Raw genomic sequence first — 115,343 nt, 5'->3', positions numbered from 1 at the left:
GCTGTCGGACTCCACGAAGAAGTACCTCCAGGCGTACGCCAAGGGAGTCAACGCCTACCTCCAGGGCAAGGACGGCAAGGACATCTCCCTCGAGTACGCGGCGCTCGGCTTCAGTAACGACTACAAGCCGCAGCAGTGGACCCCGGTGGACTCGGTCTCCTGGCTGAAGGCGATGGCCTGGGACCTGCGCGGCAACATGCAGGACGAGATCGACCGCGCCCTGATGACCAGCCGGCTGGGCCCCCAGCAGATCAAGGACCTCTACCCGGACTACCCCTACGGCCGCAACAAGGCGATCGTCCAGCAGGGCCAGTACGACGAGCTCACCAAGACGTTCCGGCAGGGCGGCACCACGAGCGGCTCACAGGGCACGACGGGCACCACAGGCTCCGCGGCCTCATCCACGACCGGTTCGGGGCTCACGAGCCAGCTGGCGGGCCTCTACAACGTCCTCGACGACGTTCCCACGGCCGTCGGTGTGAACGGGCAGGGCATCGGCTCCAACTCCTGGGTCGTCGCCGGGAAGTACACCGTCTCCGGCAAGCCGCTGCTCGCCAACGACCCGCACTTGTCGCCGTCGCTGCCGTCCGTCTGGTACCAGATGGGCCTGCACTGCCGCAGTGTCTCGGACAAGTGCCAGTACGACGTAACGGGTTACACGTTTGCCGGGATGCCCGGTGTGATCATCGGCCACAACGGCGACATCGCCTGGGGCATGACGAACTCCGGGGCCGACGTCACCGACCTCTACCTGGAGAAGCTCAGCGGCAACGGCTACCTCTACGACGGCAAGGTCAAGCCGTTCGAGAGCCGTGAGGAGACCATCAAGGTCGCCGGCGGCGCGTCCAAGAAGATCGTCGTCCGCGAGACCGCCGACGGGATGCCTCTGCTGTCCGACCGCGACGACGAACTCGTCAAGGTCGGCAAGAAGGCCACCGTCGACACGGCGGCGCCCGACCGCGGCGACGGCTACGGCATCGCCCTGCGATGGACCGCCCTGGATCCGGGCACCTCCATGGACGCCGTCTTCGCCCTCGACAAGGCGGCCGGCTGGAAAGACTTCCGCTCGGCGGCCGCGCTGTTCGACGTGCCCTCGCAGAATTTGATCTACGCCGACACCCAGAACCACATCGGCTACACGCTGCCCGGAAAGATCCCCACGCGCGCGTCTGACGACGACGGCTCCATCCCGGCGCCCGGCTGGGACTCCAAGTACAAGTGGACGGGCTTCATCAAGCAGGACGAGCTGCCCAACGAGTACGACCCCGCGCGCGGCTACATCGTCACCGCCAACCAGGCCGTGATCGACCCGGACAAGTACCCCTACACGCTCACCACGGACTGGGGCTACGGCGCCCGCAGCCAGCGGATCACCGACCTGATCGAGTCGAAGATCAAGGGCGGCGGCAAGATCTCCACCGACGACATGCGCCAGATGCAGCTGGACAACAGCAGCGAGATCGCCAAGCTGCTCGTGCCCAAGCTGTTGAAGATCAACCTCGACGACAAGGACGTCCGCGACGCCCAGAAACTCCTCGAGGGCTGGGACTACACCCAGGACGCCGACTCCGCGGCGGCCGCCTACTTCAACGCGGTCTGGCGCAACGTCCTCAAGCTCGCCTTCGGCAACAAGCTGCCCAAGGAGCTGCGGGTCAAGGGCCAGTGCCTGTGGGTCGACAAGCTCGACAGCACCGGCCCGGTGGACGACGACGCCAAGGTGCGCGAGTGCGGCGAGCGCGACGCCGACCAGGCGCAGCCGGACGGCGGCGACCGCTGGTTCGAGGTGGTCCGCACCCTGATGGACAAGCCGGACAGCGACTGGTGGCAGACGCCCGCCTCGGGCACCCGCCCCAAGGCCGACAACCGCGACCAGCTGTTCGCCCGCGCCATGATCGACGCCCGCTGGGAGCTGACCTCCAAGCTCGGCAAGGACATGGACACCTGGAGCTGGGGCCGGCTGCACCGCCTGTTCCTGAAGAATCAGACCCTGGGCACCGCGGGCCCCGGATTCCTCCAGTACGCCCTCAACCGCGGCCCCTGGAAGCTCAGCGGCGGCGAGGCGACGGTCAACGCGACCGGCTGGAACGCCGCCGGGGGCTACGGCGTCGTCTGGGTGCCGTCGATGCGGATGGTGGTCAACCTCGACGACCTCGACAAGTCCCGGTGGATCAACCTCACCGGTGCCTCCGGGCACGCCTTCAGCGCCCACTACACCGACCAGACCGACAAGTGGGCCAGCGGCGAACTCCTGCCCTGGTCGTTCTCCGAGAAGGCGGTCGACGACAGCACGAGCGACACACTGGTGCTCAAGCCGTGACCCGCTGACGGCACTGATGTGAAAGGGCCCTCCACGCGCGCGTGGAGGGCCCTTTCCCGCCTGCCCCCGCCGGAGGTGGTGAAGGGGAGCGCGCGTCAGGCGCTCTTGAAGCGGCGCACGCCCGACGGCGTCACCACGGCGTCGACCGGCCGGTCGTGCGCCTCCGCGGGGACGCTGTCCACGACCTCCGAGTCGTAGAGGAGCACCAGCAGTGCGGGGCGAGCGCCCGCGCGCTCCAGGCGCGCCAGCACGCGGTCGTACGACCCTCCGCCGCGCCCCAGGCGCATCCCGCGCGCGTCCACCGCGAGCCCGGGCAGCAGGACGGCGTCGGCGGACGCCACGGCATCCGGGCCGAGGCGCTCGCCCACGGGCTCGAAGAGCGCCATCTTCCCGCCGTGCTGGACGCGCGCGACGGAGCCCTCGCCGGCGTACGCGGCCCAGTCCAGGTCGTTGTCCGGCAGGAGCGCCGGGAGCAGGACGCGCACGCCCCGCGCGAGCAGCGCGTCCAGCAGCGCGAGCGTGCCGGGCTCGCTCCCGACGGAGACGTACGCGGCCACCGTGCGCGCGCGCTCCAGCTCGGGCAGCTCCAGCGCGCGCTCGGCCAGCATCGCGCCCGCTTCCCGTACGTCATCGGCCGTCAACCTGTTCCTCACCGCGAGGAACTCTCGCCGCAACATTCGCTTGTCAGGCTGGGCCATACGTCCGACGTGTTCCACAGGTCGTTCTCGCATCCTTCTTAATGTGCTCATATGAGAGCTAATTAACCGGAGCCACAGATTTCACTCAAAGGCACCGGATAAGGTTGCCGGCATGACTCAGTCGCACCCCAGGATCAGCAAGGCTGTCATTCCCGCAGCAGGCCTCGGCACCCGGTTCCTTCCGGCCACCAAAGCCACTCCCAAGGAGATGCTGCCGGTCGTGGACAAGCCCGCGATCCAGTACGTGGTCGAGGAGGCCGTGTCGGCGGGGCTCGACGACGTGCTCATGATCACCGGACGTAACAAGCGCCCCCTCGAAGACCACTTCGACCGTAACTACGAGCTCGAGTCGGCGCTCGAGAAGAAGCGCGACGCCGAACGGCTCGCCAAGGTCCAGGAGTCCAGCGACCTCGCGACCATGCACTACGTGCGCCAGGGCGACCCCAGGGGCCTCGGCCACGCCGTCCTGTGCGCGGCACCGCACGTCGGCCACGAGCCCTTCGCCGTCCTGCTCGGCGACGACCTGATCGACCCGCGCGACCCCCTGCTCAAGCGCATGATCGAGGTCCAGGAGCAGCACGGCGGCAGCGTCATCGCGCTCATGGAGGTCGCACCCGAGCAGATCCACCTCTACGGGTCCGCGGCCGTCGAGACCACCGAGGACGACGACGTCGTCCGGGTGACTGGCCTGGTCGAGAAGCCGGACCCGGTGGACGCCCCGTCGAACTACGCGGTCATCGGCCGCTACGTCCTCGACCCGCACGTCTTCGACATACTCCGCAAGACCGAGCCGGGCCGCGGCGGTGAGATCCAGCTCACCGACGCCCTGCAGCAGCTCGCACAGGACGAGAAGGCCGGTGGGCCGGTGCACGGCGTTGTCTTCAAGGGCCGCCGCTATGACACCGGCGACCGCGGCGACTATCTGCGTGCCATTGTCAGACTCGCATGCGAACGTGAAGACCTGGGCCCGGACTTCCGGACCTGGCTTCGCAGTTACGTAGCCGAGGAGATGTAGCGATTTGAGCAGCGCCGCGACCCGCACCGCCGGCCCGGACCACCTCTGGTCGGTGGACGAGCACCTGGAGGACATCCTCGCCGCCGTCCGTCCCCTCGAGCCCATCGAGCTGCAACTCCTCGACGCCCAGGGCTGTGTCCTGGTCGACGACGTCACGGTGCCGGTCTCACTGCCGCCGTTCGACAACAGCTCCATGGACGGGTACGCGGTGCGGGTGGCGGACGTCGCGGGCGCGAGCGAGGAGTTCCCGGCCGTCCTGGAAGTGGTCGGGGACGTGGCGGCGGGTGCGGCGGACCTGGGCCGGGTGGGTCCGGGCCAGGCCGTCCGCATCATGACGGGCGCCCCGCTGCCGCCCGGCGCCGAGGCCGTCGTCCCCGTGGAGTGGACCGACGGAGGCCTCGGCGAGGGTCCCGCGAGCGGAATGCGTGCCCGCAGCCTCGCCCCCGAGGGCGCCACCGGGCACGTACGCGTGCACCGACCGGCCGAGGCGCGCGCGCACGTGCGCGCGAAGGGCAGCGACGTCAAGGCCGGCGACCGCGCCCTCGAAGCCGGTACGGTCCTCGGCCCGCCCCAGATCGCCCTGCTCGCCGCGATCGGCCGCGGCACGGTACGCGTGCACCCGCGCCCGCGCGTGGTCGTCATGTCCACCGGCAGCGAACTGGTCCAGCCCGACGAGCAGCTGGGCAGCGGCCAGATCTACGACTCCAACAGCTTCGCCCTCACCGCGGCCGCCCGGGACGCCGGCGCCATCGCCTACCGGGTCGGCGCCGTCGCCGACGACGCCGACACCCTCCGGTCCACCATCGAGGACCAGCTTGTCCGTGCCGACCTGCTGGTCACCACGGGCGGCGTGAGCGTCGGGGCGTACGACGTCGTCAAGGAGGCGCTGTCGCACGTCGGCGACGAGGACGAGGCGGGCGGCGGCGTCGACTTCCGCAAGCTCGCCATGCAGCCCGGCAAGCCCCAGGGCTTCGGCTCCATCGGCCCCGACCACACGCCGCTGCTCGCGCTTCCCGGCAACCCGGTGTCGTCGTACGTCTCCTTCGAACTGTTCGTCCGCCCGGCCATCCGCACCCTGATGGGAGTCGAGGACGTCCAGCGCCCCCGGACGCGGGCGACCCTGAAGGCGGACAAGGCGCTGAGCTCGCCCCAGGGACGCAGACAGTTCCTGCGGGGCGCGTACGCCGACGGCGAGGTGACGCCCGTCGGCGGTGCAGGATCGCACCTGATCGCCGCGCTGGCGCACGCCGACGCGCTGATCGTCGTACCGGAGGACGTGGAGAGCGTCGAGCCCGGCACCGAGGTCGAGGTCGTCCTGCTCGGCTGAACACACCCGCATACGGCGCCCCGCCCCGGCGCTCGCCCGCCCCCGCGCCCGCTCGCCTCGGGTCGCGGGGGGCCTGCTCAGGTGGACACTCCGACTTGGCGGTACCGTGTCGCGCACAACAGGCCCGTGCGCCGTACCGCGACGGGCTCGACCCGGGAGCGCCGCACACCATGAGCACGCAGGAACGACTGACGCACATCGACGAGGCGGGCGCGGCCCGGATGGTCGACGTATCCGGGAAGGACGTGACCGCGCGCACCGCCCGCGCCAGCGGCCGCGTCCGTGTCTCACCCCGCGTGGTCGAGTTGCTGCGCGGTGAAGGGGTTCCCAAGGGGGATGCCCTGGCCACGGCGCGCATCGCGGGCATCATGGGCGCCAAGCGCACCCCGGACCTGATCCCGCTGTGCCACCCCTTGGCTCTCTCCGGTGTGAAACTGGATCTGTCGGTCGCGGACGACGCCGTCGAGATCCAGGCCACCGTGAAGACCACGGACCGCACGGGCGTCGAGATGGAGGCCCTCACCGCGGTGTCGGTCGCCGCCCTCACCGTGATCGACATGGTCAAGGCGGTCGACAAGGGAGCGGTCATCACGGACGTACGGGTGGAGGAGAAGACGGGCGGCAAGTCCGGCGACTGGAGCCGGGCGTGAACGCCGGGCCCTACCGCGCGCTGGTGATCACGGCCTCCAACCGGGCTGCCGCGGGCGTGTACCAGGACAAGGGAGGCCCGTTGATCGCCGAGGGGCTCCGGGGTTTCGGATTCACCGTCGAGGGGCCGCAGGTCGTCCCCGACGGCGAGCCCGTCGAGGCCGCCCTGCGCGCCGCGGCCCGGTCCGACTACGACGTCGTCGTGACCACCGGAGGCACCGGCATCTCGCCCACCGACCGCACCCCCGAGGCGACTCGTGCGGTGATCGACTACGAGGTGCCGGGCATCGCGGAGGCCGTCCGGGCGTTCGGACGGGACAAGGTGCCGACCGCCGCACTCTCCCGGGGCCTTGCCGGAGTCGCCGGCCGGACGCTGATCGTCAACCTGCCGGGGTCCACCGGCGGGGTGAGGGACGGACTGGCCGTCCTGGAACCGCTGCTGGTGCACGCCGTCGATCAGATCCGCGGCGGCGACCACCCGAGGCCGGTCGCGGACGGCGGCGACCACTCCAGACACAACGGGGGTGCGAGCTGAACAGCCCATCCTGGCCCGTCGTACTGGCGGACGGCGACATCGTCCTCCGGCCCATAAAGCTGCGCGACCAGCGGGCCTGGCGCGAGGTGAACCGGCGCAACCGGGACTGGCTGCGTCCCTGGGAGGCGACCATTCCGCCGCCCACGCCCAGCGGGCCGATAGCGCACCGGCCGACGTATCGCCAGATGGTCCGGCACCTGCGCTCCGAGGCGAACGCCGGCCGGATGCTGCCGTTCGTCATCGAGTATCAGGGCCGGTTGGTCGGGCAGTTGACTGTCGCCGGAATCACCTGGGGATCGATGTGTTCGGGGCACATCGGTTACTGGGTGGACGAGACGGTGGCTGGACGCGGCGTGATGCCGACGGCGGTGGCGCTCGTGGTGGACCACTGTTTCCGCACCGTTGGTCTGCACCGCATCGAGGTCTGCATTCGCCCCGAGAACCGGCCCAGCCGGCGGGTCGTGGAGAAACTCGGATTCCGCGAGGAGGGGATGCGCCCACGTTATCTCCACATCGACGGGGCCTGGCGCGACCACCTCGTCTTCGCGCTGACCGCGGAAGAGGTGCCCGAAGGATTGCTCGGCCGCTGGCGGCGGGCACGCTCTCAGGGGACGCCGGACGCCGGGAGCACTTCGAACAGCCAGAGCGGGCCCCGGAATCCGCAGAACACTCCGGGGAATCCTGCCTAGCTCGCGAAATTGAATATATGTTCGAAATTGATCGGTCGGTGACCGTCTCAGGGCATTGAATTCGCGGCAACGGTGGCCTGCTGATCGGATCCGTCACAAAAAAAGCTCGAAATATCAGCCAGATCGTGCGACACACCGGCCCAATTGGCAGATGGCCTCACGCAAACCCCTCTACCGTGTGAGGCGTGAGCAGCAGCGGCCTCATCTACGCAGTCATTGTCGGGGCCTGGGCCGCCTACTTGGTGCCGATGTGGCTCCGTAGGCAGGACGAGCTGAACGAGGCCCGTCCGACGGAACGCTTCAGCACCGCCATCCGGCTGCTGTCCGGACGGGCGGGAATGGAGCGCAGGTACGCCAAGGACCTGCGGGCGCGCTCCGCCCAGGAGGGGGAGCCCGACGCCGTCGATCCGGACGCCGTCACCGACTCGGTGGACGTCCGGGCCTTCGCCATGCCTCCGACCCGCCGTCAGGTTCGGGCGGAGGTACGGAAGGAGGGCGAGCCGGAAGCGCCGGCGCGCGCGGAGCAAGCGCGCGACCGCGCGAGCGCCCCGGCGCCCAAACCCGGCTCCGCGCCCGCGCGTCAGCGCGAATCCGCGCCCCCCGCATCCGCCCCGGCGCCCAAGACCCCACCCGCGCCCGCGCAGAAGCGCGTACCGGCCGCGCGGCGCACGCCCTCGGCGCAGGCGGCCGCAGAGCGCGCCCAGCGCTCGAAGGTACTCGCGCGCCGCCGGCGCACAACAGTGGTGCTCTTCTTCGCCTTCACGCTCGGCGCCATCGTCGCCGCCGTCGGAGGGCTCGCGTTCCTGTGGGCGCCCGGCGTGCCCGCCATACTGCTCAGCGCGTACATCGCGTACCTGCGCTCCCAGGAACGCCGGCGCTTCGCCTACCAGATGGACCGGCGACGGGCCGAAGCCGCCGCGCAGCGCCTGCGGGAGCGCCAGCCGCGCAGGCGCGCGTCCCTCGACGCGGGCGCCGCCGCCGACGACCCGGACGAGGGACCAGCGGCCGAAACCGACCCCGAACTGTCCGCGCTCGCCGCGGACCGGCGCGCCCTCGTCGAGCAGACGGACCACGCGGAGTGGGTGGACCAGCAGCGTGAGGGTCAGCGGCGCCCCGCGCAGGGCGACAGCTGGGACCCGGTCCCGGTACCGCTGCCCACGTACGTCACCGCGCCGGTCGCGCCGCGGGCCACGTCCGACGTGGACCTGGGGGCGCCCGACACGTGGAGCTCGGCGCGTTCGAGTTCCGTCGCGCCGGACCAGGACGCGAAGCGGGGCGCGGAGGCGCAGGAGGCGGCGCCCCCCACGGAGGGCAAGCCGGCGGCCGACGGACGCAGTGACGCCCGCCGCGCCGCCTCCGCCCGCCGCGCACGGGAGCGCGGGCGCACACCGCTCTTCGACCAGTACGAGGACGGCGACCGGCCGCGCGCGGCCAACGAGTGAAAGCCGCTGGCGCACCACCGGGAACCGCCCCCTGACCAGTCGGGGAACGGATTTCCAAGCACCCCGACGGGGATGCTAAAGTTTCACTCGTTGCAAGGGCCTGTGGCGCAGTCCGGTAGCGCACCTCGTTCGCATCGAGGGGGCCAGGGGTTCGAATCCCCTCAGGTCCACGCAGCATGAAGCCCCGGTCGGCAGGAGTCGACCGGGGCTTCATCGTGTTTGCGTGCATGTTGCGGTAGCGGGGATCACAGCCGGCCCCCAGGGGCCGGCTGTGACGTGGCTTACTGTGCGATGCCGGGCTGCAGGGGCTTCGCGTAGCAGCGGCTGTCCTCGTACTCGCGGTAGTAACCGAACTTGACGCACGGCTCGTAACCGCTGGAGGCGTACAGGGCGATGGCCTCCGGCTGCTTCGTGCCCGTCTCCAGGACCATGCGGACGCGGCCGGCCGCACGGGCGTCGTCCTCCAGGGCCGCCAGCATGCGGCGGGCCAGGCCGCGGCCGCGCAGCGCCTCGACCACGAACATGCGCTTGAGTTCGGCGTCGCCGTCCTCGTTGCCCTCGCCGTTCTCGTTCTGGCTGCGCCAGCCGCCGGTGGCCACGGGGTGGTCGTCCTCGTCGTACGCGATCAGGTACACGCCCTTCGGGGGCTCGAAGTCCGACGCGTCGAGGGCCGTGGCGTCGCCACCGTCGCCGTAGCGCAGGTGGTACTCGGCCTGGACCTGGTCGTTGAGCTTGACGGCGTCGGGGTGGTCGAAGGGAACGTGGCGTATATTCATTCTAGGCATCGTACTTCTATGCAGGCAGTGGAAGCGGACTCCGTCCAGTGTGCCGGTATCGTGCCCTGGTGCTGACTGTGACCTCGGTGAATGTGAACGGGCTGCGTGCCGCCGCGAAGAAGGGCTTCGTGGAGTGGCTGGCGGAGACCTCCGCCGACGTGCTCTGCCTGCAGGAGGTGCGCGCCGAGCCGGAGCAGTTGCCCGAAGGTGTACGGCAGCCCGAGGGCTGGCATGTCGTGCACGCGCCGGCCGCCGCCAAGGGTCGTGCGGGCGTCTCCCTGTACACGCGCCGTGAGCCCGACCGCGTCCAGGTCGGCTTCGGCTCGGCCGAGTTCGACACGAGCGGGCGGTACGTCGAGGCCGACCTGCCCGGTGTCACGGTCGCCTCCCTCTACCTGCCCGCCGGGGAGGTCGGTACCGAGCGGCAGGACGAGAAGGTCCGCTTCATGGGCGAGTTCCTCGCCCATCTGAAGGGGCTGCGCGAGCGGGCCGCGGCCGATGGGCGCGAGGTCGTCGTCTGCGGCGACTGGAACATCGCCCACCGGCAGGCCGACCTCAAGAACTGGCGCGGCAACACCAAGAACTCCGGCTTCCTGCCCGAGGAGCGGGAGTGGCTGAGCAGCGTCCTCGACCAGGCCGACGGAGGGTACGTCGATGTCGTACGGGAGCTGCATCCGGACCTGGAGGGGCCGTACTCGTGGTGGTCGTACCGCGGCCGGGCTTTCGACAACGACTCAGGTTGGAGGATCGACTACCACTGTGCGACGCCGGGGCTCGCGGGCAAGGCGGTCAAGGGGTTCGTGGAACGGGCGGCCACCCACGCCGAGCGGTGGTCCGACCATGCGCCGGTGACCGTCGTGTATGACCTCTAGGGCGTAACGCGGCCCGGTTCACTCCTCCTTGCGCAACCGCCGGTCCAGCGCCAGTGAAAGCTCTGCCTCCACCACGCTGCGGGCCAGTGGCCGCAGGCGTTGGAGGTCTTCCTCGGGGGCGTGGCGGAGGACCAGGTCGGTGAAGAGTTCGGCGAGGGCGTCGGCGTGTTCGCGGACGCGTTTGCCTGCCGTCAGTACCTCCGCCAGCGGGATGCCCTCGCGGACCAGGGCCGAGGAGACCTCGAGGAGGCGGCGGCTGATGTGGACGATCTCGTCGCCGGCGGTGCCGAGGTAGCCGAGTTCTATGGCGGCGGCGAGGTTTTCCGGGGTGACCTCGCCCTCGAAGCGGGCGGCGAGTTCCTCCGGGGTGAGGCGGACCGGCTCCTCCTCGGTGGGTGCGCCGACGCCGAGGAGGTCGGCGACGTCGCGGCCGCGGTCGAGGGCGTCGGCGAGTTCCGCGATGCCGCTCAGGGTGTGGCCGCGTTCCAGGAGTGCCGAGATCGTGTGCAGGCGGGCCAGGTGGTGGTCGTCGTACCAGGCGATGCGGCCCTCGCGGCGGGGCGGCGGGATCAGCTTGCGTTCGCGGTAGAAGCGCAGGGTGCGCACCGTGATGCCGGCCAGGCGGGCCAGTTCCTCCATGCGGTACTCGCGCGGTCCGGCGTGCCGGTCCCCGGTCCGATCTTCGCCCTGGCCAGTGCTCTGTCCTCCGTCTGCTGCCACGTCCGAAGCCTATGTTGTACCGCCGGTAACTTTCGTTCTCCCGACCCCTACCCATCGGTACGGAGCTGCTCTACGCTCCCATTGCGCCAGTGTTTACTGGCAGAGTCCAATGCGATGCCTGGAGGCTGCGGGATGGCCGAGCACGAGCACGTACGGGTGGCGGTGATCGGATCCGGGTTCGGCGGACTGGGCGCGGCCGTGCGCCTGCGCCGTGAGGGGATCACCGACTTCGTCGTCCTGGAACGGGCGGACAGCGTGGGCGGGACCTGGCGGGACAACAGCTACCCCGGGTGCGCCTGCGACGTACCGTCCCACCTGTACTCCTTCTCCTTCGCGCCCAACCCCGACTGGCCGCGCACCTTTTCGGGGCAGGAGCACATCCGCGTCTACCTGGAGCGCATCGCCGACGTCTTCCACCTGCGGCCGCACCTCCGGTTCAACTCCGAGGTCAAACTGTTGACCTGGGACGCGGAGAAGCTGCGCTGGGACATCGAGACCAGCAGTGGCTCGCTGTCCGCCGACATCGTCGTCTCCGCCACCGGGCCGCTGTCCGACCCGAAGGTTCCGGAGATTCCGGGGCTGGACTCCTTCCCCGGCAAGGTGTTCCACTCGGCCCGCTGGGACCACGACTACGACCTGCGCGGCAAGCGGGTCGCCATGGTCGGCACCGGCGCCTCCGCCATCCAGATCGTGCCGTCCATCCAGCCCCTCGTTTCGAAGCTGACCCTCTTCCAGCGCACCCCGCCGTGGGTGATGCCACGCGTCGACCGGGCCATCGGCGGAGCCGAGCGGTGGCTGCACCGGCGGCTGCCCTTCACCACGCAGGCCCGGCGCGGACTGCTGTGGGGCATCCGGGAGTTGCAGGTCCAGGCTTTCACCAAGCACCCCGACGAGCTCGGCCTCGTCGAGCAGCTCGCCAAGCGCAACATGGCCCGCGCCGTCAAGGACCCGGCCCTGCGCGCCAAGCTCACCCCGGACTACCGGATCGGCTGCAAGCGGATCCTGCTGTCCAACACGTACTATCCGGCGCTCGTCCGGCCCAACGTGGACGTCGTCGCGGGCGGGCTCACCGAGGTGCGCGGCTCGACCCTCGTCGCCGCCGACGGGAGTGAGGCCGAGGCCGACGCGATCGTCTTCGGTACGGGCTTCCATGTGACCGACATGCCCATTGCCGAGCGGGTGGTGGGGGCGGAGGGCGTGACTCTGGCGGAGAGCTGGAAGGGCGGGATGGCTGCACTGCGCGGGAGCGCCGCCGCCGGCTTCCCCAACTTCATGACGGTCATCGGGCCCAACACCGGCCTCGGGAACTCCTCCATGATCCTGATGATCGAGTCCCAACTGAACTACATGGCCGACTACGTGCGCCAGCTCGGCGTCCTCGGCGGCCGGTCCGCACTCGACGCCCGTCCGGGTGCCGTCCGGGCCTGGAACGACAAGGTGCAGGAGCGCATGAAGCGCACGGTGTGGAACACCGGCGGCTGCACCAGCTGGTACCTGGACGCGAACGGCCGCAACACCACCGTCTGGCCCGGTACGACCACCGAGTTCCGGCGCGCGACGCGGCGCGTGGACCTGGCGGAGTACGAAGTGCTGCGCGCGCCCGCCCGTGAGGGTGGCGCGTCGGCACTCGAGGGCGCGCAAGTGGAGGTGGAGGCGTGAGTCGTCTGACGCACGTCACCTCAGGCCCCTACGCGCCCCCCGCCCCCGCACACGAACTCACCGCGGTTTCCGCCGACGGGGCACGTCTGCACGTCGAGGTGCACGGCCCCGAGAACGCGCCCACCGTCGTCCTCTCGCACGGCTGGACCTGCTCGACCGCCTTCTGGGCCGCGCAGATCCGGGACCTGGCCGCCGATCATCGCGTCATCGCTTACGACCAGAGGGGGCACGGGCGCAGCCCCGCGAGCCCCGCGTGCACCACCCACGCGCTGGCGGACGATCTGGAAGCGGTGCTCGCACACACCCTCGCGCCCGGCGAGAAGGCCGTGATCGCAGGCCACTCCATGGGCGGGATGACCGTCATGGCCGCGTCCGCGCGCCCCGGTTTCCGGGAGCACACGGCTGCCGTCCTGTTGTGCAGCACGGGCGCTTCACGGCTCGTGGCCGAGGCGCGCGTCCTGCCACTGCGCGCCGGGCGCGTACGCACCTGGATCACGGGGCGCATTCTGGGTTCGCGCGCCCCGCTCGGACCGGTCACGCCCCTCGCCAGGCGCATCCTCAAGTACGCCACGATGGGCGCCGGTTCCGCCCCGCACATGGTGGAGGCGTGCGCGCGGATCGTGCACGCCTGCCCGCGCGCCGTGCGCGGCGCCTGGGCGAGCGTGCTGGAGCGCCTCGACCTCGACCACGGTGTACGGGAGTTGACGGTGCCGACCGCGGTGGTCGCCGGCACCGCCGACCGGCTCACGCCACCGGTGCACGCGCGGGCGCTCGTCGCCGCACTACCGGCGTGCGTCGGCCTGACCGAGTTCCCCGGACTCGGCCACATGACCCCCGTCGAGGCCCCCGAGCTGGTCACCGCGAAGATCCGCGAACTCGCCGCGACGTACCTGACGAACACGACTGACACGACTGACACGACCGACGCGGTGGACGCACACGTCAAGGAGGGCGCATGAGCAGGGTCAGCCTCGAGGGGCAGGTCGCGGTGGTCACCGGAGCCGCGCGCGGCGTCGGGGAGTTGCTCGCGCGCAAGCTGTCCGCGCGCGGAGCGAAGGTGGCGCTGGTCGGTCTGGAGGAGGACGCGCTCAAGGCGGCCTCCGCGCGGCTGCACAGCGAGAGCGACCACTGGTACGCCGACGTCACCGACCACGAGGCGATGACGCGGGTCGCCCAGGAGGTCAAGGAGCGCTTCGGCAAGGTCGACATCGTGGTGGCCAACGCCGGGGTGGCGACGGGCGGTCCGTTCGTCGATTCCGACCCGGTGGCCTGGCGGCGGGTGATCGAGGTCAATCTGATCGGCTCGGCGGTGACGGCCCGGGCGTTCCTGCCGGTGCTCGTCGAGAGCCGCGGCTATCTGCTGCAGATCGCCTCGCTAGCCGCGATCACCCCGGCGCCGATGATGACGGCGTACTGCGCGTCCAAGTCCGGTGTGGAGGCGTACGCGCACAGTCTGCGCGCCGAGGTCGGCTACCAGGGGGTGCGCGTCGGGGTCGGGTATCTGTCATGGACCGACACGGACATGGTGCGCGGCGCCGACCAGGACGACGTGATGCGGGAGCTGCGGCAGCGGCTGCCGTGGCCTTCCAACAAGACGTACCCGCTCGGTCCCGCGGTGGACCGGATCGTGGCCGGGATCGAGCGCCGGTCGAGCCATGTGTACGGGCAGTGGTGGCTGCGCGGCATGCAGGGCGTGCGCGGTTATCTGCCGGCGCTCATCGGGACCGTGGGGCAGCGGGAGATGCGGCGGTTCGCACCCCGGCTGCAGGGCATGAGTACCGGACTCGTCGGCGCAGGTGGGGAGGCCGATGAGCAGGAGCGCGCTACGCACCGTAACTGATCGACATGCGCTCCGTGTTGGCCCGTGTGAATCTGGTCGAGGCCCCACCGAGGGCCGGACGGGCCCCATCAGGGGCCGATCCCCAGATCCCCACGGGAGTGAACCCACATGGGTATGAAGGACCAGTTCCAGGAGAAGTCCCAGCAGGGTAAGCAGAAGTCGCAGCAGGCCAAGGAGCAGGCCAAGCAGCAGACCCAGCGCGGCCGCCAGCAGCGTGACGAGGCGTCCGAGCGCATCCACCGCGAGGACGAGGACCGTCTGAACCAGGACTACGACGCCTGACGTCAGCAATCCGGAAGAAGGGGTGCCCCCGAGGGGGCACCCCTTCTCACGTCTGCGCGAGCGGTGTCGGCTCAAGCCCGGGGCGGCAGCTTGGGCCGCGACCGGTCCGGTACGTCGCTGTAGTCCGGCGGGGTCGCCGCGGGCTGGTCGGTCAGGAGATCCAGGACCAGTTGCACCGCGTCGTCCATCTCCACGTGCCGGCCCTCCGCCCAGTCCAGGGGTGTGCGCAGGATCTCCAGGTCGGGGGCCACGCCGTGGTTCTCGACGGACCAGCCGTACGCGTCGAACCAGGCCGCGTTCATCGGCACCGTGATCACCGTGCCGTCGCCGAGCTTGTGCCGCCCGGTGATGCCGACCACGCCGCCCCAGGTGCGCTGCCCGACCACGGGGCCGAGCTTGAGCAGCTTGATCGCCGCCGTGATCATGTCGCCGTCGGAGGAGGTCGCCTCGTCGGCCAGGGCCACGATGGGTCCGCGGGGTGCGTTCGAGGCGTACGAGACGGGCTGGGCGTTGCGCGTGAGGTCCCAGCCGAGGATGGAGCGGGTCAGCTTCTCGACGACGAGTTCGCTGATGTGCCCGCCCGCGTTGCCGCGCACGTCCACGAGCAGCGCGGGCCGGGACACCTCCTTGCGCAGGTCGCGGTTGAACTGGGCCCAGCCCGAGCCGCCCAGGTCCGGGATGTGCAGATAGCCGCACCGGCCGCCGCTCAACTCCCGTACGACCTGGCGGCGTTTGGCCACCCAGTCCTGGTAGCGCAGCGGCCGTTCGTCGATCAGCGGGACCACGGCCACCCGGCGGGCCCGGCCGGCCTCGCCCTCGGCCGGAGTGAAGGTCAGCTCCACCGTCGTACCGCCCGAGCCCGCGAGCAGCGGGAACGGACCGGTCACCGGATCCACCGGCCGTCCGTCGACGTGTGTGAGCACTGTGCCCTCGCGGATGCCCGTGCCGGCCAGCGGGGAGCGGGCCTTGGAGTCGGAGGAGTCGCCGGGCAGGATCCGCTTGACCATCCAGCAGCCGTCCCGGCACACGAGGTTGACGCCGAGCAGACCCTGGTAGCGCTGATAGTGGGGCGGGCCCTCGTTGCGGCGGGCGGCGGCCACATAGGCGTGGGAGGTGCCGAGTTCGCCGAGGACCTCGCGCAGCAGGTCGGCGAACTCGTCGGGCGAGGCGACCCGTTCGACCAGCGGGCGGTACTGGTCGAGCACCCCGTCCCAGTCGATGCCGCACATGTTCGGATCCCAGAAGTAGGACCGGATGAGCCGGCCGGCCTCCTCGTAGGCCTGGCGCCACTCGGCGCCGGGGTCGACCTCGTGCAGGATGCGGCGCAGGTCGATCCAGGTCGTCGAGTCGCTGTCGCCGGCCTCGGTGGAGGGCACGGCGCGCAGGTCACCCTCGTCCATGACCACCAGGCGGGTGCCGTCGCCGCTCACCGTGAACCAGTCGAGATGGCCGACGAGTTCGGACTTCTTCGCCTTGGTGAGGTTGAAGTACTCCAGGGTCGGGCGCTCGCTGGGGTCGCTGGGGTTGGCGAACGTCTCGCCCAGCGCGCCGGAGATCGGCCAGCGCAGCCAGACCAGGCCGCCGCCCGCGACCGGGTACAGCGCCGAGTACTTGGAGGCCGTGACCGGGAACGGGGAGACCCTGCTCTCCAGTCCCTCGACCTCCACGGTCACCGCGCCGCCCTCGCCGGTCTCCTCGTCCTCCACGGGGTCGAGGCCGCCGGCGGCGGGCCGACCCTCCGGGTTGAGGGCGAAGGGGGAGGGGGTGGCCGAGGACAGCGGGACGAGGTACGGGCGGCAGCCGAGCGGGAAGGACAGGTCGCCGGTGTGGACGTCGTACACCGGGTCGAAGCCGCGCCAGGACAGGAAGGCCAGATAGCGGCCGTCCCGGGTGAACACGGGGTTCTCGTCCTCGAAGCGGCCGTCGGTGACGTCGACGATCAGCCGGTCCCCCTGCCCCGCCTGCCCGCCTTGTCCGATCCCGGAGATGCGGGCCAGCTTGATCTGCCGCAGCGAGCGCCCGATTCCCGGATGCGACCACGCGAGCCACGTCCCGTCCGGGGAGAATGCCAGGTCGCGCACGGGCCCGTTGATGGACCGGATCAGCTCGGTGACCTCTCCTCCCCCAGACTTCGTCCGGGAGGTGCCCCCAGAGTCCTCGGTGGCGTCCAGGAGCAGCAGCCGGCCGTCGTGCGCGGCGATGGCGAGGCGTTCGCCCAGCGGGTCCGAGACCAGTTCCAGGACCCGGCCGAGCTCGCCGGAGGCCAGCCGGCGCGGCTCGCGGTCGCCGCTGGCCCGGGGCAGATAGGCGATCTCGACCGCGTCCTCGCCCTCCGCGTCCGTGACATAGGCGACCTGCCCGGTCGAACCCAGCATCTCCGGAAGCCGGACCCGTACACCCGCGGTGTCCGTGATGGTGCGTGCCGGGCCGTCGCGGTGAGTGAGCCAGTACAGGCTGCCGCGTACGACGACGGCGCTGGCCCGGCCCGTCTCGTCGACCGAGAGGCCGTCCACGTGCTGGGCGGCAGGCACCTGGTACCTGCGGCGGCCCGCGCGGGGGCCTGACAGCCGTACGTCGAGCCTGCGCGGCACGGAGTTCGGGGACAGGTCGTCGACGATCCACAGGTCGCCTGCGCACTGGTAGACGACGCGGGTGCCGTCGCTGGAGGCGTTGCGGGCGTAGAAGGCGTCGTGGTCGGTGTGGCGGCGCAGGTCGGAGCCGTCGTACGCGCACGAGTAGAGGTTGCCGACGCCCTCGTGGTCGGAGAGGAAGGCGATACGGCCACCGACGAACAGGGGCGAGGCGAGATGGCCGCCGATGCCGTCGAGCAGCCGCTGCCCGTGCAGCCACAGCCGGCCCATGGCGCCGCCGCGGTAGCGCTTCCAGGCGGTCGGTTCGTGCGGCGGGGTGCCCGTGAGCAGCAGGGACTTGCGTTCGCCGTCCAGGTCGGCGACCTGGATGTCGGAGACCGGGCCCCAGGGGAGCTTGCGGCCGGGATCGCCGTCGGGAGTGACCTTGTAGGCCCAGGAGAAGTAGGAGAAGGGCTGGTTGTGGGAGGCGACGGCCAGGATGTCACCGTCCGGGGTCCAGCCGCACACGCGCGTGTCGCCGCTTCCCCAGTACGTCAGCTGCCGCCCCGGTCCGCCGTCCACCCCGACCAGATGGATCTCGGGCACCAGGCTGCGCCAGCTCGTGTACGCGATCTGGCGGCCGTCGGGCGAGAAGCGGGGGTGGCCGGTCTTGGTGCGGTCGACCGTGAGCCGCCAGGCGCGGCCCGGGGCGTCGAGGGGGGCCAGCCAGAGGTCGTCCTCGGCCACGAAGCTCAGCAGGTCGCCGCTGAGGTGCGGAAGGCGCAGATAGCTCACATTCCCATGCTTTTCCGGGTGATGAGCCCCAGCAACTTATACGGAATTGACGGACGTGACCCAGCACACGTACGAAACGGTTTCGTTTCGCAGAGGCCTGCGCTACATTCGTCATGTACGAAACCGTGTCGTTCGGAGAAGGGAAGGGTGAGTGACATGGCTGAGACCGCAACGGCGCGGCGCAGTCGCATCACGCCCGAGCGCGAGGCCGAGCTGTACGAGGCTGTGCTCCACCTGCTCCGAGAGGTCGGCTACGACGCCCTCACCATGGACGCCGTCGCCGCCCGCACCCGCTCCAGCAAGGCCACCCTCTACCGCCAGTGGGGCGGCAAGGCCGAACTGGTCGCGAAGGCGGTGCGGCACGACAAGCCGGGCGGTCCTCTCGACGGCGTCGACACCGGATCACTCAAGGGCGACCTGTACGCCCTCACGATGCGGTCGGACGACTGCGAGATGGAGCAGAACTCCGCGCTCATGCGGGGCCTGGCCATGGCGATGCACGCCAACCCGGACCTCCTGCGGGCGTTCAGGGAGCATCTCATCGAGCCGGAGATGGCGATGTTCCGTCGTGTGCTGCAGCGGGCGGTCGACCGGGGCGAGGTCCGTGCGGACAACCCGGCGATCGACTACATCGTGCACATGATGATCGGCGCCTTCGCCGCCCGGACGCTGATCGACGAACAGCCGCCGACGCAGGCCTTCCTGCTGTCGTACATCGACGCCGTTGTCCTCCCCGCCCTCGGCGTGCGCACCGGCTGACCCACCCGAACCACCTGAGCACCCCCCTCACCAGCCCCACCTGACGTCACCGCTCACGTCGTCGGGCCGATCACCCCTGTCACCCAACGGGCTGATCACCCCTGCCCTGAACACCCCACGACTGACCGGGAGTACGCCCTCGTGGCCACGTATCTGTACAAACTGGGCCGACTCGCCTTCAGGCGACGGCACTTCGTCGCCCTCATCTGGGTGGCGCTGCTGACGCTGGCGGGCGTCGGCGCGGCGAATGCCCCCGCGGCCGGCAACACGTCCTTCTCCATCCCCGGTACGGAGGCGCAGAAGGCCTTCGACCTGCTGGAACAGCGCTTCCCTGGGATGAGCGCCGACGGCGCCACCGCCCGGGTCGTCTTCAAGGCGCCGAGCGGCGAGAAGATGACCGACGCCGGCAACAAGGCGACCGTGAAAGCGACCGTCCAGGAGCTGAAGGACGGTTCCGAGGTCGCCTCCGTCGCCGATCCCTACACCGGACACGCCGTCAGCAAGGACGGAACGATCGCCTACGCCTCGGTGAAGTACGACGTCTCCGGCATGGAGCTGAAGGACTCCTCGCGCGAAGCCCTCGAGAGCGCCGCGCAGGACGCGCGGGACGCCGGGCTGACCGTCGAGGTCGGCGGTGACGCGCTCAGCGCCGCTCCCGAGACCGGGGCCACCGAGGTCATCGGCATCGCGATCGCCGCGGTCGTCCTCGTCATCACCTTCGGCTCGCTTCTCGCCGCCGGACTCCCGCTGCTCACCGCCCTGATCGGCGTGGGCATCGGCGTCTCCACCATCACCGCGCTCGCGAGCACCCTGGACCTGGGCTCCACCACCTCCACCCTGGCGTCGATGATCGGCCTCGCCGTCGGCATCGACTACGCGCTGTTCATCGTCTCCCGCTACCGCGCCGAACTCGCCGAGGGCCGCGAGCGCGAGGACGCGGTCGGGCGGGCCGTCGGCACCGCCGGCTCGGCCGTGGTCTTCGCGGGCCTGACGGTCGTGATCGCCCTGGTCGGCCTGTCCGTGGTCAACATCCCGATGCTGACGAAGATGGGCATCGCCGCCGCGGGCACGGTCGCCATCGCGGTGCTGATCGCCCTGACGATGATTCCCGCGCTGCTCGGCTACGCGGGTCGCAAGGTGAAGCCCGCGGGCCAGAAGAGCAAGCTGCTGGGCGGCGGGCGCACGGCCGCTGGTAAGCACTCGAAGCCGAACATGGGCACCCGCTGGGCGAGCTTCGTCGTACGACGCCCCGTCGCCGTCCTCCTGCTCGGCGTCGTCGGCCTCGGCGCCGCCGCCGTCCCGGCCGCCTCCCTGGAACTGGGCCTGCCCGACGACGGCTCCCAGCCCACCTCGACCACGCAGCGCCGCGCCTACGACCTGCTCTCCGAGGGCTTCGGTCCCGGCTTCAGCGGCCCGCTCATGGTCGTGGTCGACGCACAGGGCAGCGCCCACCCGAAGACCGCGTTCGCCAAGGTCGGCGACGAGATCAAGGGCCTCGACGACGTCGTGACGGTGACCCCGCCCGCGCCGAACAAGGCCGGCGACACCGCGACGATCACCGTGATCCCCCAGTCCAAGCCGTCCTCGGCGACCACCGAGGACCTGGTCCACGCGATCCGTGACAAGGGCGCCGGGATCACGGCCGACACCGATGCAAAGGTCCTGGTCACCGGCTCGACGGCGATGAACATCGACGTCTCGCAGAAGCTGAACGACGCGCTGATCCCGTATCTGACCCTGGTGGTGGGCCTCGCCTTCCTCCTGCTGATCGTGGTCTTCCGCTCGATCCTCGTCCCGCTGAAGGCGGCCCTCGGCTTCCTGCTCAGCGTGCTGGCGGCCCTCGGCGCCGTGGTCGCGGTCTTCCAGTGGGGCTGGCTGTCCGGCCTGCTGGGCGTCGAGGAGACCGGCCCGGTCATGTCGATGATGCCGATCTTCATGGTCGGCGTGGTCTTCGGTCTCGCCATGGACTACGAGGTGTTCCTCGTGACCCGGATGCGGGAGGCCTTCGTCCACGGGGAGAAGCCTGGCCAGGCCGTGGTGACCGGCTTCAAGCACGGCGCCCGGGTCGTCACCGCCGCCGCCGTGATCATGATGGCCGTCTTCTCCGGCTTCATCGGCTCCAGCGAGTCCATGATCAAGATGATCGGGTTCGGCCTCGCCATCGCCGTCTTCTTCGACGCCTTCATCGTCCGGATGGCGATCGTCCCGGCGGTGCTCGCCCTGCTCGGCAGGCGCGCCTGGTGGCTGCCGAAGTGGCTGGACCGCGTCCTGCCCAACGTCGACGTCGAGGGCGAGGGCCTGCGCAGCCGCGACGACGACCGCCCCCGGGACGAGGACCGGGAGCTGGTACGCGCCTGACGCGCGGCGCACGAAGGACCGGCCGGTGAGGGATCCGTGGGGACGGGGCTGCCCTCACCGGCCTCTTCATGCCGTAAACCCGCTCGCCTGGCACTTACACCGACCGCTAGCGTGCCCTCCATGACGACGACAGCCGCCACTGACGCCGACGCCGAGGGCTCCGGAGCCCACCCCCTGTTCGCGGCCGCCCTGGACGCACGCGGACTCGATGAACTCCACGCGCGCGTACGGCGCTTCCCGGACGCCACCCGTACCGCCGCCGAAGCCGCCGCGGCCATCGGCTGCGAGCTGGGCCAGATCTGCAAGTCGCTGATCTTCGCGGCGGACCGTGTGCCCGTGCTGGTGCTGATGGACGGGGCCTCCCGCGTCGACGTGGAACGCGTCCGCGAGGAACTCGGCGCCGAGAAGGTCGTACGGGCCTCCGCCGACGTCGTACGGGAATTCACCGGGTACGCGATCGGAGGCGTGCCGCCCTTCGGGCATCGCCACACCACACGCGTCCTCGCCGACCGGTCGCTCCTCGCGCACGATGTCGTGTGGGCCGCCGCCGGGAACCCGCACGCCGTCTTCCCCATGGAGCCCAAGCAACTCGTCACCCACGCCGGTGCCGCTCTCGTGGATGTCCGCGAGCGCGCTTCGTGACGCCGACGGTCACTGCGGCCGTCCTCCTAGCCGCGGTCACCCATGCCAGCTGGAACGCCATCGCCCACCGCATCACCGACAAACTCGTCGCCTTCACGCTGATCCTGGCCGGCGGGGTGCTCATCGGGCTGGCCATGGCACCCTTCGTGGCGCTCCCGGCGGCAGGGGCGTGGCCGTACCTGATCGCCTCGGCGGGCATCCATCTCGTGTACGTCGTCCTGCTCATGACGTCGTTCCGGCTCGGCGACTTCGGCCAGGCCTACCCCATCGCGCGCGGCACCGCCCCGCTCGTCGTCACCGTCTTCGCGGCCGTCTTCGCCCACGAGGTGCCCGACCGCTGGGCCGCCGCGGGCATCGCGCTCGCCTGCGCCGGGCTGACCGGGGTCGCCCTGTGGGGGCTGCGCGGACGCCGGCCCGACTGGGCGGCGATCGGGGCGGCGCTCGCGACGGGGTTGTCCATCGCCTCGTACACCGTCGTCGACGGGCTCGGGGTGCGCGCCTCGGGCTCCTCCGCCGGGTACACCGCCTGCCTGATGGTGATCCAGGGCGTGGCCGTCCCGGCGTACGCCGTCTGGCGCTGGCGGGGACGGACGGCCGCCGTGCTGCGCCCGTTCGCCGCCCTCGGGCTCTTCGGGGCACTGCTGTCCGTCTCCGCCTACGGACTGGTGCTGTGGGCCCAGACCCGGGACGAACTCGCCCCGATCTCCGCGCTGCGGGAGTCCTCGATCCTGGTCGGCGCCGCCATCGGGGCGGTGTTCTTCAAGGAGCGGTTCGGCGTGCCGAGGATCGCGGCGGCGGGCCTGCTGGTCGTCGGGATCGGGCTGATGCTGCACTCCGGATAGGCGCGTCGCGCCACTTGTGCGCCGCACGGGCCGTCGTACGAGAAGCTGGGCCCAAAGCGCCGTACGAGAACAGGAACCGACGAATGACCGACAAGCTCACCGTGAGCGTCCTGGGCACCGGCATCATGGGGGCCGCCATGGCCCGCAACATCGCCCGGGCCGGACACAACCTGCGGGCCTGGAACCGTACCCGCGCCAAGGCCGAGCCGCTGGCCGCCGACGGCGCGTACGTCGCCGACACCCCGGCCGAGGCCGTCCAGGGCGCCGACGTCGTGCTGACCATGCTGTACGACGGTGGCACGGTCCTGGAGGTCATGCGCGAGGCGGCCCCGGGACTGCGCCCCGGCGCCGTCTGGGCGCAGTCGACCACGGCCGGGATCGAGGCGATCCCCGAAATGGCGGGCTTCGCCGAGGAGCACCGGCTGGTCTTCTACGACGCTCCCGTGCTCGGCACCCGCGCGCCCGCCGAGGCCGGACAGCTCACCGTCCTGGCCGCCGGTCCGAGCGAGGGCCGGGAGAAGGTCGCGCCGGTCTTCGACGCGGTCGGCGCCCGCACCATGTGGACCGGCGACGACGCGGCGGCGTGCACCGCGACCCGGCTGAAACTGGTCGCCAACAGCTGGGTTCTCGCGGTCACCGCCGCCACCGGTGAGGTCCTCGCCCTCGCCCAGGCCCTCGGCGTCGACCCGGAGAACTTCTTCGACCTCATCGCCGGCGGTCCGCTCGACATGGGCTATCTGCGGGCCAAGGCCGGACTCGTCCTCGAAGGGCGGCTGACGCCGGCCCAGTTCGCGGTGGCCACCGCCGAGAAGGACGCGCGGCTGATCGTGCGGGCGGGGGAGGAGAGCGGGGTACGGCTGGACGTCGCCGCCGCGGCCGCCGAGCGGTTCGCCCGGGCCGCGGCGCAGGGCCACGCCGACGAGGACATGGTCGCCGCGTACTTCGCCAGCTTCGACGAGCAGCCCGCCTCCTGACACCGGCCGGGGCACGGCCCGGCAGCCGACGTGACGTCCCGGGCGGTGAGGCGCACCCTGGTAGCAGCGGTTTTGGAGGTGGTCGTCATGATGCACACCGCAGTGGGATGGCACATCGAGATGGAGTTCCTGGAGGACGATCAGCACACGCGGGCGGTGGCCATGGTGCGCTTGCCCGACGGCTCGGAGGTGCGGGCGCACGGCCATGCGAGCCGGCACCACACCGACTCCAATCAGCCGCGGGTCGGCGAGGAAGTGGCAGGTGCCCGCGCCCTCAACGAACTCGCGATGGAGCTGTTGACCAAGGCCCACCTGGAGATAGACGCGGAGTCCGGACGGACCTCGCACCCGATCCACGTGTGAACGGCCGTGCCCCGTCGGTGCGGACGGCTACTGCTGTGCGAGAGCCGTCCGCACCGCCCTGACCAGCGCCTGGGCGCGCGGGTCCGCCATCACGCTCTGGCGGAAGCCGTTGGTGACATAGCCGAAGGCGATCCCCGAGTCGGGGTCGGCGAGGGCGAGGGCGCCACCGCGGCCCGGGTGGCCGAACGAGCCAGGGGACAGCAGCGGCGACGCCGTGCCGTGGAGCATGTAGCCGAGGCCGAAGCGGGTGCCGACCACCAGGACGCGGTCGGGCCCGGCGGACTGCTCGGCGCGGGCCAGCCGGACCGTCTCAGGGGTGAACAGCCGCTGGCCGCCGTCCACCTCGCCGATCAGCGCGGCGTAGAAACGGGCGAGACCGTCGGCGGTGGCGATGCCGTTGGAGGCGGGCAGGGCGGCCGCCCGGTAGGCGGGGGAGTTCTCGTCCGGGAGCGGGGTGATCGCGGCGAACGCGCGGCGCGTCAGGGACTCGGGGTCGGCGTAGGCCTCCGCGACGGACCGCTTGGGGCGGGTCTTGAGCGCGCCCTCCGCCTCGGGGACCTCGGCCGGGCCGACGCGGCCCACGCGCGCGTGCTCCGACTCCGGCAGACCCAGCCAGAGGTCCGCGCCGACCGGCCGCGCGATCTCGGCGGCGATCCACTCGCCGACCGGGCGGCCGGTGACGCGCCGCACCAGTTCGCCGGTGAGCCAGCTGTACGTCTGCGCGTGATAGCCGTGGTCCGTGCCCGGCTCCCACACCGGCGCCTGCGCGGCGACGGCCGCGGCGCCCAGGTCGGGGTCGGCGGCTTCCTCCGGCGTCAGCGGCCGGTCCAGCACGGGGACTCCGGCGCGGTGCGCGAGCAGATGCCGAACCAGCGTCCGCTCCTTGCCTGCCGCCTTGAACTCCGGCCAGTACGCGCCCACCGGCGCGTCCAGATCCAGCTCCCCGCGCTGGTGGAGGAGCAGCAGTACGGCGGCGGCGACGCCCTTCGTCGCGGAGCGCACGATCTGGGAGGTGCCCTGCTCCCACGGCGCGGTGCCGTCGATGTCCTTCGTGCCGCCCCACAGGTCGACGACCTTGTGCCCGTCCCGGTAGACGGCGACCGCCGCGCCCCGGTCCCCGAGCAGCTCGAAGTTGCGCACGAACGCCTCCCGGACGGGCTCGAAGCCCCCGGCCACCGTGCCGGTCACGACAGTGCCGCTCACGCCCGTACTTCCCTTCGGCTCGCCTTCGACAGCGGGTGCAACATCAGCTGTCAGCCTGCGATTCCTTCGTTTCGCTAGCCGAGGAGGATCGTTACGTCGATGTTGTCTCGCGTGGCGTTCGAGTACGGGCACACCTCGTGGGCCGCGTCCACCAGCTCGGTCGCCACGTCCTTGTCGAGGACCGGCAGGGAGACGCTCAGGGCGACCGCGAGGCCGTAGCCGCGGTGCTTGTTGGGGCCGATGCCGACCTTCGCGGCGACCGTGGAACCGGTCAGGTCGTAGCCCGCGCGATTGCCGACCAGGATCAGCGCGTTGTGGAAGCAGGAGCTGTAGCCCGCGGCGAACAGCTGCTCAGGGTTGGTGCCGTTGCCGTCGCCGCCCAGCGCCGGCGGCATCGCGACCTTGAGGTCGATCTGGCCGTCCTGGCTGGTGACGTACCCGTCCCGGCCGCCGTGCGCGGTGGCCTCGGCGACGTACATGATCTTCGTCGGGCGGGTGTCGACAGTGGCGCCGTCAGTCATGGTGGGGCTCCCCAGAAACAAGTGCGCACAAATACATCGTGCACAAGGTACTGGCCGGTAGGGAGGCGGTCGACACCCGGGGTGGTGACTGGGGGTAACGCGGGGGCGCCGGTGTGCGGGACTTGGGACACCGGCGTGTGAGATGTGGTGCGCGCGAGCGTGTCACGTCAGTCGACGGCGCGCGTGATGTGGGGTGCGCGAGCGTGCAACCCCGGTCACTGGCTCGCGATCTGCGGCGGGCGCGGGCGCGTAGCCCTGGTCACCGGCGCGCGATACGTGAGGTGCGCGGGCGCGTAATCCTGGTCACCGGCGCGCGTGACCTGGTGCGCGCCAGCGCATAACTTCAGTCACCGGCGCGCGGCGGCGGCCTCCGCGCGTTCCGTGAGCCGCCACAACTCCTCGCGCAACCGCGCCACCTCCGGGGCGCCGAGCCCCGTCGTCGTGAGCAGGGCGCCGGGTACGCGCGCCGCGCGCTCCCTCAGTTCCTCCCCGCGCCCGGTGCACGCGACGAGCACCGAGCGCTCGTCGTGGGCCGCGCGCTCCCGGCGCACAACGCCAGCGCCCTCCAGCCGCTTGAGCAACGGCGAGACCGTGCCGTAGTCGAGCCGGAGCGCGGCGGCCAGGTCCTTCACCGTCGTCTCGCCGCGCTCCCAGAGCACCAGCAGGACCAGGTACTGCGGGTAGGTGAGACCGAGTTCGTCGAGCAGTGGGCGGTACGCGGCGGTCACCGCGCGCTGAGCGGCGTACAGCGCGAAGCACAGTTGGTCGTCGAGCAGCAGCGAACCGGCGACCCCTTGTTCGTCTTGACGCGTCACGCGCCCATTGTCACGGACACGCGGGGACGACCGTCACGTAAACGCGTTACTCGCGCCCCCGACTCCTCACGCGCTCCCCGTGGCCGTCGTCACGGACCGCGGGTCGAAGCCGAAGGGGAGTTCCAGGCGATGGGCCCGCATCAGGGTGTCGTCGGAGAGCAGGCCTCCGGTCGGGCCGTCCGCGGCGATCACGCCGTCGCTCAGGATCAGTGCGCGGGGGCACAGTTCGAGCGCGTAGGGCAGGTCGTGCGTGACCATCAGGACGGTGACGTCCAACGAGCGCAGAATGTCGGCCAGTTCGCGCCGGGAGGCCGGGTCGAGGTTGGAGGAGGGCTCGTCCAGGACGAGGATCTCCGGCTCCATCGCCAGGACGGTCGCGACGGCGACCCGGCGGCGCTGCCCGAACGAGAGGTGGTGAGGCGGACGGTCGGCGAAGTCCCCCATGCCGACGCGGTCCAGCGCCGTACGCACCCGTTCCTCCAGCGCGGCCCCCTTCAGTCCGGCGGCCGCCGGACCGAACGCCACGTCCTCGCGCACGGTCGGCATGAACAGCTGGTCGTCCGGGTCCTGGAAGACGATGCCGACCTTCTGCCGGATCTCGGCCATGTGCTTCCTGCCGACCGGCAGCCCGGCCACGGTCACGCTCCCGGCGCCGCCGCCGAGGATGCCGTTGAGGTGCAGCACGAGCGTGGTTTTGCCGGCGCCGTTCGGGCCGAGCAGCGCGACCCGCTCGCCGCGTCCGACGCGGAAGTCCACGCCGAACAGGGCCTGGTGCCCGTCGGGGTAGGCGTAGGCGAGGCCGGAGACCTCCAGGGAAACAGTGCTCACAAGACCCGTACTCACAGGACCCATCCCAGCAGACAGACGACAAGGGCGGCGAAGGGGAGGGCGAGGGCGTATGACCACTCGGCCCGGGACGCGGTCACCTCGTCGATGACCGGCATGGAACCGGCGTACCCGCGGCTGACCATGGCCAGGTGCACGCGCTCGCCGCGTTCGTAGGAGCGGATGAACAGCGCGCCGGCCGACTTGGCGAGCACGCCCCAGTGCCGCACGCCCCTCGCCTCGAAGCCGCGCGACTCCCGCGCGATCCGCATCCGGCGCATCTCGTCGGTGATGACGTCGCCGTAACGGATCATGAAGGACGCGATCTGGACGAGCAGCGGCGGCAGCTTGAGACGTTGCAGGCCGAGCAGCAGTTCGCGCAGTTCGGTGGTGGCGGCCAGCAGGACCGAGGCGGCGACGCCCAGCGTGCCCTTGGCGAGCACGTTCCAGGCGCCCCACAGCCCGTTGACGCTCAGCGACAACCCGAGCACGTCCACCCGCTCGCCCTCCGCCACGAACGGCATGAGCACGGCGAACGCGACGAACGGCACCTCGATCAGCAGCCGTTTGAGAAGGAAACCGGCGGGCACGCGCGCGTGGAACGCCACTAGCGCGAGCAGCGCGGCGTACAGCGCGAACGCCCACATCGCCTCCCGCGGCGTCGACACCACGACCACCACGAAGGCGAAGACGGCGGCGAGCTTGGTGTGCGGCGGCAGTGCGTGCACGGGCGAGTGCCCGTGCCGGTACAGCCGGTGCGCGTGCCCCGCCCCCATGTCAGGCGCCCGTGCCCGTGGCGGAGAGGTCCTGCGTACGGCGTCTGCGCACCGCCCAGAACACCGTGCTGCCCGCGACGACGGTGACGCCGACACCGATCACGCCCGCAAGACCGCCGGACAGACGGGCGTCGGAGACGTCCTTGACGCCGTAGCCGGCGAGGGGGGAGTCGTCCGATGCGTGCTGCGCGGTCTTCGCGTCGATGCCCTTGTCGTGGGCGACCTTCTCTAGGCCGTCCGGGCTGGCGGAGGCGTAGAAGCTGACGAACCCGGCGAGCACGAGCGAGGTGACGAGCCCGGTGATCCACAGCTTGCGGTGCGATCGGGCGGCGGTGGGGACGGGGTGGGCCGAAGCCGCGTCGACCAGCTCGCCGTTCACCCGCAGCTTCAGGCGCTGCTGGAGGCCCCGGGCGCCGTACACGAGGTCGGGGCGTACGGCGATGACGGCGCCGACGGTGAGCGCGGTGATGGCCGCCTCGCCGATGCCGATGAGGACGTGGACGCCGATCATCGCCGTGGCGACCTTGCCGAGGGCGACGTCGGTGGTGCCGCCGACCGCGTACAGGAGCGTGAAGACGAGGGCCGCGGCCGGCACCGAGAGCAGCGCGGCGACGAAGGAGGCCACGGTCACCGACCGCCGCCCCCGCGGGAGGACCTTGACCAGGGTGCGGAATACGGCGTACGCCACGACGGTCGTCACGATCGCCATGTCGGTGATGTTCACGCCCAGTGCGGTCAGTCCGCCGTCCGCGAAGAGGATGCTCTGCATGAGCAGGACGACGGACACGCACAGGACACCTGTGTAGGGGCCGACGAGGATGGCGGCGAGCGCGCCGCCCAGCAGATGCCCGCTGGTCCCGGCCGCGACCGGGAAGTTCAGCATCTGCACCGCGAAGATGAACGCCGCGACCAGGCCGGCCAGTGGCGCGGTGCGCTCGTCGAGTTCGCGGCGCGCGCCGCGCAGGCTCACGGCGAGGGCGCCGGCGGCGACCACTCCGGTGACGGCGGAGGTGGGGGCGTCTATGAATCCGTCAGGTACGTGCACCGTTTGATTTTAGAGGCTTGTTGCGAACCTTTTGCAAGAGCGAGCGGGTCGTATTTCGCATGAGCAGGATCCCCCTTTCGAAGGCCGCAATCCGGAAAATATGCGACATTAGAGAGGAAGCGGTTGCACAGCTTCAGCAGAGGTAACGCAGCGTTAGGGGCTTGCTGATGTCTGTTATCGAACAGTACGCACGCGCCCACATCATCACGGACGAGGATCTGACGGACCCCGGCGCCGTTCCCGTCATCCTGCGCTACGACCCCGAGACCGACCCGCGGTCGGTGCGGGTCGGTCTGCCCGAACCGCTGCCCGGGCCGCACGAGTGGACTTTCTCGCGCGCGCTGCTCGAACAGGGGCTGCGCGCCCCGGCCGAGAGCGGCGACGTACGGGTGTGGCCGCTGGGCCGTGTCCAGGCCGTGATGGAATTCCACTACGCGCACGGCGTCTCCGTCGTGCAGTTCGAGTCGAAGGCGCTGCTGCGCTTCCTCAGGCGCACCTATATGGCCACGGAGCCGGTGGCCCGCTGAACCGAGAAGGTCAGCCGCCCGCCCTGAGCAGCGCCGCCACGATCGGCCCGGCCGTGTCCCCGCCGTGGCCGCCCGCCTGGACCACGCCCGCGGCCGCGAGGTCCCCGCGGTAGGCGGTGAACCAGCCGTTGGGCTTCTTCTGGCCGTCGACCTCCGCCGAACCCGTCTTGGCGCCGTAGTCCGGGCCCAGGCCCGCCATCGCCTTGGCCGCCGTGCCGTACGCCGCCGTGTACTGCATGACTTCCTTCAGCTCCGCCTGCGTCTTCGACGACATGGTGCGCGAGGCCTTGGCCAGCGTGCGGTTGTCCACCGTGGGTGACACCAGGTACGGCTGGTGGAAGACGCCCGTGTCCACGGTCGACGCGACCGACGCCATGTTCAGCGGGTTCATGCGCACCCCGCCCTGCCCGATCAGTGAGGCGCCCATCTGCGCGCCGCTCTGCACGGGGATCGCGCCGTCGAAGGTGGGGACGCCGATGGCCCAGTTGTTCATGCCGAGGCCGTAGACCTGCTGGGCCTCCTTCGTCAGGTCGCTGTCGGACAGCTTCGGCGCGAAGTTGATGAAGGCGTTGTTGCAGGAGGCCCCGAAGCTCTGCTCGAACGTGCCCTGCTTGATCTCGGAGTCGGCGTCGTTGTGGAACGTCCAGCCGGCCAGCTTGTACGTCTTGGGGCAGGGGTGCGAGGCGCTCGGAGTGACGAGCCCCTTCTCGAACAGCATCGTCGACGTCACGATCTTCATCGTGGAGCCGGGTGCGAGGGAGCCCTGGAAGGCGGTGTTGAAGCCGTGGGAGTTGTTCGCGACGGCCAGGATCTCGCCGGTCGACGGGCGCATGACGACCACCGCGGCCCGCGGCTTGTTGGCCACCTGCTGCTCGGCGGTCGCCTGGAGGGCCGGGCTCAGGGTCGTCTTCACCGTGCCCGGCGTGCCCTCGGTCAGCGCCAGCAGCGTCTTGTCGGACAGCTTCGCCTTCTCGGACGCCTTGCCCCGCACCACGCGCAACTCGACGCCCGCCTTGCCGCCGGCGATTTTGCCGTACTTCTCGCGCAGCCCGTCCAACACCGGGGCCAGCGAAGGGTACTTGGCTGCGGTCAGCTCCCCGCCGTCGCGGTCCAGGGCCGTGACCGGCGGGGTGCCGGACTCGCCGGTGACCAGCGTGTCGCCGTCCTTGAGGTCCGGGTGGACGACGGTGGCGTGCCAGTCGACCAGCGGCTTGCCGTCGGCCTTGTTCCTGACGACGGTGAGCGCGCTGTCGTACGCCAGCGGCTTGCTGATGCCCTTGTACGACACCGTGGCCTTCACGGAGAAGGGCACCTTGTCGCCGGTGCGGGTGCCGGGGGTGAGCGTGACGCCCGTGAGGTGGGCGTCCTTGGCGTAGCCGGTGAGCAGTGCGGCGGCGGCGCTCGCGTCGTCGGTGGCGGCCGCGGCCTGCGTGACCCGGCCCTGCTGCCAGGCGGTCAGGAAGCGCGTGGAGGCGGTCCGCACCTCGAGCGCGGACAGCGGGCCGGTCTTCACCCGGGCCTCCGCGGCGGACCTCGTCCGCGCCTGGTCGTCGGCCGAGGCTCCACTGCCGTACAGCGCGTAGACGCCGAACCCGGCACCGCCGACGACCGCGGCGATCACCCCGCCGACCACGAGGGGTCTGTTCTTCGGTCGCTCGGCGACGCGCCTTCTCTTGCCCACTGCCTGTTCCTCCGCGAATTCCCCAGGGTCCCCGCTGCCCTCGTAGCCTCACGCTCCTCAACGACGGCATCCACCCTAGAGTCCCGTCCTGCAAGGGTGACGTCAGCCACCAGTCCGTAGCACAGCTGCGACAATCGGCCCGGCCGCGTCGATGCCGTGACCGCCGTCCTGGGTCATGGCCGCCGCCGCGATGTCGTTGCGGTAGCCGGTGAACCAGCTGTTGGACTTGGCCTGTCCGTCGACCTCCGCGGAGCCGGTCTTCGCGCCGTAGTCCGGGCCCAGGCCGGACATCACGCCGGCCGCGGTGCCGCTGGTCGCGGTGCGGTTCATCATCGCGCGCAGTTGCTGGACGGTGTTCGCCGACAGCCCACGCGCGCGTGCGCGTTCGCGGTTGTCGAGGCTCAGCGGCACGACGATCGGCTGCCGGAAGGTGCCCGTCATCGCGGTCGCCGTCACCGACGCCATGTTCAGCGGGTTCATCTGCACCTGGCCCTGGCCGATCAGGTTGGCCGCGGTGTCCGGGCCGCCGGAGGCGGGAACGGAACCGTCGAAGGACGGGATGCCGGTCTGCCAGTTGTCCCGCCCGAGGCCGAAACGATCCTCCGCCTCCCGCGTCAGCGAGTCCACCTCCACCGCGTCCGCGTACTTCACGAACGCCGTGTTGCAGGAGCGGGAGAAGCTGTCGGAGAGGGTGGCGTTGAGGTCCGGCTTCATGTTCTTGAGGTTGTGGAAGGTCTGGCTCTCCGAAATCGCGTAGGGGGGGCAGGGGGCCGGGCCGTTCATCGACGTGATCCCGTTGTCGATGAGCGTGGCCGCGCTGAGGATCTTCATCGTGGAGCCAGGGGCCAGCTTGCCGAGGAAGGCCGCGTTGAAGCCGTCGTCGCGGTGGTTGGCGATCGCCAGCACCTCTCCGGTGCTCGGCTTCACGGCGACCACGGACGACTCCGTGTACTTCTTCACCGCCGTCTCGGCCGCCGCCTGCGCGGTCGCGCTGAGGGTCGTCGGCAACCTGCCCGCCTTGCCCTTGGCGAGGGTGAGCAGCGGGGTGTCGGCGGCTGCGTCGGCCTCGTGCCGGATCGACAACTCGATTCCGGGCGTACCGCCGGCCTTGTCGCCGTACTTGCTGCGCAATTCGTCCAGGATCGGGCCGAGCGACGGATACTTCTCCTTCGTCAGCACGGTCCCGTTGCGGTCCACCGCCTCGATCGGCGGGCTCGCCGACTCGCCGGTGACGAGCGTGTCGCCCCGCTGCAGCTGCGGATGGACGACGGACGGCTGCCAGTCGACGAGGGGGCGGTGCGTGGTCTCGCCGCGTACGACCGTCAACTCGCTCTTGTAGTCGAGCGGCTTGGACTTCCCGTCGTACGACACCGTCGCCTTGACCGTGAAGGGCACGGTGGTACCGATCGGCTTCGCCGGCGTGATGTGCACCTTGGTGATGCGCGCCTCCTGGCCGAAAGCGTTCAGCAGCGGCCCGGCGTCCGCGGCATTGTTCGTGTACGACGCCGCCTCGGTCCCCTGCCCCTTCGCCCAGGCGGCGAAGAACTTCCGCGTCGTGTCCTGCACTTCGGAGCTGCTGGGCGGGCCGGTCTTCACGGCCGGGGCGCTGTTGCCCACCAGGCCTCCTCCGTCGCCGTTCAGCGCGGACAGGATGTTGTACGCCCCGTACCCGGCCCCTCCCACCAGAACCGTGCACACACTGCCTATGACAGCGGCTTTGGCCCCCCTGCGCATGACGTGAACCCCTCCCCGTCGCCCCGCGTTGGCCTTCGCACTGTAAGTGACGTGGGAGTGAGACGTGAGGGGTGTTGTCGGATCTTGTCCGAACGGCGATCAGAAATGCGCCCGAACGTCCCTCATACCCAGGTATCCAGCCGCATACGTGAACGCCCGGAGGCGATAGGGATGGCGGTTCCGGTGCACAGGGGCCAGAGGTAGAAGTTCTGTCGCCCCATGGCGGTTCCTCGCGAGCCGAAGGCCGGCCTGGGCGCCCCACACGTGGCAGGGCGCCCATGCCCATTGTCACGGTGTCGCCGATCAACACAGAGAGTCACCAGGCAAAGGGCTGCGATCCACTGGCGCTCAGGAGCAGAGATTCACGTGCCGGACGGCCAGGACGTGCCCCGCCGCGTCGATGAGGCGGCTGCGGGCGATGTGCCCGCCGGCCACCGCATTGGTGATCGCCGAGGCGATCGAGGACGTTTGGGAGCTGACATTGCTCCCCAGATCGAACATGACCATGTCGGCGCCGGAACGCAGGGCCTGGACGGCGGCGGCGGGGACGCTGAAGCCGGCGGCGGAGATCGCCTTGGCGCTGAGCGAGTCGGTGACCACCAGCCCCTTGAAGCCCAGCTTGCCGCGCAGCTCGTAGCTGATGGTGGTGGGTGACAGGCTCGCCGGATTGGTGCCCAGGCCCGGCACGATGTTGTTGGAGACCATGATGGCCGGGGCACCGGCCTTGATGGCCGCTGTGAACGGCGGGAGGCCCACCTTTTGCAGGGTGGACCAGGGCAGGGTGCGGGCGGGGCCGAAGTCGGAGTTGTAGCTGGAACCGCCAAGGCCCGGGAAGTGCTTGACGACAGGTATCACGTGTCCGTCGCGCAACCCGTTCATGTACGCGACACCGTCCTTGGAGACCACCGAGGTGCTTCCGCTGAAGGATCGCCATCCGTCGGGATTGGTCCGACCGGGGGCCACGTTCCTGCCGTCGACGTCGACCACCGGCGCAAGGTCCATGTTCACCTGGGCGGCGGCCATCTTGGCGGCGACCTTCGCGACGTTCTGCTGGATCTGGGCCGGGGTCCAGTGCGTGCCCATGTACGCGGGCCATGGCAGGGAACCGACGAGGTTCGCCATGCGCTGGATGCCGCCGCCCTCCTCGTCGGTCATCACCAGCAGGCCCAGGTGGCCAGGTACATGGGACTTCAGGGCGGTCAACCGGGAGCCGAGGTCGGACGGAGCCTTGCTGCCGAACAGCAGCACACCGCCCGCACCGGCGCTCACCTCGGAGGTGACGTCGGACACCGAGGTCTCCGACACCGGGACGGCGATGGTCAGCATGGCCAGCCGGCGGTTCGACCACCCTGCCAGCTTCGTGCTGTTGGTGCACGCGGTGGCGGTGGCGGTGAGGTCCGGAGTGAGGGACGAAGGGGAGAGGGAAGGAGCGCCGGACGGAGTGAGGGGCGAAGGCGCGGCGGGTGGGGCGAGGGACGAAGGGGAGTGGGAAGGCGCGCCGGGCGGGGCGAGGGACACGTCGGGGCCACTGGGGTGCGGGGCCGCCTTGGGGGTGCCCGTGCCACAGCCCGCCAGGAGCACGGCCGCCACGGCGGCGGCGGTGCTCAGTCTGCGTGCGGTCGTGGGCCGGCCGGGGAGCCGCGGCGGCGCTGTCGTGCTTCTGCGGTCACGGTACGACGGGAGATTCATCGCCTGGTCTGCTTTCGGAAGACGCGACGGTACCCGTCGCGCTGAGGGCCGTATGAGCATGAGGTGGGCTTCACGAAGCGTGAGATGCGCACCAGCCTGCATTTGTTCGCTGGTCCGCGGTCGGCGTACCAGGATCTCGCCTCGCGGAGTCGGCCGGAAGTTCAGCAGACGTGCCGCGCCCTCCTAGTGTGTCTGACCTGGCTAGACCCAGGTGTCCAGCCACATCCGCGACCGCCAGGAGTCGATCGGGATCGCCGTGCCCGTGTACAGGGGCCAGAAATAGATGAAGTTCCAGGCGATCAGCAGGACCAGGACGCCCGCCCCCGCCGCGCCGACCACGCGTCGGGTGTCGCCGGCGCCGGGTGGGCCGATCAGCGCGCCGATCAGCATCGCCACCGCCAGGCAGAGGAACGGCAGGAAGACGACGGCGTAGAAGAGGAAGATCGTCCGCTCCTGGTACATGAACCAGGGCAGATAGCCGGCCGCGATGCCGCAGGCGATGGCGCCCGCGCGCCAGTCGCGCCGCAGCAGCCAGCGCCACAGCACGTACAGGATCGCGAAGCAGCCCACCCACCACAGCAGCGGCGTCCCCAGGGCGAGCACCTCACGGGCGCACTTCTGGCCCGCGCTCGCCGGGCAGCCGTCCGTGCCGGGGGAGGGGGACTCGTAGAAGTACGAGACCGGGCGGCCCAGCACGATCCAGCTCCACGGGTTGGACTGGTACGTGTGCGGCGACGACAGCCCGACGTGGAACTCGTACACCTCGTGCTCGTAGTGCCACAGGCTGCGCAGCCAGTCGGGCAGGAAGGTCCAGCTGCCGCCCTTGCCGTCGGTCGCCGCCCAGTTGCGGAAGTAGCCGCCGGAGCCGTCGGTCGGGGACAGGATCCAGCCGATCCAGGACAGCAGGTACACGCCGATCGCCACCGGGACCGTCGCCAGGAACGTGATGCCCGTGTCGTACTTGAGGACCGCGGCGTACGGGCTCCGCGCCCCGGCCACCTTGCGGGCACCGACGTCCCACAGCAGCGCCATCACACAGAACGCGGCCAGGATGTACAGGCCGTTCCACTTGGTGCCGATCGCGAGGCCGAGCAGCAGACCCGCGCCCCAGCGCCAGGGCCGCCAGCCCAGGCGGAGCGTGTCGCCGACGTACGCGTCCGGGCGGACCCGGCCGTCCGCGTCCACGGGCAGCGCGGCGGCGAGTTTCTGCCTCGCCCGGTCGCGGTCGACGACCAGGCAGCCGAACGCCGCCACGACGAAGAACATCAGCACGCCGTCGAGCAGCGACGTCCGGCTCATCACGAAGTGCAGACCGTCCACCGCCATCAGCGCGCCGGCCAGGCAGCCGAGGAACGTGGAACGGAACAGACGGCGCCCGATGCGACACAGCAGCAGCACGCTGAGCGTGCCGAGCAGCGCCGTCATGAACCGCCAGCCGAACGGATTGAACCCGAAGGCCAGCTCGCCGAGCCCGATCACGTACTTGCCGACCGGCGGGTGCACGACGTACGCCGCGTCCGACGGGATGCCGACGTGCCCCGCCTTCTGCAGGATCAGGTCGTTGGCGTTCTTGTCCCAGTTGACCTCGAAGCCGCGGTGGACGAGCGCCCAGGCGTCCTTGGCGTAGTACGTCTCGTCGAATATCACCGCCTTGGGGCTGCCCAGATGCCAGAACCGCATCAGGCCCGCCATCAGCGTCACCAGCAGCGGACCGACCCAGCCCGACCAGCGGTTGATCCGCTCGGCCAGGACCGGTGGCACGCCCAGGGCGAGCCACAGGCGCGGGCTCGGCTCGGCGTACGGCGGCACCAGGCGCTCCACGACACCACCTGCGTCGCCTCTGCCCGCCGCCGGGTCCGTCGTGCCCGCCGTGTAGCCGAAACGGCGCAGCCGTTGCTGCCACGACGGTCGCTGGTCGTGCGGGGCCTGCCCCTGCCGGGTGTCCGTGGAGGACGCGGTACTGGTCACCGCGCCATCGTAGGGAACCCTTGTGTGTGAGTCCCGTGCATGGGTGGTACCGGTTGTGGTGCGTCCGCCTCCGGTGGCTCCTGCGAGGATGGAGGAGTGACTGGAACCCTTGTTTTGGCGGGCACTCCCATCGGCGACATCGCGGACGCGCCGCCCCGGCTGGCCGAGGAGCTGACCGGCGCGGACGTCGTCGCCGCCGAGGACACGCGGCGGCTGCGGTGGCTCACCCAGGCGCTGGGCGTCACGCCCAAGGGACGCGTGGTGTCCTACTTCGAGGGCAACGAGTCCGCCCGCACACCCGAACTGGTCGAGGAACTGCTGTCCGGCGCGCGTGTGCTCCTGGTCACGGACGCCGGGATGCCGTCGGTCTCCGACCCCGGGTACCGGCTGGTCGCCGCGGCCGTCGAGAAGGACATCCGGGTCACCGCCGTCCCCGGCCCGTCCGCCGTGCTCACCGCTCTCGCCCTGTCCGGGCTGCCCGTCGACCGGTTCTGCTTCGAGGGATTCCTGCCGCGCAAGGCGGGCGAGCGGCTCTCCCGCCTGCGGGAAGCGGCCGAGGAACGCCGCACGCTCGTGTACTTCGAGGCCCCGCACCGGCTGGACGACACCCTTGCTGCGATGGCCGAGGTCTTCGGCGCCGAGCGGCGGGCCGCCGTGTGCCGGGAACTGACCAAGACGTACGAAGAGGTACGGCGCGGTCCGCTCGCCGAGCTCGCGGCGTGGGCGGCCGACGGGGTGCGCGGCGAGATCACCGTCGTCGTCGAGGGCGCCCCCGAGCGCAGCCCCGGGGAACTCGACGCCGCGGAACTCGTGCGCCGGGTCCGGGTGCGCGAGGAGGCGGGGGAGCGCCGCAAGGAGGCGATCGCGGCGGTGGCGGCGGACGCCGGGATTCCCAAGCGGGAAGTGTTCGACGCGGTGGTGGCCGCGAAGACGGCGGGGAGCGCGTAGGGCCGCCGGCACCGTGAGTGCGGCCTGTGGTGACCTGACCTGCAGATGTTGCGAGGCCCTTCTCGTGTACACCAGCGGAAGGGCCTCGCTGTTGTCCTGTGGCAGGCTGTCCGGAGACCCCCGCGAAGTGGTGGCTGTGACCACTCACGAGGTGCGGGTCGACAACCAGCGGCACTTCGCCCACCTGCGGGTACCGGTCACGGCCGCCGCACTGGAGGAAATCGCCGGGGAAAGCCTCACCCGCACCGATCGCCTCTACCGCGAGGCCCTCGCGGAAGTGGCCGGGCGGCCGGCGGATCTGGGGGCCCTGCGGGAGAGCGTGACGTGCGACCGCGCGACCGACGTCCTGTGGTTCTCCTCGGCCACCAGTCCTGGCGGCTGTACGTGGCGGACTGCGGCTGGTCCTGGAACGAGACAGAGGAGTGGCCGGCCGGTCAGGTGTCGGCCGCCCTGCTCGGCGACCGCACCGGTTGACCGGCCCGTCGGTGCCGCGTCGGAGTGATGTGTATGCCGGGCGTGCGCTTGGGTTCGCTCGGGTGAATCGTGGTTGTGCGCGGGCGTGTGAGCGGGGTTTCGCGACCGGCGTGGTGACCCGTGCGCGGGGTGCGTGATCGAGGAGCGTGCACCCCCTGGCCTGGGGTGATGTGGCCTCTGAGCGGGGCGCTTCTCCCATGAGCGCGCGCCCCATGCGGCGGCAAAGGGTACTTGCGGAAGAGCAAAGCCCTCGCGGTGTCCCGGGCCGGTTTGGCAAGGAAAGTCCAAATCGACTCCAACAGTCGACAGACGTGATGCATTCATGGCTGAGGAGGCGTCCACTGGTCGAAGGGGCGCACCCGTCCCTCGTCCCCAAGGGATTCCGGGGGGAATCCCGCACGCCGGGGACGCTTGTCCAGCGGACAAGAGGAGCAGCTGGCATGAGTGAGATCGCAGGGCGCACCGGCCTCAGCGGTACGGCGACAGCCGTCGTCCACGAGTCGTATTCCTTCGCCTGCATGCGCTGCGGGCACGGCTGGGAGCAGTCGTACGAGATAGAGCACCACACGGACGCCGACGGCACCGAGTTCGTCGTGTATGTGGCCAACGGCCAGTTCGTGCCCTCCCCGCTGAGTCGGCCCACGTGCGTCAACTGCGACGGCCATGTCGTCCGGATCATGCGGCCGGGTCAGGTCTCGTCGGTGCGCAGCGCGGGTCGGCGGAAGTCGGCGACCCCAGAGGCACCGGAGACGCCGGAGCAGGTCAGGGAGCACCACCACTGGCACCTGTCCGATCTCCTTCGCCCCTTCCAGCGCAAGGCGAGCTGAACCGGGCCCGGGCGTTCGGAGGCGGGTCCCTTCCGTAGGATCGGGACATGCCTTCGAACGCCGACAAGAACGCGGCGCCGCCGCTCCCGGAGCCCCTCCGGGTGCCGGTCGCCGACTCCCACACCCACCTCGACATGCAGTCCGGCACGGTGGAGGAGGGCCTCGCCAGGGCCGCGTCGGTGGGAGTGACGACCGTCGTCCAGGTCGGCTGCGACATCAAGGGCTCGCAGTGGGCCGCGGAGACCGCCGCGACGTACGGCAGCGTCCACGCGACCGTCGCCCTGCACCCCAACGAGGCCCCGCGCATCGTCCACGGTGACCCCGATGGCTGGTCCCGGCAGGGCGCGCGTGAGCCGGGCGGCGACGCCGCGCTGGACGAGGCCCTTGCGGAGATCGACCGGCTGGCCGGGCTGCCCCAGGTCAAGGGCGTCGGCGAGACCGGGCTCGACTACTTCCGCACCGGACCGGAGGGCAAGGCTGCCCAGGAGAAGTCCTTCCGCGCCCACATCGAGATCGCCAAGCGGCACGGCAAGGCCCTGGTCATCCACGACCGCGACGCCCACGCCGACGTCCTGCGCGTTCTCAAGGAGGAGGGCGCCCCCGAGCGCACCGTCTTCCACTGCTATTCGGGCGACGTCGCGATGGCTGAGGTGTGCGCCCGCGAGGGCTACTTCATGTCGTTCGCCGGCAACGTCACCTTCAAGAACGCCCAGAACCTGCGCGATGCCCTCGCGATCGCCCCGCTGGAACTGGTCCTCGTGGAGACCGACGCGCCCTTCCTGACTCCGGCGCCCTACCGCGGACGACCCAACGCCCCGTACCTCATCCCGGTCACGGTCCGCGCGATGGCCGCCGTACGCGGCATCGAAGAGGATGCGCTGGCGACGGCCCTGGGCGCGAACACGGCCCGCGCCTTCGACTACTGACCGGGCACGCTCCGCACGCTGTGTAGTCGCGTCGCTTTGGAGAGTGACCATCGCTCCGCTAGGTTCTAGGGTCCCGATCTGGACCCCCTCTGGCCCTCTGGAGCGTGTCGGCGTGAACAAGCCGCGGTACGAGACGTATGAGACGTACGGCCTGAGTGAGACATCCGGACCGAGCGCGAGCCCGGCGCGGGAGCCCGTTGCGCGCGCGGGGATCGCGGGGCGTGCCGCGCGCCGGCGCAAAGCGCGGTACGCCGAGCGCCCGGAGTCCGCCATGCGCCGTCTGCTGCCGCAGGCGCTGGTCGTGGCCTTCCTCGCCGGCGGCACCGCCGCGTTCGTCGCCCAGGACAAGGCGATCGAGCTGAGCGTCGACGGCGAGCCGCGCACGCTGCACACCTTCGCCGACGACGTGAGCGAGCTGCTCGCCGAGGAGGGCGTGGCGGTGGGGGCGCACGACATGGTGGCGCCCGCCCCCGGCACGGCGCTCGCCAGCGGCGACGAGGTCGCGGTGCGCTACGGCCGCCCCGTACGGCTCACGCTCGACGGCCGGCCGCGCGAGGTGTGGACCACGGAGCACACAGTGGCAGGGGCGCTCGGACAGCTGGGGGTGCGCGCGGAGGGCGCGTATCTCTCCACCTCGCGCTCCGAGCGCATCGGACGCGCCGGGCTCGCGCTCGACGTCCGCACCGAGCGCGCCGTCACGATCATGGCGGACGGCCGCGCCCGCACCGTCCGCACCAACGCGGCCACCGTCCGCGAAGCCGTCCAGGGCGCAGGGATCACCCTGCACGGCCAGGACGCCACCTCCGTATCGCCTGGCAGCTTCCCGCGCGACGGGCAGACGGTGACCGTTCTGCGCGTGACCAGAACCGAGGAGGTCCGTGAGGAGCCGATCCCGTTCGCGGTGCGGCGCACGACGGACCCCTCGCTGTTCAAGGGCACCGAGGTCGTCGACCGGGCCGGGCAGTCCGGGGTGCGGCGGGTCACGTACGCCCTGCGGACCGTCAACGGGGTCCGGCAGAAGCCGCGCCTGGAGACCGCCGAAGTGGTGCGGGAACCGAGCCCGCAGGTCGTGCGGGTGGGCACAAAGCTGCCGCCGCGCTCGCTCGCCAGCGCCGATGGCCTGAACTGGCATGCCCTGGCCGTCTGCGAGTCCGGCGGCCGGCCCCACACGGTGGACCGCTCGGGGACGTACGGCGGCCTCTACCAGTTCGACACCCGCACCTGGCGCAACCTGGGCGGTAAGGGCCGCCCGCAAAAGGCGTCGGCGGCGGAACAGACGTACCGCGCGAAGAAGCTCTACCTGCGCCGCGGGACGACTCCCTGGCCGCACTGCGGGGCGCTGCTGCACAGCTGAGCGCCGGTCGGCCGGGCGAAGGGGCCCGCCGCGGGCCCGTACCCTTGTCCCGTGAGCAGCCCCACCCCCGACGCCCTCCTCGGCCCCGCCGACATCCGTGAGCTCGCGGCAGCGCTCGGTGTTCGTCCCACCAAGCAGCGCGGCCAGAACTTCGTGATCGACGCCAACACGGTCCGCCGTATCGTCCGTACCGCCGAGGTCGGCCCCGACGACGTGGTCGTCGAGGTCGGCCCAGGGCTGGGTTCCCTCACCCTCGCGCTCCTCGAGGTCGCCGACCGGGTCACGGCCGTCGAGATCGACGACGTCCTGGCCGCCGCGCTGCCCGCCACGATCGCGGCGCGCATGCCGGAGCGCGCGGACCGGTTCGCGCTCGTCCACTCCGACGCGATGCACGTCACTGAACTGCCCGGCCCCGCCGCGACGGCACTGGTCGCGAACCTGCCGTACAACGTGGCCGTCCCCGTGCTGCTGCACATGCTCGACACCTTCCCGAGCATCGAACGCACCCTGGTCATGGTGCAGTCCGAGGTCGCCGACCGGCTCGCCGCGGCGCCGGGTTCGAAGGTGTACGGCGTCCCGTCCGTCAAGGCCAACTGGTTCGCCGACGTGAAGCGGGCCGGGGCCATCGGGCGCAACGTGTTCTGGCCCGCGCCGAACGTCGACAGCGGGCTCGTCTCCCTCGTCCGGCGGGCCGAGCCGGTCAAGACCACGGCCTCCAAGCGGGAGGTCTTCGCGGTTGTCGACGCGGCGTTCGCGCAGCGGCGCAAGACGCTGCGGGCGGCGCTCGCCGGGTGGGCGGGCTCCGCGCCGGCCGCCGAGGCGGCGCTGGTCGCAGCCGGTGTCTCGCCGCAGGCACGCGGAGAGGCGCTGACGGTGGAGGAGTTCGCGCGGATCGCGGAGCACAAGGAGAGCAAGTGAGCGTCACGGTACGGGTCCCGGCCAAGGTCAACGTCCAGCTCGCCGTGGGCGCCGCCCGGCCGGACGGGTTCCACGATCTCGCCAACGTCTTTCTGGCGGTCGGGCTGTACGACGAGGTCACGGTGACCCCCGCCGACAAGCTGCGCGTCACCTGCGAGGGGCCGGACGCCGACCATGTCCCCCTCGACCGTACGAACCTCGCGGCGCGCGCCGCCCTGGCACTCGCCGAGCGGCGCGGCATCGACCCGGCCGTGCACATCCACATCGCCAAGGACATCCCGGTCGCCGGCGGCATGGCGGGCGGCAGTGCGGACGGCGCGGGCGCGCTGGTGGCCTGCGACGCGCTGTGGGGAGCGGGCGCGTCCCGCGGTGAACTCCTCGCGATCTGCGCAGAGTTGGGCAGCGACGTGCCGTTCAGCCTGGTGGGCGGGGCGGCGCTGGGCACCGGGCGCGGGGAGAAGCTGACGGCTCTCGAGGTCGGCGGGACCTTCCACTGGGTGTTCGCGATGGCCGACCGGGGGCTGTCGACACCGGCGGTCTTCCGGGAGTTCGACAGGCTCGGTGAGGGGCTCGACCTCCCGGAGCCCGTCGCGTCCGGGGAACTCCTCGACGCCCTCGCCAAAGGAGACCCCGACGGTCTCGCCGTCGCGGTCTCCAACGACCTTCAGTCAGCAGCGCTGTCCCTTTTCCCCGAGTTGGCCGACACGCTGAGCGCGGGGCGCGCGGCCGGTGCCCTCACGGCGCTGGTCTCCGGGTCGGGGCCGACGACGGCGTTCCTGACGCGGGACCCGGAGTCGGCGGAGAAGGTGGCGGACGCATTGCGCACGTCGGGCACGTGCCGGACGGTACGGACGGCTTCGGGCCCGGCGGCGGGCGCCACGGTGGTGTGAGACGCTCAGAGGCTGTCGATGGTGGTCAGGTCGATGTCGATGTCGTAGGGGACGCTGACCTTGACGTGGTCGTGGTGAATACCGGTCAGCACGTAGGTGCTTGTGGCTTCGCCCCTCTCGTAGACCTGGACGACGGGATGATCGTCCTCGCCCGCCATCTCGACCAGCCAGAAGTGAGGGATGCCTGCGGCGGCGTACTTGTGCGGTTTGGTGTCCCGGTCACGGGCTTCCGAGGACGGTGACACGACCTCGACGGCGAGCAGGACATCGGCGACCGCGAAGTACGTCTGCTCGCGGCTCTTGACGGCCTCCGCACGGACGACGGAGATATCGGGCTCGGGGCCGTTGCGTCGGTCGAGGACGACGGTCATCTCCCGGCGGACCCTCAGCTCGGAAGGCACCGTGCTGCGCAAGCCGTGAACCAGCAGGTCGATCACGATGCTGTGGAAATCCCGCTGCGGACTCACGAAAACCAGGCTCCCGTCGATCAACTCGGTGTGCGGCGGGAGATCAGGCAGCGTGAACAGGTCGTCCACGGTGTAGCCGTCCTGCGGCGGCACCGGCCACCGGCCACGGTGCTCTACGGACTCGGCGGTCATGGTTCCTCCCATGGACGGGATCCTGCTGCCCGCCCTCCACGGTAGCGGCCGAATCCCGATCACGTCATCACAAAGAGTGACCATCCCCGCGCGCCACGCTCCCACCCCCGCAGGCCCTACGCTTGAAGGCTGATCGATCCCCGTGCACAGGAGTGAAATGGCCGTCAATCTGGTCAATGTCGAGAACGTCAGCAAGGTCTACGGCACGCGTGCCCTGCTGGACGGTGTCTCGCTCGGTGTGTCCGAAGGGGACCGGATCGGGGTCGTCGGGCGCAACGGCGACGGCAAGACCACCCTCATCCGGATGCTCGCCAAGCTGGAGGAGGCGGACACCGGGCGGGTCACACACTCCGGCGGGCTGCGGATCGGTGTGCTCACGCAGCACGACTCGCTCGACCCGGCCGCGACCGTGCGGCACGAGGTCATCGGGGACATGGCCGACCACGAGTGGGCCGGGAACTCCAAGGTCAGGGACGTACTCACCGGGCTGTTCGGGGGGCTCGACCTGCCCGGCTTCCCCAAGGGGCTCGACACCGTCATCGGGCCGCTGTCCGGAGGCGAGCGGCGCCGTATCGCGCTGGCCAAGCTGCTCATCGAGGAGCAGGACCTGCTCGTGCTCGACGAGCCCACCAACCACCTCGACGTCGAGGGCATCGCCTGGCTGGCCCGGCACCTGCAGAACCGGCGTTCGGCGCTGGTGTGCGTGACGCACGACCGGTGGTTCCTCGACCAGGTCTGCACGCGCATGTGGGACGTGCAGCGCGGCGCCGTGTACGAGTACGAGGGCGGCTACTCCGACTACGTCTTCGCCCGCGCCGAGCGCGAGCGCATCGCCGCCACCGAGGAGACCAAGCGGCAGAACCTGGTCCGCAAGGAGCTGGCCTGGCTGCGGCGCGGGGCGCCCGCGCGGACGTCCAAGCCGCGGTTCCGGGTCGAGGCCGCCAACGAGCTGATCGCGGACGTGCCGCCGCCCCGGGACAGCTCCGAGCTGATGAAGTTCGCCTCCTCACGGCTCGGCAAGACCGTCTTCGACCTCGAGGACGTCACCGTGCAGGCCGGGCCCAAGGTGCTGCTCAAGCACGTCACCTGGCAGCTCGGTCCGGGCGACCGCATCGGCCTCGTCGGCGTCAACGGCGCGGGCAAGACCTCGCTGCTGCGGGCCATGGCCGACGCGGCGCGGAGCGAGGGCGAGGTGCAGCCGGCCGGCGGGCGCGTCGCCGTCGGCAGGACCGTCAAGCTCGCCTACCTCTCCCAGGAGGTCGCCGAACTCGACCCGACCTTGCGCGTCCTGGAGGCCGTGCAGCAGGTGCGCGAGCGGGTCGACCTCGGCAAGGGGCGGGAGATGACCGCCGGGCAGTTGTGCGAGACGTTCGGCTTCAACAAGGAGAAGCAGTGGACGCCGGTGGGGGATCTGTCCGGCGGTGAGCGCCGTCGGCTGCAGTTGCTGCGGCTGCTGATGGACGAGCCCAACGTTCTCTTCCTCGACGAGCCCACCAACGACCTCGACATCGAGACGCTCACCCAGCTCGAGGACGTCCTCGACGGCTGGCCCGGCTCGATGATCGTCATCTCCCACGACCGGTTCTTCGTCGAGCGCACCACAGACCGGGTCTTCGCCCTCCTCGGCGACGCAGCCCTGCGGATGCTGCCGCGCGGAATCGACGAGTACCTGGAGCGGCGGCAGCGCATGGAGGAGGCGGTCGCCGCCTCGGCCGCCGCCGCGGCGCCCAAGGCGACGACGGAGAAGAGCGCCGCCGACCAGCGCGCCGCCAAGAAGGAACTCCAGCGGATCGAGCGCCAGTTGGACCGCGTCTCCGAGAAGGAGACCAAGCTGCACGCCCAGATCGCCGAGAACGCCACGGACTTCGCGAAGGTCGCCGAACTGGATGCGCAGTTGCGCGACTTGGCCGGGGAGCGCGAGGAACTGGAGATGCGCTGGCTGGAGCTCGCGGAGGACGCGTAGCCGCGGCGCGCGCCCCCGCACACGGCGCGCAGTCCCACCGGCGGGGCGCGCGGGACCGGCCAGGGCGCGTGGGGGAAGCAGTGCGCCCGGGCGTGCGCTGGGGGGCGTGAAGCGTGCGCGCTGCGCCCAAGCGTGCGGCAGGAGGCGTGCGTTGTGCGCTCGGGGCGCGAGCGTGTGGCAGGGGCGCGCATCGCCCGGCGCGCGCCTTGCAGATCGATGCGCGCCTCAACTGATCAACACGCGCCTCAACCCATAGACGCGCGCCTCAACTGACCAACGCGCGCCCCAGCGCTCACCCTGCGCGCCGAGCGTGTCAAATCCCCTTCACGCCCGCGCGAATCACGCGCCACGCGCCGCGCGATTCAGCCGTGCGCGGTGCCCGTGCGCGCACCGCGTGAAGGGGGCGTGAAGGCGCGTAACGGCGGCATCACGGGGCGGTTCTCCCTTGGGAACAGCGGTGGATTTGGGCCCGTGCGATGTCGTAACCGAGTGATAGAAAAGGGCAGTCTGAGAGCTGTCCTAATACGACCTAGGGTCCGTCGTGAACCTCAGGGCGTGGATAAAAAAATCAGTGAAACAGGGGGAAGCGCGCTGATGACCCAGCCGCCCAATCAGCCGCCGCAGGGCGGTTTCGGAGCACCACAGGAACAGCCACCGCAGGGCGGAGGATTCGGCGCTCCGCAGACGCCGCCCGCGCAGGGAGGATTCGGCGCACCCCAGGGCACGCCGGGCACGCCCCCGCCGCCCGCCCAGCCGCCCCAGGCTCCTCAGACGCCACCGCCCCCACCGCAGCCCGGTTACGGCTACCCGCAGCAGCCCGGCCCCTACGCCCAGCCGGGTCCGTACGGCGCCCCGCCCACGCCCGGCCCGTACGGACAGCCGCAGCAGCAGGGGCCGTACGGACAACAGCCCGGCTACGGCTATCCGATGCAGCCGCAGTACCCCGGCGCGCCCGGCACCCCGCCGCCCGGCGGGTCCGGCAACCCCTTCAAGGGCAAGCCCGCGCTGGTGATCGGTGCCGCGGTGGCTGCGCTGCTGGTCATCGGCGGCACGGTGTACGCGGTCACCAGCGGCGGAGACGAGAAGAAGCCGATCGCGCAGCAGTCCGACGACCCCAAGCCCTCCGGTTCCGCCTCCGCCGACCCGGTCAACCCAGGTGACGGCAGCGGCGACGGCGGCGCGGACCCCGACAACCTCAACGAGGGCAGGCAGCCCGGCGAGGCGAAGGCGCTCTGGTACAAGTCGGCGCCCGACGCGCCGGGTTCCGGCGCCGACGCCCCCGGCATGTGGATTACCGGCAGGACGGCGGTGAAGGCGGCGTACAAGCAGGTCTTCGCCTTCAACGTGGCCGACGGCAAGCCGACTTGGTCCCCGATCACCTTCGAGCAGAAGATCTGCGCGGTCACGCCGCGGAAGTCGGCGGACGACAAGGTCGTCGTGGCGTACATGAGCGGCAGCAGCGACCGCGCCAAATGCAACCAACTCCAGCAGATCGACCTGAACACGGGCGAGAAGGGCTGGAGCGCCGAGGTCTCCGACGGGGCGCTGTTCGACAGCACGATCAGCGTCGAGCTGACCGTCGCCGGCAAGACGCTGATGGTGGGCCGCTCGCAGTCGGGCACGGCGTACGACCTGGCCAGTGGGGAGAAGCTGTTCGACAAGAGGAAGTACGGCACCGCCTGCTTCCCGACCGCGTTCGCGGGCGGCACGAACCGGCTGATCTCCGTGGCCTCCTGCGACGCGGGCGGCAGCAACGAGCACGACGAGATCCAGGAACTCGACCCGGCCACCGGCAAGGTGAAGTGGACCCAGCCGGTCAAGAAGGGCTGGCAGGTCGCGCGGACGTACTCCGTCGACCCGCTCGTGGTCTACCTCACCAATAAGGACAAGAAGGCCTGGAACATCTCCACCTTCACCGCCACCGGCGGCTTCCGCTCGGAGGTCAAGGTCGACGAGAAGTTCGCCCCCCAGTGCGGCTGGGCGATCCTCGAACGCGACCTCCAGGGTTGCCGGGGCGGGGCCGTCGACGCCAACACGCTCTATCTACCCACCGATTCGACCACCGGCGCCAACGAGATCGTCGCGATCGGCCTCGCCGACGGCAAGGAGAAGTGGCGTGTGAAGTCCCCGGCGGACGAGTCGATGGCGCCGGTGAAGATCGAGGGCGGCAACCTCGTCGCGTACGTCCAGCCGTCGTACGACGCGGGCGGTCAGGTCGTGTCGATCCCGACGGCGGGCGCGAGCCACAAGCCGGTGAAGCTGCTGCAGAACCCGCAGGGCACGGCCCAGATCGAGGACAGCTTCTACGACGGCGCCGTGGACTGGGTCGACGGGCGCTTCTACATCTCCTCCACCCGGCTGTCCGGCAACGACGACACGAAGGAGAAGCTGATGCTTGCCTTCGGCAAGTGAGATCGCGCTCCCCTCCTCAGCCGTCCCCGTCGTTCCGAGCGTTCTCCCGAGGTGCCCCGCCATGACACAGCCGCCCCCGCCCCCCAACCAGCCCCCGCAGCAGGGCGGTTTCGGCCCGCCTCAGGACCAGCCGCCCACACCACAGCAGCAGCCTCCGGCGCCCCAGCCCCCCGCCCCGGGAGGCTTCGGCGCGCCCACACCCCCCGCTGCCCCGCCGTCCCCGCCGCCGGGCTACGGCTACCCGCAACAGCCTCCGCAGGGCGCACCCCAGCCGCCCCAGGGCTATGGCTACCCCGGCCAGCAGCCGAACCCGTACGCCCAGCCCACCGCGTACGGCCAGCAGCCCGGTTACGGTCAGCAGCCCGGCTACGGCTACCCGGGTCAGCCCACCGTGCCGATGCACCCGCAGCCCGGCGGCCCGTCGAAGTCGAAGGCGCCGCTGTTCATCATCGTGGCGGCGGTCGTGGTGATCGCCCTGATCGTCGGCGGCGGCATCTGGTACGCGGGCAGATCCGGCGACGGCAAGAAGGACGACACCGCGAGCTCCAGCGGCGGCACGGGCGGCAAGGACAACAAGGGCGGCGGCGGCACCTCCACCGGCGGCAAGGAGAAGGTGCCCGGCGACACCAGCTCCAAGGTCCTCTTCCAGGTCCCGCTGCCCAAGGCGGACGACACGGTCGTCACCTCCGGCTCCTGGCTCACGGACAAGGTGTACGCCAAGAGCGGCATCGCCCAGATCGTCGGCTACGACCCTGACAAGGGCAGCAAGCTGTGGACGATCCCGCTGTCCGGCCCGGTGTGCGAGGTCACCGACCACGTCACCGCGGACCACAAGACGGCGGTGATCTTCCAGCCGAAGATGCCCAAGAAGAACTCCTCCGAGGGCTGCAGCCAGGTCGCCGCGATCGACCTCGACGCGGGCAAGACGCTGTGGACCAAGACGGTCAACTCCGGTGACGTCCCGGTCAACCTGGACAACGTTACGGTCGCGCAGAGCACCGTCGCGGTCGGCAGCACCAGCGGCGGCGCCGCCTTCGACATCGAGTCCGGCAAGCTGCTGTGGCAGCCGAAGCCGGCCGACACCTGTTACGACGCCGGGTACGGCGGCGGTGAGAAGCTGGTGGCGGTGCGCAAGTGCGGTGAGTACGACAACCGTCAGCTGCACATCCAGACCATCGACCCGAAGTCCGGGAAGGTGATCTCCGAGTACAAGATGACCTCGGGCATCGAGTACGCGGCCATCGTGTCGACCGACCCGCTGGTCGTGGCCGCCGACGTCGGTGACAGCGCCGGTGACGGCAGCGGCATCTCGGACTACTTCTCCATCGACAACAAGACGGGCAAGCTGCGCGCCAGGATCTCCGCGCCCGGGGACGACTTCGGCGGCCGCTGCGACGGCATCTCGAAGATCGAGTACTGCAAGGGGGTCGTCGTCGGCGCGGACAAGCTGTATGTGCCGACCGAGGAACACGACGGCACCGGCGACTACAGCAAGACCAACGAGATCGTCGCGTTCGACCTGAACACAGGCAAGCAGACCGGCCAGCGTGCCGACGCGGGCGACGGCTACACGATCTCCCCGCTGCGCATGGACGGCAGCAACCTGATCGCGTACAAGCGCCCGCCGTACGACAAGGGCGGCCAGATCGTCAGCATCGACGGCGGCTCCTTCAAGGAGACCAAGCTGCTGGAGAACCCGGCCACACAGTCGGTGCGCGACGCGGAGACCACCATGCAGCCGGACTACGCGGAATTCCTCTACGCGCAGGGCCACCTGTACATGTCGGCGGTCTTCGCCCACAAGTCGGAGTCCTCGTACGGCAAGGAGTACCTGATCGTCGCTTTCGGCGCGGGCGGTTGACACCGGCCGTATCCCGGCCCGGCGGCCCCGTCCCTGCTCAGGGGCGGGGCCGTGCGCGTACCGCTCATCACCCTCGAATGGCCAAAAAGCCAGAGATTCCTCCGATCCGGGGCACTTCTCATCAGTAGGGGCAGCGCAACGTCGAACAAGCGTGTAGCTTCCGGGGGCATGAAAGGCGGGGGTGCCGGGGGGCCCTCTGTCCATGCGGTCCAGTGGGCATCCATTGGGGGGACTGGGGGGTTGCTCTGTGGGAGTGCGGCTCATGGTGGTCGACGACCACCGGTTGCTCGCCGAGGCGCTGGCCTCGGCGCTCAAGTTGCGTGGGCACCGGGTGCTCGCCGCGGCTGCTCCGGCCGCGGGCGCGGCGGAACTGGTGATCGCCCGTGCGCCGGAGGTGTGCCTGCTGGGTACGGCGGCACCGGCCGAACCGGGTGTCTTCGACCCGGTGGTGCGGATCAAGCGGGAGCGGCCGCAGGTCGCGGTCCTGGTACTGGGCCCGGTGCCGTCGCCGCGGGGGATCGCGGCGGCCTTCGCGGCCGGGGCGTCCGGATATGTACGGCACGACGAGCGCATCGAGGGCGTCGAGCGGGCGATCATGAAGGCCAGGGCCGGCGAGGCGGCCGTAGCACCCCAACTCCTTCAGGGCGCATTCAGCGAGCTGCTCAACCCCGCCGCCCAGCCCGACGACGAGGGCCAGCGCCTGCTGCAGATGCTCACCCCGCGGGAGGTGGAGGTGCTGGTCCGGGTCGCCGACGGCGAGGACACCCGCCTGATCGCGGCCGGCATGGGCATAGCCCCGTCGACGGCCCGGACGCATGTCCAACGGGTGCTGATGAAACTGGGGGTGGGCTCCCGCCTGGAGGCTGCCGCCCTGGCCGCGCGGACGGGGCTGCTGGATCGCGCCGGCCCGCTGTCCAACTCGGGGTCTTATCGGGAGACGGAGACAGGGCCGGAGCGATAAAGGCTCCGGCCCCGTGTGGGGCGCCCGGTGTCGGTGCTGGGCGGGGGTGGGTCACGTGGCCCGGCGTTTGCGGTGTGCCGCGGCGCCCACCCGCCGCGCCCACCCGTGCCGCCCTGCGGCACGACACCCCGAGGCTTGACGGGGCTGACGGCTAGTCCCCCTGCGCCCCCTCCGAAGGAACCGGCGCAGGAGTGGGCCGCAGCCACAGCCAAGCCAGGAAGAAGATCCCGAGGAGCAGCATCCCGATGCCGGTCCACAGGTTGATGTTGACTCCCTGGGCCTTGTCGATCGCGGCCTGGGAGTCGGTGATGCCGGTGATCGTGACGATGATGCCGTAGAGGACGAACAGGCCGCCGATGATGCGGCGCAGGTCGAAGATGCGCGCGGCGGTCGCGGACTTCTGCTCCAGCTCGGTGACTTCCCGCTGGACGTCCTGCTCGGAGAACGGGCTGGGGTGACCGGTGTGGTCGGAGTGCTCGGTCATGGTCTCTCAATTCTCCCGCGGTCAGAACGAGCACGGGATGTAGCAGGCGGCCGCGATGATCACCGCGCCCCAGCCCAGCAGGGCCGGCTTGCGGTACCAGGCGTCGTCGCCCGCGGCGGGCGCCTCGGCCATGCCGGGGGTGGGGGTCCCCCCGGTCGAAGACTGGGGGAGGGTGCCGTAGACCAGGCCCTGGAGGGCCTCGGCCGGCTTCGGCTTGGTGAAGAGCGACACGAGGACCATGACGACCGCGCCGGCGACGAAGCCCGCGATCGCGGAGACGAAGTTTGCGCCCTGGTCGGAGGGGATGCTGATGATGCCCTGCTTGTAGAGGACGAAGTAGTTGATCATCGCGGCCGTGGTGCCGGCCAGCAGGCCCCAGAACCCGGACTTGGCGGACGCGCGCTTCCAGAACATGCCGACGATGAACACGACGAACATCGGCACGTTGAAGAAGGAGAACAGCGTCTGCAGGTAGCTCATGATGTTCGAGAACGAGGACGCCAGGAACGCCGTGCCGATCGAGGCGAGGACTCCGACCGCCGTGATGAGGCGGCCGAACCTGACGTAGTACGAGTCCTCGCGGTCCTTGACGACGTACTTGGCCCAGATGTCCGTCGTGAACACGGTGTTGAAGGACGACACGTTGGCCGCCATGCCGGCCATGAAGGCGGCGAGCAGGCCGGTCACCGCGATGCCGAGCACGCCGTTGGGCAGCAGCTCCTGCATGAGGTAGGGGATCGCGTCGTTGTACTGCAGACCCGAGGCCGGGCTGCCGAAGTTCGGGACGAGAGCGGCGGCGACCAGGCCCGGGATCATCACCAGGAAGACGATGAAGATCTTCGGGTAGGCGGCGATCAGCGGCGTGCGCTGGGCGGCGGAGAGGTTCTTCGCGGACAGGGCGCGCTGCACCTCGGCGAAGTTGGTCGTCCAGTAGCCGAAGGACAGCACGAAGCCGAGGCCGAGGACGATGGCCAGCCAGTTCGCGCCCAGCGGGTTGGTGCTGCCGATGCCGGTGCCGCCCCACGCGGTGGTGAAGTTGTGGCCGTGGGTCGCGGTGAGCTTGTCGGTGAGGCCGCCCCAGCCGCCGACCTTCTTCAGGCCGAGCACGGTGATCGGGATGAGGGCCGCCAGGATCACGAAGAACTGGAGCACCTCGTTGTAGATCGCGGAGGACAGACCGCCGAGGGTGATGTACGCCAGCACGAAGAAGCCGGCGACGACGATGGCCACCCACTGGGGCCAGCCCAGCAGTGCCTCGACGACGATCGCGAGGGCGTAGAGGTTGACACCGGCGATCAGGATCGCGGCAAAGGCGAACAGGATCGAACTGAGCAGGTGAGCGGCCCTGTCGAAGCGCAGCAGCAGGAACTCGGGGACCGAGCGGACCTTGCTGCCGTAGTAGAAGGGCATCATCACCAGGCCGAGGAAGACCATGGCCGGGATGGCGCCGATCCAGTACCAGTGGACGGTGTAGGCGCCGTACTGCGCGCTGTTCGCCGCCATGCCGAGGATCTCGGTGGCGGCCAGGTTCGCGGAGATGAAGGCGAGGCCGGTGATCCACGCGGGCAGGGAGCGCCCGGACAGGAAGAAGTCGAGGCTGGTCTTCACCGAGCGGCGAGCCGCGAAGCCGATGCCGAGGACGACGACGAAGTAGATCGCCAGGATCGTGTAGTCCAGCCCGTTGGTCGGGAGCCGCAGGCCCTCCGCCAGGTACGTGGGCGCGTATGGGGGGTTGTGCATGAGTACTCGCTTCGTTGCATGAACCGATCCAGAGCGGAACCTAAGCCTCCGCGTTCAGTTGTTGAACACTTCTGATGGTGTTCTTTGTTTGATTGTGATGGTCGGAGGTGTTGTGGAGTTGTGGTCTGTTATGTTTGATTGTGTTGTGTGATTGGGTGCGGGCGAAGAGGAGTGTCCGGCGTGAAGAAGACCTCGACCCGGTTGGCCGACGGTCGTGAGCTGATCTACTTCGACCTGCGGGACGACACCGTCCGCGACGCGGTCGACCGGCGTCCGCTGGAGGCCACGGTCACCAGCTCCGAGATCCGCCGCGATCCGCTGCTCGGCGACTCGGTCGCGATCGCCTCGCACCGTCAGGGCCGCACCTACCACCCGCCGGCCGACCAGTGCCCGTTGTGCCCCACCCAGGGCGACAGACTGAGCGAGATCCCGGACTCGTCGTACGACGTCGTCGTCTTCGAGAACCGCTTCCCCTCGCTGGCCGGCGACTCGGGCCGCTGCGAGGTCGTCTGCTTCACCTCCGACCACAACGCGTCCTTCGCCGACCTGAGCGAGGAGCAGGCGCGCCTCGTCCTCGACGCGTGGACCGACCGGACGTCCGAGCTGTCGCATCTCCCCTCCGTCGAGCAGGTGTTCTGCTTCGAGAACCGCGGCGAGGAGATCGGCGTGACGCTCGGCCACCCGCACGGCCAGATCTACGCCTACCCCTTCACCACCCCGCGCACCGCGCTGATGCTCCGTTCCCTCGCGGCCCACCGGGAGGCGACCGGCGGGGAGAATCTGTTCGAGGCCGTCCTGGAGCGCGAACTCGCCGATGAGCGGGTCGTCCTTGAGAGTGAAAACTGGGCGGCCTTCGTGCCGTACGCCGCGCACTGGCCGTACGAGGTCCACCTGTATCCGAAGCGCCGGGTGCCCGATCTGCTCGGCCTCGACGAGGCGGCGCGCACAGAGTTTCCCCAGGTGTATCTGGAACTCTTGAAGCGCTTCGACCGTATTTTCGGTGAGGGTGAGCCTCCGACGCCGTACATCTCCGCCTGGCACCAGGCACCGTTCGGGACGCTGGAGGAGTTCGACGGTGTGACGCGGGACGACTTCGCGCTTCACCTCGAGCTTTTCACCATCCGCCGCACTTCCGGCAAGCTGAAATTCCTCGCGGGTTCCGAGTCCGGCATGAGCGTGTTCATCAACGACGTGCCGCCGGAGCGCGCGGCCGAGCGACTGCGAGAGGTAGCGAGTTCATGAAGTACCTGGTGACGGGTGGGGCGGGTTACGTCGGCAGCGTCGTCGCCCAGCATCTGCTGGAGGCCGGGCACGAGGTCACCGTCCTCGACAACCTGTCCACCGGCTTCCGCGAGGGTGTCCCGGCCGGTGCCGCCTTCGTCGAGGGCGACATCCGCGACGCCGCCAAGTGGCTCGACTCCTCCTACGACGGCGTGCTGCACTTCGCCGCGTCCTCCCAGGTCGGCGAGTCGGTCGTGAAGCCCGAGAAGTACTGGGACAACAACGTCGGCGGCACGATGGCCCTGCTCGGCGCGATGCGCGACGCGGGCGTGCGCAGGCTCGTCTTCTCCTCCACGGCGGCGACCTACGGCGAGCCGGAGCGGGTCCCGATCGTCGAGACGGCCCCCACCAAGCCCACCAATCCGTACGGCGCCACCAAACTCGCCGTCGACCACATGATCACCGGCGAGGCGGTGGCCCACGGCCTCGGCGCGGTGTCGCTGCGCTACTTCAACGTGGCGGGCGCGTACGGCACGTCTTCAAATGTCATGTTCGGCGAGCGCCACGACCCCGAGTCGCACCTCATCCCGCTCGTCCTCCAGGTCGCCCAGGGCCGCCGCGACGCGATCTCGGTCTACGGCGACGACTACCCGACCCCGGACGGCACCTGCGTGCGCGACTACATCCACGTCGCGGACCTGGCTCAGGCCCATCTGCTGGCGCTGACGGCCGCCGCCCCCGGCGAGCACCTGATCTGCAACCTCGGCAACGGCAACGGCTTCTCCGTGCGCCAGGTCGTCGAGACCGTGCGGCAGGTGACCGGCCACCCGATCCCGGAGGTCGTGGCCCCGCGCCGGGGCGGCGACCCGGCGGTGCTGGTGGCGTCCGCCGACGCCGCCCGCGAGAAGCTCGGCTGGAACCCGTCCCGCGCGGACATCGCGGGGATCGTCGCGGACGCGTGGGAGTTCGCACAGAAGATCGCGAAGGAGCGGTAAGTGGGGGCACAGCAGGTGCGGGACGTCTTCGTCGACTTGTACGGCGCCGAGCCGGAGGGCGTCTGGTCGGCGCCCGGCCGCGTCAACCTGATCGGCGAGCACACCGACTACAACGACGGTTTCGTCATGCCGTTCGCGCTGCCGCACGTGACGACGGCGGCGGTCTCCCGCCGCACGGACGGCGTGCTGCGCCTGCACTCGGCGGACGTCGACGGCGGCGTCGTCGAACTCGCCCTGGACGCCCTCGCCCCCGGGAGCGACCGGAACTGGACGGCGTACCCGGCCGGAGTGGTCTGGGCCCTGCGCGAGACGGGCCACACGGTGACGGGCGCCGACATCCACCTGTCCTCGACGGTCCCGACCGGCGCCGGCCTGTCGTCCTCGGCGGCCCTGGAGGTCGTGGTCGCGCTGGCCCTCGACGACCTGTACGAACTCGGCCTCAAGCGCTGGCAGTTGGCCCGCCTGTGCCAGCGCGCCGAGAACGTCTACGTCGGAGCGCCCACCGGCATCATGGACCAGACCGCGTCCGCCTGCTGCCAGGCGGGCCACGCCCTGTTCCTCGACACCCGCGACCTGTCCCAGAAGCAGATCCCCTTCGACCTGGCCGCCGAGGGCCTGCGCCTGCTCGTCGTCGACACCCAGGTCAAGCACGCCCACAGCGGCGGCGAGTACGGCAAGCGCCGCGCCGGCTGCGAGAAGGGCGCGGCCCTGCTGGGCGTGGACGCGCTGCGCGACGTGCCGTACGAGGGCCTCGACGAGGCGCTGGCCCGCCTCGGCGACGAGGAGGAGGTACGGCGCCTGGTCCGCCACATCGTCACGGAGAACCACCGGGTCGAGCGGGTCGTGTCCCTGCTGGAGTCGGGCGACACACGGGCGATCGGCCCGGTCCTGACCGAGGGCCACGCCTCCCTGCGCGACGACTTCCGCGTCTCCGCCCCCGAACTGGACCTGGTCGTCGACGCGGCCCTGTCCGCGGGAGCGCTCGGCGCCCGCATGACCGGCGGCGGCTTCGGCGGCTCGGCGATCGTGCTGGTCGAGGCGACCGACGTGGAAACGGTCACGAAGGCGGTGACGGAGGCCTTCGCGGCGGCGGACTTCACGGCACCGCGAGTGTTCGAGGCGGTGCCTTCGGCGGGGGCGCGGCGGGTCAGCTGAGCCGCTTCGTCAGCGTGTACTCCTTGATCCCCGGCGGATAGTCGGGGATCACGCACACCACCTCGTAGCCCTGCTTTCGGTAGAACTCCGGTGCCTGGAAGTCCCAGGTCTCCACCCGGGCGGACCGGCAGGCGCGTTCGGTGCGGGCCATGTGCTCGGCCGTCGCGAGCAGGCGGGAGCCCAGGCCCGAGCCGCGGTGGCGGTCGTCGACCCACAGGTACGTCACATGAAGCCACGTCGTCCAGGTGTGGCCGACGAGGCCGCCCGCGAGTTCCCCGGTCGAGTCCGACGCCCATACGTGGAGCGGGAGTTCCCGTTCGCCCGGGGTTCCGCGCAGGGCGCGCAGCACGGGCGACGCGGCTGTATTGGTGTGCCGCAGCCGGGAACGGAGAAGATCGCGCCTCGCCTTGTCGACTTCTGCCTCAATACGAAACATGCGACACACCATAAACGCGCCGGACGACCAGTTCTGTAAATCGGCTTCCGCTCCGGGCCCTCGTCCGTACTCTGATGAGCAGCGCCGGTGGGGGCCGGTGCTGATCAGGGGGCGAGTCAAGCGGGTACGACGCCCGCGGTGGGGTAGCAGTCTCTGCATGGCGGCGGCCGTGCGGTTCCGTCATCCGTGGGTGTCGTCTCCGCGCCCGGTCGTTGTTCATAAGGACCTTGCGGTGTCCCCGGCTCATCGAGGGCTTGGGGAAGGGGGTTTCATGGTTCGCATTCGAGTCCTGGTCGTCGACGACCACCGTATCTTCGCCGAGTCGCTCGCCGCGGCCCTGGCGGCCGAGCCCGACGTCGAGGTGTCCGCGGCCGGCAGCGGTCCGGCCGCGCTGCGCTGCCTGGAGCGTGCGGCCACGGAGGGGCGCCGCTTCGACGTCCTGCTCGTCGACGCCGACCTGGGCGGTCACTTCAACGGCGCCCGGCCGGCCGTGCCGGTGCGCGAGGGCAACGAGGAGGGCCTCGTCGACGGCATCTCGCTGGTCGCGGGCGTCCGTTCGTCGCAGCCCGGCGTACGGACCGTCGTCCTCGCCGAGAAGGACGACCCCCGGCGCGCGGCCCTCGCGCTGCAGGCCGGGGCCTCGGGCTGGGTCGCCAAGGACTGCTCGCTGTCCCGGCTGCTCAACGTCATCCGAGGTATCTTGCGCGACGAGACGCATCTGCCGCCCGCGCTGCTCACCGGTGTGCTGCGGGAGTTGACGGCGGCCCGCAAGCACCGCACCGAGAGCGAACGGCTCGTGGAGTCGCTGACGCCGCGTGAGCGGGAGGTGCTGCGCTGCATGGTTGCCGGGCTCGGCCGCAAGGCGGTCGCCGAGCGGCTGTTCCTCTCCCCGCACACCGTGCGCACTCATATGCAGAACGTCCTCGGCAAACTGGGCGTCCACTCCACTCTCGCCGCGGTCGCCCTGGCACGCCGCGCCGGGGTGGGGCCGGTCGACCTGGGCCCTGCCGGGCGGATCAGGCCGGAGGAAACGAACAGCGCCTGATCGACGCCGGCGAACGAAGCCGAGCGTGGGGGCGTGCCTGTCGGGCTCCGCGTCCGAGGCAGGGCCCGCCCGGCAGGGCCTCAGCCGGGGATGTTGTCGAACGGGGCGGTCAACTGGCGTAGCAGACCCGCCAGTTCGGTGCGCTGGGCTCGGGAGAGCTCCGCGAGGATCGCGCGCTCCTGCTCCAGCAGGCCGGCCAGGGCCTGGTCCGCGCGGTCCTGGCCCTCCTCGGTCAGCCGGACCAGCACGCCGCGCCGGTCGCTCGGGTCGGGCAGCCGCTCCACCAGGCCCTTCTTGGCCAGCCGGTCGATGCGGTTCGTCATCGTGCCCGAGGTGACGAGGGTCTGCGTCAGCAACTGCCCGGGCGAGAGCTGGTACGGCGATCCCGCGCGCCTGAGCGCGGTCAGCACGTCGAACTCCCAGGGCTCCAGCTGGTGCTCGGCGAAGGCCAGCCGACGCGCCCGGTCCAGATGCCGGGCCAGTCTGCTCACCCGGCTCAGCACCTCGAGCGGTTCCACGTCGAGGTCCGGGCGCTCCCGGCGCCACGCAGCGACCAGCCGATCGACCTCGTCCTCCATGACGATCAGTGTAGTGGTTGTGTCGACATGAAGTCTCTTGAAGTGGAGTCTTTCGGGACTAACTCCCTTGATGTCAAGTCTCTTGATGTCGAGATAAATTCTTTGGGAAAGTGGATGACATGACCTCACCGACCTGGGACCCCGCCCAGTACCTCCGTCACGCCGGTCACCGCGCCCGCCCCTTCGCCGACCTCCTCGCCCGCGTCCCGCCCCTGCCCGGCGACCCGCCCCGCATCGCCGACCTCGGCTGCGGCCCCGGCAACGTCACCGCCCACCTCGCCGACCGCTGGCCCACCGCACACATCACCGGGTACGACAACTCGCCCGCCATGCTCGACAAGGCCCTCGTGGAGCACGCCGGACCCACCCCGGGCGGCGGCAGCCTCGGCTTCGCCCACGCCGACCTGCGCTCCTGGGCGCCGACCGCGACGTACGACCTGATCGTGTCGAACGCCGCGCTCCAGTGGGTGCCGGGCCACCTCGACGCCCTCGCCGCCTGGCTCGACGGCCTCGCTCCCGGCGGCACCTTCGCCTTCCAGGTCCCCCACAACATCGACGCACCCCTGCACGCCCTGATGCGCGAACTCGCCGCCACCCCCCGCTGGAAGCCCCGCCTCGGCGACGTCCTGCGCCGCGAGGACTCCGTGCACGAGCCCGCCGTCTACCTCGACCGGCTCGCCCGCCTCGGCTGCGCCACCGACGTCTGGGAGACGACGTACCTCCACGTCCTGACGGGCGAGGACCCCGTCCTCGACTGGGTCAAGGGCACCGGACTGCGGCCCGCGCTCACCGCCCTTGCCGACGACCCCGAGGAGCGGGACGCCTTCGTCGCCGAATACCGGGATCTGCTGCGCGAGGCCTACCCGAGCACCGGGTACGGCACCGTCCTGCCCTTCCGCAGACTCTTCGCCGTGGCCGTGAAGGAGGCCTGACGATGCTCGCCGCTGTCGACCACGTCCAGCTCGCCGCCCCGCCGGGGTCCGAGGACCTGCTGCGCCCCTTCTACAGTGGCGCCCTCGGCATGACCGAGATCCCCAAGCCGCCCGTACTCGCCACCCGCGGCGGCTGCTGGTTCCAAGCCGGCCCCGTACAGCTCCACCTGGGCATCGAGAACGACTTCCGGCCCGCGAAAAAGGCCCACCCCGGACTCAGGGTCACCGACATCGAGGCGTACGCCGCCCGCCTCGAAGCCCACGGCGCCCCCGTCACCTGGGACGACGACCTGCCGGGACACAAACGCTTCTACTGCGCCGACCCCGTCGGCAACCGCCTCGAGTTCCTGGAACCCCGCTAGGCCTTGCGGTGCCCGATCAGCCGCGGCTTCGGCTCCAGGCCGTCCAGCCCGTGCCACGCCAGGTTCACCAGGTGCGCGGCCACCTCCGCCTTCTTCGGGCGGCGCACGTCCAGCCACCACTGACCGGTCAGCGCGACCATCCCGACCAGCGCCTGCGCATACAGCGGAGCCAGCTTCGGATCGAAACCGCGGCTCTTGAACTCGCGGCCCAGGATGTCCTCCACCTGGGTGGCGATGTCCGAGATCAGCGAGGCGAAGGAACCCGTCGACTGCGGAATGGGGGAGTCACGGACCAGGATGCGGAAACCGTCCGTGTACTCCTCGATGTAGTCGAGCAGCGCGAACGCCGCCTGCTCGCACAGCTCACGTGGATGGCCGGCCGTCAGCGAGCCGGTCACCATGTCCAGCAACCGCCGCATCTCACGGTCCACCACCACCGCGTACAGCCCCTCCTTGCCGCCGAAATGTTCGTACACCACCGGCTTGGACACCCCGGCCTTCGCCGCGATCTCCTCCACCGACGTGCCCTCGAACCCCTTCGCCGCGAAGAGGGTGCGACCGATCTCCAGCAGCTGCTGGCGGCGCTCCGCACCGGTCATACGGGTGCGGCGCGCGCGCCTCGGCTTCTCGGTGCTGGGGGTACTGCTGGGATCGGTCGCCACGCCGTCAATCATGCCGCGCTCGCGGCCTTGGCCCCGCGCCGCGAATCGCCTTCCCCGTCGTTACGGCGGGAATCGATACGCGAGCGTGACGGCCAGCGCACGTCGTACGCCCAGCCGCACAGCTCGAACCAGCGGATGAACCGCGCCGACGAGTCCACCTGGCCGCGCATCACACCGTGCCGCGCCGACGTCGGGTCGGCGTGATGCAGGTTGTGCCAGGACTCACCGCACGACAGGACCGCCAGCCACCACACGTTGCCCGAACGGTCCCGCGACTTGAACGGCCGCTTGCCGACCGCGTGACAGATCGAGTTGATCGACCACGTCACATGGTGCAGCAGCGCCACCCGTACGAGTGATCCCCAGAAGAACCCGGTGAACGCGCCCCACCAGGACATCGTCACCAGCCCGCCCACCAGCGGCGGCACCGCCAGCGACACCACCGTCCACAGGACGAACTGGCGCGAGATCATCCGGAGCGCCGGGTCCTTGATCAGATCCGGCGCGTACTTGTCCTGCGGGGTCTGCTCCTCGTCGAACAGCCAGCCGATGTGCGCCCACCACAGGCCCTTCATCAGCGCCGGAAGCGTCTCCCCGAACCGCCACGGCGAGTGCGGGTCACCCTCCGCGTCGGAGAACTTGTGATGCTTGCGGTGATCGGCCACCCAGCGCACCAGGGGCCCCTCCACCGCCAGCGAACCCATGACCGCCAGCGCGATCCTCAGGGGCCGCTTCGCCTTGAACGAACCGTGGGTGAAATAGCGGTGGAAACCGATCGTGATGCCGTGGCATCCGAGAAAGTAGAAGAAGACGAGCAGACCGAGGTCGAGCCAGCTCACCCCCCAGCCCCACGCCAACGGCACCGCGGCCAGCAGCGCGAGGAACGGAACGGTGATGAACAGCAGCAGCGCGATCTGCTCGATCGAGCCCTTCTGCTCACCGCCCAGCGTGGCGGACGGAAGAGGGGTGTCGCTCGGCTGCGGGGCGTCGTCGATCACATCGGATCCGGTGGTCATGGGCGTCCCCTGGAGGGTCGAGGGTGTTCGGGGGTGTCGAGCCGGGTACCGGGTCACGGAACCGAGCGGGACTCCAGCACATCTTGCCTACGGTTGCGTAACCTACGGCGACGTAAGTATGGCAGCGTGCCGAACGGCGGCAAGAGCCCGTGAGCCAGCGCGTCCACATGGACACCTATCCTTGGAGTCGGTCGGACAGCGCGGTCCGCTCTGTTTTCTTCCCGGATGTCCGGCCCGTATGCGGCAGCCGCCGCGCGGCCAACAACCGGGTTCCCTCCCGGACGAGCTTCAACACTGCAAGGAGCCGCACCTGTGAGCAGTGCCGACGACCTGACTACCCGGACCACGACGAACAGCAGCGAGCTGCGCGCCGACATCAGGCGACTGGGTGACCTCCTCGGCGAGACCCTCGTGAGGCAGGAGGGCCCCGAACTGCTCGAACTCGTCGAAAAGGTTCGCCGACTCACTCGCGAGGAGGGCGAAGCCGCCGCCGAGCTGCTGCGCGGCACCGAACTGGAGACCGCCGCCAAGCTGGTCCGTGCCTTCTCCACCTACTTCCACCTCGCCAACGTCACCGAACAGGTCCACCGCGGCCGCGAAGCCCGCGCCCGCCGCGCCGTCGAGGGCGGCCTCCTCGCCCGCACCGCCGACCGCCTCAAGGACGCCGACCCCGAACACCTGCGGCAGACCGTCTACCACCTCAACGTCCGCCCCGTGTTCACCGCACACCCCACCGAGGCCGCGCGCCGTTCCGTCCTCAACAAGCTCCGGCGCATCGCCGCACTCCTCGAAACCCCCGTCATCGAGGCCGACCGCCGCCGCCACGACACCCGCCTGGCCGAGAACATCGACCTCGTCTGGCAGACCGACGAACTGCGCGTCGTACGCCCCGAACCCGCCGACGAGGCCCGCAACGCCATCTACTACCTCGACGAACTCCACGCCGGCGCCGTCGGCGACGTCCTCGAGGACCTCACCGCGGAACTCGAACGCGTCGGCGTCAAGCTCCCCGACGACACCCGCCCCCTCACCTTCGGCACCTGGATCGGCGGCGACCGCGACGGCAACCCCAATGTCACCCCTGAAGTGACCTGGGACGTCCTCATCCTCCAGCACGAACACGGCATCAACGACGCGCTGGAGACCATCGACGAACTGCGCGGCTTCCTCTCCAACTCCATCCGCTACACCGGAGCCACCGAGGAACTCCTCGAATCCCTGCGCACCGACCTCGACCTCCTCCCCGAGATCAGCCCCCGCTACAAGCGCCTCAACGCCGAAGAGCCCTACCGCCTCAAGGCCACCTGCATCCGGCAGAAGCTCACCAACACCAAGCACCGCCTCGCCAAGGGCACCCCCCACGAGACCGGCCGCGACTACCTCGGCACCGCCGAACTCCTCGCCGACCTCCGGCTCCTGCAGACCTCCCTGCGCGCCCACCGCGGCGGCCTCTTCGCCGACGGCCGCCTCGGCCGCACCATCCGCACCCTCGCTGCCTTCGGCCTCCAGCTCGCCACCATGGACGTACGCGAACACGCCGACGCCCACCACCACGCCCTCGGCCAGCTCTTCGACCGCCTCGGCGAGGAATCCTGGCGCTACGCCGACATGCCCCGCGACTACCGCACCCGGCTCCTCGCCAAGGAACTCCGCTCGCGCAGGCCCCTCGCCCCCACCCCGGCACCCGTCGACGCCGCCGGCGCCAAGACCATCGGCGTCTTCCAGACCGTCAAGCAGGCCCTGGAAGTCTTCGGACCCGAGGTCATCGAGTCGTACATCATCTCCATGTGCCAGGGCGCCGACGACGTCTTCGCCGCCACCGTCCTCGCCCGCGAGGCCGGCCTCATCGACCTCCACGCCAGCTGGGCGAAGATCGGCATCGTGCCCCTCCTGGAGACCACCGACGAGCTCAAGGCCGCCGACACCATCCTCGAGAGCATGCTCGCCGACCCCTCCTACCGACGCCTCGTCGCCCTGCGCGGGGACGTCCAAGAGGTCATGCTCGGCTACTCCGACTCCTCCAAGTTCGGCGGCATCACCACCAGCCAGTGGGAGATCCACCGCGCCCAGCGCCGCCTGCGCGACGTCGCCCACCGCTACGGCGTACGCCTGCGCCTCTTCCACGGCCGCGGCGGCACCGTCGGCCGCGGCGGCGGCCCCTCCCACGACGCCATCCTCGCCCAGCCCTGGGGCACCCTCGAAGGCGAGATCAAGGTCACCGAACAGGGCGAGGTCATCTCCGACAAGTACCTCGTGCCGTCCCTGGCCCGCGAGAACCTGGAACTCACCGTCGCCGCGACGCTGCAGGCCTCCGCCCTGCACACCGCACCCCGCCAGTCCGTCGAGGCCCTCGCCCGCTGGGACGCCGCCATGGACGTCGTCTCCGACGCCGCCCACGCCTCCTACCGCAGGCTCGTCGAGGACCCCGACCTGCCCGCCTACTTCTTCGCCTCCACGCCGGTGGACCAGCTCGCCGACCTCCACCTGGGATCCAGGCCTTCGCGGCGGCCGGACTCGGGCGCGGGTCTGGACGGACTGCGGGCCATCCCCTGGGTGTTCGGCTGGACCCAGTCACGCCAGATCGTCCCCGGCTGGTACGGCGTCGGCTCCGGCCTCAAGGCCCTGCGCGAGGCCGGCCTCGACACCGTCCTCGCCGAGATGCACGAACAGTGGCACTTCTTCCGCAACTTCATCTCCAACGTCGAGATGACCCTCGCGAAGACGGACCTGCGGATCGCCCAGCACTACGTCGACACCCTCGTCCCCGACGACCTCAAGCACGTCTTCGACACCATCCGCGCCGAACACGAACTCACGGTCCGTGAAGTCCTGCGCATCACCGGTGAAGCCGAACTCCTCGACGCCCAGCCCGTCCTGAAGCAGACCTTCACCATCCGCGACGCCTACCTCGACCCCATCTCCTACCTCCAGGTCACCCTGCTCAAGCGCCAGCGCGACGAGGCCGCCACCGGCGCCGAACCCGACCCGCTGCTCTCCCGCGCCCTGCTCCTCACCGTCAACGGCGTCGCCGCCGGCCTGCGCAACACCGGCTGACCGCGTCCGCCCAGACACACCGGTGCCCCCGTGCCATGTACGAGCACGGGGGCACCGACATGTCGCTGCTCAGGCCCGGCGCCGCCGGACCACCAGATAACCGCCCGCACCCAGCAGCACCGCCGCCACGGCCGACAGCACACCCACCGGCGCGCCGTTGCCCGTCTCGGCCAGGTCGCCCGAACCGCCGCCCTGCGCCGACGGGGAGGAGGACGGGGCAGCCGAACCGCCGGCGCCGGAGGTCGGGGAAGCGGACGGAGCGGCCGACTCGCTCGCCGACGCCGACGGAGACGACGTACCGCCACCGCCCTCCGAATCCGCGGCGCAGTCCGTCCAGAACACCTTCTGCTTCGCGGCGCCCTTTTCGCCGTCGAAGTTCCAGAACAGCTTGTAGTGCCCGTCCGGCAGCGACAGATCCTCCGTACGGCCATGACCGTCGGCGTCCAGAGCGATCTTGTCCGACTTCACCGTCTCGCCCTTGACGCTCGCCGTCGGAGCCCACGCCTCGATGTGCCAGTCCACCTCCTGCCCGCCGTCGAAGCCGAAGGCGTCCAGGTAGAACGTGCACACGTGCGGCTCGTTCCGGCGCAGTTCCTCGCCGGTCGAGGCATCGTGGATCTTCACGGTGCCGTTGTCACCGGGGGCACTCGCATGGGCGGCCGGAGCGAGCAGAAACGCGGCCGAGAGCCCGGCGGTCAACACGCCGGCGCGAAAGAGGGTACGCATGAGGCAGATCCATCTTCGAGGAACGAACGAGGAAGATGTGGAGGGGGCGGCTCAGCTTCGAGCCCCCGGCGCGGCCCAGGTCAATCACGGACAGGCAACACACGGATCTTCCACAACACGCCGGCGCACACACCCGCTCAAAGCGCCAGGAACGTCACCGTCAACAAGACCGCCCCCGACCCCGCCAGCACCCACGCCACCCGCGTCAGCCGCAACCCGCCCGCCACCACGACCGAGGCCAGCAACAACGCCCCGCCCAGCGGAACCCAGGCATACAGAACACCCGCGGGACCGGACCGTACGACCTCCTCCGTACCCGGCTTCACCACCACCGAGTACGTCTGCCCCTTGCGCACCGCCACCGAGCGCGCGATCTCCACACTCGCCCGCGCCCGCGCGCCGGTCGAGACGGGGGTGAACGGCCCGGAGCACAGGTCCTGCGCACACCGCGTCACCTCGACCGTCCCGCTCTCCCGGCCCTTCGTCAGCATCACGTGCTGCGCGGTCCTCCAGGAACCCCACACCCCCGCGACCAGAATGAGCAGGGCGACCGCACCCATCGCGGCGAACCGCCCGAACCGCAGCGCGGCGACCGGGGCCTGACGGGACGAGGTGGCAGTGGCAGGCATGGCCGGGATCATTCGCCATGCCCCCACAGCCGGTCAACTCCGACCGGAACCAGCGGGCGGACAAGTCAGGAGTTGTACGAGCTTTGCGCCCGCTCCAGCCCCTCGATCACCAGACACTCCACCGCGTCCGCCGCCCGGTCCACGAAGTAGTCCAGCTCCTTGCGCTCCGCCGACGAGAAGTCCTTCAGCACGAAGTCCGCCACCTGCATACGACCCGGAGGCCGACCGATCCCGAACCGCACCCGGTGATAGTCCGCGCCCATCGCCTTCGTCATCGACTTCAGCCCGTTGTGCCCGTTGTCCCCGCCGCCCAGCTTCAGCCGCAGGGTCCCGTAGTCGATGTCCAGCTCGTCGTGCACCGCGACGATGTTCGCCACCGGCACCTTGTAGAAGTCCTTCAGCGCGTTCACCGGACCGCCGGACAGGTTCATGAACGACATCGGCTTCGCCAGGATCACCCGCCGGTTCGCCGGCCCCGGCGGACCGATCCGCCCCTCGACGACCTGAGCCTGAGCCTTACCGGCCCGCTTGAACTTCCCCCCGATCCGCCCGGCCAGCAGATCGGCCACCATGAACCCGACGTTGTGCCGGTTCATCGCGTACTCGGGCCCAGGATTACCCAGGCCTACGATCAGCCACGGGGCGTTGGCGGCGGTGGTCACGTCCATATCTCCTTATGCGGCAGCCGCCGCTCCTGAGAGGGAACGGCGGCTGACAGTCTTGCCGACTGCTGTGGGCAGTCGTTCCGCAGGGCGATGGGGGTCCCCCCGCTCGGGCGAAGCCGAGAGTGGGGGGACGGTGGGTACAGCCTGCAACTCCGGGCGCCCGGGAAACGGACGTCACGACAGCCGAGGCCGAAAGAGGATCACGCCTCGGCGACAGCCTCTTCGCCCTCCACGGCCTCACCCTCCGGCGCCTCCTCCGCCTGCGCGGCCAGCACCTGCAGGACGACCGTGTCCTCCTCGACGGCCAGCGTCGCACCGGCCGGCAGCACGATGTCCCTGGCGTGGATCGAGGCACCGGCCTCCAGACCCTCGACGGACACCGTCACGGCCTCGGGGATGTGCGTGGCCTCGGCCTCGACCGGCAGTGCGTTCAGGACGTGCTCGAGCAGGTTGCCACCCGGGGCCAGCTCGCCCTCGGTGTGCACCGGGATCTCGACCGTGACCTTCTCGCCGCGCTTGACCAGCTGCAGGTCGACGTGCTCCAGGAAGCCCTTGATCGGGTCGCGCTGCACGGACTTCGGGATCGCCAGCTCGTTGGTCTTGCCGTCGATGTCCAGGGAGATCAGGACGTTCGGCGTGCGCAGCGCCAGCAGCAGCTCGTGGCCCGGGAGGGTCAGGTGCAGCGGGTCGGAACCGTGGCCGTACAGGACACCCGGAACCTTGTTCTCACGGCGGACGCGGCGGGCGGCACCCTTGCCGAACTCGGTGCGCGTCTCGGCGGCGATCTTCACCTCGGACATGATCACTCCTCGTAGAGGTAGAAACGGACGTGGTCACCCGGCCACGAACGGCCTGCTACGAAGAGCGCGTCGATAACGGACCGCCACACCCGCGTGAAACGGGTACGGCCTCCCTCGCCGAGCAACTTCAGCAGTCTACTCGGAGGGGGAGGCCGTACCCAAAAGGATCTTCAGCGGCTACCGGCGGCGCCTGTGCAGAAACCTCTCTGCTCGAACCTCACTGCTCGTCGAACAGGCTCGTCACCGAACCGTCCTCGAACACCTCACGCACCGCACTCGCGATCATCGGCGCGATCGACAGCACCGTCAGCTTGTCCAGATCCCGGCCCAGCTCACCCGGCGTCGGCAGCGTGTTCGTGAACACGAACTCACCCACCCGCGAGTTCTTCAGCCGGTCCGCCGCCGGACCCGACAGCACACCGTGCGTCGCCGTCACGATCACGTCCTCCGCACCGTGCGCGAACAACGCGTCCGCAGCCGCACAGATCGTCCCGCCCGTGTCGATCATGTCGTCGACCAGCACACACACCCGGCCCTTGACCTGACCCACGACCTCGTGGACCGTCACCTGGTTCGCCACGTCCTTGTCACGCCGCTTGTGCACGATCGCCAGCGGCGCACCCAGCCGGTCGCACCAGCGATCCGCCACCCGCACCCGGCCGGCGTCCGGCGACACGACCGTCAGCTTGTCCCGGTCCACCTTGCTGCCCACGTAGTCCGCAAGCAGCGGCAGCGCGAACAGATGGTCCACCGGACCGTCGAAGAAGCCCTGGATCTGGTCCGTGTGCAGATCGACCGTGAGGATCCGGTCCGCACCCGCCGTCTTCATCAGATCGGCGATGAGCCGCGCCGAAATGGGTTCACGCCCGCGGTGCTTCTTGTCCTGCCGCGCGTAACCGTAGAACGGCACGATCACGGTAATCGAACGCGCCGACGCACGCTTCAGCGCGTCGATCATGATCAACTGCTCCATGATCCACTTGTTGATCGGAGCCGTGTGGCTCTGGATCAAGAAGCAGTCCGCACCACGCGCCGACTCCTGGTAGCGGACATAGATCTCGCCGTTCGCGAAGTCGAAGGCCTTCGTCGGGACAACCCCGACACCCAGCTCGTGGGCGACCTCCTCGGCAAGCTCGGGGTGGGCGCGGCCGGAGAAGAACATCATCTTCTTCTCGCCGGTCGTCTTGATCCCGGTCACAGCACTGTCTCCTCAGAGGTGTGTCTCAGCTGGGTGTCCAACAACCTCTCGACAGGCCGCGAGAAGCCGTAACAGCAGCTGGTGGGGTGCGAGTGTGCACTTATCACGGTACGCCGTGTTAGGCGCACCCGTTTCCGGTCAGCCCTCGGCCTCACCCGGCCGGGACACTGCCTCCGCCGCCTTCGCGGCCGCACTCCCCGGACGCTTACGACCCACCCAACCCTCGATATTCCGCTGCTGACCACGGGCCACGGCCAGCGAACCGGGCGGCACATCCTTCGTGATCACAGAACCCGCAGCGGTGTACGCACCATCCCCGACCGTGACAGGAGCCACAAACATGTTGTCCGCACCCGTACGACAATGCGAACCCACCGTCGTGTGGTGCTTGTCCTGCCCGTCGTAGTTCACGAACACGCTCGCCGCACCGATGTTCGTGTACTCACCGATCGACGCGTCCCCCACATACGACAGATGCGGAACCTTCGTCCCCTCACCGATCGACGCGTTCTTCGTCTCCACGTACGTACCGATCTTGGACTTGACCCCGAGACGGGTACCGGGCCGCAGATACGCATACGGCCCCACGGACGCCCGCTCACCGATCCGCGCACCGTCCGACACCGTGTTGTCCACCCGCGCCCCCGCACCCACGTGCGAGTCCGTCAGCCGGCTGTTCGGCCCGACCTCCGCACCCTCACCGACATGCGTCGAACCGCACAACTGCGTACCCGGATACACGACCGCGTCCTGCTCGAACGACACGGTCACATCGACCCACGTCGTGGCCGGATCGACGATCGTGACACCCGCCAGCATCGCCTCGGTCAGCAGCCGGTCGTTGAGAAGCCGACGCGCCTCCGCCAACTGCACACGGTTGTTGATCCCGGCGATCTCCCGATGATCACCCGCAACCGACGCCCCCACCCGATGCCCCGCCTCGCGCAGAATCCCCAGCACATCCGTGAGGTACTCCTCACCCTGACTGTTGTCCGTCCGCACCTTCCCGAGCGTGTCCGCCAACAACTGCCCGTCGAACGCGAACACCCCCGAGTTGATCTCCCGGATCGCCCGCTGCGCATCGGTCGCGTCCTTGTGCTCGACGATCGCCGTCACGGCACCGGAAGCACCGTCCCGCACGATCCGCCCATAACCGGTCGCATCCGGCACCTCGGCGGTCAACACGGTCACGGCATTGCCATCACCGTCGTGCGTCGCCGCGAGCTCCTTGAGCGTCTCACCGGTGAGCAGCGGGGTGTCCCCGCACACGACGACCACGGTCCCGTCGACGCTGCCGCCCAACTCCTCCAGAGCCATCCGTACGGCGTGCCCCGTGCCGTTCTGCTGCTCCTGCACGGCGGTCCGCACCTGCGGGTCGATCCCACCGAGGTGCGCGGTGACCGCCTCGCGGGCGTGCCCCACGACGACGACCAGGTTCTCGGGGTTCAACTCACGTGCGGCGGCGAGCACATGGCCCACCAGGGAACGACCACAGATCTCGTGCAGGACCTTCGGTGTGGCCGACTTCATACGGGTGCCCTCACCCGCTGCAAGAACGACGACGGCTGCCGGGCGAATGGCGCTCACGGGGTTGCCCTTCGGCTTTGGACGGGTGGGGGGGTGACATCCGCAGGATACCGGGGCGTTTCGTGGGGGACATGGGAGCGGGTCCTGACGGTGTTATCGCCGTTCAGGACCCGAACTGAGCATTGCTCCCGGAGAAGGACTCGAACCCTCATTCAACGGACCAAAACCGTTTGTCCTACCTTTAGACGATCCGGGATAATTTGTGCGCTATGTCCGATTTGATTGATCGGCTTCGCGTGCGGACACCACTATGCCGTACCAGGAGCCCTCGATGCGACGGTACAAGTCGGCACCCTTCAGGACTTTGATGGCCAAGCAGCCCCGATAGGAATCGCCGACGTTCTTGCGGGCGGTCTTGGGGTTGTGCTTCTTGAGGGTCGTCTTGTTGAACGCGGAGCGGTCGGCGCCGACGAGGTTGGCCCAGTACTCCTTGGCGGCTGCCACGTCTGCGTTCTCATGGATCATGAGCGTGTATCGGAGGCGGTCGCGTGCGATGCCCAGCAGGTCGAGCCAGGCGAGGAAGACCTCGATCATGCCGGGGTCGCTGTTGACGAAGACAACGTTCTCTCGACGGTCGTACGGTTTATCCTTGCCGCCCTCTGCCCAATACAGGCCGACGCCCAAGAGGAACAATTCGCGGTCGGACAGCTTGCCGACCGCTGCCGCCGCTGCTTGTTTGGTCGCTTCGCGCTCACGGTCTTGGGCGGCGCGCTTGTGTGCCAGCCCCTCGTTCATAAGGGCCCGCTGTTCTTCGGGTGTGTAGCGAGGCTCTGGCTTCGGCAGGTCCCGTACCCAGAGTGAGACCGAACTCCTGGAGCACCCCAGCTCAGCTTCAATCTGGTCGTACGTCCAACCTTGGAGTCGAAGCTCCCGTGCCTTCGCCCGCAGGTCGTCCTTTGCGTTCGGCCTCTTCGTCCACTCCGGCGGCGGCTCCCCTTTCACCAGTTGACTCAGGATGACGTTGTTGAAGATCTTCAGCTCGTCCCGGATCTGTCGAAGGCTGTAGCCCCCGCGTCGCAACGCGACCGCTCGCTTCCGCAACGTCTCGAAGTCGTCGTACTTGCCGCTCGAATGTGCCATGGGCATACCGTCTGGCCGGAATGACACGTTCCGGGGTCGAACGGGCGTGCTTCAGTAGTTCGAGGGATACCGGTGGGTTTCGCAGTTATTCGATTACGGAGTGTGGTGTGGGGCAGTAGGCGAAACTCACCGGAAAAGCGAGGCCCGGCGCCCGTAGGCTGGACGCATGACCACGACGGGGGAAGAGCACACGGCGGCCGTGACCGGGCCGTGGTGGTGGGCCAGGTGGCGTAGCGCGGTGCTCGACGGGAGTCTCGCGCTGGTGTCGGCCGTGGAGTGCGGTGCGGAGGGGATTCCGTTCGCGCGGGACGCGGGGATTCCGGTGCCCGTGGGGATCGTGTTCGGTTTGCTCGCCGGTTCGGTGCTGTTGTTGCGGCGCAAATGGCCGATTGCTGTCGTGCTGGTGGCGATCGCGATCACGCCGGCCCAGATGGGCTTCCTGATGGGCATCGTCGGCCTGTACACGCTGGCGGCGGCGGAGCTGCCGCGCCGGATCATCAGTGCGCTGGCCGGGATGTCGCTCGTCGGGACGATGATCGTGACGTTCGTGCGGGTGCGGCAGGACATGGCGCGGGGGGATCTGACGCTGGGTGACTGGTTCGTGCCGTTCGCGTCGATCACCACGTCGCTGGGTTTGACGGCTCCTCCTGTTCTTCTCGGGTTGTACGTCGGTGCGCGGCGTCGGCTGATGGAGAGCCTGCGGGAGCGGGCGGACAGTCTTGAGCGGGAGTTGCAGTTGCTGGCCGAGCGGGCTGAGGAGCGGGCGGAGTGGGCGCGTAATGAGGAGCGGCGGCGGATCGCGCGTGAGATGCATGACGTGGTGGCGCATCGGGTGAGTCTGATGGTGGTGCATGCGGCGGCGTTGCAGGCGGTGGCGCGGAAGGATCCGGAGAAGGCGGTGCGGAATGCGGTGCTGGTCGGGGACATGGGCCGGCAGGCGTTGACGGAGTTGCGGGAGATGTTGGGGGTGTTGCGGTCGGGGGAGGACGGTGTGGAGCGGGGTGTGGCGGGGGTGCCGTTGGTGGCGGTGGGGGTGGCTGCGGCGGTGGCCGCGTCGCGGGTGGCCGAGGAGGAGGGGGAGGGGCCGTGTCTGTCGGAGTTGGACGAGTTGATCGGGCAGTCGGCTGCTGCGGGGATGGTGGTGGATCTGTCGGTGGAGGGGGAGACGCGGTCGTATGCGGCGGAGATCGAGCAGACGGCGTACCGGGTGGTTCAGGAGGCGTTGACGAACGTCCACAAGCATGCGGCGGGTGCGAAGACGCACGTGCGGCTGGCGCATCGGATGTCGGAGATCGCGATGCAGGTGGAGAACGAGCCGCCGCCGGAGCCCGCGTCGGCGCGCGCCGCGCGGTTGCCGTCGGGTGGTAATGGTCTGCTGGGGATGCGGGAGCGGGTTCTGGCGCTGGGCGGTGTGTTTGTGTCGGGGCCGACGGATGCGGGGGGTTTTCGGGTGTCGGCGGTGATTCCGGCGTAGGCGCCGTGTGCGCTGCTGTGGTTCAGCCTGCTGTGAGTCGTACCGGCTCTATGCCCGCGATGAGTGCGGCGAGGGCGTGGTCGATGTCGGGGCCGAGGTACCAGTCGCCGGTGTGGTCGAGGGTGTAGACGCGGCCCTCGGTGTCGATGGCGAGGAGTGCTCGGGTGTCGGTCTCCTCGCCGAGGGGGCAGACCTCGGTGTCGAGGGCGCGGCCGAGGTCGCCGAGGGTGCGGGCGAGGTGGAGGCCGTGGAGGGGGTCGAGGTGCAGGGTGGCCGGGGCGATCTGGCGGCCGGGGCCGGTGGGGGTGATGTGGAGGCCGCCGAATTCGGCCCAGGCCTCGACGGCGGCGGGGAAGACGGCGTGCCGGTGTCCGGCGGGTGAGGTGTGTTCGCGCAGGGTGTCGGCCCAGAATTCTGCCTGTTTTATGTCCCAGCGTCCGGGTTGCCAGCCGGCGGTGCGGAGGGTGGTGTCGACGGGTGGGGGGAAGCGCATCTGGTGTGCCCCCTGCTCGGGTTGGGCCGGGGGGTTGGGGGTGGTGGTGCGGTCGGTGTGCATCTGCCCTTCGTTCGTCGAGTGCGTTGCGTACTGCGTACCGCGTGTTGTGTGGGTGTGGTGGGTCAGTCGTCGGCCGTGACCGTGGCCGGGTCGATGACGCGGACGCCGAAGTGGGCGCTGAGCGCGGCGCAGGCGCGGCAGGGTGCGGCGAAGCTGCCGTGCAGGGGGTCGCCGTCCTCGCGTATGCGGCGGGCGGTGAGCTTGGACTGCTTGAGGGTTTTGCGGGCTTCGCCGCTGGTCATGGGTTTGCGGGAGGCACGTTTGCTGCGGGTGGCGTCGGCGGCGGCGATGTGGCGGGAGATGAGGATGGTCTCGGCGCAGCGGCCGGTGAAGCGGTCGCGTTGGGCGCTGGTGAGGGTGTCGAGGAAGTCCTGTACGAGGGGGTGGAGGGAGGGGGGTTGGTCGCCGCGGGCGGCGGTGCCGGTGAGGGTGGTGCCGCGGACGGAGAGGGCGGCGGCGACGGTGGGCAGGATGCCGTCGCGGCGGTGCAGGAGGGCGGGGGCGTGGGGTGTTTCGGCGTGGCTCCAGTCGACGCGGGGGTCGCCGGGGGTGCCGCCTTGCGGGTCCGTGTGCGGTCCCGTCTGCGTCGCGTTCATGGTCATCATCCCCTCCCGGGTGTCGCCCCGAAGGACACAGAGTGCCAAATTCCGTGGCTGGTGCGGAAGCTGGGGCGGTGCGACACGCCCGGGTTTGGGCCGGCTGTCACGGTGGGGTGACGGCAGGTCACGGAAGCGGAGGCCCGGTGACCGGTGTGCGTGTACCGCATAGGCTGTCGGCACCGCGATGCGCGCGGTCAAGGCGTCGGTGACGTTGGAGAGACAGTCGGATACGGGTCGTGGTGCGCTGTTGATGGCGTGGTTTCGGCTCGTACAGAGTGCCGCAGGGGGCAACCGCCATGACGACAGGTCGGCTCGGGCTGGGGGCACCTCCCGGCCGCCAGGCCGGGGGACAGGTAGTGCCGCCGAACGCGGCCTACGCCGGGCAGGTCGTGCACTTCCCGGATCCGGTCCGGGCGGCACGTCACCCGAGAGGGGTACGTGTCGATGAGGGTGGCTATCCCGATTTCTCGCCCTACGCGCGTGCGGCGGCTCAGATCGCGGATCCGCCGGAGGGTTTCGGTGTCGATGAACTGCGGTTGACGGATTACGTGTCGGCGAACGCGGCGTTGGCGGCTACGGGGCATGAGTTGTGGGACACGGTGCCGTCGGTGGCGACGCCGCACGGCTGGGCGTGGCATCACGTGGTGGGTTCGCGGCGGTTGGAGCTGGTTCCGGTCGAGGTGAAGGCGCTGTTGCGGCATCACGGCGGGGTGGCGACGGCGTTGGTGGACCAGGGCAAGCGGGGTACGCGGCCGTTGCAGGAGACGCGTCCGGCGCACTTCGGTCTTCCGAAGTCGGGTGTGGCGGTGACGGAGCAGCAGGTGCTGGGGGTGGAGGAGGACCTGGGCTACCGGTTGCCGGGTGCGTACCGCTCCTTCCTGAAGGCGGCGGGCGGGTGCGCGCCGGTGGGTACGGCGTTGGACGCGGAGTTGGGTCTCCTCCTGGACCAGCCGTTCTTCACGGTGCGTGACGAGGCGGCGGTCAATGACCTGGTGTACGTGAACAAGTGCCTGCGTGACCATCTGACGAAGGATTACCTGGGCGTGGTTTTTGTGCAGGGTGGTCTGCTCGCGGTGAAGGTGAAGGGCGAGCGGGTGGGTTCGGTGTGGTTCTGCGCGTACGACGATGTGCGGGACGTGGATCCGTCGTGGTCGCCGGCGGAGCGGGTGGAACGGTTGTTGCTGCCGTGCGGTGAGGACTTCGACGTGTTCCTGTCGCGGCTGGCGGGCAGTCCGCCGGAGTTGGAGACGGTGGCGAACCTGATGGTGGACGGCGGTTTCGCGCATGCGGTTCCGGTGTCGTCGGCCGCGGCTGCGGGGGAGTGATTTTCGATGGTGACGTTCGCGCAGGCGCAGGAGCGCGCCGAGGAGTGGATCAACGGGGACGTTCCGGCGTATCAGCATCGCGAGGTGCGGGTGCGGGAGTTCGAGCTCGGTTTCGTGGTGTGGGGTGAGGACCGCGCGGAGGGGCCGCGGTCGGATGCGGGTGCGCAGCGGCTGGTGATCGCGCGGGACAGCGGTGAGGCGACGTTGTGGCCGGCGCTGCCGGTGGGTGAGGTGATCCGCCGGTACGAGGAGGAGTACGGCCGCGAGGATGGGTCCGCGGACGTGCCTGCGGCGCCGGCTGCTCGGGTGGACCTGAATCAGACGTCGTTCTTGTTGAGTCCGCCGGAGTGGTTGCAGGAGGCGGCGGACAAGCTGGGCATCCCGGACCGGCGTTCGCCGGGTGGCGGTGAGCTGCCTCAGACGCAGGCGGGGGTGCCGGTGCAGGGGGGTGCGGGTGTCGGCACCGGTGGGGTGGCTGCGGCTGCCGGGTCTGCTGGGGGTTCGGGTGTGCCGGGCGTGCCTGGAGGCGGTGGTGCGTCGTGGCCTCCGGCTGGGGCGAGTGGTGAGAGTAGTGCGGGTGCGGGCGCGGCGTCCGCCGGTGGGGCGCACGGTGTTGTCGGTGTGCCAGGTGGTGCGGGTGCGCCTGCCGGGGCGACGCCCTGGGCCGGGACGGACACGAACGCCGATTCCGGTGACGACCGTTCGGTGCCGTTGCCCGCGACGGTGTTCGCGCCGCCGCTGAGCGACACGGACGAACGTACGCCGCCGCCCGCCGCGCCGGACGCGAAGACGGCGCTGATGTCGGGAGGAAGCCAACTTCCGCCCACGGCGGTCTCACCGGCGCTCGACGCTTCGAACGCGTCTGGAGTGCAGGGGTTTGCGCCGGGAGCGTCGGGTGCTCCGCACGCTCCCGGTGGTGCGCCGGGGGCGCCCGGAGTCGTGGGTGTGCCCGGGGCACCTGGTGTGCCCGGGGCGCACGGCACGCCTGGTGCGCCGGGCGCCCCGCAGGGCAGCACGCCCCGGCCCGCGCCGGGTGCGCCGTCGTACGGCCATCAGCAGGGACCGGCGGTTCCTGGCACGCCCCCTCCGGGGGTCGTGCGGGGCGCGCCGCAGGGGAGCACCCCTCCGCCTCCGCCGGGTGCGCCTTCGTACGGCTACCCGCAGGGTCCCGGCGCTCCGGGTACGCCGCCTCCGGGCGTCCCGGGATACGGCTATCCGCAGGCGCCGGGCGGCGCCCCGGACGCGCCGGGACGGCCGCTCGCGCCCAACGCCGGTGACATCGCGGACGCCGCGACGAGCAAGGCGGCGCCGCCGCGCCGGGCGCGTGGGGGGACGGGTACGCCGCCTCCGCCGCCGGGTGCTCCGGGGGCGCCGGGCGCGCGTCCGGGGAGCGCGCCTCCGCCTGCCGCGCCCGGAGCGCCGGCGGGTGGTTACGTGCCGACGCAACTCGTGTCGGCGCTCGGTCCCGACGGGCCCGAGGGAGTGGGCGGTCCGGGAGCGGGTGGCGGCGCGGGTGCGCCGCAGGCGCCGGGCGCCCCCAACTCGCCCGCCGCGCCGGGTGCACCGGGCGGCACGCCGCCCGGCAATGTGCATCACGCGGCCACCGTGTTTGCCGATCCCAGTCAGTTGGGAGGGGGCGCGCCGGTGCCTCCGGGCGCCCCGGACATGCCTGGCGCGCCCGGCGCGCAGGGTCTGCCGAGCGCCCCGGGCATGCCGAATCCGCCCGGCGCTCCCGGAGTTCCGGGCGCCCCCGGCGTGCCCGCCGGGCTTGCGGCCCCTGGCGCACCCCTGCCCCCTGGCGCCCCCGGCGCACCGCAGGTCCCAGGCGCCCCGGGTGTGCCTGGCGCGCCGGGCGTGCAGGGCGCTTCAGGTGGCGCGCCCGGCGTCGTGCACCACGCGGAGACCGTGCTGGCCGCGCCCCCGGTGGGCGGCCCCGGCGCGCCCCCGCCGCCGCAAGCCCCGAGCGCACCCGGAGCGCCCGGTGCACCCGGTATGCCCCCGGGTGTGCCGCAGCCGATGCCGCCGGGTGCGATGCCGCCCCCGGGTCAGCCGCCCCTGCCCGGCCAGCCGATGCCCGGTCAGCCGCCCGCGTACGGCTACCCGCCGCAGGGTCAGCCGACCGTCGGTCCCGGGTATCAGGCGGTGCTGCGCTACCGCGCGCAGGACGGGTCCGAGCAGCAGCTGATCCGGCGTTCGGCGCCGGGTACGCCGCATCCGGAGTGGCAGATCTTCCACGAGCTGCGTGCGATGAACGTGCCGCCGGACCAGGTGCTGGAGCTGCACACGGAGCTGGAGTCGTGCGAGCTGCCCGGTGCCTACTGCGCGCGGATGATCCGGGAGCAGTGGCCGCAGGCGCGGATCACGAGCATCGCGCCGTACGGCACGGACCACGCGAGCCGGCAGCAGGGCATGCAGCAGTTGCTGGCGCACCAGGGCGAGTTGCACCAGGTGGCCGACGGTCCCGCGCGCCCCGCGCCAGTGCGTGCGCCGTTGCCGCCGGTGCAGCCTGTGCCGCCGATTCCGCCGGAGGGGATCGCGCAGGAGCTGGCGGGGGCGTTCGGGCCGGGTGTGTTCCGGTTCGAGCAGGCCGCGGTGTCGCGGCAGGGCGTGCCGCCGGTCGTGGCGCACACGCTGGTCGCGGCCGGGCTGCCGCTGGACATGGGTCCGTTCTTCTGGGCGCAGGCCCAGCCGGGCCGTCCGGTGCCGACGCTGGCGGAGCTGGCGCAGGAGCGCGGGGTGCAGCCCGCCGCGGACGCGGGCTCGTACCTCGTGATGGGCACCGACTTCGGCAAGGCGATCTGCGTGCAGTACGGCACCGCGAACATCGTCGCCGTGCCCGTGGAGGCGGGGCCGGGCGGTGCTTCGGTGCCGCCGCAGTTCGTGAACACCGGGCTGCCGGAGTTCGCGCGTTCCCTGGCGCTGCTCGGCCGTATGTGGCGGCTGCGCTTCGGCCTGAACCAGGAGCAGGCGGGCCGCTGGACCGTCGACTTCCAGGCCCAGTTGGCCTCCCTGGACCCGGCGGCGCTGGGTTCGCCGGAGAGCTGGTGGTCGGTGCTGCTGGAGCAGATGTGGGACGGGCTGCTCTAGCTCGTCTCCCGTGGGCCAGGGGGCCGGGTCCGGTCGCACGATCGGGTCCGGCCCCTTCGTGTGCGGGCCGCCGGGCATGATGGGCGCGTGGACTTCGAGCCGTACCGGGGCGAGTTGGTGGCGTACTGCTACCGGATGCTGGGCTCGTTCCACGAGGCAGAGGATCTGGTGCAGGAGACGATGCTGCGCGCGTGGAAGGCGCGCGAGCGGTACGACCCCACGCGCGCGTCCGTGCGCACGTGGCTGTACCGGATCGCGACGAACGTGTGCCTGACCGCGCTGGAGGGGCGCGGCCGGCGCCCGCTGCCGTCCGGGCTGTGCGCGCCGAGCGACGATCCGGGGGCGCCGCTCACGCCGGCGTCGGACATTCCGTGGCTCGAGCCGTTCCCCGATGCCCGCTACGACGTAGAGGTGCGGGCGGATCTGCGGCTCGCGCTGATCGCGGCGATGCAGGTGCTGCCGCCGAGGCAACGGGCCGTGCTCGTGCTGCGTGAGGTGCTGGAGTTCAGCGCCGCCGAGGTCGCCGCCCAGCTCGAGACGTCGGTGCCCGCGGTGAACAGCGCGCTCCAGCGTGCGCGTGCCGCCCTCGCGCGCGTGGGCGGTGCCGGCGAGGTCACGGAACCCGACGACCCCGAGGTGCGCGCGGTGGTTCAGCGGTACGTGCGGGCCTTCGAGGCTGCCGACGTGCCCGCGCTCGTCCGGCTTCTCACCGACGACGCCGTGCTGGAGATGCCGCCGGTGCCGCTGTGGTACCGGGGCAGTGGGGACTACGGACGGTTCATGGGGCGCGTGTTCGCGATGAGGGGCGTGGGCTGGCGGATCGCGCCCCTCACTGCCAACGGGCAGCCCGCGCTCGCGGCGTACGCGCCGGAGCCGGGTGGCGGGCACCGGTTCCACACGGTGCAGGTCCTCACCGTCACCGGCGGGCGCGTCGCACGCAACGTGGTGTTCGCGGATCCACGCGTGCTGGAGGTGTTCGGCGCGGTCGGCTGATTCCTCCGGACGGGTTTTGGGCGCGCCGATGATTCGGGGCGGTGTCACCGGTACGTACCGGTGAGCATCGATCGCACCGAAGGGACGGACGTCATGAGTGTCGTCGTCATCGAGTTCATCACCCTGGACGGGATCGTGGAGGACCCGGACGGCTCCGGGGGCACACCACGGGGCGGCTGGGCGTTCCGGTACGGACCCGAGGCGGTCGCCGGGGACAAGTTCCGTCTGGGGAGCACCCTGGACGACGGGGTTCTGCTGCTGGGGCGCAGGACCTGGGAGCTGTTCGCGCGGCTGTGGCCGGGGCGCGACGACCCGTTCGCGGCGCGCATGAACGCCGTGCCGAAGCTCGTCGCCTCCCGCACGCAGGCAGACGTGTCGGCCTGGGCGCACTCACGGCTCCTGGACGGCGGCCTCGTCGACGCCGTTCGGCGCGAGCGCGAGCGCCACGATGTGATCGTCACCGGCAGCCTGGACGTCGTACACGCATTGCGGGGTGAGGACCTGGTCGACGAGTACCGGCTGCTCACCTTCCCCGTCGTCCTCGGCGCGGGTCGGCGCCTCTTCTCCGCCGTAGGCCCGCCCGCGGATCTGGAGTGCCTGTCGGCCGAACGAGTCGGCGCGGCTGTCCTCACCCGGTACAGGAGGGCGGCCCGATGACATCTGAGGGTTGCGCGGCCTGACCCGTCGGCCGAACCTGCCCACTGCGCCATGTCCGCGGAGTGTCGCGTTATGAACCATTACGCCCGATCCATCAAGATGTGCGCGAAATCATCATTTCGTGTGTGTCCGGCGGATAGGGGTTCCAGGGTGAGCAGCGCGTCGATGTCGCGGTACGGCTTTGTGACCGTCCGGGGGCGTGGCTACCGCCCCGAGCAGGCCGACGCCTGCGTGACGGCGCTCTCGCAGGCGCGGGACGCCGCGTGGGAGCGGGCAGCGCGGCTGACCGTGCTCGCCAAGGACATGGAGGCGGAGGCGGAGCGGTTGCGCGAGACGGTCGCGCAGCTCGCTCCGCAGACGTACGAGACGCTCGGGGAGCGTGCACGGCGCATCTTCCAGCTCGGGGTGGAAGAAGCGGCGGCCGTACGGGAGGGCGCGCGGCGCGCGGCGCAGGAGCAGGTTGCGCAGGCGGAGTCGCGCGCCCTCGGCGTACGCCGGGCGGCGCAGGAGGAAGCGGACGCGCTCTGCGCGGACGGCGAGGAACGCGCCCGTCAGCGGTTGCTCGCGGCGCGCGCCGAGGCGGACGACGTGCGCGTCAGCGCCCGCAGCGAGGTGAAGGAGACACGCAGCGAGGCTCTCGCCGCGCTGCGCGAGATGCGGCAGCGCACCTCCGGGGTGCTCGCCGAGCAGTCCAGGGAGCACGCCGAACGGTGGGCCGGAGCCGAGCGCGAGGAGGCCGAGCGTGCGGTCGCGTCCGAGGCACGGCACACCGAGTCCGTGGCCCGGGCGGAGGTGGCACTGTCGGAGATGAAGCGTGCGCTCGCCGAGGCGGAGGAGTCGGCCCGGCGCTGCCAGGAGGAGGCGCGCGCGGGTGCCGCCGAGATCCTGGCCCAGGCACGGCTGCGCGAGGACCAGATCGCCCGGGAGACCGAACAGGTGCTCCGCGACCACGGGGAGACCTGGGACGACGTACGGGCGGAGATGGAGCACGTACGCAGCAGCCTGACGACACTGGCGAGCCAGGCGGCCCTGGAATGATCCGGGCCGAGCGAACCGAGCCGGCCTGAACTGGTCCGAGCGGGTGAGTGTAGCTCTGAGCGGATGGCGCGCACATCCTTTCCCCACGCCCGGCACGCGTCTCCGAGTCCGCTCGCTCAGCGCACGCCCGCCCCGGCGCCTGCTCGCCCGCACGGCGCACTGCCCGCGCCGCGCGCTCCCTTCTGCCCGTTCACCCCCGCGCGCACGCTAGCCCGCCCGCGTGCACGTCCCCTGCCCCGCGCTCTCGCATCCCCGCGCTCCTCAACTCCCTCTGAACTCCATGTCAACTCCCCCTCCGCACCACCCCCGCCAGAATCCATCCCTCCACCGCCTCGTACTGCCGCCGCTGTTCCTCCGCCTTCCTGCGGCCGGAGGCCACCGTGCCGAGCCAGCCGAAGGCGAAGCCCGCCGGGATCGAGACTATGCCGGTCGTCGTGAACGGGAACCAGTTGAAGTCGGCCTCGGGGAAGGCCGAGACGGGGGAGCCGGAGACGAGGTTGGTGCCCGGCATCAGCAGGAGGACGGTGAGCGAGCCGCCGATCAGGGTGCACAGCAGGCCGGTTCGGGTGTAGCGGCGCCAGAAGAGGCCGTAGACGAGAGCCGGCGCGAGGGCGGAGGCGCCGAGGCAGAAGGAGAGCGTGATCAGGGGTTGCAGGCTGCGGTGCTGGACCAGGGTCGCCAGCAGGATCGTGGGGACGCCTATGGCCAGCGCCGAGACCCGGGCCAGAGCCATCTCGCGTCGCGCGGACAGGTCCCGCAGGTGGGTCGCGAAGATGTCGTGGGCCAGGGAGTTGGCGCAGGCGAGGATCATCCCGGCGACGGAGGCCAGCAGGGTCAGGAAGATCGCCGTCGTGACCGTCGTGAACAGCAGGGTCTCCGCCGTCGACACGTCCGGTCCGAACGCCGCCCTCGACCCCAGCAAATACGCCGTGTTGCCCTGCGGATCGGCACCGGCGATCGTCGCGCGGCCGATCAGGGCCGTCGCTCCCATCCCGACGACCGTGATGATCAGCACGAACAGGGCCACGCTGGAGACCGCCCAGGACATGGAGCGGCGCACCTGGCGGGCGCTGGAGGCGGTGTACATGCGCATGGTGATGTGCGGCAGGCAGGCGCCGCCCGCGACGATCGTCAGCTGTGAGGTGATCATGTCCAGACGGGGAGCGGGACCACCCGCGAACTCCAGGCCCGAGTGCAGGAACGCCGCTGGGGCGCCGCTCTGTCGCGCCGCCGCGTCGAAGAGTGCGCCCGGGTCCCAGTCGAAGCGGTACAGGATCAGCACGGCGACCAGGGCGCCCGAGCCGAGCAGCATGACGATCTTCAGGATCTGGATGAGGGCGGTGCCCTTCATGCCGCCGATCGCCGCGTAGCTGATCATCAGCGCGCCCAAGCCGATGACGAAGCCCGTTTTCAGGGACTCGTTGGTGAAGCCGAGGATGAACGCCATCAGCTGCCCGGCGCCGGCCAGTTGCACGAGCATCATCGGCAGCAGTGCGGCGAGGGTGACCGCGCAGGCGGCGACACGGACGCTGCGGCCCGGCAGGCGGCGGGCCAGCGCGTCGCCCATGGTGAACCGGCCCGCGTTGCGCAGGGGTTCGGCCAGCAGGAACATCAGCAGCATCAGCGACAGCGCGGTGCTGAGCGCGAGGACGATGCCGTCGTAGCCGCACAGCGCGATCACGCCGGTGGTACTGAGCACGGTGGCCGCCGAGATGTAGTCGCCGGCGATGGCGAGGCCGTTGCGCAGGGGGGACAGGGAGCCGTAGCCGGTGTAGAACTCGTCGAGGTCGTCGCGGTCGGGGCCGGTCATCACGCACAGCAGGAGGGTGATCGTGGCGACGGCACTGAAGGCGACGAGGGACATCGCCTGCGCCGAGTCGCTGAAGCCGGTGAGCCCGGTCATCGCGGCGCCCCCCGTCGGGCGTCGAGTTCGGCCTGCTTGCGGATGCGGTCCGCGAGCGGGTCGACGCGCCGGCGGGCGGTGTGCTCGTACAGCGCGATCGCCAGCCAGGTGACCGGCAGCTGGAGGAGCGCGAGCAGCAGGCCGGCCGGTACGCCGTCGGTGACCCTGCTCGTCATCAGGCCCGGCGCGAACGCGGACAGGACGAGGAACAGCGTGAAGTAGCCGAGCGCGGTGAAGGTGGCGGTGCGCCGCTGCCGGCGGTAGGCGCCGCGCAGGATCCGCAGATCGCTGTGGTGCCCGAGGGGCACGCGGCGGGGCGGTTTGCGGGGGCGGGGCGGTTCGGGGGAAGCGACCTGCCAGGGGTAGGTGAGGTGTGGCGGGACGTGCGACGGAACGTGTGGGGACGGGTCGTATGACATCCCGGGGCTCCTTGCGCGGCTCGGGTCCGTGGCGGCGGACCGCAGGGAGGTGGGGAGTGGAGCCACGCACGTTACTCGCAAGTATCCGGAATGCGCCCCGCTTTTCACCGAACTGGCCGGTCGGTATGCGCTTACTGCGCGAAAACGCCTCTGACCTCAGGTGTTACCCGCGTTAAGTCAGCCTTTTCGGCGGTCTGTTGGAGGTTCCCCGGCACGCGCGCGTGCGCGTGACGTCCGTACGGAAACTGTTGTCCATGTCTCACCGGCGGGTCCCGGCGTCACACTCTCCGCCTCGCGCGCCCTCTTGTCGGCAGTACCGGCCCGGAAGCACCGGCTCGGAACGTCGTGGAGAGGGAACACCGCATGAACATCGTCGTCTTCGGAGCCAACGGGCCCACCGGACGGCTGGTCGTCGAGCAGGCGGATGCCGCGGGCCACACGGTCACCGCCGTCACACGCCACCCGGAAAGCTTCCCCGCGCGCGGGCCACGGGTGCGGGTCGTCGCGGCGGACGTGCACGACTCCGGCGCGGTCGAGTCCGCCGTCGCCGGGCAGGACGCGGTCGCCTCGGCGCTCGGTGTGCCCTACAGCCGCGACCCGGTCACCGTCTATTCCGGCGGCATGACGCACATCGCCCGGGCCATGACCCGGCACGGCGTACGGCGGCTGGTCGGAGTGACCTCGACCGTCCTGTTCGGGACGCCCGCGCCCGGCGAGAACTTCCTGTTCCGCAAGGTGCTGGAGCCGGGCATCGCCCGCTTCATGGGGCGCACCGTGTACGACGACATGCGGCGCATGGAGGAGATCGTCCGCGCGAGCGGCCTCGACTGGACGGTCCTGCGGCCCGGCGGGCTGTTCGACGCGGACGCCGTCAGCGACTACCGGACCGGTACGTCGCGACTGCCCGGCCGGTACACCGCGCGGGTCGACCTCGCCCGTGAACTGGTACGGCAGGCCGTCGGGGAACGCGGCCAGGTGCGCGCGTTCGTCGACGTGCGCACCACACAGGGCACGCCGACGTTGCTCGACCTCATCCGCAAGGAGGCCTTCGGCGGCAAGGACCATGCCGCCGCCGGGCGGTGACGCGCGCGCCACTCAGTCCCGGATCACCGGGAACCTCCGCGGCGCCAGGAACAGCAGCACCAGGAACGCCAGTACCGCCGCACAGCCGGCCCCCAGGTACACGGCGTGCACGGCGTCGGCGACCGCCCGCCGCATCGCCTCCGGCGCCGTACCCGCCTCCAGCCCGCGGGTCACCGAGTCCAGGGAGCCCGAGCCGCCCAGCCGTGCGGCCAGCACGCCGTTGGCGACCGCGCCGAACAGCGCGGCGCCCATGGTCTGCCCGGTCTGCCGGCAGAACAAGACCGAGGCCGTCGTCGTGCCGCGCTCCGCCCAGCCCACCGTCGACTGCACGCCGACGATCAGCGGGAGCTGGAACAGGCCCAGCGCGCCGCCGAGCAGCAGCATCAGCAGCGTCGGCTGCCAGGCCGCCCCCGGGTAGGGCAGGAACGGGAACGCGAACAGGATCAGGGCCGCCGCGCCGATGCCGAGCAGCGCGGTGTTGCGGAAGCCGATGCGCCGGTACACGTGCTGGCTCAGCGCGGCGGACACCGGCCAGCTCAACGTCCATACGGACAGCACGAATCCGGCCGCCACGGGAGCGAGTCCGAGCACCGACTGCGCGTACGTCGGCAGAAACACCGACGGCGCCACCATCAGCAGACCCATGACACCCAGCGCGAGATTGACCGCCGCGATCGTGCGGCGGCGCCACACCCACCCGGGGATGATCGGCTCCGGCGCGCGCCGCTCCACGACCACCACCAGCACGAGCAGCGCGAGCCCGGTGGTGAACAGCGCGAGCGACGGAGCGGACAGCCACGCCCACGCCACCCCGCCCTGCACCAGCGCGGTCAGCAGTACGCCGCCGCACGCGAACACCGCGAGCGCCCCCTTCCAGTCGATGCGCGGGGGCGTGCGCGGCTCGCGCGCCGGCTCGTGCAGATGACGGACGATCAGCCAGAGCGCGGCCGCGCCGATGGGCAGATTGACGAGGAAGATCCACCGCCAGTCCGCGTACGCCGCCAGCACTCCGCCGAGCCCCGGCCCGGCGACCGCCGACACCGCCCACACGGTGGACAGCTTGGACTGGATCTTCGGACGCTCCTCCAGCGGATAGAGGTCGGCCGCGAGGGTCTGCACCGTGCCCTGCAGCGCCCCGCCGCCCAGGCCCTGCACGATGCGGAACGCGATCAGCGCCCACATGTTCCAGGCGACCGCACACAGCAGCGAGCCCAGCAGGAAGACGGCCGCGCCCGCGACCAGCACCGGCTTGCGGCCGAAGGTGTCGGAGAGCTTGCCGTACACGGGGAGGGTGACGGTCACGGCGAGCAGATAACCGGAGAACAGCCAGGAGAAGACGGAGAACCCGCCGAGGTCGCCGACGATCTGCGGTACGGCCGTGGAGACGATGGTGGAGTCGAGTGCCGCCAGCGCCATCGCCAGCATCAGCGCGGCGACGACCGCGCCACGCGCGCGTGCCCCGGTACTCCGTGCCGTGCCGCCGCGTATCGCGGGTTTCGTGTCGCCCACCGGATCCCCTTCCCATGGCTCTGCTCGGCCCTGTATGGCCCCTGCATCTATCGCCGCACCACAGCTTCCCACTTGGCCCGCCCGTCGCCCGACCACCACCCCTCAACGACGCGCTCGCGCGGCACCTGCTGATGGCGACGGGGGGTGGAACCTGACTGCGCCGGCGGGTGGAGCCGACCCCGAGAAGGACTCCACCCGGCGGTGGACAGCCCCTAGGGGTACCTCCGTACTACGGCTCGGGGAGGGTTCGTACCGGCGGAGGACGAGACGGCCCCGAGCCGTCCTTAACCTGGCTTTATGCCGCCGGGGGGGCGGTTGTCCGAACCGGCGGGGGTGGGGTTTTCCCCAGCAGAAGACGGGGCTTCGCACCAGCGCGCGGCACCCCTGCCGCCCACGAGACTCATCGTTGTACCGCTTCGCGACGTACGACAGCGCGAAATACCACCTCGATCCACCGGTGTGGCGCTCCACGCCGCCCATTCGTCAACCGACATAGGAGACTTACCGTGACATCGGCTGTGACCATTCCCAGGCACGGGGGCACTGGAGGGCCTACGGCCGTTGCCGCGCGGGCCCGGCAGGTCGTCAAGGCGTACGGGTCCGGGGAGACCCGAGTCGTCGCTCTCGACCACGTCGACGTGGACATCGCCCGCGGGCGGTTCACCGCGATCATGGGCCCCTCGGGGTCCGGCAAGTCCACCCTCATGCATTGCCTCGCCGGGCTCGACACCGTGACGAGCGGTCAGATCTACCTGGACGAGACCGAGATCACCGGCCTGAAGGACAAGAAGCTCACCCAGCTGCGCCGGGACCGGATCGGGTTCATCTTCCAGGCGTTCAACCTGCTGCCGACGCTGAACGCGCTCGAGAACATCACGCTGCCCATGGACATCGCCGGCCGCAAGCCGGACAAGGCCTGGCTGGACCGGGTCGTGGAGACCGTCGGCCTCGCCGGGCGGCTCAAGCACCGGCCCACCCAGCTCTCCGGCGGCCAGCAGCAGCGCGTCGCCGTCGCCCGCGCCCTGGCCGCCCGCCCGCAGATCATCTTCGGGGACGAGCCGACCGGAAACCTCGACTCGCGCGCGGGTGCCGAGGTGCTGGGCTTCCTGCGCCGCTCGGTCGACGAGCTCGGCCAGACCATCGTGATGGTCACCCACGATCCGGTGGCCGCCTCCTACGCGGACCGCGTGCTGTACCTCGCCGACGGCCGGATCGTCGACGAGATGCACCAGCCGACGGCCGATCAGGTCCTGGACCGCATGAAGGACTTCGACGCCCGGGGGCGTACGTCATGACCGTCCTGAAGACGTCCATGCGCAACTTCTTCGCGCACAAGGGACGCATGGCGCTGTCGGCGATCGCGGTGCTGCTGTCGGTGGCGTTCGTGTGCGGCACGCTCGTGTTCACCGACACGATGAACACGACCTTCGACAAGCTGTTCTCGGTGACCGCGTCCGACGTCACCGTCTCGCCGAAGAACGCCAAGAGCGACGAGACCCCGCAGAACGGCGTCCCGCTCTCGCTGCCCGCCTCCGCACTGGAGCGGGTGACCGGCGCGGGCGGCGTCAAGTCGGCCGAGGGCGCGGTCAGTTCGATGAACGTGACTGTCGTCGACAGCGACAACGACAACATGGGCTCCAACACCGGCGCACCGACCATCGCCGGCAACTGGACGAAGAACGACCTGCGCTCCATGGAGATCACCTCCGGTCACGCCCCGCGCGGGCCCACCGAGGTGATGGTCGACGCCGACACCGTCGACAAGCACCACCTGAAGATGGGCGACGAACTGCGCACCATCGCGCAGACCGGTGACTTCACGGCACGCATCGTCGGCATCGCCACCTTCAAGGTGACCAACCCCGGTGCCGCCGTCGTCTACTTCGACACCGCCACTGCCCAGCGCGAACTGCTCGGCACCACCGGCCGGTTCACGCAGATCAACGTCACCGCGGCCGACGGCGTCTCCGACGCGCGGCTCAAGCAGGACGTCGCCCGGACGCTCGGCGCGGGGACGTACAAGTTCCAGACCGCCAAGGAGAACGCCGACGAGAACCGCAAGGGCGTCGGCGAGTTCATGAACGTCATCAAGTACGCCATGCTCGGCTTCGCCGGGATCGCGTTCCTGGTGGGCATCTTCCTGATCATCAACACGTTCTCGATGCTGGTCGCCCAGCGCACCCGCGAGATCGGCCTGATGCGGGCCATCGGCTCCTCCCGCGGCCAGGTCAACCGGTCGGTGCTGGTCGAGGCCCTGTTCCTCGGTTTCGTCGGCTCGGTCCTCGGCGTCGGCGCCGGTGTCGGCATCGCGGTCGGACTGATGAAGCTCATGGGCTCGATGGGCATGGACCTGCCGACCCGGGACCTGACCGTCAAGGCGACCACCCCCGTCGTCGGGCTGCTCCTCGGCGTGATCGTCACCGTCCTCGCCGCCTACCTCCCGGCCCGTCGCGCCGGCAAGGTCTCCCCGATGGCCGCGCTGCGCGACGCGGGCACCCCGGCTGACGGCAGGGCCGGCCTGGTACGGGCACTGATCGGCCTGGTCCTCACCGGAACCGGCGCCGCCGCCCTGTACGCGGCGGCCACGGCCAAGAAGGCGAGCGACGGCTCGCTCGTCCTCGGCGCGGGCATCGTCCTCACCCTGATCGGCTTCGTCGTCATCGGTCCGCTGCTGGCCGGCGGTGTGGTCCGGGTGATCAGCGCGGTGCTGCTGCGGGCCTTCGGCCCCGTCGGCCGCATGGCCGAGCGCAACGCCCTGCGCAACCCGAGGCGTACGGGTGCCACGGGCGCGGCCCTGATGATCGGCCTGGCGCTGGTCGCCTGCCTGTCCGTGGTCGGCTCCTCGATGGTCGCCTCCGCCACCAGCGAGCTGGACAAATCGGTCGGCGCGGACTTCATCGTCCAGGGCAACCAGCGCATCGTCCCGAAGGCCGAACAGGCCATGGAGCAGTCGCCCGGCCTCGCCCACGTCACCCGCTACAAGATGCTCGACGCCACCCTGACCTCGCCCGACGGCAAGACCGACAAGGACGGACTCACGGCCGCTGACCCGTCGTACGCCGACGATCTGCGCCGTCCGACCACCGAGGGCACCCTGAAGAACGCCTACGGCACGGACGCCATGTCGGTCGGCTCCGACTACGCCAAGAAGCACGGCGTGCACGTCGGCGACACGATCAACGTCGCGTTCAAGGGCGGAAGGACGGCCGAGCTGAAGGTCGCTGCCATCACCGACGACTCCACGGCGATCGACCAGGGAGCGCGCTACACCAGCATCACCACGATGGAGAAGTACCTGCCCAAGAGCCAGATCCCGCCGAACGTGATCATGTTCGCCAAGGCCAAGGACGGCCAGGAGAAGCAGGCGTACACGGCTCTCAAGAAGGCGATGAAGCCGTACCCCGCCTACGAGGTCCGGGACCAGACCGACTACAAGCAGGAACTGAAGGACCAGATCGGCCAGCTCCTGAACATGGTCTACGGCCTGCTCGCCCTGGCGATCATCGTCGCGGTCCTCGGTGTGGTGAACACCCTGGCCCTGTCGGTGGTCGAGCGGACGAGGGAGATCGGCCTCATGCGGGCCATCGGCCTCTCGCGCCGCCAGCTGCGCCGCATGATCCGCCTGGAGTCCGTGGTCATCGCCCTCTTCGGCGCGCTGCTCGGCCTCGGCCTGGGCATGGGCTGGGGCGCGACCGCCCAGAAGCTCCTCGCCCTGGAGGGCCTGGGAGTCCTGGACATCCCCTGGCCGACGATCATCGGCGTGTTCATCGGCTCGGCGTTCGTGGGCCTGTTCGCGGCCCTGATCCCGGCGTTCCGGGCGGGCCGGATGAACGTACTCAACGCGATCGCTACGGAGTAGCTGCGCAGGCTTGACCGGTCCGTACGACCACCGCATACGGGGGTTGCGGGGGAAGGGCCCGGCGCCGAGGAGTCCTGGGGGACTTCTCGGCGCCGGGCTCGTCCGTGTTTGTAGGTTCCCACTCGACCCACCGACCCTGGCCCACCAGGAACCGGCGTTATCCACAGGCAACGGCGCAAGGCGACGCCAAGTCGTACGCTGGGGAGCCCCGGCCCGCACCCGCGTCGGGCTCTTTGCGTTACCCACCTCCCGGACGGAAAGCCCTCTCCATGAGCCTGCACGGTCTGCTCGACGCCGTAGTCAAGGACGCCGCACTCGCGGAAGCGATCAGCGCGGCCGCGGACGGCAACCGCATGCACGTCGACCTGGTCGGCCCCCCGGCGGCCCGCCCCTTCGCGGTCGCCGCCCTGGCCAGGGAGGCCGGCCGCCCTGTGCTGGCCGTGACGGCGACGGGGCGCGAGGCCGAGGACCTGGCTGCCGCCCTGCGCACGCTGCTGCCCTCGGAGGGCGTCGTCGAGTACCCCTCGTGGGAGACCCTGCCGCACGAGCGGCTCAGCCCGCGCAGCGACACCGTCGGCCGCCGCCTGGCCGTCCTGCGCCGCCTCGCCCACCCCCGCCCCGACGACCCCGAGACGGGCCCGGTCTCCGTCGTCGTGGCGCCCGTACGGTCCGTGCTCCAGCCGCAGGTCAAGGGCCTCGGCGACCTGGAACCGGTGTCCCTGAGGACGGGCCAGACCGCCGACCTGAACGCCGTCGTGGACGCCCTCGGAGCGGCGGCGTACGCGCGCGTGGAGCTCGTCGAGAAGCGCGGCGAGTTCGCCGTGCGCGGCGGCATCCTCGACGTGTTCCCGCCCACCGAGGAACACCCCCTGCGCATCGAGTTCTGGGGCGACGACGTCGAGGAGATCCGCTACTTCAAGGTCGCCGACCAGCGTTCCCTGGAGATCGCCGAGCACGGCCTGTGGGCGCCGCCCTGCCGTGAGCTCCTGCTGACGGACGACGTACGCGCGCGTGCCCGTGCCCTCGCCGAACAGCACCCCGAGCTGGGCGAACTGCTCGGCAGGATCGCCGAGGGCATTGCGGTCGAGGGCATGGAGTCCCTGGCACCCGTCCTGGTCGACGACATGGAACTGCTCCTCGACGTGATGCCCAAGGGCGCCATGGCCGTCGTATGCGATCCGGAGCGGGTACGCACGCGTGCGGCCGACCTCGTCGCCACCTCGCAGGAGTTCCTGCAGGCGTCCTGGGCGGCCACCGCGGGCGGCGGAGAGGCGCCCATCGACGTCGGCGCGGCCTCCCTGTGGTCCATCGCGGACGTCCGGGACCGGGCGCGCGAGCTGGACATGATGTGGTGGTCCGTGTCGCCGTTCGCGGCGGACGAAGAACTGGACGCGGACACGCTGAAGCTGGGTATGCACGCCACCGAGACGTACCGCGGCGACACGGCGAAGGCTCTGGCCGACACCAAGGGCTGGCTCGCCGACGGCTGGCGCACGGTCTTCGTGACCGAGGGCCACGGCACGGCGGCCCGCACGGTCGAGGTACTCGGCGGCGAGGGCGTCGCGGCCCGCCTCGAGATCGACCTCGGGCAGATCGCGCCGTCCGTCGTGCATGTGGCGTGCGGCTCGATCGACTACGGCTTCGTCGACCCGGCGCTCAAGGTCGCCGTCCTCACCGAGACCGACCTGTCCGGCCAGAAGGCGGCCGGCCGGGACGGCGCCCGCATGCCCGCCCGCCGCCGCAAGACGATCGACCCGCTCACCCTGGAGGCGGGCGACTACATCGTCCACGAGCAGCACGGCGTCGGCCGCTACATCGAGATGGTGCAGCGCACTGTCCAGGGCGCCACGCGCGAGTACCTGGTCGTCGAGTACGCCCCGGCCAAGCGCGGCCAGCCCGGCGACCGCCTCTACATCCCGACCGACCAGCTGGAGCAGATCACCAAGTACGTCGGCGGCGAGGCACCCACCCTGCACCGCCTGGGCGGCGCGGACTGGACGAAGACCAAGGCTCGCGCGAAGAAGGCGGTCAAGGAGATCGCCGCCGACCTGATCAGGCTGTACAGCGCGCGCATGGCCGCCCCCGGCCACTCCTTCGGCACGGACACCCCCTGGCAGCGCGAGCTCGAGGACGCCTTCCCGTACGTCGAGACGCCCGACCAGCTCACCACGATCGCCGAGGTCAAGGACGACATGGAGAAGTCGGTCCCGATGGACCGGCTGATCTGCGGCGACGTCGGCTACGGGAAGACCGAGATCGCGGTGCGGGCCGCCTTCAAGGCCGTACAGGACGGCAAGCAGGTCGCGGTCCTGGTGCCGACGACGCTGCTGGTGCAGCAGCACTTCGGGACGTTCAGCGAGCGGTACGCGCAGTTCCCGGTGAACGTCCGCGCCCTGTCCCGCTTCCAGACCGACACCCAGGCCAAGGCGGTCCTGGAGGGACTCAACGACGGCGCGGTGGACGTCGTCATCGGCACGCACCGGCTGTTCTCCTCGGAGACGAAGTTCAAGGACCTCGGCCTGGTCATCGTCGACGAGGAGCAGCGCTTCGGTGTCGAGCACAAGGAGCAGCTGAAGAAGCTGCGTGCCAACGTCGACGTGCTGACGATGTCCGCGACTCCGATCCCGCGCACCCTGGAGATGGCGGTCACCGGCATCCGCGAGATGTCCACGATCACCACCCCGCCGGAGGAGCGGCACCCGGTGCTCACCTTCGTCGGGCCGTACGAGGAGAAGCAGATCGGCGCCGCGATCCGCCGCGAACTGCTGCGTGAGGGCCAGGTCTTCTACATCCACAACCGGGTCGAGTCCATCGACCGTGCCGCCGCCCGGCTGCGCGAGATCGTGCCCGAGGCGCGCATCGCCACCGCCCACGGCCAGATGTCCGAGTCGGCCCTCGAACAGGTCGTCGTGGACTTCTGGGAGAAGAAGTTCGACGTCCTGGTGTCGACGACGATCGTCGAGTCCGGCATCGACATCTCCAACGCCAACACACTGATCGTCGAACGCGGCGACACCTTCGGCCTGTCCCAGCTGCACCAGCTGCGCGGCCGTGTCGGCCGGGGACGCGAGCGCGGGTACGCGTACTTCCTGTACCCGCCGGAGAAGCCGCTGACCGAGACGGCGCACGAGCGTCTGGCGACCATCGCCCAGCACACCGAGATGGGCGCGGGCATGTACGTGGCGATGAAGGACCTGGAGATCCGCGGCGCCGGCAACCTGCTGGGCGGCGAGCAGTCCGGGCACATCGCGGGTGTCGGCTTCGACCTGTACGTCCGTATGGTCGGCGAGGCGGTCGCGGACTACCGGCGGCAGCTGGAGACCGGGGAGATCGAGGAGGAGCCGCCGCTCGAGGTCAAGATCGAGCTGCCGGTCGACGCGCACGTCCCGCACGAGTACGCGCCGGGCGAGCGGCTGCGCCTGCAGGCGTACCGGGCGATCGCCTCCGCCAACTCCGAGGAGGACATCAAGGCCGTACGGGAGGAACTGGTCGACCGTTACGGCAAGTTGCCCGAGCCGGTGGAGAACCTGCTGCTGGTGGCAGGACTGCGGATGCTCGCGCGCGCGTGCGGCGTCGGCGAGATCGTGCTCCAGGGCACCAACATCCGCTTCGCGCCGGTGGAGTTGCGCGAGTCGCAGGAACTGCGGCTCAAGCGGCTGTACCCCGGGACGGTCATCAAGCCGGCGGTCCACCAGGTGCTGGTGCCCCGCCCGAAGACGGCCAAGGTGGGCGGCAAGCCGCTGGTCGGGCGCGAGTTGCTCGGCTGGACCGGCGAGTTCCTGGCGTCGATCCTGGGATCGTAGACCCAGCCAGTCGAGCACGATGCGATGGGGGAGTCGGTCATGTCCGAGCAGGTCGGTAAGCCGGTCGGCAGCGGGACGGTGCGGGACGGCGGGGTGACGCCGGCGCGGGCGCGCCAACTGTGGCACCTGCTGGAACCGCTGCACGCGGTCCTCTACTACGCGCCGGAGGTCTTCGAGGAGGCGGCCGCGCTCGGGTACGACACCGAGGAGCGCTGGCCGAGCTACTTCCCGCTGCGCGCCGCGCCGTTGGGCGCCGTCGGCAGCGAGCGGGTCGCCTCCGCCTTCTACAGCTTCAACCCCCGCATGGTCGCCCAGCACATCGACGCGGCCTGGACGGTCGCGAGCCCCCGGCAGGTCCTGGAAGCGAGGCTGCGCGGGATCGACCGGACCTACCGCGCGATCCTGGGCGACCGCGTCGACGGCCCCGAGCCGGCCGAGGCCGCGGCCCTGGCCCGGCGCGCAGCGGAGGCGGCGAACACCGAGGCCCGCCCGCTCGCCGCGGCCAACGCCGAACTGCCCTGGCCGGACGCTCCCCATCTGCAGCTGTGGCACGCGGCGACGATCCTGCGCGAACACCGCGGCGACGGCCACCTCGCGGCCCTCCTCCTCGCGGACCTCGACCCGGTCGAGTCGCTCGTGTCCTTCGCCGCGATAGGCGCCGCCTCCGTGGAGCGCTTCGAGAGCCGGGGCTGGAGCGCCGAGGAGTGGACGGCCGCACGCGAACGCCTGGTGGCCCGCGGCCTGGTGGACGAGGACGGCACGGCGACCGAGGCGGGGCGCGCACTGCGCAGCGAGGTCGAGCTCCACACCGACCGGCTCGCCACCGCCCCTTGGCGGACACTCGGCGCGACCGGAGTCGACCGGCTCACCGAACTCCTCGGCGACTACTGGGTCGCGGTCCTGTCCTCGGGGCTGCTGCCCTCGGAGTCGACGCTGGGGATCGGCAAGGTCTGAGCTGCGAGCGGACCCGCTGAGCCGCCGGAAGCGACCGGCGACACCTCCGAGTTGCCTCGAGCGCCCCCTGCGAGCCCCCTGTCCACCGCGCCCCTCCCCGCGGTTACCGTGGGTTCGGCACAACGATCCGCCCGTGCGGGGGCGGCCCAGGAAAGCAAGGGGGGACGCTCGTGATGCGTCTGAAGGGCGCTGCCGTCATCGCCGTCGCGATGGTGGCCGCCGTGGCCGGTTGTACGGACCTGCAGAACAAGGGGTCTTCGGGATCTCAGGGGTCAGGGAGCGGGGGCGCCGCCCTGGCCGCGGCGGAGTCCCTGACCGTCAAGGGCCGGGCGCCGAAGACCGGTTACGACCGGGAGCGGTTCGGCACGGCCTGGGCCGACACCGACTCCAACTCCTGCGACACCCGGGACGACATCCTCAAGCGCGACCTGAAGGAGGTGAAGTTCACCGACGGCGACTGCAAGGTGTCCTACGGCCTGCTGGAACCCGATCCCTACTCCGGCAAGGAAGTGACGTACCGTCGCGGCCGCAGCCTGGTGGACATCGACCACGTCGTCGCGCTTTCGGACGCCTGGCAGAAGGGCGCCAAGTACTGGGACGCCGGTAAGCGGATAGCTCTGGCCAACGACCCGCTCAACCTCTTGGCCGTCGACGCAAGCACCAACCGCGGCAAGGGCGACGGCGACACGGCGACCTGGCTGCCGCCCAACAAGGGGTATCGATGCGCGTACGTCGCCGCGCAGGTCGCGGTGAAGAAGAAGTACGGCCTGTGGGTCACCACCGGGGAGAAGGCCGCCATGAAGAAGGTCCTCACCACCTGCCCCGACCAGAAGCTCCCCTCGGGCGGCAACCCGACGAAGGCACCGGAGCGCTTTCACGCGCGCTGAGGTGAGGCATCGGGGGGCGGCGGGTCCGACTGGCGTGCGGGGGCGGCGTAAAACCGCTTTCCGGCCGTGAGCACGCCCACCTACCGTGGCCGGCATGGACGTCAAGGTGTCGAAGCTCTCCGAACGGCCCGACATGCTCGAACACGTCGTCGGCATGGCCGACACCTGGCCCCGCTTCACGGTCAACGACCCGGTGGGCAACGCGCACTACGGCCGTATCCCGACCGAACTTCCTCAGTACGTGCTGTTCGCCGAGGACGAGCGGGGCGAAGTCGTCGCGCACGCCTACAGCGTGCCCGTATCCGTCGCCGCCGAAGGCCGGGGCGGCCTGCCCGCGCGTGGCTGGGACGAGGTGCTGGTCCGGGCCTTCGCCGACCTGCGCCACGGAACCCGCCCCGACACGGTCAGCGCGATCTCCATCGTGGTGGCCCCGCACGCCCAGGGCCGTGGACTGTCCGTCCGGATGCTCTCGGCGCTGCGGGACAACACCCGTGCGCAGGGCTTCACCGAGGTGGTCGCCCCGGTCCGCCCCAGTGCCAAGCACCTCGAACCCCGCACCCCGATCACCGAGTACGCGCACCGGACGCGGCCCGACGGACTCCCGTACGACCCGTGGCTGCGCGTCCACGCCCGGGCCGGCGCCGTCATCGACTCCATCGCGCCCGCATCCATGACCGTGGCCGCTTCGCTGGAGGAGTGGCGCGCCTGGACGGGCCTGCCCTTCGACACCCAGGGCGACATCGACGTACCCGGCGCTCTGGTCCCCGTCCGCTGCGAGCCGGAGCGAGGGTACGCGGTGTACGTGGAGCCAAACGTGTGGATGCGGCACCCCTTGTGAGGTGCCGCATCCGGGTTCAGCCGCCGAGGGCGTCCAGGTCGATGACCTTGCCTGCCGGCTTCTTCGCGGGCACCGGCTCGTCGTAGTCGCTGAAGGTGAGGGAACCCGGGTCCTCGGCCGACGTGCTGTCGATGCGCAGCAGATACGGCTTGCCCTCGGTGGCGACGTACAGCGTGTAGCGGTCCTTGCCGTCCTTCTCGTGCAGCACGAGGGCGGGCGTACCGTCCACAGTGGTCGTCTTCCCGCGGGTGGCGTCCGAGTTGACGTCCTCGGCGCCACCGAGCACCGAGTCCAGGTCGCAGAAGCCGGCGATGTCCTTGGCGTCCTGGCCCTTCGCGGCCATCTTGGTCCACTTGCCGGCCAGCATCGCCACGGCCGCGTCGGTGTCGGCCTTGGGCTCGCCCTTGCTCTGCGCGCGCAGGAACGCCTCGTCGTACTTCATGTAGACGGTGTCGCCGGTCTTGATCAGATCGGCCTTGCCCTGTCCGCCGACGTTCATCGTGCCGGCGCAGTCGCCCTTCTTGTCCAGGGCCATGTCGATGCGGATGGTGCCGCCGCTCTCGTCGTCGGGGACGTCCCCCTTCATACGGAGTGAGGAGGCGGCGGTGGTGGCCTTCACGGCGCGGTCGGTGATCTCGCCGCCGGACAGTCCGGCGAACGGACCCTTCGGCTCGCTGTCCGCCTTGTCTTGCCCGGGCAGACAGCCGGTGAGCCCCGCGGTGGCCGCGGCGGCGAGGAAGAGAGCGGCAAATGCGGTGCAACGCATGGGAGTTCCATGGTGAAGAGATGAGCGGTGGGTGCTGGTGCTGGTGCTGGTGCTGGTGCTGGTGCTGGTGCGGGGGCCGGGCGCGGCTCGACGGATGCCGGACCGCCGCGCCTGATGCGACGACCGCGGTGTCGTACCAGGTGACCGCGATGCCGTACGGCGGCTCGGTCAGCCGGTCTTCTTCCAGTCCCCGCAGCCGGTCGTCTTGAAGTAGGCGTCGCCGGGGCGGAGGGTGACGACGGCGGTGCCGGTCACGTTGTTGTTCGCGATGATCGAGTCGAGCCCGTGCTCGGCGTCCTTGGTGCGCTCCCAGTAGCAGGAGTCGTCGGCGTTGCCGGCCGACTTGTACGTGCCCGGCGCGATGTCGGTGCCGACCTTGAACATGCCGCCGTCGCCGTCCATCGAGGAGGCGGGCGACCCCTTCGCCTTCGGGTCGACGGCCTCCCAGTCCGTGCAGCCGCTCGACTTGAACAGCTTGTCGGTCGGCTTGACGGTGACGTAACTGGTGCCGCTGACATTGTCGTTGGCCAGCAGCGAGTCCATCTCGCCGGAGGCGTCCTTGGCGCGCTCCCAGTAGCACATGCCGTCGGTGTTGCCGGTGGTGCGATACGTCCCCGGCTTGACGTCGCTGCCGACCTGGAATTCGCCGTCCCCGTCGAACGCGGCCTTCTTGTCGGCCGCCTCTGATCTGGCCGCGTCCTTCTCGTCGCCCTTGCCACCGGACGCGTGCGGGGTGGACGCCGACGAGCCCTTGCCGGAGTTGCCGTCGTTTCCGTCGCTGCCGTTCCCGCTGTTCGCCGACACGGCACCGATGATGACGACTCCCACGACGGCGCCCAGCGCGACCTTGGCCTTCATCCCCATGACTGTCCCCTCCCCGAGATCGCGACCGCCTCCGTGCGGCGGTCGCTCGTTCGCTGGGTCAATAACAGCAGAGTATGTGAACCGAGTCAACACGATTCACGCGATGATGTGTGTACACGCGCGTGAAGGGGTGGATCACGTGTGTGCCGGTATGCTCGGCGTCACACGCGGAACGAGGGGAGTGGGGCGGGTGCGGGACAACGCGACAGAAGTGACCGCCGCCGGAATCGCACGGCTCGCCGGCGTCGGCCGGGCCGCCGTCAGCAACTGGCGCCGCCGGCACGCCGACTTCCCTAAACCGGTGGGCGGCACCGAGACGAGTCCGTCCTTCGCCCTCTCCGAGGTCGAGGCCTGGCTGCGCAAGCAGGGCAAACTCGCCGAGGTCCCGCTGCGTGAACGGGTCTGGCAGCAACTCGTCGGCCATCCCGAGGGCCCGGTCACCGCCCTGGTGCACGCGGGCTGCGCCCTGCTGCTCATCCATGAGCGCCCCACCGTGTGGCTGGAGGTGAGCGCCGGCTCCGACGAACGCCTCGCCGCGATGCTGCCCGCGGCGCTGGAGCAGGTGATCGCCCCACGCTTCGGCACGACGGGCGGCCGGCGTGTTCACAAAGGGAAGCCCTCGAGCGGGGCGCCGGGTGTGAACGACCTGGCCTCGGTTCACACCCCCGCCGTTCACACCCCCACCGCCCCCGCCCTGCTCCCCTCCGTCCCCCTCCTCCGCGGCGTTGCGGAGCTGGGAGCCGAGACGGGGGCGCGGCAGGCGTTCGAGTTCCTGTTGGGGCGGCACCTGGACGCCAACCCCCGTCAGTACACGCTCACCCCGGCCGAACTCGCCGGGCTCATGGCCGACCTCGCAGGTCCCGCCCGCTTCGTCCTCGACCCGGCCTGCGGCACCGGCGCACTGCTGCGGGCCGTCGACACCCGACCCGACCAGGAGCTGTACGCCCAGGACAGCGCGCCCGACCTGGCCGCGCTCACCGCACTGCGGCTGGCGCTGCACTCGCGGGCAGCCGTGCGCGGCGCCGCGGGCGACACCCTGCGTGCCGACGCCTACCCGGAGCTGCGCGCCGACGCGGTCCTGTGCCATCCGCCGTTCAACGAACGCAACTGGGGGCACGACGAACTCGCCTACGACCCCCGCTGGGAGTACGGCTTCCCGGCGCGCACCGAGTCCGAGCTGGCCTGGGTGCAGCACGCGCTCGCCCGGCTCGCCGACGGCGGCACCGCCGTGCTGCTCATGCCGCCCGCCGCGGCCTCGCGCCGTTCCGGCCGTCGGATCCGCGCCGATCTGCTGCGGCGCGGTGCGCTGCGTGCGGTCCTGGCGCTGCCGGTGGGTGCGGCGCCGCCGTACAACATCCCTCTCCACGTGTGGATGCTGCGCCGGCCGGACAGGGCGCCCGCGCAGCCGGAGGTGCTGCTCGCGGACACCGGGCAGTTCGCCACGGAGGGGCGCGGCGGGCCGGACTGGCAGGCCGTGCGGGACGCTCTCCTCGACGCCTGGCGTGCCTTCGACCGAGCGGGGCGGCTGGACGAGCGGCCGGGGCTGGCCCGTTCCGTGCCGGTGATCGAACTCCTCGACGACGACGTCGACCTGGCCCCCGCCCGCCACCTCCCGCCGTCCACCGCGGCCGACGGCGCCGAGCAGCTCACGGCCGTTCGGGAGCGGCTCGGCGAGACCCTGCGGCTGGCCTCCGGGCTCACCCCGCCGCCCCCGGAGTCCGCGCGGCCCACGCGCTGGCCGCTCACCACCGTCGGTGAACTCGCGCGCGGCGGCGCCCTGGTGATGCGCACAGGCGGGAACGGCGGTCAGGCGCGCCTGCCCGTGCTCACCGACCACGACGTCCTCGCCGGAACCGCGCCCTCCGGGACACTGCCCGAGAGCGACGAGGAGGCCGTGCTCACCGAACCGGGCGACGTCGTCGTCCCGGTGCTCGGCGGCGGTTCGATGGCACGCGTCATCGACGACGCGACGGGGGGCGCCGCCCTGGGGCGCAGCCTGGTGCTCCTGCGCCCCGATCCCATGGCGCTCGATCCGTGGTTCCTCGCCGGCTTCCTGCGCGGCACCGCCAACAACCGGCAGGCCAGCAGCTACGCGTCCACCGCCACGCGCCTCGACGTGCGCCGCCTCCAGCTGCCCCGGCTCCCGCTCGACGAACAGCGGCGCTACGGCGCGCGCTTCCGCGCACTCGACGAGTTCGAGCGGGCGCTCAGGCACGCGGGCCGGCTCGGGGAGCAGCTCGTGCGCGGGATGTACGACGGGCTGACGGACGGGACGGTCGCGGCGGACCCGGCCGCCCACGACGCTCTTCGCGGCGCCTCCCGCGACGGAAGTTGATGCTCCGCCCGTCGCCGGGCCTACCTGCGATGTCGTACGAAGCGATCAGCACGACAACGGTTCGGTACAACCCGTGACCCGTTGTCCCTGTCGGCCTATACGCTCGAACTCCGATATCGAAACTCCGGCCCAGGAGCAGTCATGTACGGCCACGGCGCGGTGCCGCCCCACCGCAGCGACGGCACGGTCATCACCCTGCGCGTGCTGATCGCCGCATCCGGGTTCCTCTCGTGCGGCATCCTCGCGTGCGTGCCGCTGTTCCGGGTCGCCTTCCTGCGAGGGCGGTCGCTCGACTGGCTGGTGGCCTGGCTGAGCGTGCCGGTGTCCATCACCTGCTTCGCGGTGATCGGCGCGCTGCCGGAGACCGACCCGAGGACCGACGTCGCGCTGGCCGTGATCCTGATCCTCGGCGCCGCGGCGTCCGCCTACTTCCTGGCCATGGACATCCGCCACCGCAACACCCCGCGCCCGCCCGCCGGTTACGCGCCGCCCCACGCCCACACCGTCCCGACGCCGTACGGCTACCAGCAGCCCGCGCCGCCGTACCAGGGCACGCCCGCGCCGCAGCCGCCCGTCGCCCAGGACCCGCACCCGATGGCCCAGACGTACATACCGGCCCCGCCGCCGCCCCAGAACCCGCCGCCGCAGCGCCCCGCGCCCGCCCGCATCGACCAGGTACGCGCCGAACTCGACGAGCTGAGCGACTATCTGCGCCGGCACGACGGCAAGCACGGCGGCGACCACGAGGGCGGAAGGTGACCGTGGCGCAGGGACGCGTCGTCGCCGCCCGTTACGAACTGTCCACGCTCATCGGGCAGGGTGGCATGGGCCAGGTCTGGACGGCGTACGACCAGCGGCTCGACCGGCGCGTGGCGGTGAAGCTGCTGCGCCCCGACAAGGTCGCCGGGCAGGAGGCGGACGAGCTCCGCCGCCGCTTCGTACGGGAGTGCCGGGTGACCGCGCAGGTCGACCACCCAGGGCTGGTCACGGTTCACGACGCGGGCAGCGAGGGCGAGGAGTTGTTCCTCGTCATGCAGTACGTCGACGGCGCGGACCTCTCCGACCACCTCGCCGAGCACGACCCGTACCCGTGGCAGTGGGCGGTCGCGGTCGCCGCGCAGCTGTGCGCCGTGCTGAGCGCGGTGCACGCCGTGCCGATCGTGCACCGCGACCTCAAGCCGCGCAACGTGATGGTGAAGCAGGACGGCACGGTGACCGTCCTCGACCTCGGCGTCGCCTCCGTCATGGACACCGACACCACGCGCCTCACGCACACCGGCTCCCCGATCGGCTCGCCCGCCTACATGGCGCCGGAGCAGGCGATGGGCGGCGCGGTCGGGCCGTACACCGACCTGTACGCGCTCGGTGTGCTGCTGCACGAACTGCTCAGCGGGGACGTCCCGTTCGCCGGTTCCACGGCGCTCGGCGTGCTGCACCGGCACCTGTACGAGCCGCCGCTGCCCGTGCGCCGGATCCGCCCCGAGGTCCCGGAGTCGCTCGAGGCGCTCGTCCTGCGCCTGCTCGCCAAGGACCCGCAGCACCGCCCGGCGTCCGCGCAGGAGGTGTACGAGCACCTGGCGTTGCTCCTGCCCGCGCGCGGGACGCCGAGCGGGGCGCCTCTCGACCCCACCCGCCCCTTCCTGCGCCCGCACGCCCCCTGGCCGGACCGTGCGCGTACGCCCGCGCCCCGGCCGGCCCCCGCGGCGGCCGTCCCCGACAAACCCGATGTCGCCGCCGCCGTCGACGAGGTCAAGCGGCTCCTCGGCGAGGGCCGTATCACCCAGGCCGTCGACATCCTGGGCGCGATCCTGCCCACCGCCGCCGAACAGCACGGGGAGCACTCCCCCGTGGTGCGCACCCTGCGCAAGCAGTACGCGGCAACGCTCATGGACGACGGCCAGTACCGGCGCGCGCTGCCCGAACTGCGCCGTCTCGCCGACGAACGCGCCACCGAGGCCGGCCCCGCCGACCCGCAGTCCCTGCGCTTCCGCCACGACGCCGCCCAGTGCCTGGAACAACTCGGCGAACCGGCGGCGGCGCTCGCGGAGTACCGCGCGCTGTTGCCGTACTACGAGAACCAGTACGTGTCCGGCGACCCGGCCCTCGCCCACGACGTGCGGCGCCGCATCGGACATGTGCTGCTCGCCCTCGGCGACCGGCCCGCCGCGCACGACACGCTCGTGCGGCTGCTGCACGACGTGGAGCGCGTGCAGGGGCCGGGCCACCCGCTGGCGACGGAGATCCGGCGGACGCTGCAGTGGCTGGGGCAGGTGCGCGGCTAGGCACAGGCCCGGCCACCGGATTTTGCCCTTCCCTGAGGGAACCTTGTGATCTTCAGGGGGTTGAGTTTCCCGAACGCGGGATCGGCTCCGGATAGGTTGCGGTTCCTTTCGTCAGTCGGCGCGCGTCAGCGCAACGCCTGCACGACGCGACGCACAACCAGGGGTGGGGTTCCATGGCCGGTCACCGGCAGTCGAAGAAGCGCAGATACATCACGTGGGCGGCGGCCGGAGCGGCCGTCGTCGCGGGCGGCGGTATCGCGGCACAGACCTCCATGGCCGCCACCACCTGGCCCGCCCAGAAGACCTACACCGGCCGCGCCTTCGACACCTGCACCGCGCCCTCGCTGTCCGCGATGAAGGCCTGGAAGGGCGGCCTCTACGGCGCCGCCGCCGTCTACGTCGGCGGCAAGAACCGCGGCTGCGGTCAGCCCAACCTCACCGCTTCCTGGGTCAAGTCCGTCAGCTCGGTCGGCTGGAAGCTCATCCCGATCTACGTCGGCGCGCAGCCGCCCTGCCAGAGCGGTTCCAACCCGGAGAAGCTCACCGCCTCGACCGCCTCCTCGCTGGGCGCGACCGACGGCGCGGACGCGGTGGCCAAGGCCTCCGCGCTCGGCATGAAGGCCGGCAGCGCGATCTACCTCGACATGGAGGCGTACGACATCACGAACAAGTCGTGCAACGACGCCGTGCTGACGTATGTGCGCTCCTTCACGAAGACGCTGCGCGCCAAGACGTACCGTGCTGGCTTCTACGGCTTCACCAGCTCCAGCGCCAAGGCGATCGCCACCGCGACCGACAAGACGGACCTGCCGGGCAACCTCTGGTACGCGCTGTACGACAAGCAGAACACCACGACGACGGACTGGCCGTGGGGCTCCACCCAGTTCACCGGCCACAGCCGCGGACACCAGTACATCGTCAACAGCAAGGAATCGCGCGGCGGTTACACGATCACCGTGGACCGCGACGCGTGGGACGCGCCGGTCGCCATCACGGGCTGACGCACCCCTCCCGAGGGTGCGGCGGTGCCTGAAGCCCCGGTGAATCGTTGGTCGAATGGGTTGGCCAGAGCCTGCCCACTGCCTACCATCGATCACCGCAAGACTTTGTGCATCGCCGCACAATCTCCCCGGGAGGTCCCCTTGCACCGCCGCCGTCGCACCGCGCTCCTCCTCACCGCCGCGATCACTGCCGCGGCACCCCTGCTCACCGCCTGCGGAAGCGAGGCGCATCCTGGGGCGGCGGCCGTCGTCGGCGGTCAGCGCATCTCCGTCGCCCAGCTGGAGGGCCGGGTGCAGGAGGTGCGCGAGGCACAGCGGGCCGCGGTGCCGGACGACAGCCAGTACCAGCAGGTCCTCGCCTCCACCAGCAGCCTCACCCGCGACACCCTGCACACCATGGTGCTCGACCGGGTGCTGCACCGGGCCGCGCAGGACCAGGGCATCGGCGTCACCCCCAAGGAGATCCAGCAGATGCGCGCCGGCCTGGAGCAGCAGGCTGGGGGCGCCAAGGCGTTGGAGACGGCCTGGCTGCAGAAGTACGGCATCGCGCCGGGGCGCCTCGACGAGAACCTCCGCCTCCAGCTGGAGGCCCAGAAGCTCGCGCAGACCCTGGGCACCGACACCACCGAGCCGGCGTTCTGGAAGGCGCTGTCCACCGCGTCCAAGGAACTGCACGTCGACCTCAATCCGCGCTACGGCGCCTGGGACGTCCAGAAGAGCAGCCGCGTGGATGCGAAGACGCCGTGGGTGCGCGAGGTCACGGCGAGCGGGACGCAGCAGACGGCGTAACGGACGGACCGGACGTAGTAGACGGCGCGGGGTCGGACCGATCGGACGGACACCCTCCGTCCGTCCTCGCCCGGTGCCTGTGGACAACTCGCGGGGCTGTCCGCGGCGTGCGTTACGTTCGAAGCGTGGACATCACCAGCCTCGAAGGCACCGCTCAGGAACCGAGCCCGGACGCCGCCCCCGGCCGGGTCGTTCTGCTCACCACCAGTCACCGTGTCGCCCCCGGCCTGCTGTCCTGGCCGGCCTGGCAGGCGCTGCGCGGTGCCGACCGTGTGCTGTGTGCCGACGGCGCCCACCCACAGCTGCCGTATCTGCGCGAGGCCGGGATAACCGTCGCCGAGGCGTCCCCCAGCGCGCAGGAGCTGGTCGACGCCTGCGCCGGCGGGCACACGGTCGTGGTCGTGGCGACCGGCGAGGGCGAACCGGCGCTCACCGACGGCCTCGCCCGTCTCGCCGGCTCCGGCCGCGTCCGGATGCCCGAGCTGGAGCTGCTCCCCGCCTCCCACGATCTGCCGGGCGCCCGTCTCCTCGACCTCGTCCAGGTCATGGACCGCATCCGCGCCGAGTGCCCCTGGTCGTCCCGGCAGACCCACGAGGGGCTGGCGAAGTACGGCATCGAGGAGGCGTACGAACTCGTCGAGGCGATCGAGGCCGGCGACCGCGACGAACTGCGGGAGGAGCTGGGGGACGTCCTGCTCCAGGTCGTCTTCCACTCCCGCATCGCCGAGGAGGATCCCGAGGCGCCGTTCTCCGTCGACGACGTGGCCGGCGGCATCGTCGCCAAGCTGATCCACCGCCACCCGCACGTCTTCGGCGACGAGACCGCCGAGACGCCGGAGGACGTCAAGGCGCACTGGCTGCGCACCAAAGCCGAGGAGAAGCGGCGCGCCTCGGTGACCGACGGCGTCCCCCTCGGCCAGCCGGGCCTGGCCCTCGGCGCGAAGCTCGTCTCCCGTGCGCGTACGGCCGGACTGGACGTGCCGCTCCCGCACGGCGAGGGCATCGGGTACGAGCTGCTGGCACTGGCCGCCCGCGCCGAGGCGGAGGGCGTGGATCCGGAGGCGGCGCTGCGCGCGGCGGCACGGGCGTACCGGGACGCACTGCGAGCGGCGGAAGGGGTGGACGCGTAGAGCGGGGACGGGTGGACGCGTAGAGCGGGGACGGCGCGGTACGCGGAGCAGGGTGGACGCGTAGAGCGGGGACGGCGCGGTACGCGGAGCAGGGTGGACGCGTAGAGCGGGGACGGCGCGGTACGCGCAGGAGGGTGGACGCGTAGAGCGGGGACGGCGCCGTACGCGCAGGAGGGTGGACGCGTAGAGCGGGGACGGCGCGGTACGCGGAGCAGGGTGGACGTGTAGAGCGGGGACGGCGCGGTACACGCAGGAGGGTGGACGTGTAGAGCGGGGACGGCGCGATACGCGCAGGAGGGTGGACGCGTAGAGCGGGGACGGCGCCGTACGCGCAGGGGCGGTGGGCGCGTAGTACGGGACGGTACGGGCTGCGGGACGGCAGCGGGACCGCTCCGGATACCGTCGACGGGTGAGCAACCAGCCCCACCCCCCGAGCCCCCACCAGGAACCCACGGCGGACGTCACCCAGGACCCCGCCCCGGACCTCTTCACCTGGGAGTTCGCCGGCAACCCCTACCCCGCCTACGCCTGGCTGCGTGAGCACGCGCCCGTGCGGCGGACGAAGTTGCCCAGCGGGGTCGAGGCGTGGCTGGTCACGCGGTACGGCGATGCCAAACAGGCCCTCGCCGACCCCCGGCTGTCCAAGAACCCGGCGCATCACGACGAGCCCGAGCACGCCAAGGGCAAGACGGGCATCCCGGGTGAGCGCAAGGCCGAGCTGATGACCCATCTGCTCAACATCGACCCGCCGGACCACACCAGGCTGCGCAGGCTGGTCAGCAAGGCCTTCACGCCCCGCCGGGTCGCCGAGTTCGCCGGGCGCGTGCAGGAGCTCACCGACCATCTCATCGACCAGTTCGCCGAAAGGGGATCCGCCGACCTCATCCACGAGTTCGCCTTCCCGCTCCCCATCTACGCCATCTGCGACCTGCTCGGCGTACCGCGCGAGGACCAGGACGACTTCCGGGAGTGGGCAGGGATGATGATCCGGCACGGGGGAGGCCCGCGCGGCGGGGTCGCGCGGTCCGTGAAGAAGATGCGCGGCTACCTCGCCGACCTCATCCACAGGAAGAGGGAGGCGCTGGCCGTCGAGCCCGTCCCCGGTGAGGACCTCATCTCCGGGCTCATCCGCGCTTCCGACCACGGCGAGCACCTCACCGAGAACGAGGCCGCCGCCATGGCCTTCATCCTCCTGTTCGCCGGGTTCGAGACAACGGTCAACCTCATCGGCAACGGCACGTACGCGCTCCTGACCCACCCGGAGCAGCGCGAGCGTCTCCAGCGGTCCCTCACCGACGGCGAACGCGGGCTGCTGGAGACCGGCATCGAGGAACTCCTGCGCTACGACGGCCCGGTGGAGCTGGCCACCTGGCGGTTCGCCACCGAGCCGCTGCGCATCGGCGATCAGGACATCGCGGCCGGCGACCCCGTCCTCGTCGTCCTCGCGGCGGCCGACCGGGACCCGGAGCGGTTCGCCGACCCGGACGTGCTCGATCTCGGCCGACGTGACAATCAGCACCTCGGGTACGGACACGGCATCCACTACTGCCTCGGTGCGCCGCTGGCCCGTCTCGAGGGCCAGACCGCGCTGGCGACCCTCCTCACCAGGCTGCCTGACCTGCAACTCGCGGTGGATTCGGATGATTTGCGCTGGCGTGGCGGACTCATCATGCGTGGACTGCGAACTTTGCCCGTCCGGTTCACGCCCGTCCGGTAATCGGCGGCGGTGACCGGAGCCGAACTCGCCTCGGCCGCACGGGCGGTGCGCAAGGTGACACTCGCTCACGCATCGTGATCTTCACGTGATCCACGCGGCATTAACTTGTGACAAGTGATCGTCACTCGATACCTTCACTCGTCAGCGTGGCGCTTCATCTCATCCGCCACGCCGGTCAACGCTGTCGCTCGAAAGGCAACCGCATGCTCTCCGGGAACGGTCGTCACCGTCGCCCCCGTCAGGCTCCGGCTCTCCTCGTCGCGGCCGGAGTGACCGGCTCCGCCATCGCCATCCCGCTCCTCGGCGCCACCGGCGCGAACGCCGCCGACGGCACCACCTGGGACAAGGTCGCCGAGTGTGAGAGCGGTGGCTCGTGGAGCGCCGACGACGGCAACGGGTACTACGGCGGCCTGCAGATCACCCAGGCCTTCTGGGAGAAGTACGGCGGCCTCGACTATGCCTCCAGCCCCGACCAGGCCAGCCGTTCGCAGCAGATAGCCGTCGCCGAGAAGATCCTCGCCCACCGCGGCACTGCGCCCTGGGCCACCTGCGCGCTGCTGTCCGGGCTGAGCGCGAAGTCGGGTTCGCTCCACGTCGACACCGGCGTCTCGGGGGATGACTCGTCCGATTCCGGCGACTCCTCCAATTCCTCCGGTTTGTGGAATTCTTCCTCTTCATCAAACTCCTCCCGTTCGTCGGATTCATCTGGCTCCTCGCACGGCTCTTCCGACGCCTCGGCGACCCCGTCGCCGTCCGCCTCCGTGTCGAACGGGAGCGAGGGTGGGAAGGGTGGCTCCACTGATCCCGCAGACCCCTCCATTTCCCCCAAGTCCGACAAGTCGGCGTCTCCCGGCTCGGGTGACTCGCGGGAGAGCGACGGCTCGCCCACACTCCTTCCCGAAGCCGACGACTCGGACAACTCGGTACAGAGCAGTGGCACTTGGAGCCTGGTCGACACCGGGGCCATCGGCGGTGGCCGCCATCGGGGTGACACTGCGGAGGAAAATGGGACAAAGGCTCAGGAAGTCTCGTCCTCCGGCCGGCATGCCTACACCGTCCGTACCGGCGACTCCCTCGCCTCCATCGCCGACTCCCTTGATGTGGAAGGCGGATGGCGCGCGCTCTACGCCGACAACAGGGCGGCCGTCGGTGCCGATCCGGACCACATCGCCGCCGGTCAGAGCCTGGAAGTCGGTGCCGAAACGGGCGAAAAGTAGCGGGAGTTGACGTCCCGCTTCGCGCTTAATGTCTGTTTTGGCGAAAGTGTGGGATGAGTCTCAGAAGCCCTGATCGTCTTTGAAATTCACCGGATCGCGTGTCTACGGTCATATCCACTCGTCACCACGAGCCCCGGCTGCCGCAACGCCGAATCCTGCCAGCGGCCGTACGGGAACAGTCGTCGCGTCAAGCGCCGTAGGCAGGAGCGGGGGACCCAAGGTAAGCGCCGCGCCGGGCAGTTGACCGGAGCGGCTCGGGGTGAAGCCACGCCTCCCACGGGAGGTGTGGCCGGGCAACTCAACCGGCCCGAACCCGACAGCTCACCTCGCAGGCGTCGGTGAGGGGATCGATCCATGCTGTTTTCCGGCAAGGGCAAACACCGCCGTCCGTCCAAGGGCACTCGTGCCATCGCGCTCGCCGGCGTGGCCGGCGCCGCCGTCGCCGTCCCGCTGATGGCCGCCGGCAACGCCTCCGCCGCCACCGCCTCCGAGTGGGACGCGGTCGCCCAGTGCGAGGCGGGCGGCAACTGGTCCATCAACACCGGCAACGGCTACTACGGCGGTCTGCAGTTCTCCGCCTCCACCTGGGCCGCGTACGGCGGCACCCAGTACGCCGCCACGGCCGACAAGGCCTCCAAGGCGCAGCAGATCCAGACCGCCGAGAAGGTCCTCGCCGCGCAGGGCAAGGGTGCCTGGCCGGTCTGCGGCACGGGCCTGTCCAGCACGCCGTACAACGGTGGCAGCACCTCGAGCGCGCCCAAGACCACGACCACGACCACGACCCGCGCCACCGAGCAGCAGGCCGCCTCCCGCTCCGCCGACCGCCCGGCCGCGAGCAAGACGGTCACCACCCCGACTGGCAAGAAGGTCAAGAAGGGCGACGGCGAGTACAAGGTCGTCAAGGGCGACACCCTCAGCTCCATCGCCGAGAAGCACAAGGTCAAGGGCGGCTGGAAGAAGCTGTTCGACCTGAACAAGGACATCGTCAAGGACGCGAACCTCATCTACCCGGGCCAGCAGCTGCACCTGAAGTGACAGCCGCCCGGCAGTCGAACCACAGCGCTCTCACATCCGTGTCCCCCACAGTGACGGGTACGTGAGGGTCACCCCCGTCCCCACGGGCTCCCCGCCCCGGCGCGTTCTCCCCCGTACGCGCCGGGGCGGGGTTTTCTTTGCCCAGTCGCGGCCCCGGCCTCCGGCCCCGTGCCGTCCCGGCCACCGCCCGCCACCTCTGCTCCACCTGCACTCCACCCGTTTTCGCCCCGCCCTTTGTTCCGTCCGGAAACAATGGGTACCGTCAGACCTTGTCCACAGGCCGGTCGGTCGGCTGGTCTGTGGCCCCGGTGCGGCTAGGCTCTAGTCGCAAGCTCAGCAAGGGCTCACCAAGGCCCCCGTGCCCCGCACAACCAGCGTCACATCCCAAGAAGGAGATGCTCGTGCCGTCCATCGACGTCGTCGTAGCCCGGGAAATCCTGGACTCCCGAGGCAACCCCACGGTCGAGGTCGAGGTCGGCCTCGACGACGGCAGCACGGGTCGTGCCGCCGTTCCCTCCGGCGCCTCCACGGGTGCCTTCGAGGCCATCGAGCTCCGCGACGGTGACCCGAACCGCTACCAGGGCAAGGGCGTAGAGAAGGCCGTCCTCGCCGTGATCGAGCAGATCGGCCCGGAGCTGGTCGGCTACGACGCCACCGAGCAGCGCCTGATCGACCAGGCCATGTTCGACCTGGACGCCACCGACAACAAGGGCTCCCTCGGCGCCAACGCCATTCTCGGCGTCTCCCTCGCCGTCGCCCACGCCGCCTCCGAGGCGAGCGACCTCCCGCTCTTCCGCTACCTGGGCGGCCCGAACGCGCACCTGCTGCCGGTGCCGATGATGAACATCCTGAACGGCGGCTCGCACGCCGATTCCAACGTGGACATCCAGGAGTTCATGATCGCCCCGATCGGCGCGGAGTCCTTCTCCGAGGCGCTGCGCTGGGGTGCCGAGGTCTACCACACCCTGAAGAAGGTCCTGAAGTCCAAGGGCCTGGCCACGGGTCTCGGTGACGAGGGCGGCTTCGCCCCGAACCTGGAGTCCAACCGCGCCGCCCTCGACCTCATCCTCGAGGCCATCAAGGAAGCCGGTTACGCCCCCGGCGAGCAGATCGCCCTGGCGCTCGACGTCGCCGCCTCCGAGTTCTACAAGGACGGCAAGTACCTCTTCGAGGGCAAGGAGCGCTCCGCCGCCGAGATGACCGAGTACTACGAGGACCTCGTCGCCTCGTACCCGCTCGTCTCCATCGAGGACCCGTTGTTCGAGGACGACTGGGCCGGCTGGAAGGTCCTCACCGACCGGCTCGGCGACAAGGTCCAGATCGTCGGCGACGACCTCTTCGTCACCAACCCGGAGCGCCTGGCCCGCGGCATCGAGGAGGGCACCGCCAACGCCCTGCTCGTCAAGGTCAACCAGATCGGCTCGCTGACCGAGACCCTGGACGCCGTCGAGATGGCCCAGCGCAACGGCTTCAAGTGCATGATGTCGCACCGCTCCGGCGAGACCGAGGACGTCACCATCGCCGACCTGGCCGTCGCCACCAACTGCGGCCAGATCAAGACCGGCGCCCCGGCCCGCTCCGAGCGCGTCGCCAAGTACAACCAGCTGCTGCGCATCGAGGAGATCCTGGACGACGCGGCCGTGTACGCGGGCCGCAGCGCCTTCCCGCGCTTCAAGGGCTGACCCGACCCGGGCCAAGCCCGAGCCAGTCATACGTACGTCCCCGTACCCGGTCCCGTACCGTGTCCGGGGACGTACGTGCGTGTGAAACGGGAGGCGGGATCATGGCCGCGAAGGACCGGGACCGGTTCTCCACCGCGACCAGGCTGCGGCTGCTCGGCGAGCAGACGGCGGCCCGGGTCTACCGCTCCCAGACCCGCCGTCAGGCCCGCCGCTCCCGGCTCACCGGCCGGGCCGCCCTGCTCGCGCTCGTCGTGTGCACCATGGTGGTGGCGCTGGCCTACCCGATGCGGCAGTACGTCTCGCAGCGCGCCGAGATCTCCGACCTTGAGCGGCAGCAGAAGCAGGCCGGCGAGCGGGTCGAGCAGCTGCGCGACCTCAAGGCACGCTGGCAGGACGACGCGTACGCCGAGCAGCAGATCCGGCAGCGGCTGCACTATGTGATGCCAGGGGAGACCGGGTACATCGTGATCGACCCGGGCGCCGCCAAGCAGGCGCGCGTCGAACGGGGAGCCACTCACCGGCCCTGGTACGCCAACGTCTGGGACGGGGTCGACAAGTCCGACGCCTCCGACCAGTGAACCGACCGATGGAAAGACAGGCATGCAAACGCCCCCGCCGCCCACCCCGCGCACCGAGCCCACCGACGCGGACGTAGAGGCCTTCAAGCAGCAGCTCGGGCGTCCCCCGCGCGGTCTCAGGGCGATCGCGCACCGGTGCCCGTGCGGGCAGCCGGACGTCGTGGAGACGGCACCGCGCCTGCCCGACGGCACGCCCTTCCCGACGCTGTACTACCTGACGTGCCCCAAGGCCGCCTCGGCGATCGGCACGCTGGAGGCGAACGGCGTGATGAAGGAGATGACGGAGCGGCTCGCGACGGACCCGGAACTGGCCGACGCCTACCGGGCCGCGCACGAGGACTACATCCGCCGCCGGGACGAGATCGAGGAGCTGACGGGCTTCCCGAGCGCGGGCGGCATGCCGGACCGGGTGAAGTGCCTGCACGTCCTGGTCGCCCACTCGCTGGCGGCCGGGCCGGGCGTGAACCCGCTGGGGGACGAGGCGATCGCCATGCTGCCGGAGTGGTGGAGCAAGGGGCCGTGCGTGACGCCCGCGGGGCCGCCGTCCGGCGACGAGTGGCAGGCCGAGACGACGGACTCCGGCTGGTTCGCCGTCAAGCCCGTCGACGCCGAGGGACCCACCGATTCCGGGGAGGACGCCAAGTGACCCGTGTCGCCGCCATCGACTGCGGTACGAACTCGATCCGACTGCTCGTCGCCGACGCGGACCCGGACACGGGCGAACTCGTCGACCTGGACCGGCGCATGACGATCGTGCGGCTCGGGCAGGGCGTCGACCGGACCGGGCGGCTCGCCCCCGAGGCGCTGGAGCGGACCTTCGCCGCGTGCCGTGAGTACGCGGCGGTCATCAAGGAGCAGGGGGCCGAGCGGCTCCGCTTCGTGGCCACGTCCGCCTCGCGGGACGCGGAGAACAGGGACGAGTTCGTGCAGGGCGTCCTCGACATCCTGGGCGTCGAGCCCGAAGTCATCTCCGGGGACCAGGAGGCCGAGTTCTCCTTCACCGGCGCCACCCGGGAGCTGACGGGCCGTGAGGACCTCACCAAGCCCTATCTGGTGGTGGACATCGGCGGCGGCTCGACCGAGTTCGTCGTCGGCGCCGAGCACGTGGGCGCGGCGCGCTCCGTCGACGTCGGCTGCGTACGGATGACGGAGCGGCACCTGCTGCGCGAAGGGGGCGTGAGCGATCCGCCCGCCCCGGAGCAGATCGCTGCCATGAGGGCCGACATCGAGGCCGCCCTGGACCTCGCCGAACAGACCGTGCCGCTGCGCAAGGCGCACACGCTGGTGGGTCTTGCCGGTTCCGTGACGACCGTGTCCGCGATCGCGCAGGATCTGCCCGAGTACGACTCGGCCCACATCCACCACTCCCGGATCTCCCACGACCGCGTCCGCGAGATCACCGAATGGCTGCTGCGCTCCACCCACGCCGAGCGAGCGGCGATTCCGTCGATGCACCCGGGCCGCGTGGACGTCATCGGCGCCGGTGCCCTCGTACTGCTGGCGATCATGGAACGAATCGGCGCGCAGGAGGTCGTCGTGAGCGAACACGACATCCTCGACGGCATCGCCTGGTCAGTGGCCTGAGCACCGCCCCTGAGAAGGACGGCGGGGTCTCATGAGGAGACGACGTGAGCCCCCGTCTGCCGCCCTTTCGCGCGGTGCGTGGCCCATGCCAGAGCTGCGGAGGTGAGGGCGGCCCGGTGAGGCATGGGGCGCGTGCGCTCCCAGTGCTCCCATGCCGCGTGGACCGTGCGCGCGAACATCGTCACGGTGGCGGGATCGGCGGCGCTGTATGCCGGGGCCGGGCAGGCAATTGCCCGGTCCAGTAGCAGCAGATCACCGGTACCGGTCACCAGCATGTTGTGCGGGGACATGTCCGTGTGCGCGAGTTCTCGGCCCTGCGGTCCGGACGGTACGTCGTCGGGCAGGAACTCGGCCCATCGGGTGTGAAGCGGTTTCTTGCGCAGGGTCTCGAGCCATGGCGTCTCGGAGACGACGGTGAGCGTGCACAGCACGCGGGGCGCTCTCGGGGCGTTCCGCGTGGCCGCGTTCGAATCGGGCTCCCGCCAGGACGAGGGTGACGAAGTGGAATGCGTTCACCGCCGCATCGTTGCTGGGCGGACTCGATGAGCTTGAACGCCGTGGCCAGGGCAGCGGTGCGGGAGCCTGCACCTCGGGTGGCCTCGGTCCGCGGGTGGGCGGTATACCGTGCGCCGCTCCGTCGTGTCCGTAGCGACACGCTGCTGGACGGGGTGAGCAGGCGTCAGGAGATCACCCCAAGGGACTAATAGTATGTCAACCTGCTTATATTCCCGGGGGTTTGATGGCTCATCAATCGCCCGGGAAGCGCGGGTGAGCGTGATAAATACCCCGATCGGCGCCCTGAAGCCAGCCTTCCGATATGCCCGATATGACAGGTATGGGGGTCGTTAGTAAGTTCCATCATGTACCGGCTGTCGAGCCGGCATCTCTGAGACAGGAGAAGCAACATGAAGACCCCCCGTTCCATGATTGTCACCGCCGCTGTCGCAGCGGCCGCGGGCCTGGCTGCGACCGGCATCACCTACGCCTCGGCCGCCTCCGCACCGGTGCCCCAGCAGGCCCCGGCCGCGGCCGAGGCCCCGGCCGCGGCCGCCGCGGCACCCTTCGGCGGCAACTCCGGACAGGGAAACAACAACGAGAGCAAGGGCAACGAGGGCTACGGCAACGAGGGCAACCAGGGCTACAAGGGCAACAAGGGCAACAACAACGAAAAGAACTTCAAGCGCGAGTACCACGAGGAGGGCCGGATCCACGTCAACGAGCGGTCGTACTCCTCCCGCGCGGGCGACTGCATCACCGTGCTCAGCGGCCTGGGTGCCAAGACCCTGAACATCCGCAACGACAGCCGCCGGACGGTCGAGGTCTTCCGCGGGGCCGTGTGCGACAACGGCGCTCCCGTCGCCGTGGTCGGCCCCCACAGCCAGAGCGACGGCGTGTTCGTCCGCCACACCGAAGGCATCCACGTCAAGGACGGTGTGGTGGGCAGCTTCCGAGTGATCAAGCACTACAGCGACGACAGGGACGACCGGGACGACCGCGGCGACGGCGACTACTAGTCCCGAACCGGCCACTAGTCCCGAACCGGCCACATAACCAGGAACCCCGGCCCGCCGGAATCGGGCCGGGGTTCCAGACCCCACCATTGTCCGACAACCCACACGCCGTGCACACCCTGCCGGCGCCGGACAGAAGACACCGCGGGCCCGTCCGGAAGGCCGCCTCCCTGTTCCACCGGCCGGGCCCGCGCACGACTCCCGCCGCAACACCACCCGTTGACACATCTCCCCGCACACATGCCCACCGGCCGCTTCCCGACATCCAGGCACCCCCAATCGGGTGAGGACGGCGCCGCCGCCGTGCCCGGGGAATCGGCACCGACGGCCGCCGCCCGGAGCGGCCCGCGAGACGGCCAAGGAGATCCCTACCCACGACACCGCGGGGTGACTGACATGCACGTGCGCCTGGTGGAGGACATCAGCAAAGACAACTACATCCTGGACATCCTCGACATCACAC

101 protein-coding genes, 2 tRNA genes and 1 riboswitch (1 of these 104 running past the window's edge) are annotated in these 115,343 nt (G+C 70.6%); of the genes, 66 read left to right on the top strand and 37 right to left on the bottom strand.

Annotated features, from left to right (window positions below):
- A protein-coding gene (locus ACFYXB_RS27680; protein WP_389586905.1) for a penicillin acylase family protein crosses the window boundary here: on the top strand, window positions 1–2,317 show its 3' portion. The gene continues 443 nt to the left of window position 1, outside the view; 2,317 of the gene's 2,760 nt are visible here — the last part of the coding sequence; the start codon falls outside the window, past its left edge; the stop codon is at window positions 2,315–2,317.
- Between the two features lie 95 nt (window positions 2,318–2,412).
- On the opposite strand, the gene ACFYXB_RS27675 is transcribed toward ACFYXB_RS27680, so the two are convergent.
- A complete protein-coding gene (locus tag ACFYXB_RS27675; protein ID WP_389586903.1) occupies window positions 2,413–3,015 on the bottom strand; it encodes a 5-formyltetrahydrofolate cyclo-ligase in 603 nt (200 codons plus the stop codon).
- Between the two features lie 112 nt (window positions 3,016–3,127).
- Here ACFYXB_RS27675 and galU point away from each other — a divergent pair, with 112 nt between their 5' ends.
- From galU to ACFYXB_RS27640, 7 genes are all read left to right on the top strand, one after another.
- The gene (gene galU, locus ACFYXB_RS27670; RefSeq protein ID WP_351344807.1) at window positions 3,128–4,030 is read left to right on the top strand and encodes a UTP--glucose-1-phosphate uridylyltransferase GalU; all 903 of its coding nucleotides are present in this window, start codon (window positions 3,128–3,130) and stop codon (window positions 4,028–4,030) included.
- A gap of 4 nt (window positions 4,031–4,034) precedes the next feature.
- On the top strand, window positions 4,035–5,357 hold the full coding sequence (gene glp / locus ACFYXB_RS27665; protein ID WP_389586901.1) for a gephyrin-like molybdotransferase Glp: 1,323 nt from the start codon (window positions 4,035–4,037) through the stop codon (window positions 5,355–5,357).
- A 170-nt stretch (window positions 5,358–5,527) separates the two neighbouring features.
- Window positions 5,528–6,007 (top strand): cyclic pyranopterin monophosphate synthase MoaC, encoded by a 480-nt coding sequence (gene moaC / locus ACFYXB_RS27660; protein WP_351344801.1) that lies wholly within the window; start codon window positions 5,528–5,530, stop codon window positions 6,005–6,007.
- Complete coding sequence (locus ACFYXB_RS27655) at window positions 6,004–6,540, top strand: MogA/MoaB family molybdenum cofactor biosynthesis protein (protein ID WP_351344798.1); 537 nt, start codon at window positions 6,004–6,006, stop codon at window positions 6,538–6,540. Before moaC ends, ACFYXB_RS27655 begins: the two co-directional genes overlap by 4 nt.
- Window positions 6,537–7,229, top strand: coding sequence for a GNAT family N-acetyltransferase (locus ACFYXB_RS27650; RefSeq protein WP_389586948.1), 693 nt, complete (start codon window positions 6,537–6,539; stop codon window positions 7,227–7,229). Before ACFYXB_RS27655 ends, ACFYXB_RS27650 begins: the two co-directional genes overlap by 4 nt.
- Before the next feature lie 185 nt (window positions 7,230–7,414).
- Entirely contained in the window at window positions 7,415–8,671 is a 1,257-nt protein-coding gene (gene glpR / locus ACFYXB_RS27645) for a gephyrin-like molybdotransferase receptor GlpR (protein ID WP_389586898.1), read from the top strand.
- 96 nt (window positions 8,672–8,767) lie between these two features.
- A tRNA-Ala gene (locus ACFYXB_RS27640) sits at window positions 8,768–8,841 on the top strand.
- Between the two features lie 111 nt (window positions 8,842–8,952).
- Here the strand turns inward: ACFYXB_RS27640 and ACFYXB_RS27635 are convergent.
- Window positions 8,953–9,447 carry a GNAT family N-acetyltransferase gene (locus tag ACFYXB_RS27635; protein WP_389586896.1) on the bottom strand — a complete coding sequence of 165 codons (495 nt, stop codon included), beginning with the start codon at window positions 9,445–9,447 and terminating at the stop codon, window positions 8,953–8,955.
- A 68-nt stretch (window positions 9,448–9,515) separates the two neighbouring features.
- Between ACFYXB_RS27635 and ACFYXB_RS27630 the strand changes: the two genes are divergently transcribed.
- Window positions 9,516–10,319: an exodeoxyribonuclease III gene (locus tag ACFYXB_RS27630; protein WP_389586894.1), complete on the top strand. Its 804-nt coding sequence runs from the start codon at window positions 9,516–9,518 to the stop codon at window positions 10,317–10,319.
- Between the two features lie 18 nt (window positions 10,320–10,337).
- Here ACFYXB_RS27630 and ACFYXB_RS27625 read toward each other — a convergent pair whose 3' ends face one another.
- Window positions 10,338–10,958 (bottom strand): MerR family transcriptional regulator, encoded by a 621-nt coding sequence (locus tag ACFYXB_RS27625; RefSeq protein WP_389586946.1) that lies wholly within the window; start codon window positions 10,956–10,958, stop codon window positions 10,338–10,340.
- A 213-nt stretch (window positions 10,959–11,171) separates the two neighbouring features.
- On the opposite strand from ACFYXB_RS27625, the gene ACFYXB_RS27620 reads away from it, so the two are divergent.
- From ACFYXB_RS27620 to ACFYXB_RS27605, 4 genes are all read left to right on the top strand, one after another.
- Window positions 11,172–12,698: a flavin-containing monooxygenase gene (locus tag ACFYXB_RS27620; RefSeq protein WP_389586892.1), complete on the top strand. Its 1,527-nt coding sequence runs from the start codon at window positions 11,172–11,174 to the stop codon at window positions 12,696–12,698.
- Entirely contained in the window at window positions 12,695–13,657 is a 963-nt protein-coding gene (locus ACFYXB_RS27615; protein WP_389586890.1) for an alpha/beta fold hydrolase, read from the top strand. Before ACFYXB_RS27620 ends, ACFYXB_RS27615 begins: the two co-directional genes overlap by 4 nt.
- Window positions 13,654–14,538: an SDR family oxidoreductase gene (locus ACFYXB_RS27610; RefSeq protein WP_389586888.1), complete on the top strand. Its 885-nt coding sequence runs from the start codon at window positions 13,654–13,656 to the stop codon at window positions 14,536–14,538. Before ACFYXB_RS27615 ends, ACFYXB_RS27610 begins: the two co-directional genes overlap by 4 nt.
- A 108-nt stretch (window positions 14,539–14,646) precedes the next feature.
- On the top strand, window positions 14,647–14,820 hold the full coding sequence (locus ACFYXB_RS27605; protein ID WP_351344777.1) for a hypothetical protein: 174 nt from the start codon (window positions 14,647–14,649) through the stop codon (window positions 14,818–14,820).
- A 71-nt stretch (window positions 14,821–14,891) separates the two neighbouring features.
- Here the strand turns inward: ACFYXB_RS27605 and ACFYXB_RS27600 are convergent, their stop codons facing one another.
- On the bottom strand, window positions 14,892–18,185 hold the full coding sequence (locus ACFYXB_RS27600) for a S41 family peptidase (protein ID WP_389586886.1): 3,294 nt from the start codon (window positions 18,183–18,185) through the stop codon (window positions 14,892–14,894).
- Between the two features lie 156 nt (window positions 18,186–18,341).
- Here ACFYXB_RS27600 and ACFYXB_RS27595 point away from each other — a divergent pair, with 156 nt between their 5' ends.
- The 6 genes from ACFYXB_RS27595 to ACFYXB_RS27570 all read left to right on the top strand — a co-directional run bounded on the left by ACFYXB_RS27595 (window position 18,342) and on the right by ACFYXB_RS27570 (window position 24,123).
- A complete protein-coding gene (locus tag ACFYXB_RS27595; protein ID WP_389586884.1) occupies window positions 18,342–18,944 on the top strand; it encodes a TetR/AcrR family transcriptional regulator in 603 nt (200 codons plus the stop codon).
- A gap of 141 nt (window positions 18,945–19,085) precedes the next feature.
- Window positions 19,086–21,302 carry an MMPL family transporter gene (locus ACFYXB_RS27590; protein WP_389586882.1) on the top strand — a complete coding sequence of 739 codons (2,217 nt, stop codon included), beginning with the start codon at window positions 19,086–19,088 and terminating at the stop codon, window positions 21,300–21,302.
- Between the two features lie 120 nt (window positions 21,303–21,422).
- Window positions 21,423–21,944, top strand: coding sequence for a YbaK/EbsC family protein (locus tag ACFYXB_RS27585; RefSeq protein ID WP_389586880.1), 522 nt, complete (start codon window positions 21,423–21,425; stop codon window positions 21,942–21,944).
- Window positions 21,941–22,786 (top strand): EamA family transporter, encoded by an 846-nt coding sequence (locus ACFYXB_RS27580; RefSeq protein WP_389586878.1) that lies wholly within the window; start codon window positions 21,941–21,943, stop codon window positions 22,784–22,786. Before ACFYXB_RS27585 ends, ACFYXB_RS27580 begins: the two co-directional genes overlap by 4 nt.
- A 14-nt stretch (window positions 22,787–22,800) precedes the next feature.
- Window positions 22,801–23,760 carry an NAD(P)-dependent oxidoreductase gene (locus ACFYXB_RS27575; protein ID WP_351344759.1) on the top strand — a complete coding sequence of 320 codons (960 nt, stop codon included), beginning with the start codon at window positions 22,801–22,803 and terminating at the stop codon, window positions 23,758–23,760.
- 87 nt (window positions 23,761–23,847) lie between these two features.
- Window positions 23,848–24,123, top strand: a complete 276-nt coding sequence (locus tag ACFYXB_RS27570) for a DUF1876 domain-containing protein (protein WP_351344756.1) — start codon at window positions 23,848–23,850, stop codon at window positions 24,121–24,123.
- A gap of 27 nt (window positions 24,124–24,150) precedes the next feature.
- On the opposite strand, the gene ACFYXB_RS27565 is transcribed toward ACFYXB_RS27570, so the two are convergent.
- The 6 genes from ACFYXB_RS27565 to ACFYXB_RS27540 all read right to left on the bottom strand — a co-directional run bounded on the left by ACFYXB_RS27565 (window position 24,151) and on the right by ACFYXB_RS27540 (window position 29,308).
- Window positions 24,151–25,326: a serine hydrolase domain-containing protein gene (locus ACFYXB_RS27565; RefSeq protein ID WP_389586875.1), complete on the bottom strand. Its 1,176-nt coding sequence runs from the start codon at window positions 25,324–25,326 to the stop codon at window positions 24,151–24,153.
- 74 nt (window positions 25,327–25,400) lie between these two features.
- Window positions 25,401–25,847 carry an organic hydroperoxide resistance protein gene (locus ACFYXB_RS27560; RefSeq protein ID WP_351344750.1) on the bottom strand — a complete coding sequence of 149 codons (447 nt, stop codon included), beginning with the start codon at window positions 25,845–25,847 and terminating at the stop codon, window positions 25,401–25,403.
- Between the two features lie 347 nt (window positions 25,848–26,194).
- Window positions 26,195–26,662, bottom strand: a complete 468-nt coding sequence (locus ACFYXB_RS27555; RefSeq protein WP_389586873.1) for a MarR family winged helix-turn-helix transcriptional regulator — start codon at window positions 26,660–26,662, stop codon at window positions 26,195–26,197.
- 66 nt (window positions 26,663–26,728) lie between these two features.
- Window positions 26,729–27,514 (bottom strand): energy-coupling factor ABC transporter ATP-binding protein, encoded by a 786-nt coding sequence (locus ACFYXB_RS27550; protein ID WP_389586871.1) that lies wholly within the window; start codon window positions 27,512–27,514, stop codon window positions 26,729–26,731.
- Window positions 27,502–28,263 (bottom strand): cobalt ECF transporter T component CbiQ, encoded by a 762-nt coding sequence (cbiQ, locus tag ACFYXB_RS27545; protein WP_351344741.1) that lies wholly within the window; start codon window positions 28,261–28,263, stop codon window positions 27,502–27,504. The genes ACFYXB_RS27550 and cbiQ overlap by 13 nt, the downstream gene beginning before the upstream one ends.
- 1 nt (window position 28,264) lies before the next feature.
- A complete protein-coding gene (locus tag ACFYXB_RS27540) occupies window positions 28,265–29,308 on the bottom strand; it encodes an energy-coupling factor ABC transporter permease (RefSeq protein WP_389586869.1) in 1,044 nt (347 codons plus the stop codon).
- A gap of 167 nt (window positions 29,309–29,475) precedes the next feature.
- Here ACFYXB_RS27540 and ACFYXB_RS27535 point away from each other — a divergent pair, with 167 nt between their 5' ends.
- A complete protein-coding gene (locus ACFYXB_RS27535; protein WP_389586867.1) occupies window positions 29,476–29,835 on the top strand; it encodes an SsgA family sporulation/cell division regulator in 360 nt (119 codons plus the stop codon).
- Window positions 29,836–29,845: 10 nt separating this feature from the next.
- Here the strand turns inward: ACFYXB_RS27535 and ACFYXB_RS27530 are convergent, their stop codons facing one another.
- The 4 genes from ACFYXB_RS27530 to ACFYXB_RS27515 form a co-directional block, all read right to left on the bottom strand.
- Entirely contained in the window at window positions 29,846–31,516 is a 1,671-nt protein-coding gene (locus tag ACFYXB_RS27530) for a penicillin-binding transpeptidase domain-containing protein (protein ID WP_389586865.1), read from the bottom strand.
- Between the two features lie 102 nt (window positions 31,517–31,618).
- Window positions 31,619–33,250, bottom strand: a complete 1,632-nt coding sequence (locus tag ACFYXB_RS27525) for a penicillin-binding transpeptidase domain-containing protein (RefSeq protein WP_389586863.1) — start codon at window positions 33,248–33,250, stop codon at window positions 31,619–31,621.
- 348 nt (window positions 33,251–33,598) lie between these two features.
- The gene (locus ACFYXB_RS27520; protein WP_389586861.1) at window positions 33,599–34,939 is read right to left on the bottom strand and encodes a glycoside hydrolase family 3 N-terminal domain-containing protein; all 1,341 of its coding nucleotides are present in this window, start codon (window positions 34,937–34,939) and stop codon (window positions 33,599–33,601) included.
- A 201-nt stretch (window positions 34,940–35,140) separates the two neighbouring features.
- Window positions 35,141–36,907, bottom strand: coding sequence for a dolichyl-phosphate-mannose--protein mannosyltransferase (locus tag ACFYXB_RS27515; protein ID WP_389586859.1), 1,767 nt, complete (start codon window positions 36,905–36,907; stop codon window positions 35,141–35,143).
- A 96-nt stretch (window positions 36,908–37,003) separates the two neighbouring features.
- Between ACFYXB_RS27515 and rsmI the strand changes: the two genes are divergently transcribed.
- From rsmI to ACFYXB_RS27480, 7 genes are all read left to right on the top strand, one after another.
- Window positions 37,004–37,855, top strand: coding sequence for a 16S rRNA (cytidine(1402)-2'-O)-methyltransferase (gene rsmI / locus ACFYXB_RS27510; RefSeq protein WP_351344694.1), 852 nt, complete (start codon window positions 37,004–37,006; stop codon window positions 37,853–37,855).
- Window positions 37,856–38,179: 324 nt separating this feature from the next.
- Complete coding sequence (locus ACFYXB_RS27505; RefSeq protein WP_389586857.1) at window positions 38,180–38,329, top strand: hypothetical protein; 150 nt, start codon at window positions 38,180–38,182, stop codon at window positions 38,327–38,329.
- 440 nt (window positions 38,330–38,769) lie between these two features.
- Window positions 38,770–39,156: a hypothetical protein gene (locus tag ACFYXB_RS27500; RefSeq protein WP_389586855.1), complete on the top strand. Its 387-nt coding sequence runs from the start codon at window positions 38,770–38,772 to the stop codon at window positions 39,154–39,156.
- 47 nt (window positions 39,157–39,203) lie between these two features.
- Window positions 39,204–40,082, top strand: a complete 879-nt coding sequence (locus tag ACFYXB_RS27495) for a TatD family hydrolase (protein ID WP_389586853.1) — start codon at window positions 39,204–39,206, stop codon at window positions 40,080–40,082.
- A gap of 76 nt (window positions 40,083–40,158) precedes the next feature.
- Window positions 40,159–41,436 (top strand): ubiquitin-like domain-containing protein, encoded by a 1,278-nt coding sequence (locus ACFYXB_RS27490; protein ID WP_389586945.1) that lies wholly within the window; start codon window positions 40,159–40,161, stop codon window positions 41,434–41,436.
- A gap of 51 nt (window positions 41,437–41,487) precedes the next feature.
- A complete protein-coding gene (gene rsmA, locus ACFYXB_RS27485) occupies window positions 41,488–42,354 on the top strand; it encodes a 16S rRNA (adenine(1518)-N(6)/adenine(1519)-N(6))-dimethyltransferase RsmA (RefSeq protein ID WP_389586851.1) in 867 nt (288 codons plus the stop codon).
- Window positions 42,351–43,244, top strand: a complete 894-nt coding sequence (locus ACFYXB_RS27480) for a 4-(cytidine 5'-diphospho)-2-C-methyl-D-erythritol kinase (RefSeq protein WP_389586849.1) — start codon at window positions 42,351–42,353, stop codon at window positions 43,242–43,244. The genes rsmA and ACFYXB_RS27480 overlap by 4 nt, the downstream gene beginning before the upstream one ends.
- A gap of 5 nt (window positions 43,245–43,249) precedes the next feature.
- On the opposite strand, the gene ACFYXB_RS27475 is transcribed toward ACFYXB_RS27480, so the two are convergent.
- Entirely contained in the window at window positions 43,250–43,843 is a 594-nt protein-coding gene (locus tag ACFYXB_RS27475; protein WP_389586847.1) for a Uma2 family endonuclease, read from the bottom strand.
- A 157-nt stretch (window positions 43,844–44,000) separates the two neighbouring features.
- Here ACFYXB_RS27475 and ACFYXB_RS27470 point away from each other — a divergent pair, with 157 nt between their 5' ends.
- The 4 genes from ACFYXB_RS27470 to ACFYXB_RS27455 all read left to right on the top strand — a co-directional run bounded on the left by ACFYXB_RS27470 (window position 44,001) and on the right by ACFYXB_RS27455 (window position 51,040).
- Window positions 44,001–45,806 carry an ABC-F family ATP-binding cassette domain-containing protein gene (locus ACFYXB_RS27470; protein ID WP_389586845.1) on the top strand — a complete coding sequence of 602 codons (1,806 nt, stop codon included), beginning with the start codon at window positions 44,001–44,003 and terminating at the stop codon, window positions 45,804–45,806.
- 594 nt (window positions 45,807–46,400) lie between these two features.
- On the top strand, window positions 46,401–48,218 hold the full coding sequence (locus ACFYXB_RS27465) for a PQQ-binding-like beta-propeller repeat protein (RefSeq protein ID WP_389586843.1): 1,818 nt from the start codon (window positions 46,401–46,403) through the stop codon (window positions 48,216–48,218).
- Window positions 48,219–48,279: 61 nt separating this feature from the next.
- Complete coding sequence (locus tag ACFYXB_RS27460) at window positions 48,280–50,079, top strand: PQQ-binding-like beta-propeller repeat protein (protein ID WP_389586841.1); 1,800 nt, start codon at window positions 48,280–48,282, stop codon at window positions 50,077–50,079.
- 262 nt (window positions 50,080–50,341) lie between these two features.
- Window positions 50,342–51,040 carry a LuxR C-terminal-related transcriptional regulator gene (locus ACFYXB_RS27455; RefSeq protein ID WP_389586839.1) on the top strand — a complete coding sequence of 233 codons (699 nt, stop codon included), beginning with the start codon at window positions 50,342–50,344 and terminating at the stop codon, window positions 51,038–51,040.
- Between the two features lie 151 nt (window positions 51,041–51,191).
- On the opposite strand, the gene ACFYXB_RS27450 is transcribed toward ACFYXB_RS27455, so the two are convergent.
- Window positions 51,192–51,524 carry a hypothetical protein gene (locus tag ACFYXB_RS27450; protein ID WP_389586837.1) on the bottom strand — a complete coding sequence of 111 codons (333 nt, stop codon included), beginning with the start codon at window positions 51,522–51,524 and terminating at the stop codon, window positions 51,192–51,194.
- A gap of 21 nt (window positions 51,525–51,545) precedes the next feature.
- Complete coding sequence (locus ACFYXB_RS27445; protein WP_389586835.1) at window positions 51,546–53,264, bottom strand: sodium:solute symporter family protein; 1,719 nt, start codon at window positions 53,262–53,264, stop codon at window positions 51,546–51,548.
- Window positions 53,265–53,444: 180 nt separating this feature from the next.
- Between ACFYXB_RS27445 and galT the strand changes: the two genes are divergently transcribed.
- Genes galT through galK form a run of 3 tightly spaced genes read left to right on the top strand, consistent with a single transcriptional unit; the run spans window position 53,445 to window position 56,635 of the window.
- Window positions 53,445–54,506, top strand: a complete 1,062-nt coding sequence (galT, locus tag ACFYXB_RS27440; protein WP_389586833.1) for a galactose-1-phosphate uridylyltransferase — start codon at window positions 53,445–53,447, stop codon at window positions 54,504–54,506.
- Window positions 54,503–55,480: a UDP-glucose 4-epimerase GalE gene (galE, locus tag ACFYXB_RS27435; RefSeq protein ID WP_351344655.1), complete on the top strand. Its 978-nt coding sequence runs from the start codon at window positions 54,503–54,505 to the stop codon at window positions 55,478–55,480. The genes galT and galE overlap by 4 nt, the downstream gene beginning before the upstream one ends.
- Complete coding sequence (gene galK / locus ACFYXB_RS27430; RefSeq protein WP_389586831.1) at window positions 55,481–56,635, top strand: galactokinase; 1,155 nt, start codon at window positions 55,481–55,483, stop codon at window positions 56,633–56,635.
- Here galK and ACFYXB_RS27425 read toward each other — a convergent pair.
- The gene (locus ACFYXB_RS27425) at window positions 56,628–57,083 is read right to left on the bottom strand and encodes a GNAT family N-acetyltransferase (protein ID WP_389586829.1); all 456 of its coding nucleotides are present in this window, start codon (window positions 57,081–57,083) and stop codon (window positions 56,628–56,630) included. The two genes, galK and ACFYXB_RS27425, sit on opposite strands and share 8 nt — an antisense overlap.
- A gap of 259 nt (window positions 57,084–57,342) precedes the next feature.
- Between ACFYXB_RS27425 and ACFYXB_RS27420 the strand changes: the two genes are divergently transcribed.
- Window positions 57,343–58,116 (top strand): LuxR C-terminal-related transcriptional regulator, encoded by a 774-nt coding sequence (locus ACFYXB_RS27420; protein ID WP_388502024.1) that lies wholly within the window; start codon window positions 57,343–57,345, stop codon window positions 58,114–58,116.
- 80 nt (window positions 58,117–58,196) lie between these two features.
- Here ACFYXB_RS27420 and tamR read toward each other — a convergent pair whose 3' ends face one another.
- Complete coding sequence (gene tamR, locus ACFYXB_RS27415) at window positions 58,197–58,694, bottom strand: MarR family transcriptional regulator TamR (protein WP_351344643.1); 498 nt, start codon at window positions 58,692–58,694, stop codon at window positions 58,197–58,199.
- A 119-nt stretch (window positions 58,695–58,813) separates the two neighbouring features.
- On the opposite strand from tamR, the gene ACFYXB_RS27410 reads away from it, so the two are divergent.
- Both ACFYXB_RS27410 and ACFYXB_RS27405 read left to right on the top strand, forming a co-directional pair.
- Complete coding sequence (locus ACFYXB_RS27410; protein WP_389586826.1) at window positions 58,814–59,626, top strand: trans-aconitate 2-methyltransferase; 813 nt, start codon at window positions 58,814–58,816, stop codon at window positions 59,624–59,626.
- A gap of 2 nt (window positions 59,627–59,628) precedes the next feature.
- Complete coding sequence (locus ACFYXB_RS27405) at window positions 59,629–59,988, top strand: VOC family protein (RefSeq protein ID WP_389586824.1); 360 nt, start codon at window positions 59,629–59,631, stop codon at window positions 59,986–59,988.
- Here the strand turns inward: ACFYXB_RS27405 and ACFYXB_RS27400 are convergent.
- Window positions 59,985–60,662 carry a TetR/AcrR family transcriptional regulator gene (locus ACFYXB_RS27400; protein WP_351344634.1) on the bottom strand — a complete coding sequence of 226 codons (678 nt, stop codon included), beginning with the start codon at window positions 60,660–60,662 and terminating at the stop codon, window positions 59,985–59,987. The genes ACFYXB_RS27405 and ACFYXB_RS27400 overlap by 4 nt on opposite strands.
- Window positions 60,659–61,666: a fatty acid desaturase gene (locus ACFYXB_RS27395; protein ID WP_351344632.1), complete on the bottom strand. Its 1,008-nt coding sequence runs from the start codon at window positions 61,664–61,666 to the stop codon at window positions 60,659–60,661. The genes ACFYXB_RS27400 and ACFYXB_RS27395 overlap by 4 nt, the downstream gene beginning before the upstream one ends.
- Before the next feature lie 312 nt (window positions 61,667–61,978).
- On the opposite strand from ACFYXB_RS27395, the gene ppc reads away from it, so the two are divergent.
- Window positions 61,979–64,720 (top strand): phosphoenolpyruvate carboxylase, encoded by a 2,742-nt coding sequence (ppc, locus tag ACFYXB_RS27390; protein WP_389586821.1) that lies wholly within the window; start codon window positions 61,979–61,981, stop codon window positions 64,718–64,720.
- A 69-nt stretch (window positions 64,721–64,789) separates the two neighbouring features.
- On the opposite strand, the gene ACFYXB_RS27385 is transcribed toward ppc, so the two are convergent.
- The 8 genes from ACFYXB_RS27385 to ACFYXB_RS27350 form a co-directional block, all read right to left on the bottom strand.
- Window positions 64,790–65,446, bottom strand: a complete 657-nt coding sequence (locus ACFYXB_RS27385; RefSeq protein ID WP_389586819.1) for an LPXTG cell wall anchor domain-containing protein — start codon at window positions 65,444–65,446, stop codon at window positions 64,790–64,792.
- 137 nt (window positions 65,447–65,583) lie between these two features.
- Window positions 65,584–66,087, bottom strand: a complete 504-nt coding sequence (locus ACFYXB_RS27380) for a hypothetical protein (RefSeq protein WP_389586943.1) — start codon at window positions 66,085–66,087, stop codon at window positions 65,584–65,586.
- Between the two features lie 53 nt (window positions 66,088–66,140).
- Window positions 66,141–66,743, bottom strand: a complete 603-nt coding sequence (gene pth / locus ACFYXB_RS27375; protein WP_389586817.1) for an aminoacyl-tRNA hydrolase — start codon at window positions 66,741–66,743, stop codon at window positions 66,141–66,143.
- 197 nt (window positions 66,744–66,940) lie between these two features.
- Window positions 66,941–67,540: a 50S ribosomal protein L25/general stress protein Ctc gene (locus tag ACFYXB_RS27370; protein ID WP_389586815.1), complete on the bottom strand. Its 600-nt coding sequence runs from the start codon at window positions 67,538–67,540 to the stop codon at window positions 66,941–66,943.
- A 217-nt stretch (window positions 67,541–67,757) separates the two neighbouring features.
- Window positions 67,758–68,738 carry a ribose-phosphate diphosphokinase gene (locus ACFYXB_RS27365; protein WP_389586813.1) on the bottom strand — a complete coding sequence of 327 codons (981 nt, stop codon included), beginning with the start codon at window positions 68,736–68,738 and terminating at the stop codon, window positions 67,758–67,760.
- Window positions 68,739–68,876: 138 nt separating this feature from the next.
- On the bottom strand, window positions 68,877–70,325 hold the full coding sequence (gene glmU / locus ACFYXB_RS27360) for a bifunctional UDP-N-acetylglucosamine diphosphorylase/glucosamine-1-phosphate N-acetyltransferase GlmU (protein WP_389586811.1): 1,449 nt from the start codon (window positions 70,323–70,325) through the stop codon (window positions 68,877–68,879).
- A gap of 125 nt (window positions 70,326–70,450) precedes the next feature.
- Window positions 70,451–70,521 (bottom strand) — tRNA-Gln (locus ACFYXB_RS27355).
- Window positions 70,522–70,532: 11 nt separating this feature from the next.
- The gene (locus ACFYXB_RS27350) at window positions 70,533–71,405 is read right to left on the bottom strand and encodes a helix-turn-helix domain-containing protein (protein ID WP_389586809.1); all 873 of its coding nucleotides are present in this window, start codon (window positions 71,403–71,405) and stop codon (window positions 70,533–70,535) included.
- Between the two features lie 166 nt (window positions 71,406–71,571).
- Here ACFYXB_RS27350 and ACFYXB_RS27345 point away from each other — a divergent pair, with 166 nt between their 5' ends.
- The gene (locus tag ACFYXB_RS27345) at window positions 71,572–72,879 is read left to right on the top strand and encodes a sensor histidine kinase (RefSeq protein ID WP_389586807.1); all 1,308 of its coding nucleotides are present in this window, start codon (window positions 71,572–71,574) and stop codon (window positions 72,877–72,879) included.
- A gap of 22 nt (window positions 72,880–72,901) precedes the next feature.
- Here ACFYXB_RS27345 and ACFYXB_RS27340 read toward each other — a convergent pair whose 3' ends face one another.
- Window positions 72,902–73,435 (bottom strand): SUKH-3 domain-containing protein, encoded by a 534-nt coding sequence (locus tag ACFYXB_RS27340; RefSeq protein WP_389586805.1) that lies wholly within the window; start codon window positions 73,433–73,435, stop codon window positions 72,902–72,904.
- Between the two features lie 62 nt (window positions 73,436–73,497).
- Window positions 73,498–74,040 (bottom strand): YwqJ-related putative deaminase, encoded by a 543-nt coding sequence (locus tag ACFYXB_RS27335; RefSeq protein ID WP_389586803.1) that lies wholly within the window; start codon window positions 74,038–74,040, stop codon window positions 73,498–73,500.
- A 290-nt stretch (window positions 74,041–74,330) separates the two neighbouring features.
- Between ACFYXB_RS27335 and ACFYXB_RS27330 the strand changes: the two genes are divergently transcribed.
- The 5 genes from ACFYXB_RS27330 (at window position 74,331) to ACFYXB_RS27310 (ending at window position 81,134) form a co-directional block, all read left to right on the top strand.
- Complete coding sequence (locus tag ACFYXB_RS27330; RefSeq protein ID WP_351344600.1) at window positions 74,331–75,359, top strand: SMI1/KNR4 family protein; 1,029 nt, start codon at window positions 74,331–74,333, stop codon at window positions 75,357–75,359.
- Window positions 75,360–75,365: 6 nt separating this feature from the next.
- Window positions 75,366–78,446, top strand: coding sequence for an SUKH-4 family immunity protein (locus tag ACFYXB_RS27325; RefSeq protein ID WP_389586801.1), 3,081 nt, complete (start codon window positions 75,366–75,368; stop codon window positions 78,444–78,446).
- A gap of 87 nt (window positions 78,447–78,533) precedes the next feature.
- Window positions 78,534–79,439, top strand: a complete 906-nt coding sequence (locus ACFYXB_RS27320) for a sigma-70 family RNA polymerase sigma factor (protein ID WP_389586799.1) — start codon at window positions 78,534–78,536, stop codon at window positions 79,437–79,439.
- A 93-nt stretch (window positions 79,440–79,532) separates the two neighbouring features.
- Window positions 79,533–80,096: a dihydrofolate reductase family protein gene (locus tag ACFYXB_RS27315; protein WP_389586797.1), complete on the top strand. Its 564-nt coding sequence runs from the start codon at window positions 79,533–79,535 to the stop codon at window positions 80,094–80,096.
- Between the two features lie 150 nt (window positions 80,097–80,246).
- A complete protein-coding gene (locus ACFYXB_RS27310) occupies window positions 80,247–81,134 on the top strand; it encodes a cellulose-binding protein (protein ID WP_389586795.1) in 888 nt (295 codons plus the stop codon).
- Between the two features lie 283 nt (window positions 81,135–81,417).
- On the opposite strand, the gene ACFYXB_RS27305 is transcribed toward ACFYXB_RS27310, so the two are convergent.
- On the bottom strand, window positions 81,418–83,037 hold the full coding sequence (locus tag ACFYXB_RS27305) for a cation acetate symporter (RefSeq protein WP_351344586.1): 1,620 nt from the start codon (window positions 83,035–83,037) through the stop codon (window positions 81,418–81,420).
- A complete protein-coding gene (locus tag ACFYXB_RS27300; RefSeq protein ID WP_389586793.1) occupies window positions 83,034–83,456 on the bottom strand; it encodes a DUF485 domain-containing protein in 423 nt (140 codons plus the stop codon). The genes ACFYXB_RS27305 and ACFYXB_RS27300 overlap by 4 nt, the downstream gene beginning before the upstream one ends.
- A gap of 363 nt (window positions 83,457–83,819) precedes the next feature.
- On the opposite strand from ACFYXB_RS27300, the gene ACFYXB_RS27295 reads away from it, so the two are divergent.
- A complete protein-coding gene (locus ACFYXB_RS27295; protein ID WP_389586791.1) occupies window positions 83,820–84,539 on the top strand; it encodes an NAD(P)-dependent oxidoreductase in 720 nt (239 codons plus the stop codon).
- A gap of 12 nt (window positions 84,540–84,551) precedes the next feature.
- On the opposite strand, the gene ACFYXB_RS27290 is transcribed toward ACFYXB_RS27295, so the two are convergent.
- Entirely contained in the window at window positions 84,552–86,048 is a 1,497-nt protein-coding gene (locus tag ACFYXB_RS27290; RefSeq protein ID WP_389586789.1) for an MFS transporter, read from the bottom strand.
- A gap of 506 nt (window positions 86,049–86,554) precedes the next feature.
- Between ACFYXB_RS27290 and ACFYXB_RS27285 the strand changes: the two genes are divergently transcribed.
- From ACFYXB_RS27285 to ACFYXB_RS27260, 6 genes are all read left to right on the top strand, one after another.
- Window positions 86,555–87,343 carry an ABC transporter ATP-binding protein gene (locus ACFYXB_RS27285; RefSeq protein WP_389586787.1) on the top strand — a complete coding sequence of 263 codons (789 nt, stop codon included), beginning with the start codon at window positions 86,555–86,557 and terminating at the stop codon, window positions 87,341–87,343.
- A complete protein-coding gene (locus tag ACFYXB_RS27280) occupies window positions 87,340–89,907 on the top strand; it encodes an ABC transporter permease (protein ID WP_389586785.1) in 2,568 nt (855 codons plus the stop codon). The genes ACFYXB_RS27285 and ACFYXB_RS27280 overlap by 4 nt, the downstream gene beginning before the upstream one ends.
- Before the next feature lie 269 nt (window positions 89,908–90,176).
- Complete coding sequence (gene mfd, locus ACFYXB_RS27275; protein WP_389586783.1) at window positions 90,177–93,710, top strand: transcription-repair coupling factor; 3,534 nt, start codon at window positions 90,177–90,179, stop codon at window positions 93,708–93,710.
- Window positions 93,711–93,749: 39 nt separating this feature from the next.
- The gene (locus ACFYXB_RS27270; RefSeq protein WP_389586781.1) at window positions 93,750–94,664 is read left to right on the top strand and encodes a hypothetical protein; all 915 of its coding nucleotides are present in this window, start codon (window positions 93,750–93,752) and stop codon (window positions 94,662–94,664) included.
- A 173-nt stretch (window positions 94,665–94,837) separates the two neighbouring features.
- Window positions 94,838–95,551 (top strand): HNH endonuclease family protein, encoded by a 714-nt coding sequence (locus ACFYXB_RS27265; RefSeq protein WP_389586941.1) that lies wholly within the window; start codon window positions 94,838–94,840, stop codon window positions 95,549–95,551.
- Between the two features lie 94 nt (window positions 95,552–95,645).
- Entirely contained in the window at window positions 95,646–96,389 is a 744-nt protein-coding gene (locus ACFYXB_RS27260) for an N-acetyltransferase (RefSeq protein ID WP_389586779.1), read from the top strand.
- Window positions 96,390–96,405: 16 nt separating this feature from the next.
- On the opposite strand, the gene ACFYXB_RS27255 is transcribed toward ACFYXB_RS27260, so the two are convergent.
- Complete coding sequence (locus ACFYXB_RS27255) at window positions 96,406–97,155, bottom strand: hypothetical protein (protein WP_389586777.1); 750 nt, start codon at window positions 97,153–97,155, stop codon at window positions 96,406–96,408.
- Between the two features lie 168 nt (window positions 97,156–97,323).
- On the bottom strand, window positions 97,324–98,019 hold the full coding sequence (locus ACFYXB_RS27250; RefSeq protein ID WP_389586775.1) for a hypothetical protein: 696 nt from the start codon (window positions 98,017–98,019) through the stop codon (window positions 97,324–97,326).
- A gap of 190 nt (window positions 98,020–98,209) precedes the next feature.
- Between ACFYXB_RS27250 and ACFYXB_RS27245 the strand changes: the two genes are divergently transcribed.
- From ACFYXB_RS27245 to ACFYXB_RS27185, 13 genes are all read left to right on the top strand, one after another.
- Entirely contained in the window at window positions 98,210–100,354 is a 2,145-nt protein-coding gene (locus ACFYXB_RS27245) for an N-6 DNA methylase (RefSeq protein WP_389586773.1), read from the top strand.
- A 141-nt stretch (window positions 100,355–100,495) separates the two neighbouring features.
- Entirely contained in the window at window positions 100,496–101,113 is a 618-nt protein-coding gene (locus ACFYXB_RS27240; protein WP_351344554.1) for a hypothetical protein, read from the top strand.
- A 38-nt stretch (window positions 101,114–101,151) separates the two neighbouring features.
- On the top strand, window positions 101,152–102,636 hold the full coding sequence (locus tag ACFYXB_RS27235; RefSeq protein ID WP_351344913.1) for a serine/threonine-protein kinase: 1,485 nt from the start codon (window positions 101,152–101,154) through the stop codon (window positions 102,634–102,636).
- A gap of 173 nt (window positions 102,637–102,809) precedes the next feature.
- Window positions 102,810–103,637 (top strand): glycoside hydrolase domain-containing protein, encoded by an 828-nt coding sequence (locus ACFYXB_RS27230; protein WP_389586771.1) that lies wholly within the window; start codon window positions 102,810–102,812, stop codon window positions 103,635–103,637.
- Window positions 103,638–103,778: 141 nt separating this feature from the next.
- The gene (locus tag ACFYXB_RS27225; protein ID WP_389586769.1) at window positions 103,779–104,426 is read left to right on the top strand and encodes a SurA N-terminal domain-containing protein; all 648 of its coding nucleotides are present in this window, start codon (window positions 103,779–103,781) and stop codon (window positions 104,424–104,426) included.
- A 125-nt stretch (window positions 104,427–104,551) separates the two neighbouring features.
- Window positions 104,552–105,556 (top strand): nucleoside triphosphate pyrophosphohydrolase, encoded by a 1,005-nt coding sequence (locus tag ACFYXB_RS27220; RefSeq protein ID WP_389586767.1) that lies wholly within the window; start codon window positions 104,552–104,554, stop codon window positions 105,554–105,556.
- A 409-nt stretch (window positions 105,557–105,965) separates the two neighbouring features.
- A complete protein-coding gene (locus tag ACFYXB_RS27215) occupies window positions 105,966–107,273 on the top strand; it encodes a cytochrome P450 (RefSeq protein WP_389586766.1) in 1,308 nt (435 codons plus the stop codon).
- Between the two features lie 203 nt (window positions 107,274–107,476).
- Window positions 107,477–108,490: a transglycosylase family protein gene (locus ACFYXB_RS27210; protein WP_389586764.1), complete on the top strand. Its 1,014-nt coding sequence runs from the start codon at window positions 107,477–107,479 to the stop codon at window positions 108,488–108,490.
- A 182-nt stretch (window positions 108,491–108,672) separates the two neighbouring features.
- Window positions 108,673–108,840: riboswitch (cyclic di-AMP (ydaO/yuaA leader) on the top strand.
- 4 nt (window positions 108,841–108,844) lie between these two features.
- The gene (locus tag ACFYXB_RS27205) at window positions 108,845–109,525 is read left to right on the top strand and encodes a transglycosylase family protein (RefSeq protein WP_389586762.1); all 681 of its coding nucleotides are present in this window, start codon (window positions 108,845–108,847) and stop codon (window positions 109,523–109,525) included.
- Window positions 109,526–109,920: 395 nt separating this feature from the next.
- Entirely contained in the window at window positions 109,921–111,207 is a 1,287-nt protein-coding gene (eno, locus tag ACFYXB_RS27200; protein WP_351344534.1) for a phosphopyruvate hydratase, read from the top strand.
- Window positions 111,208–111,308: 101 nt separating this feature from the next.
- Window positions 111,309–111,785 carry a septum formation initiator family protein gene (locus ACFYXB_RS27195; RefSeq protein ID WP_389586760.1) on the top strand — a complete coding sequence of 159 codons (477 nt, stop codon included), beginning with the start codon at window positions 111,309–111,311 and terminating at the stop codon, window positions 111,783–111,785.
- Between the two features lie 22 nt (window positions 111,786–111,807).
- Window positions 111,808–112,431 (top strand): DUF501 domain-containing protein, encoded by a 624-nt coding sequence (locus ACFYXB_RS27190; RefSeq protein WP_351344528.1) that lies wholly within the window; start codon window positions 111,808–111,810, stop codon window positions 112,429–112,431.
- Window positions 112,428–113,369, top strand: coding sequence for an exopolyphosphatase (locus ACFYXB_RS27185; RefSeq protein WP_389586758.1), 942 nt, complete (start codon window positions 112,428–112,430; stop codon window positions 113,367–113,369). The genes ACFYXB_RS27190 and ACFYXB_RS27185 overlap by 4 nt, the downstream gene beginning before the upstream one ends.
- A gap of 29 nt (window positions 113,370–113,398) precedes the next feature.
- Here the strand turns inward: ACFYXB_RS27185 and ACFYXB_RS27180 are convergent, their stop codons facing one another.
- Entirely contained in the window at window positions 113,399–113,800 is a 402-nt protein-coding gene (locus tag ACFYXB_RS27180; protein ID WP_389586757.1) for a hypothetical protein, read from the bottom strand.
- A gap of 474 nt (window positions 113,801–114,274) precedes the next feature.
- On the opposite strand from ACFYXB_RS27180, the gene ACFYXB_RS27175 reads away from it, so the two are divergent.
- Both ACFYXB_RS27175 and ACFYXB_RS27170 read left to right on the top strand, forming a co-directional pair.
- Window positions 114,275–114,883 (top strand): hypothetical protein, encoded by a 609-nt coding sequence (locus ACFYXB_RS27175; protein WP_389586755.1) that lies wholly within the window; start codon window positions 114,275–114,277, stop codon window positions 114,881–114,883.
- Between the two features lie 237 nt (window positions 114,884–115,120).
- A partial coding sequence (locus ACFYXB_RS27170; RefSeq protein ID WP_389586753.1) for a hypothetical protein occupies window positions 115,121–115,343 on the top strand: 223 nt, incomplete at its 3' end.

Origin of the sequence: Streptomyces sp. NPDC002619, from assembly GCF_042889305.1 — a bacterium.
GTDB lineage: Bacteria > Actinomycetota > Actinomycetes > Streptomycetales > Streptomycetaceae > Streptomyces.
This window is presented reverse-complemented; position numbering and strand designations above follow the sequence as displayed.

Bases quoted from the DNA above. Each gene is read 5' to 3' on its own strand.
- ACFYXB_RS27240 (WP_351344554.1), top strand. From the start codon at position 100,496: ATGTACGGCCACGGCGCGGTGCCGCCCCACCGCAGCGACGGCACGGTC.
- tamR (WP_351344643.1), bottom strand. From the start codon at position 58,694: ATGGAGGACGAGGTCGATCGGCTGGTCGCTGCGTGGCGCCGGGAGCGC.
- ACFYXB_RS27620 (WP_389586892.1), top strand. From the start codon at position 11,172: ATGGCCGAGCACGAGCACGTACGGGTGGCGGTGATCGGATCCGGGTTC.
- ACFYXB_RS27475 (WP_389586847.1), bottom strand. From the start codon at position 43,843: ATGACCGCCGAGTCCGTAGAGCACCGTGGCCGGTGGCCGGTGCCGCCG.
- ACFYXB_RS27195 (WP_389586760.1), top strand. From the start codon at position 111,309: ATGGCCGCGAAGGACCGGGACCGGTTCTCCACCGCGACCAGGCTGCGG.
- ACFYXB_RS27445 (WP_389586835.1), bottom strand. From the start codon at position 53,264: ATGCACAACCCCCCATACGCGCCCACGTACCTGGCGGAGGGCCTGCGG.
- ACFYXB_RS27250 (WP_389586775.1), bottom strand. From the start codon at position 98,019: ATGGGGATGAAGGCCAAGGTCGCGCTGGGCGCCGTCGTGGGAGTCGTC.
- ACFYXB_RS27330 (WP_351344600.1), top strand. From the start codon at position 74,331: ATGACGACAGGTCGGCTCGGGCTGGGGGCACCTCCCGGCCGCCAGGCC.
- ACFYXB_RS27525 (WP_389586863.1), bottom strand. From the start codon at position 33,250: ATGCGCAGGGGGGCCAAAGCCGCTGTCATAGGCAGTGTGTGCACGGTT.
- ACFYXB_RS27605 (WP_351344777.1), top strand. From the start codon at position 14,647: ATGGGTATGAAGGACCAGTTCCAGGAGAAGTCCCAGCAGGGTAAGCAG.
- cbiQ (WP_351344741.1), bottom strand. From the start codon at position 28,263: ATGGGGGCGGGGCACGCGCACCGGCTGTACCGGCACGGGCACTCGCCC.
- ACFYXB_RS27550 (WP_389586871.1), bottom strand. From the start codon at position 27,514: ATGGGTCCTGTGAGTACGGGTCTTGTGAGCACTGTTTCCCTGGAGGTC.
- ACFYXB_RS27265 (WP_389586941.1), top strand. From the start codon at position 94,838: ATGCGTCTGAAGGGCGCTGCCGTCATCGCCGTCGCGATGGTGGCCGCC.
- eno (WP_351344534.1), top strand. From the start codon at position 109,921: ATGCTCGTGCCGTCCATCGACGTCGTCGTAGCCCGGGAAATCCTGGAC.
- ACFYXB_RS27255 (WP_389586777.1), bottom strand. From the start codon at position 97,155: ATGCGTTGCACCGCATTTGCCGCTCTCTTCCTCGCCGCCGCGGCCACC.
- ACFYXB_RS27335 (WP_389586803.1), bottom strand. From the start codon at position 74,040: ATGATGACCATGAACGCGACGCAGACGGGACCGCACACGGACCCGCAA.
- ACFYXB_RS27295 (WP_389586791.1), top strand. From the start codon at position 83,820: ATGAACATCGTCGTCTTCGGAGCCAACGGGCCCACCGGACGGCTGGTC.
- pth (WP_389586817.1), bottom strand. From the start codon at position 66,743: ATGGACGTGACCACCGCCGCCAACGCCCCGTGGCTGATCGTAGGCCTG.
- ACFYXB_RS27420 (WP_388502024.1), top strand. From the start codon at position 57,343: ATGGTTCGCATTCGAGTCCTGGTCGTCGACGACCACCGTATCTTCGCC.
- ACFYXB_RS27350 (WP_389586809.1), bottom strand. From the start codon at position 71,405: ATGGCACATTCGAGCGGCAAGTACGACGACTTCGAGACGTTGCGGAAG.
- mfd (WP_389586783.1), top strand. From the start codon at position 90,177: ATGAGCCTGCACGGTCTGCTCGACGCCGTAGTCAAGGACGCCGCACTC.
- ACFYXB_RS27625 (WP_389586946.1), bottom strand. From the start codon at position 10,958: ATGGAGGAACTGGCCCGCCTGGCCGGCATCACGGTGCGCACCCTGCGC.
- ACFYXB_RS27385 (WP_389586819.1), bottom strand. From the start codon at position 65,446: ATGCGTACCCTCTTTCGCGCCGGCGTGTTGACCGCCGGGCTCTCGGCC.
- ACFYXB_RS27370 (WP_389586815.1), bottom strand. From the start codon at position 67,540: ATGTCCGAGGTGAAGATCGCCGCCGAGACGCGCACCGAGTTCGGCAAG.
- ACFYXB_RS27425 (WP_389586829.1), bottom strand. From the start codon at position 57,083: ATGGTGTGTCGCATGTTTCGTATTGAGGCAGAAGTCGACAAGGCGAGG.
- ACFYXB_RS27405 (WP_389586824.1), top strand. From the start codon at position 59,629: ATGCTCGCCGCTGTCGACCACGTCCAGCTCGCCGCCCCGCCGGGGTCC.
- ACFYXB_RS27520 (WP_389586861.1), bottom strand. From the start codon at position 34,939: ATGAATCTCCCGTCGTACCGTGACCGCAGAAGCACGACAGCGCCGCCG.
- ACFYXB_RS27325 (WP_389586801.1), top strand. From the start codon at position 75,366: ATGGTGACGTTCGCGCAGGCGCAGGAGCGCGCCGAGGAGTGGATCAAC.
- ACFYXB_RS27395 (WP_351344632.1), bottom strand. From the start codon at position 61,666: ATGACCACCGGATCCGATGTGATCGACGACGCCCCGCAGCCGAGCGAC.
- galU (WP_351344807.1), top strand. From the start codon at position 3,128: ATGACTCAGTCGCACCCCAGGATCAGCAAGGCTGTCATTCCCGCAGCA.
- ACFYXB_RS27675 (WP_389586903.1), bottom strand. From the start codon at position 3,015: ATGGCCCAGCCTGACAAGCGAATGTTGCGGCGAGAGTTCCTCGCGGTG.
- ACFYXB_RS27190 (WP_351344528.1), top strand. From the start codon at position 111,808: ATGCAAACGCCCCCGCCGCCCACCCCGCGCACCGAGCCCACCGACGCG.
- ACFYXB_RS27305 (WP_351344586.1), bottom strand. From the start codon at position 83,037: ATGACCGGGCTCACCGGCTTCAGCGACTCGGCGCAGGCGATGTCCCTC.
- ACFYXB_RS27280 (WP_389586785.1), top strand. From the start codon at position 87,340: ATGACCGTCCTGAAGACGTCCATGCGCAACTTCTTCGCGCACAAGGGA.
- ACFYXB_RS27610 (WP_389586888.1), top strand. From the start codon at position 13,654: ATGAGCAGGGTCAGCCTCGAGGGGCAGGTCGCGGTGGTCACCGGAGCC.
- ACFYXB_RS27450 (WP_389586837.1), bottom strand. From the start codon at position 51,524: ATGACCGAGCACTCCGACCACACCGGTCACCCCAGCCCGTTCTCCGAG.
- ACFYXB_RS27465 (WP_389586843.1), top strand. From the start codon at position 46,401: ATGACCCAGCCGCCCAATCAGCCGCCGCAGGGCGGTTTCGGAGCACCA.
- ACFYXB_RS27595 (WP_389586884.1), top strand. From the start codon at position 18,342: ATGGCTGAGACCGCAACGGCGCGGCGCAGTCGCATCACGCCCGAGCGC.
- ACFYXB_RS27460 (WP_389586841.1), top strand. From the start codon at position 48,280: ATGACACAGCCGCCCCCGCCCCCCAACCAGCCCCCGCAGCAGGGCGGT.
- ACFYXB_RS27175 (WP_389586755.1), top strand. From the start codon at position 114,275: ATGAAGACCCCCCGTTCCATGATTGTCACCGCCGCTGTCGCAGCGGCC.
- ACFYXB_RS27535 (WP_389586867.1), top strand. From the start codon at position 29,476: ATGTCTGTTATCGAACAGTACGCACGCGCCCACATCATCACGGACGAG.
- ACFYXB_RS27210 (WP_389586764.1), top strand. From the start codon at position 107,477: ATGCTCTCCGGGAACGGTCGTCACCGTCGCCCCCGTCAGGCTCCGGCT.
- ACFYXB_RS27380 (WP_389586943.1), bottom strand. From the start codon at position 66,087: ATGATCCCGGCCATGCCTGCCACTGCCACCTCGTCCCGTCAGGCCCCG.
- moaC (WP_351344801.1), top strand. From the start codon at position 5,528: ATGAGCACGCAGGAACGACTGACGCACATCGACGAGGCGGGCGCGGCC.
- ACFYXB_RS27205 (WP_389586762.1), top strand. From the start codon at position 108,845: ATGCTGTTTTCCGGCAAGGGCAAACACCGCCGTCCGTCCAAGGGCACT.
- ACFYXB_RS27570 (WP_351344756.1), top strand. From the start codon at position 23,848: ATGATGCACACCGCAGTGGGATGGCACATCGAGATGGAGTTCCTGGAG.
- ACFYXB_RS27345 (WP_389586807.1), top strand. From the start codon at position 71,572: ATGACCACGACGGGGGAAGAGCACACGGCGGCCGTGACCGGGCCGTGG.
- ACFYXB_RS27500 (WP_389586855.1), top strand. From the start codon at position 38,770: ATGAGTGAGATCGCAGGGCGCACCGGCCTCAGCGGTACGGCGACAGCC.
- ACFYXB_RS27400 (WP_351344634.1), bottom strand. From the start codon at position 60,662: ATGATTGACGGCGTGGCGACCGATCCCAGCAGTACCCCCAGCACCGAG.
- ACFYXB_RS27635 (WP_389586896.1), bottom strand. From the start codon at position 9,447: ATGAATATACGCCACGTTCCCTTCGACCACCCCGACGCCGTCAAGCTC.
- ACFYXB_RS27300 (WP_389586793.1), bottom strand. From the start codon at position 83,456: ATGTCATACGACCCGTCCCCACACGTTCCGTCGCACGTCCCGCCACAC.
- ACFYXB_RS27495 (WP_389586853.1), top strand. From the start codon at position 39,204: ATGCCTTCGAACGCCGACAAGAACGCGGCGCCGCCGCTCCCGGAGCCC.
- ACFYXB_RS27260 (WP_389586779.1), top strand. From the start codon at position 95,646: ATGGACGTCAAGGTGTCGAAGCTCTCCGAACGGCCCGACATGCTCGAA.
- ACFYXB_RS27585 (WP_389586880.1), top strand. From the start codon at position 21,423: ATGACGACGACAGCCGCCACTGACGCCGACGCCGAGGGCTCCGGAGCC.
- galE (WP_351344655.1), top strand. From the start codon at position 54,503: ATGAAGTACCTGGTGACGGGTGGGGCGGGTTACGTCGGCAGCGTCGTC.
- ACFYXB_RS27340 (WP_389586805.1), bottom strand. From the start codon at position 73,435: ATGCACACCGACCGCACCACCACCCCCAACCCCCCGGCCCAACCCGAG.
- ACFYXB_RS27560 (WP_351344750.1), bottom strand. From the start codon at position 25,847: ATGACTGACGGCGCCACTGTCGACACCCGCCCGACGAAGATCATGTAC.
- ACFYXB_RS27455 (WP_389586839.1), top strand. From the start codon at position 50,342: ATGGTGGTCGACGACCACCGGTTGCTCGCCGAGGCGCTGGCCTCGGCG.
- ACFYXB_RS27470 (WP_389586845.1), top strand. From the start codon at position 44,001: ATGGCCGTCAATCTGGTCAATGTCGAGAACGTCAGCAAGGTCTACGGC.
- ACFYXB_RS27230 (WP_389586771.1), top strand. From the start codon at position 102,810: ATGGCCGGTCACCGGCAGTCGAAGAAGCGCAGATACATCACGTGGGCG.
- ACFYXB_RS27315 (WP_389586797.1), top strand. From the start codon at position 79,533: ATGAGTGTCGTCGTCATCGAGTTCATCACCCTGGACGGGATCGTGGAG.
- ACFYXB_RS27270 (WP_389586781.1), top strand. From the start codon at position 93,750: ATGTCCGAGCAGGTCGGTAAGCCGGTCGGCAGCGGGACGGTGCGGGAC.
- ACFYXB_RS27410 (WP_389586826.1), top strand. From the start codon at position 58,814: ATGACCTCACCGACCTGGGACCCCGCCCAGTACCTCCGTCACGCCGGT.